The sequence below is a fragment of the Nonomuraea sp. NPDC050202 genome, from assembly GCF_040656115.1.
In the GTDB taxonomy this organism is placed as follows: Bacteria; Actinomycetota; Actinomycetes; order Streptosporangiales; family Streptosporangiaceae; genus Nonomuraea.
In genome coordinates this window covers 55933-169677 of record NZ_JBFALF010000024.1, presented here as the reverse complement: position 1 = coordinate 169677, position 113745 = coordinate 55933, and the positions used below count along the sequence as shown (strand labels likewise).

The following is a 113745-nucleotide window of genomic DNA, read 5'->3' as shown; positions in this document are numbered from 1 at the left end:
AGGCGTCTCAGCGAGCTCCGGGAGACCAGGTGGAGTGCGGCGTCCCAGGCGAAGGTGGCGACCTCGCCGGGGAGGCTGCCGGTCTCCTCGGTGACGGTGCGGCGTCGCGGGTCGTCCTGCCAGACGAGGCGGGCCGGCTTGCCGAGCAGGCGGGTGAACCATTCATGGGCGTCGGCGTGGGCGAGGACGGCTCGGCCGAAGTTGGAGAAACCCACGGGGATCGTGTCGCCGGTGGCCGGGGGGACCCTGAGCTCGCCCATGCCCCTCGCTGACAGGAGGAGGTCGCCTTCGGGGGTTTCGGCGGCCGAGACCGAGAGGAGCTGGGGGTGTTCGCCCACCCAGATCAGCTCTCCCAGCGGGTCCACCACGGCCCAGCGGCGGTCGCCTTCCAGACCCCAGGGGAGGATCCGGGCGGAGGAGCGGGAGATGCCTTTGACGGACTTGATGGGATAGGTGCGGATCTCCGCTAGTTCCATGGTGCAAGGATAGGAGAAAGCGCTCTCCTGGGGTATGGGAGCGCAGGTCGCAGCCTCGTTCACAGTGAGCTCCAAGTACCGCCGCCTACGCTCGCGCCCATGCGAAAGGTGAGCGTGGCGCTGACGTTGATGTTGACCTCGGCGGGGAACACACGCGACGGCGGGACGTACGGAAAGCCCGCCCCGGAGATCGCGCACGATCGGGTCAGCTCGGACGATCACACGGTGCTGAGAGCCGTCCTGACGTGCTGAGCGGCACCGGTCCGGGCCTCGCCCCACGGTGAGGCTGGTCGCAGGATCCCGGCATCAGCGCGCGAAGGCGAGGTCGGCGTCGGGGCGTATCTCGGGCAGGCGGGCGTTCGTCACGATCGCCAGCTCGGCCGGATGCCTCCCGCCCGGCCGCCACTGCCCGCCCACCAGGGGGATCAGGGCCACGTTGGGGGTCGGCCCGCTGGTCCAGTCCAAGGGGCCCGCGATGGTGTGCAGCCGGGTGCGGCTGATCGCCTCCGCGACCGAACGCCGGTCGGCGGGGTCGCCCGCGGTGGACAGGGCGTGGACGGCCACCTCCACCAGGGCGTAGGCCAGGCCCAGGGGTTGCAGCCATTGGTTGCCGGTGCGTTGCTCGTAGGTCTCGGCCAGCAGGGCGGGCGTGGTTCCGTCCAGGCTGGAGCGGTAGGGGTGGCGTGGTGACCAGTAGACGAGGGTGGCGATGCCCGCGTCGCTCAGGTCGCTCGCCGTGGAGGTGCACGGATAGGTCAGCCAGCGGGAGGAGGTGATGAGGCGGGGACGCAGCCCGTGCTCGGTGGCTTGACGGTGGAAGAGGGCCAGGTCGGTCTCGGTCGCGGCGGTGGTGATGATCTCGGTGCCCGCGTGCCGGAACCGGTCGATGGAGGAGGTGAAGGTGGTGGCGGGTTCCGGGTAGCCGCCGGGGTCCACCAGCGGGTGCCCGCTTTCGGCGGCTCGGGGCAGGAAGCCGTGGTGGGGGTGGCGCAGCAGGCGACCCGGCAGTTGGTCGTTCCACAGGCAGCCGACCGGGGCGGAGCGCGGCGCGCACAGTCGCCACATCTCGGTGAAGACGTCGGCGATGTCGTCCAGGCCCCAGGCGAAGTGGTAGGTCCAGGCGAAGGGGCGTGAAGGGTCCCTGTCGCGCCCGTACACGTAGGCTTGCCAGGGGAAAGTCGTGGACACACAGGGCACGCCGAGCTCTTCGCAGGTGTCGGCGACCGCGGGCAGTACCTGGGTGCCGCCCAGGGTGAGCACGATCTGCGCCCGCTCGTGCTCCACAAGCTCGTGCACCGCCCGGCGGGCCACGGCCGGGTCGGAGCGGCTGTCCCGGCCGGCCAGGCGGAGGTCGTGTCGCCGGCCGTCGTTGACGACGTGGGTCACGGCCGGTGCCAGGAGATCCAGGACGAAGGACAGGGGATCACCCAGCCGGGACAACCTGCCGGTGCGGGGGATGACAGCGCCGATGCACAGCTCTCCGATGCTCATCGCCGGGCTTCCTCGCTCGTCGTACCGTGATTGTCCTGTCACTCCAGGTAATCATCTGGTCGCTGTCGAGCGGATCCTGACGCGCCGTCGCCTCGTCCACTTGTCGCGGCCGCTGACACCTCTTCGCCCGGGCGACCTGGATCAATGACGCTCAGCTTCGCAGCCCTGGCGCGGTGAAGCGGCGGCCCGCCGAATCACATGCGGGCCTCAGGGGCCGCTGTCACTGGTGACCTTGACGTCGGCGCCGAGGCCGGGTGCCGCCGCCTCGGCCAGCTCGTGGGCGCGGGCCTGTTCGGCGTCCTTCGCGACCACGATGCTCGCACGATCGGGTGTCAGAAAGGCTCGGACGACGGTGTACCGGGCGGCCACCGCCTCGTATGCGGCGATCGCCTCGGTGGGGAGGGCGCCGTTGAAGTCGGTCTCGACGGCGACTCCGGGTCGTGCGTCGCGGCCCGCGCGGATCCTCAGGGACATCACGTCCGACAGGGGCCGGTGCTGCTCGCCGTCGGCGACCACGTCCTTGAACAGCGCCACCGCGTCGGCGGCCGCGGTGAGCTCGATCCGCCAGCGGGCGGCCTCCTTCGTGGACGCGTCGCTGATGTCGCCGGTCAGCATCCGGTCGTCAGCCGTGAGCGACCGCCAGAGTGCCAGGACCTCGTCGGCGCGTTCCTGGTCCGCGACGACGGTGAAGGTGACGGAGCCCGCCGTGATCCGGCCGGTGGTGGTGCGGTGCTCGGCGACGTACCGCCTGAGATCGTTCGCCAGCCCGGTGACGCGGTCGGCCGGCGTGCCGTCCTTGAGGACGAGAGTGCCGGTCGCCATGCCGGCGAAGGGAAGCGTGTTGTTCTCGGTCGTGTGGATCTTCGTCACGTCCGGCGTTCCGGCCCAGGCTTCGTTGAAGTCCGCGGCGAGGGCGGTGCCCTTGTCGATGGCGCAGCCGCACAACAGGAGCAGGCTCAGCACTGATGCGATGACCAGTTTCGGCCGCGGGAGTCTGTCTCGTCGCAGTATCTCTCCTCGGGAGGGGTGAGCCGGCCGGGCCGGACCCGTGGTGCCGGCGGCCGACCTTGCGGCGGTGCTCGCTGAGGAGCACCGTAGCAGGAGGCGTCGAGCCGCAGGCTCAAGGCCCGGTACGCCCTGCTGATCATGTCCGGTGCTGTTACGCTTCCGGCTTCTTCATCGACTCCACCAGAATCGAGAAGCTGTCCGCGGGGTGGCCGGCGTCCATGCCGCGCCGGAAGAGCTCGACGACCGCGGCCGGGAGCGTGGTGTCGACCCCCGCGTCGGCGTTGGTGTGCAGGACGTGCTCGACGCTGGCCATCCCCATGGCGAGGCGGTCCACGTCGCCGATGTGCCGCCCTGCGTCGATGCGCTCGGCGTAGAAGGAGAAGAATCCCGGCAGCGAGTTCGCGGTCTCCACGGCGTGCGGCAGGATGTCCGCCGCCGTCAGGCCGTTGGCGTCGGCGAGGGTGATGGCCTGCCAGTAGCTCAGCATGGACGTCCAGAACATGACCATGCCGATCTGGTACATGAGCGCGGCGAGCCCGGGGTCTTCTCCTCGGTGGTCGGTCCGCCCCGTGATGACTTCGAGCGCGGGCCGGTGCTGGTCGAAGACCTGACGCGGGCCGCTGTAGAAGGTGGACGATTCGGCCTGGCCGATCCCGGAGGGCGGCACGGTGACGCCGCCGGTCAGCTGGACGGCGCCCCGCTCGGCTACCCAGCGGGCCGCGGCCCGGGCCTTGTCGGGCGTGTCCGAACTGAGGTTCACCAGGATCCGGCCGGCCAGCGCGGCCGCGGCGGGTTCGAGCGTGGCGTACATGGCGTCGTAGTCGGTCAGGCTGAGGATCACCAGCTCATTGGCGGCAAGGGCCTCCTCCACGTTCGGTGCGAGCACCGCCCCGCGCGTGACCAGGGCGTCCGCGCGCGACGGGGTGCGGTTCCAGACGGTGACGTCGTAGCCGCGGTCGAGGAAGGCGCCGACCATGGCCTGTCCCATGGGGCCGAGGCCGATGACGGTGACCGACTGCTTGGTGCCGCTCATGATGTGATCTCCAACCCTCACTAAAACGAGCGCTCTATTTAGAGCGTGGTGAGAACGTACCACACCTCTAGAACGAACGCTCTACTCAATGGCTGGACGTGGTGGCCGCATGCAGAGCGGGGGATCTCAGGACGCCCGCGTGAGCGACTGTGCCGGCGTCAACGTGCGAACTTCTCGATGGCCGCCGGCGTGACGGGGGTGAAGAAGTTGACGAGGTTGCCGTCGGGGTCGCGGAACAGCAGCGACCGGTTGCCCCAGGGCATCGTGGTGGGCTCGTTGACGAAGTCGGTGACGAAGCCGGTCAGGTTCCGGTGAACGCGGTCCACGTCGTCGACGAGGAACTCGATGATCATGCTGTGGTTGTCCGCCGGGCGGACAGAGCCCGGGGCGAACAGCGGGACGGTGCGGGTGCCGGCGATCGCGAGGGTTGCGCCCGCGGTCCTGAGTTCGGCGAAGTCCTCGGTGGCCCACACCGCCCGCACCCCTGTGGCTCGCTCGTAGAACTCGACGAGGCGCGCTACGTCGCCGGCAATGATGCGGATCGAGACGAAGTCCATGGGATCTCCTTGGCTGTGCGGAAGGCGTGCATCTCGCAGGCTAGGAGAAATAGTGGACAGAATCGGTCCTGTATTCGCCTTAGGCTGTGGACATGTCTCGACCCACCGGCCGCGTGCTGACTCTCCTGGAGCTGCTGCAGTCGGGCGGCACCCGGACGGTGGCCGAACTCGCCGACCGGCTCGGCGTCGAGGGGCGCACCGTGCGGCGGTACGTGGACCAGCTGATCGACCTTGACGTGCCCGTGGAATCGGTGCGCGGCCGCTACGGCGGGTACCGGCTCGCCCCCGGGTACCGCCTGCCTCCGCTCATGCTCAGCGACGACGAGGCGCTGGCCGTGCTGCTCGGCCTGGTCGCCGGCCGCCGAGCAGGGTTGATGACGGCGGGTCATACGGCGAGCGAGACGGCATCGGCCAAGATCCGGCGGGTGCTGCCCAAGCACGCCGCCCGCCGGCTCGACACACTCCTGGAGTCTCTCGCCTTCACGGATCAGCCCGGCGAGTTCGACACCCCGGACGCCGGGGTCCTGCTCACCATCGCCGACGCGGTACGCCACCGCCGACCGGTCTCGATCAGGTACACCGACCGCGACGGCCGACGCAGCGAGCGCACGCTGCACGCGTACGGGATCGTCGCCCATTCGGGCCGGTGGTACGTCACGGGCACGGACCCTGGGATCGGCGAGGGCCGCACCTTCCGGCTCGATCGCATCGCAGACGCGAGGACCCTGCCCGGCTCGTTCGAGGCGCCCGTGGGGCCCGATCCGGCACAGCGCGTGTTGTCAGGGTTCGCCACGGCTGAGTACCGGCATGAGGTGACCTTGCGGATCTACGGGACCGTTGAGCAGATCCGCGCTCACCTTCCCGCCGGCGTCGCGAGCCTGGAGGAGCAGGCGCCCGCGGCAGACGAGGACCGGGCGGCCGAGCGCTGGCTGCGCGTCGAACTACGGGTGGAGCGGCTCGACTGGTTGCCTCCGGCGCTCGCCGCACTCGACCGGCCGTTCGTCATCGAGCGCCCCGATGAGCTGCGCGACCTCGTCGTCGCGCTCGCCGAACGCCTCGCGTCCCACGCCCGCCAAGCCTGACAGCGAGGAACCAACGTCATGAGATGGCACATCTAGGAGGCTTCGGCTGTGGCCTTGGCGGGCCGGTAGATGAGGTACAGCACGCCCGTCGAGAACGTCTCGGACTTGATCAGCTCCAGGGGGATGGTGGTGTCTCCCTCGTCGAACAGGCGCTCGCCCTTGCGCACGGCGATGGGGTGCACCAGCAGGTGCAGTTCGTCCAGCAGTCCGGCCTGCAGCAGTTGGCGGACGATCGAGACGGAGCCGCTGATGGCGATCCTGCCGCCTGGCTCGTTCTTCAGCGCGGTCACGGCCTCGACGAGGTCGTCCTGCAGCAGCTCGGAGTTGCGCCAGGTGAACTCCAGGGGTTGACGCGAGACGACGATCTTGCGCGCGTCGCCCAGGGTCTTGGCGTAGCCGGCGTCCTCGCCGCCTTCGGCCTCGATGGCGGGCCAGGCTCCGGCGAAGCTGTCGTAGGTCTTGCGGCCCAGGAGCAGGGTGTCGGCCATCTGGCTGCTCACGGCCGCGCCCATCTCGTCGTTGAAGTAGGGGAAGTGCCACTCCCCGGGCTCGTCGACGACGCCGTCGAGGGAGATGAACAGGCTTGCGGCGATGGTCCTCATGGTGGTGTTCCTTCTGGTTGGGGGCTGTCCGGCCCGGCGGTTCCTCGATGTGCTTGTAGCTTCGCGGAGCCGGCTTACCGAACTCTTAAGGTCTTCCTCCCGCCGCCCTGACGGGTGAAGTGAAGCAACAATGCCTGGGCCTCTGAGGACTTCTGTCTGACAGGCGAGACGGTGACCCCGTAGGGATGGGAGGCTTGAACGGTGCGTACCTGGTTCGAGCCCGAAGAGGCCGAGGAGTTCGAGGCCGCCAAGGACCTGCTGATCCGGCGGTGTGTCACCTGGGCGGAGGAGCACGGGCATCCGGTCGATGACCTGCTGCTCTCCGCCGCCGTCGATGCGCGGCACGAGAGCCGTGACGGCCGGCTGGCGTACTGGGACGAGGCGGGGATCAGGTTCTTCCTGCTGCGGTACGTGCCGTACAAGGTGACGGCCCCGCGCGAGGAGCTCGACCTCGCCCCTGAGGTGCTGCGCACGTACCTGCGTTATCTCGACGTCACGGGCCTCCGCGACCCGCGCGGCGCCACGCTCGCGGAGGCGGAGAAGATCATCGACGGGGCGCGGGCGGAGTACGCGGCCGCGCTCGACGATCCCACGCTGCGGGGGCTGGCGACGTTCTGGGCGCACACGGCTCTCGACCACGGCGTCGATCTCACCGTCCCGGGGGCGTTCGAGCGGTTCAAGCGCGATCTCGACGCCGGACGCGTTCCGTACGACGAGCAGGTGCTCGACAAGATCATGCAGAACCGCTTCGTGAACGGCGGCATCGACGAGGAACGCGCCTTCCCCCAGCCGCCTGTCTCCCTGCCTCCCGCGTCCGAGCTGACGGAGGCCGCCGCGCGCAGCCGGACCGTCCAGCGTCTGATCACCCTGGCCGATTGGGTGGGCAAGGATGGCCGCGCCCTCACCGACGCGGGCAACCTCCGCGTCGCCGACGCCCTGGAGGTGTCGGCCCTGCTGGGCACCGGCGAGGACCGGTTGCGCGTGCGCAGCGCCACCGAACTACCGCAGCTCAACCTGCTGCTCGCCTGGGCCAGGAAGCTGCGCCTGACCCGCACCAGCAAGGGCCGGCTCCTGCGGGTGGCCAAGGCCGCACCCCTGCTGCGCGACCCGGAGGCGTTGTGGCGGCGCGCGTTCGAGGTGCTGCCGGAGCTGGGCCGGGTGGTCATCGTGCCCGTCGTGACGTGGCGGCCCGAGCCCATCCTGGCCGAGGTCTTCGGCGAGATCCTGCCGGACGTGCTCAACTCCATGTACGGGCTGGACGAGATGCCGGTGGTCCGGCTCGAAGAGACGGTGTGGCTGGCCTGCCAGGAGTACTTCGTTCTCGACCATGAGGAAGAGCGCCTGCTCGATCTCTGGCGCCGCGAGGCCGCCCGGGACCTGGGGCGCATGTTCGAGGTCCTGTCCGACCTCGGGGCCGTGGAGCTCACCCGCGGCCCCGCCGACCCCCTCTACGCCAGCGACCTCGACCACGACGACCAGCCCTTGCCACCGGACGCGGTCGAACGCCTGCGCACCGCCCTGGCCGAGCCCGACCTCCCGCTGGTCCGCCTCACCCCGCTCGGCGTGCGCGGCGTCCGCGACCGCCTCCTCGCCGAGGGCCGCGACGCTCCGCTCGTCGGCGAGCTGGCCACCGCCCCGCCGGCCGAGCTGCTCGGGGTGCTCGCCCAGCACTATCCGCCGCAGGACGCCGCCTCGGAGCTCCAGGGGTGGCTGGCCCGGCCGGGGCAGGACGTCGAGATGTTGCTGCAGGCCGTGCGGGACTGCCCGTTCCGTACGCGGGTGGCGGCGATGCTGCGCGTTCTGGCCGACGCCCTTCCCGGAGGGCGGCTTCTGCATGACCTGCGTCACGACCCCGTCCTCGGGCCCGCCGTGTGGACGCAGCTCATCGATGCGGGGGAGATGGGGCCCGGGTCGTTGAGCGAGCGGGAGAACCTGCTGATGGGGGCGGAGAACTTCCTGTCGGTGCTGGAGCTCGCGGGGCCTGAGGGGCTTGTCGAGCAGCTCAGGGCGATGGGGGGCGGGGACGCGTACGAGTTCGTGGAGGCGATCCTGGCCTCGGGGCACCCCGATGTCGTGGGGTTGCGGGAGCTACGCGAGCTGGTGGCCGAGCCGCTCCGCAAGACCGCCCGCCATCCCCTCCGTCTTGTCCCCACCCGGCCGCCGGGAGCCCGAGGCCGCCGGAAGAAGCGCAAACGCTGATCCTGATCCTTGGCCCATGGGTACGGCCGGCCGGTCCGGGCCCACTCCGGGTTCGGATCGAACGTCACCCGCATGGCGCCCCTTCCCGGCAGGTCCGCCGACCGCCCGCACCGCCGCGGTGATCCGCGCCCGATCGTCGTCGCTCAGCGCCCGCGCGTTCTCGCCCAGGGCGGCCCGTCCGCTGCGGGTCAGGCGAACGAGCAGGCACCGCTGGTCGTGGACCGAACGTTCCCTGATGATCAGACATCGTTGACCCAATCAATAAATACGTTGACTCAGTCAAGTGATACCGGATGGCCCGGTGCCCGTCCAGACCCCTCGGCGGACCGGAGCTGCGCGGCCACCGAGCGCAGCTGCTCGATCATCGCGGTGGCCGCGGGCAGCCGAGGTGCTTGTGCCGGCGTGGCGGTCATCACGGTCCTGGTCAGCGACGGTTCGCTCAGCGGGCGTACGACGAGGTCAGGAGCGGTCGCGGGGAGGGTGAGGAAGGGGGCGAGCGCCACCCCCAGCCCCGCGGCGACCAGCCCTCTGACCGTCATCTGGTCGTCGGTCCTGAAGGCGATGACCGGCTCGAACCCCGCCTGCCGGCATGCCTGGGGCAGGACGTCGACGGTGGATCCCCGGTGCACCCCCTGGATCCACCGCTCGCCGGCCAGATCGGCGAGCCGGACGCGGGCGCGCCCGGCCAGGCGGTGGCCCGGCGGTAGCGCGATGTGCAGCGGGTCGACGAGCAGCGGGCGCACCTCGACGTTCGAAGGAAGCACCAGGGGCACGGCGGGGAACTCGTACACGAGCGCCAGATCCAGTTCGTGCGCGGCGACGGCGGCCACGGCCTCATCGCGGTCGGCCTCGATCAACTCCACCGAGACCCCGGGCCGCTCGCGCAGGAAGGCGCGTACGGCCATGGGCATGAGCGTGGCGTTGGCCGTCGTGAACGACCCGAACCGCAGCCTCCCGCCCTCCCCGGCACAGATCGCGGCCAGCGTGCTCTCGGCGGCACGCAGCTCCGTCATGATCCGCTCGGTGTGGTCCAGGAGCGCCCGGCCGGCCTCGGTCAGCCGCACGCCCCGGGCGTGCCGTTCGAGCAGCCGGGCCCCGGCCTCCCTTTCGAGCACGGAGATCTGCTGCGACAGCGCCGAGGTGGTGTACGACAGCGCGGCGGCGGCGCGGGTGAGCGACCCATGGCGGGCCACCTCCCGCAGGACGCGGAGCCTGGCCAGGTCGAGCATGCGGAAACGCTAAACCCTTCGTTAAGAAGCTGTCGATTGTGCTTAACGGACGAAGCCTCTCATTCTGGCGGCATGCGATTCGGAACCCCTTACGACGAGGTCTACGCCGAAAGCGCGTTCGTACCGGAGAAGGAGTCCAGGCTCAGCGTCCTGGCCAACGCGGTCTCGTACGGCACGGGCACCTTCGAAGGCATCAGGGCCTGCTGGAACCCGGACCACCAGGAGCTCTACCTGCTGGAGGCGCGGGCCCACTACGAGCGGATGGCGCGCTCGGCCCGCATACTCGGGCTGGAGCTGCCGTACGGTCCGGATCATCTGGCCCGCCTCACCGCCGAGCTGCTGCGCCGCAACGGCGTGCGCGCCGATGCCTACGTACGTCCCCTCCTGCTGCAGGCGGGCGAGCAGCTGGCCGTCCGGATGCACGACTGCGGCACGCGCCTGTACCTGGCCGCGACGCCCATGCCGGACGACTACATCGACCGGCGCGGCGTGCGCTGCATGGTGAGCGCCTGGCGCAGGACCGGCGACGCCGCGGTGCCCAACCGGGCCAAGGTGATCGGCAGTTACGTCGGGCCCGCGCTGGCCAAGACCGAGGCGGTACGCAACGGCTTCGACGAGGCGATCATGCTGACCGGCGACGGCTACGTGGCCGAGGCCACCACCTCGAACGTGCTGATCAGGACCGGCGAGCGCTGGGCCACCCCGGCCGCCACGGACGACATCCTCGCCGGCATCACGCGCGGGCAGGTCATGCGCCTCCTGCGCGAGCTGACCGGTGCCGTCGTCGAGGAACGGCGCGTGCACCGCTCGGAGCTCTACTCCTGTGACGAGGCCCTGCTGTGCGGGACGGCCGTGCTCGTAGCCCCGGTGATCGAGGTGGACGGCCGGCCCGCCGGCGACGGGCATCAGGGCGAGACGACGCTCGCCGTACAGCGCCTACTGCAAGCGATCAGCCGCCGTGAGAATGCCGGTCATCCCGAATGGACCACACCCGTGTACGGAGCCGTCTGATGCTGACCACCCTGAACGCCATCCCGCCCACCCTCGTCTGGAAGGACGTCCTGGCCCGCGTGGTCCACGGTGAGCAGCTCACCCTGGCCGTCGTCGAGCTGCCTCCGGGCGGCCTGGTCCCCGAACACCGCCACGTCAACGAGCAGATCGGCCTGTGCCTACAGGGCACGCTCACTTTCCGTGTGGGCGAGGAGACCCGCGACCTCGGGCCCGGCGGCTCCTGGCGCATCCTCGCGAACGTTCCCCATGAGGTCCAGGCAGGTCCGGAGGGGGCGGTCGTGGTGGAGGCGTTCGCCCCGGTACGGGATGACTGGGCCGGGCTCGAGCAGGCAGCCCCGGCCACGCCGCGCTGGCCCTCTCCGTCCTGAAGCCGGACAAGCTCACAAGCGCGGGAGCGCCCCTGGGCCTGGCCGGCCGGTGGAAAGCCACACGGTGGCCGTGCGGCTGCTTCAGGATCCACAGATCGGTGGGCTGGACGCCGACGTCCAGCCCACCGGATCGCGCATGTCAGCCGATGGCGTTGATCGTCCAGTTGATCCCGATCCGGGAGCGGGTGCCGAAGCGACCGTTGCCAGTGCCGGGATAGACCCACAGATTGCCACTGCCGTCGAGGGCGACCAGGTCGGTCTTGCCGTCACCGCTCAGATCCATGGCCGCGACCTTGTACGCGCTCCAGCCGGTGCCGGATGGGGTACGGCCGGCAAGAGTGACACCGTTCTGGCTCGTGTTGGCGTAGAACCAGAGCTCGCCCGAGGTGTCGATCGCCATGACATCGGCGCGGTTGTCGCCGCTGAAATCGGCGGGGAAGATGCGGAAGCCGGTCCAGCCGCTGTTGCCGATCGCCGTCTTGCCGCCCCCGTCGGGGTAGTAGTACAGCGCGCCGTTGCTGTTGCTGATGCCGAACAGATCGGCTCGCGGCGTGTCGTTGGCGTTGCCCGCGGCGTGGACGTAGTTGGCCCAGCCGGTGCCGATCTGCTTCCTGGCGCCGGAGACCAGTTGTCCGCTCCGGTTGGGATACATCCACAGAACGCCGTCAGAGCCCTTCATGACGACGTCGGCCAGGCCGTCGGCGTCCCAGTCGGTGACGATCCACTTCAGTGAGCCCCACCCGCTGCCGATCTTGACCCGGTTGGCGCCGTTGACGGTGGTCAGTCCAGAGCCGCCCTGGTTCGGATACATCCACAGGTCACCGGCTCCGTCGGTGATGACGACGTCGTTGCGGCCGTCCCCGTCGAAGTCGTGATTGTTCGGCGCGGGCGTGAGCGAGAGCCGGTTCCAGGTCTGGAGAGTGGACAGGACGCCCTTGAAGTGGCCGCCGAGGCTCGCGGCGCCGGTCTTGTGCGCGCCTGCGCGCAGCGCGCCGGCGGCTTTCCACTTCGCCGTGTGCCTGACGCTGGCGACGTTCCGTCCGTTGACCCAGAGGATCACGACGCCGGTGGCGGCCTTGTAGGTCACGGCGACCTGTGACCAGACACCTGTCGGAGCGCTGCCCGCGGGGGCGGTGGCGGTGTCCCAGACGGGGCTGGCCACGTCGGATCGGCTCATGGCGAAGCGCCAGGATCCGTTCTCGGCCCAGAGTTTGAAGCCGGCGGTGTTGACGCCGTCCTGGGACAGAACGGTGCCACCGGCGGAGGCGGGCCCATCCCAGGTGTCCAGGGTGGGTTTGGCCCAGGCGCTGAGGCTGAAGTCGGCGTCGGTGACGACGGCGGGGCCGCCGGCCGAAAGGGTCCCGGTGGTGCCGTCGAGTTCGACGGCCGGGCTGAAGGTGTCTCCGGTCTTCCAGGTCGCGCCGGTGGTGGCGGTCAGCGGGAGGCCGGTTCCGGTGAAGGCGCTGTCGGCGCCGGCGCTCACGGCGGTGCCCGGAGCGGCTGCGGGGGGCAGGTCGGCCAGGGACCAGGTGTGGTCGGCCGTGCTGGTGGTGATGGCGTTGACCCAGGTCGCGAGATCGTCAGCGCGGGCGGCGGTGAGGGCGCTGCCGTTCCCGGCGGTGTCGGGGCATCCGGCCTGGCCCGCCTGACTGAGCACGGCGGCGAGCTTGCCGCCGTTGAGCACGGGCGCCCCGGCCATCCCGCTGCACACGAGCGGGCCGGCCGCGGCGGTCAGCGTCGTGGGGGTGGCGGCGGTGAAGGTGATCTGCGCGCTCTGCTGCCGGTCGGTGGTCCAGTCGGCGGCCGTCATGGCGGCGCGGCTGTGGCCGACGGCGGACAGCTCGACACCGGTGGGAGCGGCGGCGGCCAGCGGGATCGGGGTGATCCCTTCGATCGGGGCGGCCAGCCGGGCGAGGACCACGTCGCGGCCCTGACGAGGGCTCAGCCAGTCGACCTTGGTGGCGGCCTTTCCGGGGAACGCGACATAGGTCGCGCCGGCCGGCGGGCCCTCGGCCAGCTGGGGCTGGTTCGGATCGGTGGCCAGGCAGCTCGCGGCGCCGAGCACCCAGCGGGGCGCGACCAGCGTCGCGGTGCACTCGCGGCCGGCGGTGGCGAGCTTGCCGACCGCCGCGTGCTCGCCGGTGCCCGGTGCGGGGCCGGTGCCGGCACGCAGTTGCAGCAGCATGGTCGGCGACGCCTCCGGGTCCGCGCCCAGGCCCACTTGAGTGCTGCCGTCCGGATCCACGTCGACGGTGAGCTGCTCGCCGTCGTCGCTGCGCAGCTGCGCGGTCACCTGGTGACCGGTGCCTTCCCGCTGGCCGTCGCCGCGGATCTCGAACACGCCCGGAACTTCGAGGTTCAGCACGCCGGAGGATGCGGTGACCTTGAAGCAGACCCGGCCGATCCCGTCAGAGCCGATGGCCTCGTCGGTGGTCCAGATCTTCAGCAGGCCGATGTCGCCCTGCGCCGGCGTGGCGCAGTCGGCCAGCAGGATGTGGCCGTCGCCCGAGATCAGCCTGACGTTCTGAGCCGCCAGGATCTCCGCCGCGCCGGGGTAGGGGTGGACGCCGTTGTCCACCAGCGACGGAGGCGAGATCGCGGATGCGCCGGCCGGCGCCGGCCCGACAGCTACGGATAAGGACGCTGCCATCGCTGCGACGACACCCAGCGTCGCCCAGCGTGGTGGAGAATTCATGATCACAAACCTCCGGTGACTCCCCCGACCCGGCCAATCCGCGGGTACGAAACGAGGCTAGAGACGCCCGGTATGTAGACGGTATATCCGCTCATCTCCGGGATTGCCGGGCCTTCGAGCGTCGTGTGACACTCCGCAGTGCTGAATGGACGGTGATCGGTTGCGCCTCTTCAGCGCTCCCATGTGTGCGAAGGCTCGAGCGGTGACGGAGGCTGAACGTGCGTGCGTGGATACCGGTCATGAAGGGACGAACGCGCCCTGGTGCGGTGCGCCGGCAGGCGACGATCGCGGTACTCGTGGTCCTGACCCTGCTGGCCAACCTGCTCCGGGTGACGCCGGCACATGCCGAGCAGCCGGTCGCCGTTGATCGCTCCCACGTGGTGGCGGCCTGGCAGGGGGGCGGCCCGCAGGTCCGATCAGCGGCTGAGACGGCGCTGCTGGGTACGGACGAGCAGGTCCGCGCGTTCCTGGCCGAAGGATGGCGCCAGGCCCAGCGTCTCGACGAGCGGGACAATCTCGTGAGCGTCATCAGCAACGGCGGTCCCGCGCTACGCGCGAAGGCTCAGGCCGCCCTGGACGCCGACGCGGCAGGTGATCAGAACGCGATCACCACGTTCCTGGAGAGCGGATGGCAGGGCCCGTCGGACATCGACGCGCGGGTGTCGGTGAACCAGCTGATGAGCGCCGGCGGCGAACAGGTCAAGCAGGCGGCGCAGGCCGTACTGGACTCCGGAGACACTCAGGCGCTGCGGAAGTTCCTGGAGTCCGGCTGGCAGACGCAGTGGAACACCGACCAGCGGCTGCGGACCAACCAGGCCATCGCCACCGGTGGCCCGAACGTCCGCGCCGCAGGCCAGAAGGCGCTGGACGCGGGTACGCCGGAAGCGCTGGAGGCGTTCCTCACCTATGGCTGGGCGGTGGCGTCGGCGCGGGACGACGAGACCGCGACGCTGGAGGATCTGCTCGGCCAGGCGGAGGCGGCCGGTGCGCTGGCGGCGCAGGAGACCGCCAACGCCACCGGCGAGGCTGACCGTGCCGAGGACGCCGCGGCCGCGGCGCGCCGGTCCGCGGCGGAGGCCGCCAAGGCGACCGAGGCCGCGCGCGACAACATGGCCGAAGCGAAGGCGCAGGCCCAGCGGGCGGCCAGGGCGGCGCAGAAGGCGGCCGAGGCGGCGCAGGTGGCCGTCGAGGCGGCAGCGGCGGCGAACCGGGCGGCGCGAGCCGCGGCCACCGCGGCGGCACGAGCGTCGCAGCTGGCGTCGAAGGCCAATCAGAAGGCAGCCGAGGCCTATCGGGCGGCAGCCGAGGCGTCCGTGGATGCCAACAGGGCGGATGTCGCACGACAGGCGGCGCAGGAAGCCAACGCGATCGCCCAGCAGACGCGGGAGTTCGCCACCCAGGCGGAAGCGGCGGGCAGGGCGCTGGCCAACGGCCAGAAGGCCATCGCATCGGCCACGTCCGCGGCCGAGCACGCTCTGGCGGCAGCGGCCGCCAACGACGCGGCGGTCCGGTACGCCAACGCGGCCGGCGCGCAGGCCCATGAAGCGGTCGCCGCGGCGGCGAGGGCGCGGGCCAACGCCGAGCGGGCCGTCCGGGCGGCACGGGCGGCCGAGGACTATCTTGAGGTAGCCATCGACGCCGCGGACAAGGCGGCAAAGGCCGCCAACCGGGCAGCAGCCAACGCCGAGGCCGCGGCAGTCGCAGCCCTTGACGCCGCGGAGCACGCCGGCGAGGCCGCAGAGGCGGCGGAACGGGCCACCGGCCATGCCAACGCCGCCGTCGCGGCCGCGGAGGAGGCACTGAACACCGCAACCCAGGCAGCCGCGGTGTACGAGGCGGCGCGCACCGCCGACGCCGAGCGCCTGGCGGTGGCCCGGGACGAGGGGCTGGAGATCGCCCGGGCCGCCAACGTCGAGTACGAGGCGCAGCAACGCGTCGCCGACTGGGACCTCGACCAAGCCGCCAAACGCGACGCGGAAACCAACAGGCTCATCGCCGTGGCGCTGGACCCGGCCACCGAGCGTGCCGCCGCGGTGACGGCGGCCCGCAAGGCCGCGCTCAACCTGGCCGACGGCCAGGGCGCCTGGACCAAACAGGCGGCGCTGGCCGCGCTGGGCGGCGCCGACGATCTCGTGCTGGAGTTCGTCCGCACCGGCATCCCCAGCGCCGTCGCACAGGACAACCGCCTCGCGGTGATGAACCTGGCGGTGACCGAGAACGCCGCCCTGGCCACAGCGGCCAAGAACGCGCTGGCCGGCAGTGACCAGACGGTCGCCACCTTCTTGCGTACTCAGAACTATTCCGGCCGTTACGCCGCAGACCGGCTGAAGGTCAACCAGATCCTGACCGCAGCCAAGGCGGCCGGCGACGTCGTGCTGGCGCAGCGGGCCCAGCAGGCCCTCGACACCGACACGCTGCAGGCGCTGCGGGACTTCCTGGACACCGGCCAGTACACCGCGGCGGTCATCGGCGAGCGGGTGCTGGTCAACCAGATCCTGGCCAGCCCGGACAGCGGGCCGGAGGTGAAGGCGGCCGCGCAGATCGCCTTGGACGGACCCGCTCCAGGACTGCGGCAGTTCCTCAGCACCGGCCGGTTCACCGCGGCCGAGCGGGATCACGAAAGCGCGATCCACCTCGCTACGGTCGCCGGTCTGCTCAAGAAGATCAGCCAGGCCGCCGAGACGGCCATGCAGAACGCGCTGGAAGCGCAGAGCGTGGCCGCCCGCGCCCGCGACAAGGCCGCGGAGGCCGCATCCTACGCCCAGCAGGCGATCGACTCGGCGAAGCGGGCCGCCGACCATGCCCAGCAGGCCAGCGCCTACGCCGAACAAGCCGCCGGATCGGTGAGCAAGGCCGCGGCCGCGGTCAAGACCGCCCGTGAGGCGGCCACCAAGGCCAACACCTCGGCTCGCAGCGCCATCCGGTCGGCGACCTGGGCGATCGCCTCCTACGAGATCGCCGTCGACGCCGCCAACAGGGCCACCGCAGCGGCCCGCAGCGCCTACAGGTCAGCCAATGAGGCCGGCGCCGACGCCGAGGCGGCTGTCGCAGCGGCCAATGAGGCCTACGAGGCTTACGAATCTGCCGTCGGCGCGGAAATCGCCAAATGCGGTCACGAGTACACCAGGGACGATTACGCCAAGCTGGAGGATCTGTACGGCTTAGAAGAGGGCGGGTTCTACAGAAACTGCATCGAGAACGTCATCGGAAACCCGGAGGACCTGGCCACACGGGCCTACACCAACTCCGCCTTCTGCAACATATATCCGCAAGACAGCCAGTCTTACCAGAACTGCGTCAACTCCGTCTTGGACCCCGCGTTCGAGGGAATGCAGCGATACGTTCTCACGTTCCAGGCGCTCAAGTACGGCTACACCATGTTCGCTACGGGGTGGGCTCCTGCCACTGTCGGCTGTAGTTTCACCCGGGTCTGCGGAGCGGTGCTCACCGTTGTCGAGGTCGGCCTTGAGTTCTACCGCCTCCTCAATGGTGACCAATCGCTCGGCAAGACGCTGCTCAACATTGGCACGATAGTTCTCGAAGAGCTGGTCGCCGCCGGGATCGGCAAGCTGGTCAGCGCCGGCTTCCGGGCTCTCAAGAACGCCTACACGGCTGCCAGAACGGGCTCGGAAGCTCTCTCCGAGATCCGGATAGGCCTGATCAGGAGCAAGGAACAACTGGTTCTCTCGCACGTCCGGGCGATGGAGGCCAGCCTGCATTGGGCCGACAACTACACCACCCCCAGCGGCACTGCCTTCTTCTGGTCCGGCCGCACCGAGACGAGAAAAGATGTATACGTGTACGCCGGACCTGACGAGGCCGCCAGAATCGCGAGGGAGAGGAACGGCACCACGCTCGAGATCCTCATGGACGGTCGCGGAATTCCCCAGGCGTCCTGGGGTAGCAAAGATATGGACTGGGACCCCGCGGAGGTGCCGTGGGACGCCATCAAGGACCAGGTGGACGCCGTGTGGAAGCGGGTGTCGCGCGCCTATGCCCGGAATTCCTCCGGCGAGGTCCGAGTGGTTCTCGGAGAAAGCGTGCTCCCGGGGAGCGTCTGGAAGACCGTGGAATGTTTCGAGCTGCTGCTCAACCCCAGAGTCACCAAGATCGTCGTCATCGACCCGGTCACCAAGAAGGACCAGCGGGTCATCTCGGACCGCTCCCAGTGCTAGCCGGAGGAGTGCCGTTCACGTGCCATCCGCCGAATACCGGCCGCGGGTCACCTCGGCTTGGATGCACGATCGGCGGGACGAGAACCTCGGTCGGGCCCCGCGATCATGTCGGCACACGGTAGAACAGCCTGCCGATCGGCACCGTGCTGTTGACGCCTCCCACGACAGCGCGCGGCCGGCGGCCGGCCGGCGGCAAGCCCGTCGAGGTGCCGGCCGACACGGCACTATGGGTGCGGCTCACATTGACCGGCGCCTCCGGATCGGGCGAACTTGGCTCATCTCAGCTTCGTGGGAGGTCTGATGGGACGACGTTCGTGGACACGAATGGCCGCCGCCCTCGCGTTGGCAGCCGGTGCGCTGCTCGCGACACCCGCGGCGGCGACCGCGACGGCGTCGGTGACGCTGGAGGCCGCCTACACCTCGGGCCTGGAGAACGGCTGGGCGCTCGTCGAGCGCTACAAGGACAACTCCACCGGGTTCCAGGCCGAGACCTACCCGCCCGACGGGCGGGGCGATCAGAAGGGACAGACCAGGCGCCTGTTCGGCGACGTCGCCCGCCCGCACTCCTCGCGGTTCCTGCTGTACCACGCGCCGGGCTGGCAGACGGGTGCCAAGGCCACCCCCGTGCTGCTGGTGCACGGCGCCAACCAGACCGCCGACCTGGCCTGGGCCAACCCCAACGCCGCCGGCTCGTACGGCTGCGGCCAGGCCAGTTGCCCCACCACCGGGCTCATGCAGCACCTCAGCGGCCAGGGCTACAAGGTCTTCGCGATCGGCTTCCCGCATGTCACAGGGGACGGCCACTACTGGGCCGAGCAGATCCACGACGCCGTCGCCAGGATCCGGGCGAAGACCGGCGCCGCGCAGGTGGACGTGATCGGCTGGTCGAAGGGCGCGTTCAACGCCCGCATGTACGTCTCGTCGCTGCGCAGGTCCTGGGGCACGGCCTACGCGGGCGACGTCAGGAAGCTGATCCTCGTCGGTGGGCCGAACAAGGGATTCGACTGGGGCTACCGGCACGGCTGGACCCACGATTTCGCGATATTTCCGGAATGCGGCGGCTCGTTGAACGCCCCCGCGCCCCACACCCAGATGGTCTGTTACGGACTGTGGCGCAACCACCCCGAGCTGAGCTACGAGGGCACCGCCTACCCGGGCTCCGACGACATGCTCTACCGCTGGGACGACGTCTACCCGCTGCCCGCCGCCGAGCAGGACTGGTACACCACCTATTACGGCGGCACCGGCTTCTACACCGCCGGCCGGGGGATCCAGTGGGCCATCGACAGAGGCTCGCTCGTGCAGTCCCTCATCAACGCGGGGACTCCTTCGAGCGTGCCGGTCTACCAGCTGTGCGGCAACATGCCGGACATGGCCCTGCTGCACAACGAGCACACAGGGCCGTCCGACGGCGCCGTCTTCGTGGCGAGTTGCACCGCGCCCGACGGCCTCGCGAACCGGGCCGCCACGGCGACGCTCCCGCTCAACCACCTCAAGCTCGGCTGGTCCGCGACCGCCATGTCCCAGATCACGGCCTGGCTCGGCTGAGCGTTCCGCACGTCCCCTTGCCGAGACCCCAGGCCGCGCTGTTCCTGTGCCGCACCCTGGGGTCTCGGCGAGTTCGGGTTCACGGGCCCGCTCCGGTGACTAGAACAGGTTGTGGGCGGGCCAGGTGGAGACGGACCGGTAGACGTCCCACACCATCGTGTCCAGGTCGACGTTGTTGCCGTTGGACGCGGCCGCCCAGCAGAACTCGTTCCCGGTGCGCACGAGGATGGCCTCGGTGCCCGGGATGTAGCGGCCGGTGTGCCACCAGTTGCCGAGGTTGTTGACGTTCCAGCCGAGCGCGTAATCCGGGCTGGCCGCCGACGGTGTGGTCATGGTGGTGATCGTGTCGCGGCGCAGCAGGTCCGGGACGGTGGGGAAGCCGTCGGCGCGCACCGCGAACCGTACGACGTCCACCGGCGAGCCCAGCCAGCCGCCGTGCGAGTCCGTGCGCCGCACCGGGATGGCGTAGGGGTTGCCGGAGCCGTAGTAGATGACCTCGTCGGGCCGGCGCGCGGCGAGCGTGTCGCCGGCGAGGTGCATGTTGCCGATCCCGCTGGGCACGAACACGTTCTGCCGGACGTGGTCGGCATAGGCCTGCCCGGTCACCTGCTCGATGATCCGTCCGAGCAGGCAGTAGGTGAAGTTGGAGTACATGTGCCTGGTGCCGGGCGCGAACTGCAGCGGCCGGTTGTCCAGCACCCACGTGATCAGTTGCGCGTGGTTCATGGTGGGGTTGGTGAACATCGGGTCGGTGGTGTCGTTGGGCCAGCCTCCGGCGGTGTGCTCCAGCAGGTGCCTGAGCGTGATCGACTGCAGCGCCGCGGTGTACGGCTTGGTGCCGTAACGCGTCCCCAGGAGGGCGCCGGCTCCGAAGACGCGCTGGCCGAGCGCCAGGCGGCCGGCCTCGACGAGACGCATGACCGCGACCGCCGTGATCGGCTTGGAGACGCTGGCCACCCGCATGATGTGCCGTTCGGTGAGCCGTTCGCCGGTGTCCCGCCTGGCCAGGCCGTACCCCTTGGCGAAGACCAGCGCGCCGCGGCGCGCGATCGCCAGCGAGATACCGGCGACACCCGCGGCGGCCAGGTGCCGGTTGACGGTGGCGTCGACGCGGGAGAAGTCGTTGGCGGTCTGGCTCACCCAGATCGCGGCGAAGCGCGGCAGGCCGTACCCGCTCACCTTGACCGGCCGGTAGCCGCGGCGCAGATGATCGTCGAAGGCGGCCTGGTAGGCGGCGGAGTCGAGGCCGTGCCTGGCCGACCAGACGGGACCGTCGCCGTGCGCGAAGATCGCCGCGAACAGCTCGGTGCCGCCCACCATGTAGCCGCTGACGTGGACCGGGCGGTAGCCCTGGTTCGTGAGGCTGGTGAACTCGGCCTGGTACTGGGCGGCGGTGAGGTTGTGGCGTCCCACCCAGGCGGGCCCCGCGGTCTGCTCCCAGATCGCGGCGAACCGCGCCTGCCCGCCGACCTGGTACCCGTCCACGAGCACGAGCCGGTAGCCGAGGCCGAGCAGGCGGTCGAACTCGGCCTGGTACTGGGCCGAGGTGAGATCGTGGCGGGCCACCCAGGGCGGGCCGCCGGTCTGCTCCCAGATGGCCGCGAAGTGCGCTTGCCCGCCGATCTCGTAGCCGCTCACCACGACCGGGCGATACCCCAGGCCGGTGACGCGGGTGAACTCCGCCTGGTACTGCGCCGAGGTGAGCCCGTGCTTGGCGATCAGCGGCGGGCCGGGCGCCTGCTCCCAGATCCCCGCGTAGCGGGCCTGGCCGCCGACGGTGTACCCGTCGACGTGCGTGGGGCGGTAGCCCAGCCCCGCCAGTCTGTCCCATTCCGCCTGGAACTGTTCGGCGGTCAGGTCGTGGCGCGCGACCCACGCGAACGGCCCCGCCATCGCGGTCCGCGCGTCGTGGCCCAGCCCCGCCGCCGTGGCCGGCCCGTTCTGGCCGAGCCCTGCCAGGTCGAGGCCGAGGAGCGCGCCGAGCCCGGCCGCCGCGTGCAGGACATCGCGCCGGCTGTAGGGCACGAACGGAGACGTCATGGTCAACCCCCCAAAGCTGTTGGACGATCCAACGATGAGGTCGGCGGCGGGGGAAGAGCATGAGTAGCCCCCTACTCAGCCGGACGGGTCGCCCCGCAGCCCCTGGAACACGGGGTGTCGCCCTCGCGACGACGTGTCGTCCGCATCCATGTCCGCTGGTTCCGGTCCGTTGCGGAACCGGTAACCGGTCGACCGGAGGTGCCGGAATTCGAATATGGCCAGCACCAGCGCCGTGGCGGCGCCGCAGAGGTTCAGCGTGAGCCACAGCCAGTCGGGTACGCCGTTGGTGTCGTGCGCGATGATCTCCTGGCCGCTGACCAGCAGCATGAGACCCGTTGTGCCGATCGGTGCGAGCAGCGGATGGACATCGGCCATCCAGAATCCGGTGCGCGCCGCCCAGTAGATCGTGCAGTACCACAAGCACAGGAACCAGGGAATGAGGGCGATCACCAGGGCCACCGCGGCGAGCAGCCAGAGTGCTTCTGCCCCCGAGGCGTTGATGTCGACGTCATGCTGAAACTGCGCCTCACCGTTGGCGAGGGAGTCGAAGCTGAGCTCGCCGGCCGCGGCGAAGATCAACACGATCGGCAGGTAGAAGAAGGCCAGGGCGAGGACCGCGCGTCCTACCAGAAGCAGCACACCGGGCAGGAGCTGCTTGCGGTGGCCGGAGCGGGTCACGAAGAAGATCACGAGGAGCGGTAGCGGCAGCAGGACCAGAGCGAGCCGCCCGGTTTCCATCGCCTTTCGGATGATGTTGGCCCAGACGTCCTGGTAGCGGGAGGTCGCTATCAGGATCACGCCGAGGCCTACCACCGATCGCCAGAACGCCAGCCGGTCCAGCGTCCGGTCCTTGGGCGATGGGCCGACCCGAGGTTTGAACAGGAACTTGGCGGTCATCCACGGAAAGAGCACGGTGGCGATGACACGCCTGGTCGCGTTGCCCTCATCGGGATTGAGCCCGCGGCCGTGGTTCGGTTGTACTGCGGACATCTGGCTCCTTTGCGATATCGACCCGGTACCGCGGACGCTCTGGTGGTTCTGGGCGGGGAAACCCGAGCTCGCAGGAGTTCGGAGCGCGGCCCGACCGGCGTCAGATGATGTCGAGAGTGATGAGCAGGCTGAGGGTCACGAAAAGAAGGCCGGCGCCCGTCAGGATCTGCCCCAAGGTGGAACCGCGCTGACCGCCGGTGTCGATGCGGGCATGTCGCAGCTTTTGAGGGTCGTAGAGGATGGTGACGCGGTCTCCTGGTCGAGGAGGGTCGGCCTCACCGAACTTCGAGGTGGCCTCGACCTCGTGGCCTTCGAGAGTCGTGAAACGGAAGATCGGCCTGGACGTGGAGCTGTCAGGGTCACGGCTCCGCACCAGACCGGTGATGACACCGGGTACCCGAACCCCGCGGGCTCGGAGCCGTCGTGTACTGATCAGCAGCCAGATACCCCACGCCAGGTAGGCCAATCCGAAGAAACAGAGCAGCTCGGGTGCGGATGTCGATTCCAATAAGGCTCCTACAGCGGCTTCTCGTGTTCAGATTTGGAATGACTCCTTTAGCGGATTGACTGAATAACCGGCGGGTTGGTTCATGGAGATGATCGGAGTGTGAGCGGGATCACAATGACATTTATCGGGTCGATCAATTCGGACAATATGGCATTGGCGATGGCAAACGATCAGTTCTGGGAGGCGCTGTCCGCGCCGCCGAGGTGGCCCGGCACGGCGAGGGCCGGCGGCCCGGCCGGGAGCGCTCACACGAAAGCCCAGGCCGGTCGGCCTGGGCTTTCGGTCGACGGTGTTGTTTACGGAATGGCGAGGGCGTACATCTTCACGCCGCCGACCTTGACCGTGGTGCAGTAGTACTCGGGGCCCCCGGTGTTGGCGGCGCTGTTGCATGCCTTCGCGCCGGCGGTGGTGTACGGGTACCACCTGAGGATCGTCTCCGCGGAGGCGGGCGCCGGCGCGAGGGTGACGGCGATGGCGGCGGCGGCGATGGCGGTCGACATTCCGAGAGAGAAACGCCTGACAGCGGTCTTCATACGCCAATCCTTTCCAGGTATGGAGTCTCGGCCGCAGGGAATGCCGCGTTCATTCGGGCTCTCCGTCTGCGGAATTACGGTCTGACCTTATGGATCCGGCGCCCGATTTCCGCCTGTTTTCCGCACTGTCCCCTGATCGGCGGTGATGGCCCGGGAACCGAGCCCTGATGATCGTCCGCCAGTACACTCGTCCGCAGTCAGAAGCGGAAGGGGTGGGGAACCGCTGATGGAGGGCGGCGACGGCACCGCGCCGGCGGTCTTGTTCCGCCTCCTCGGACCTGTCCAGCTGCAGGTGGGAGCCGAGCGGATCACCTTCTCGGGGAACCAGGGCGCCGTTCTCGCGGCGTTGCTTCTCCACGCCGATCGAGTGGTCTCGACTCAGCGGCTGGCGGAGGCGGTCTGGGATCGGCCATGGCACAGCCGCTCGGCCTCCAGGGTCAGAATGCTGATCTCCGAGGTACGCCGGGCCTGCGCCGCTCTGGACGCCGACGTCATCGACACTCAGCGGCCGGGCTACGTCCTGAAGCCGGCCGCCGCCAGGATCGACCTCTCCTGCTTCAACTCCCAGGTGGCGCTGGCCCGTGCGGCCATTACAGCGGGCCGGCACGAAGAGGCGCTGGGCCACTACGACGAGGCGCTGAGCTGGTGGCAGGGCGCCCCGCTCGCCGGGATCCGCAGCTCGTTCGCCCAGGCGCAGGCCGACTGGCTGGAAGGGCTGAGACTCGACGCGCTGGAGGAGCGGCTGTCCGTGCTGCTGGCGACGGGCAGGAACACCGACGTCGTCACGGAGGCGCGCGTCCTGGCCGGCGAGGCCCCGCTCAGGGAACGCCTTCACGGGCATCTCATGGAGGCGCTGCACGAGAGCGGCCGGCGCAGCGAGGCCCTGGAGGTGTACCGGCAGTTCAGGAACCGGATGGTCGAGGAGCTGGGGCTGGAGCCCACGAGCGAGATCCGGCAGGTGCAGCAGCGGATCCTCCGGTCCGACACGGCCCCGCGACAGCGGCGGGAGGCGCGCCGGGCGTCCCTGCCCGTGCCCGTTCAGCTTCCCGCCCCGCCCGCATCGTTCACGAGCAGGGAGCGCGAGCTGCGGGAGCTCGACCGGCGGATGGCCTCCGGGGCGGACAACGTCGGCGTCGCCGTGATCAGCGGGCCCGGCGGCATCGGCAAGACCTGGCTGGCGCTCCACTGGGCGCACCGGCACCGCGACCGCTACCCGGACGGGCAGCTGTACGCGAACCTCCGCGGTTTCGACGACGTCCAGGAGCCGGTGCCGCCGGGCACCGTACTGCGCCACTTCCTGGGAGCGCTGGGTGTGCCTCCCGAGGCCATCCCGGCGGACCAGGAGGCGCAGGCCGCGTTGTACCGGTCCGTCCTGGCGGAGCGCCGGCTGCTCATCGTCCTGGACAACGCCAGGGACAGCGCCCAGGTGACCCCGCTCATCCCCGGAAGGCCGGGCTGCGCCGTGCTGGTGACCAGCCGGAACCGGCTCGTGAGCCTGAACGCCACCCACTCCGCCGGATTGCTGGAGGTCGGCGCCTTCTCCGACGGGGAGGCCCGCCGGTTGCTCTCCCGCCACTTCGGCCCGCAGACCATGGCCGCGGACCCCGCCTCCGTCGCCGTGCTGCTGGAGCACAGCGGCGGCCTGCCTCTGGCCCTCGGGGTGCTGGCCGCGCGCGCCATCGCGCAGCCCGGCTTTCCGCTGGCCGTCCTCGCGCAAGAGCTGCTCGATCCCGCGACCAGGCTGGACGCCCTGCAGACCGGCGATCCGGGCGCCGGCCTGCGTGCCGTGTTCGCCTCCTCGTACGCGGCGTTGGATCCGCCGGCCGCCCGGCTCTTCCTCCTGCTGGGAATGGCTCCCGGCCCCGAGACCGGCCTGCCTGCCGCATCCGCCCTCGCGGGACTCCCGACCGCCGAGACCCGCACCCACATCTCCACGCTCGAGACCGCCAACCTCCTCCGGCAGCTCTCGCCCGGCCGCTACCGGATGCATGACCTCGTCCGGCTGTACGCCGTCGAACGGGCCGAGGCCGACCTGCCCGCGGACGTGCGGGAACAGGCCCTGGTACGTCTGGTCGAGGCGTACACGGCCATGGCCTTCGCCGCGGACCGGGTGCTCTTCCCGCACCGCCCGGCCATCACGCTCGCCCGCGGGGAGGGGGACCTGCCGGAACTCCCGGACGCGACCACCGCGATGGCCTGGTTCGAGACCGAACTGCCGTGCCTGCTGGCCGCGCAGCTCCTGGCCCCCGAGCTGGGCCTGGACGCGGAGGCCTGGCAGCTCTCGTGGGGCATGAACTCCTTCCTGCTACGCCGCTCCTACAACCGGGAGCGGCTCGACAGCTGGAAGATCGCGCTGGCAGCCGCGCAGCGGCTCGACGACCCGCACACGTCCGCCGTGGTCCTCTGGCACACGGGGTACGCCTACGCGGCCGCCGGCGACCGCGAGGTGGCGATCCACCACCTCGACCAGGCCTTAGCGCTGTTCGAGAAACTGCGGGACCGCTCCCGGCTGGCCCAGGTACACCACACGCTCGGGTGGGTGTGGAGCAGATACGGAGAGCTGCGGCGCGGGCTCGGCCACGCGCAGGCGGCGCTGCTGCTCCAGCGAGAGGCGGGCGACCCCATCTGGGAGGCCAACGCCCTCAGCGCCCTGGGCTGGATCCACCTGCAGCTCGGCGATCACGAGGCGGCGAGCTCCGCGTGCGAGCAGGCCCTCGCGCTCTTCCGCCGCCACCAGGACCGCGGCGGCGAGGCGGCGACGCTGGACAGCCTCGGCATGCTCGCCCTGCGTGAGGGCGAGCACGAGCGTGCGCTGGAGTACTACGGGCAGTCCGCTTGCCTTCGCAAGGGCACCGGCAACGCCTTCCAGGGCGCCGACACGCTGGTGGGGCTGGGGGACGCGTACCACGCCCTGGGGAACGACTCGGAGGCGAGAGCGGCCTGGCTGGAGGCACTGGATCTGTACGGTTCCCAGCATCGCCTGGGCGAGGTGGAGCGGGTGATGGAGAGGCTGAGCGGCATCTCATGGAGGTGACCCGGCCCTCCCTGGAGGGCGACGACAGGGAGCTCCGCTCCCGCCGGTGACGTGAGCGGTGGTGCCTGCAGTCCCATGTTCGGCGGAGCGCCTGGCGGTCACCTCCGCCGCATCGGATCACGACAGGCCTCGGGCGTCCCGGTCAGCCCCTGCGGCGGCTCGTCCGCCGATCGCACGGGCCCCTACCATGCGGTGGGGCCGATGGGTCATGGATCCTCGTGGAAGCGACGGTCTGCCCCTTGGGACGGCGTTCCGTATGCCTGGGGAAATTCCTGGAAGCCGAGCACTTGGAGCAGTTCCAGGCGCTAGCGGCCTTCGTGGTCGGCGGGGGTGAGCACCATCAGCCGCTGCTGGTGGTCGAGTCCGACGAGTGTCTCGCAGTTCAGGAGCAGGTGGCCCGCCCACGGGTGGATCACGGTCTCGCGGTCCGTTCGTTCGACGGCCACCTCGTGCTCGGCCCGCATGCGGCGGAAATCGCTGCTCTTCGCCTGCAGCCGCGCGACGAACGCGGCGACCGTGGGATCGCTGGCGTGCCGGCCCTCACCCGCGGTCGCCACGGCGCGCCCTGCTACGTCACCGACGGCACCCCCATGCCGATCCGCGACTTCTTCACTGCCCTGCCGGCAACCCCAGGATGCTGACGTCACCGCCGGCCGGAGCATCCCGCGAGCCGCCGCCGCGCCGATCGCAGCCCTGATGGACGGCAGCGCATGCCTGCTCCGCAGACGCACCCCGCCCCGGGTCACCAACTGGCTGGTCGCCGACATGGGCCGCGACCGCTCCTACGACATCAGCGCCGCCCGCACCGACCTCGGCTGCCGACCACGGATCAGCGTCGACGCCGGCCTGCGGGAGATGGCACCCCAGAAACCGGCGCCGCCAAAGCCCCAAGCTGTCCACGCTCATCTGAGCGAGGCCGGGCGCGCCGGTCGGCATCACGACTGCGCGTGCCCCCGGATGCGGCGCGACTTGGGCAGCGCGCGCGTCATCGCTTCCATTACCTCGGCCCTCGATCAAGGGGCGTTGTGGTGGTCCATGATCCGGTGTATCTGGCTGGGTGTGCGGATTTCGACAGCGTGAGGAGGGATCTTGATCTCCTTGAAGGTGGGCGCTGTCGAGGCCCAGTTGCGGTGACGGCCGCGGCGGTGCGTCTCGGCGCTGTTCATGTGCCACACGCTCGCTCGCAGGGAGAGCGAGTCCACCAGCCACAGTTGGTAGTCGTCACGGTGTTCGGCCAGGTGGGTGAGGTACCGGAGGAGTACGGTCCGGGCGACCGTCTCGGCCGTATCGGCCAGGGTGATGCCATCGGAGTGCTCGCTGGGAGCCGGGTGCCAGCCTTTGGTGTGCTGGTCGGTGTATTCGATGAGGTAGGCGTATTGCTCAGTGGTCTCATGCGCGTCCGATGCGCCGGGTTGTGCGGCTGCCTGCGCCGATAGCTGGGCCCAGTTGGCGATTCGGGTGTATAGCGCCACTTGCTGTTGGGCTCGCGGAGCGTCGTCGTCGTGGGCTGCGGTCTCGTCGAGGTGCGGCATGTTGAGCAGAGCCGCCACCTGATGAAGCCGCCCGGGAGGAATCAGGCGGTTCCTAACGTCGGTGAGATCGTCGATCACGGTGCTCAGTGTGGAGGGTCGCCAACGATCGGTCAGGAGAAGGCAAAAAGATCTTCCAAGTCCTGCGCGATGATCTCGGTGACGCGTCAGCGCCATCTGGATCGAGGGCGCGGACTTCGACGCGGCGGCACCCGTATTAGGAGAGATCGAGTCTCTTCGAGTCCAATATATCTACTTATGGGCGATATGTGGTTGCTGCTCACCGTGCATTGGTGCCTCGGCAAGGACCTCCCATCGTCCATCGCTTGACGGGTGTCTGGCCTGGTCAAAACGATACTAGCGGCCGGAGCCTTGCAAGACGTTCCCGCTCTACACGTGCGGGTGCTCTGCAGCGGACTGGCACCGCTGCAGCCGGCTCGACGGGCTGCAACTTCGGCGTAATGGAACGCCACGCCGGAGGTGGTAAGGGGGTTCGGGAGCAACGAGACGGACAGCCCCGGCCGAGTGCCGCAGCAGGCCGGTCAGCTCCGTAGTGCCCGCCTCCTGTGGATCACGGGCTGGGCTCGCCTCGTCCAGCACCCACGGCCACCCATCGGCAGGAAGCGCGGTGATCGCGATCCGGGCACGCTCATCGAGGCCGAAGCCGACCGAGTATGGAGCCTGGCGGCTGCGCGTGCTCAGCGCGGTAATGAAGGCCAGCAGCTCGATTGTGGCGCCTGCCCCGTCGCAGGTGATGACGATCCTTCTGCGGTGCTGAGGCGGGATCTGCGCGATCGCGGTGGCCAGCACCTCAAGGTGATCGGCCACGTTGTTGGCGCCCGCGTTGCCGGGCAGCTTGATAGCCAGGCGCTCGCCGGTGTCATCGCACCACGCGGTCAGCGGGAACAGCCCGTAGCTGCCTATGAACGTCCTGGCCCCGGCTTCCTTGCCGCTGTGACAGAGCTGGATCGTGGCATCCAGCCGATCAGGACCCCTTCGCCGAGGCGCCGTAGCAGGTCCGTGAGGCCGGTACGCCCCCGCGCGCGGCGATCAACTCCCACACCCGCCGGAGAGCCCTGGCCTGCGCGCGGCGGAGGCATTGTTCCGCTGCCGGCCGGTCGCCTCCGCCAACGCCCGCCACGCCGTCGATCGAGACTGGACGTGGCCTGCTGGTGTCCTGTCTGCGCGCCACCGGTCGCAAGGTGTATGCGATCAACCCGCTGGCTGTGGCCTGTGACCGGTGCGCCTGCGGCGGCCCGTATGGTCTCGTGGCATCCGTTGTGCCAGCCGGTCAAAGGATCGGACCTTTGCCCACTCGTTACCGTTCGATTGTATTCAATTACAATCAGTGACATGATGTGGCGTCGTGATCGGAAGGGAGAGGCGATGCCAGGCTCGATGCTGGTAGCAACGGGAATGCTGACTGCTTCGCTGATGGTAACTGGGCTCGTGTGGGCATCTGGACGGCCTTGGAACGATGGGTACGGCCGGCTCGGGGAGGTAGAGATCAGCGACGACCGTAAAGACATCGCACTGTGTGATCGCCTCGATGATAAGAACAAAGTGGCCGTGGAGTACCAGACGACGATCGGCCGAACCATTCTCCTGCAGGCAGGGCCGAAGCGCGGCTGTGTTCTGGATTCGGTGTTCTTCGGCTCCATCGAGCGGGCCAAATTCTGCTACGGCCCTGACGTCGATCCCGAGGGTGGCTCGTGGCGCTGGTGTAATCCGGCACGCAACTTCTAAGACCAAGGCTTCCTTTCGTGAAGGATTGGAGGAGCGGGTGTGCTGACTGGAGTCGCTTCACGTGGGCTGCCGCAGTGGTCCCGTCAACGCAGCCCGGGGCTTGCCGCGCTCGCCGTCCTGCTGGTGCTCGGTGGTGCCCTGGCCACGACGATGCTGGTGATGCGTGCCGACGAACGTACGTCCGTGATCCGTGTCACCGGGCGGGTCGGCGCCGGTCAGCCCTTCGGCGGCGGCGTACTGCAGGAGGCCCGCATCGCTGACGACGGGGCCTCGTACTGGCCCTGGTCCCAGCGTGATCAGGTGGCGGCGGCCGTGGCGACGGTCACGGTGCTGCCGGGGACGCTGCTCACCCGGCCGATGGTCACGGATGGCGCAGCGGTCGCGGGGAGGCCTGTCAGGCTGGGGCTGGCGCTCAAGCCAGGCCAGGTGCCCTATGACCTACAGCGAGGGGAGCGGGTTCAGCTCATCCACGTGCCCGGACGCAGGAACGGTTCCGAGGGGCCGGCGCTGGTCGTGGAGGAGGCGGTCGTGGACGCCGTGAGCTACACGTCCGGATCGGCCGGCCAGGCCACGGTCATTGTCGACAGCCTGGTAGCGCCGGTGGTCGCGGCCCACGCCGTCAGCGGTGAGATCGCCATCGCAGCCATACGCGCCCAACCCTGATACCGGAAAGACTGCACGGCGTCGTCGCGACGTCGGAACGCCAACGCCTACGCCGATCCTGATCGTCCACCCAGCCCGGCGGCATGGGACGCGGGGGATGCGGCCTACCGCGTGGGGCGGGGTGACGTACAACGGACCGGCTGCACAGACAGGCACGGCGCTTATCGCCTGAAAACCTTCGAACATGGCCACCCGCGAAGCCGCCTCTGACGCGCAACTGCATGCCGACGCCGACCCCGCCGTACTGACCGCATACGACGCGCCGTTCCTCAGAGAGCCCTACTCGTCGGCTGAGGGCGTGCCCGGGCCGCCCGCCGAGTTGTTGACTCTCGCGCCAAGACGGCCCAGCACGCGTCCTCCCGAAACATCACGGTGTAGTGGCCGCCCCTCATACCCATGCATCGGAAGGCACTGGCCGGGCCCCCTCCTTGAGTGCCTTCCGTGGAGTAGTCCGGTGGAGACCGTGACCGCTCCGGCGCACACCGAGGGTCCGGCAGGCGATCGTCATCGCCGTGACCCATCTCACACCTGCCCAGGGGGCCTGGCGGCGAGGCCATCCTCATGCTGACCGCGTATGGGGCGCTGCCCGCGGCCGACTTCGGCCGGGCTGTGGACCACACGGTCCCCGGCGAGCAAGTCAAACGCCAACCGGATCACCGGTGTCCTCGAGGTCGCGGCGGCCGGCGCACAGGCCGACATGTGGACGGCCCTGGCTCAGGCGCTGACGCTGTTGTTGTCCAGGCCTTGTTAAAAAGACTAGGTCAAGGCTCGGGCGCCCTGCTCAAGGTGGCCGTGCGGGCGGCGGTGCTCGCTGGGGGCGCGTGACGATCTAGCGGGGCCGGCGGAACTGGCGGCACGCAAGGGCGCGAGCCTGCTTATCCATGGGGCGCGACGTCTACCCGAGGCACTCTCCGCCTGAGGTATCACCTCGGACCCTTGCTCGTGATCCATCGGAAGAGGGCAAGACTTGTGGAGCGGGGGTGGACGCTGGGGCGTATGCACGAATTTGAACGCGATAGGTGGTCGCGCGTCGTCCACCCCAATCACCGCCGGCACCGGACGCAGCGGCGGGGCAGGCGCAGTAACGGCCGGATCGCGCTCTGCCACGACAGCCCAACTCCCAGCGCGGCCAGCAGCCGAGACGCCGCCCGCCCGGCCAGTTCCCGTACGACCACCCCCACCTGCGTGGTCAAGGCGATCGTGCGGCGCTGATACGGCTCGGCCAGCCCGGGCAACGGCTCTCGGAAGGTCTGCCGCTCACACTCCACCCTCGCGCACCGCAATCGCCTAAACCGTAACCCCACCAGCACCCGCTGTCCGCCCAACGACAGGTCCGCTAACTGCCGATCCACATAACCGTGCACCCGCCCGGCTGCTCCGCAGCCGGGACACGCCACCGACCTGTCCCGGGGACGCGACATGTACCACGATTGCTCCGGGCCCAGCCTGAACGCCGTTGATGACCAGATCGGCCAGATACGGGAGTACCAGCCTGCAAGATCACTTACGTCATACCGGCGTCACGCTGGCACGGCACGCCGAGATGGCGATGGACCGACACGAGCTATCACTTTCCGTAACCATCGAAAGTGGACCAGAGCCGAAAACTGGACACACTCGAAGCGGATGCAGTTGGTTGGAGAGCCTTACGGCGTGACCAAACAGGCGCCCAAGTTCGGGGCCGGACTCGGGCGCTGTACTGGCCGTCCCAGCCGCAACAGCAGCCGCCGAGCCGTTCCGGGATGAAGGCGGTTCTGCGGACGTCGCCCGGCGCGATGGCGATCCAATTCGGGGGGCCCGTGATTTTGTACACCTGGAGTCGGATGCGGTGTTCTTGCGGCTCGGATTCCCATGGTTGCCAGGATGAGCCGTTTCCGGGTTCCACGGTGTACGTTCCTGGCTCCAGCAGATGGGGGAGCCGGTCATGGTGGTACTTCTGGCCGGAGTGGTCGGGGAGTGCCACCCGCGCCACCTTCGCGGTCAGCACAGTGTCGCATGCTGCACAGGCGAAAACGACCAAGCAGCCTCCTTCGTCGGGTATCTGACGATCATGGTGACGCAAATCCCGCCTCGCGCGGAAGCGCGGGTTGTGCGCGGGCGGGCGCGGCGAGGGATGGGGAGACTGTGTGAGCTTTGGTGGCTGGGCAGTGTGCGTTCACCACCGCAAGGTGAAAAACCAGCGCCTGGCCGCCGCCGGCTACGTCTGGGCCTTCTCCTCCCTGCGAGCACCCGGCCCCCGAGCCCACTACGACCGGCGACGCGACGAAGGCGACCGCCACTCCAGTGCGCTCCGCAACACCTTCAACCGGATGCTCGGCTGCCTGCACCACTGCCTGCACAAGGGCCAGACCTACGACGAGCACGCGGCCTTCCCACCGCGATCGAGAGCAACGGCTTGACGGCTAAGGCAGATCGGATGTCTGCGGCACCCGCTTTAGGAGAGCTCGAGTCGAAAGGCGTCCGGTTTCTCTGCTGACGGGTCATATGTGATTGTTGCTCGGCCTGCCTCGGCTCCTCAGCAAGGACGTCCTCGTTGTCCATCGCTGGGCGGGTGTTTACGCTGGTGAAAGCGATACTCCCGGAGGGAGCCTTGCAAGGCGGTCCCGCTCTTCAGATGCGGGTGCTTGTTCATATCCGGGCGTGACCGAGGCTGGCATCACTGCAGCCGTTCAGCCGTGGTGATTCGGCAGGCGGATCCATATCGGGTGGGCCGGTGACGGCTGCTCATGGCCGGCCCCGACACTCTACCTTGGCGCCAGACATTACTGTCCGTGCTTGAAGAGGGTTCCTGTCGATCTGACAATAACTTATGGTGTGCTCATGCCCGACGACCCATGGCAGCCGCCGCGCATCCTGCTCGCGGTCGACCTGGTGATCCTGACCTTGCGTGACGCGCGCCTGCACGTCTTGCTTGTGGAACGTGGGATCGACCCGTTTCTTGGAGCCCTCGCCCTACCGGGTGGTTTCCTGCGCGACGAGCACGAGGATCTCGAGGCGGCGGCGCGGCGGGAACTACTGGAGGAGGCGGACCTGTCCGACGTGCACGTGGAACCCATGGCCGTGTACGGCGAGCCAGGCCGCGACCCGCGCGGCCGCGTCGTGTCCGTCGCCTACCTGGCCATCGCACCCCGGCTGCCGGAGCCGGTCGCCGGTACCGATGCCGCCGACGCCTCATGGACCCCGGTGGACGACGCCCTGGCTCCGGGCACGAAGCTGGCGTTCGACCATCGCCGTATCGTCATCGACGGAGTAGAGCGCGCGCGTGTCAAGCTGGAGCGCACCGCCCTGGCCACTGCTTTTTGCGCCGAGTCCTTCACCATCTCGGAGCTCCAGCAGGTGTACGAGGCGGTTTGGGGCGTCCGTCTCGATCCCCGCAATTTCTACCGCAAGGTACAAGGCACCCGCGGCTTCATCGTCGCCGACGGCCCTATGCGCAAGACCTCGAACGGGCGGCCCGCCCGGCTCTTCAGGGCGGGCCCGGTCCATGTCCTCAATCCCCCGATGACTCGGCCTTAGGAGGTCGATGGTCATGATCGTGATCCTCACCGCGCTGGATCTGGAGTATCAGGCCGTCCGCAGGCACCTGAGCGACCCGCGCGTACACCGTCACACCGCCGGTACTCGCTTTGAGGTCGGCCGCCTCGCAGGCGACGGGCGCCAGGTGGCTCTGGGCCTGGTCGGCAAAGGCAACCATCCGTCCGCGGTGATCACCGAACGCGCGATCGCCGAGTTCTCGCCGTCGGCGCTGCTGTTCGTGGGGGTCGCCGGGGCGCTGTGGCCCGGTGTCGGCCTAGGCGACGTGGTGGTGGCCACGCACGTCTACGCCTACCACGGCGGCACCAGCGAGGACGACGGCCTCAAAGCTCGTCCGCGGGTCTGGGAGATCGATCACGAGACCGACCAGATCGCCCGCCACCTCTACCGCACCGGGGCCTGGGCACGTCACCTGCCTGCGGGAGCGGCTGCCCCCGAAGTGCGTTTCGGCCCGATCGCGGCCGGCGAGGTGGTCCAGGACTCCACGATCTCCGCCCACGCTCAATGGGTGCGCCACACCTACAACGACGCGCTCGCGATCGAGATGGAGGCCGCCGGCGTAGCGCAGGCCGCCCACCACAACAGAGCACTGCCCATGGCCGTGGTGCGCGGTATCAGCGACCGCGCGGACGGCACCAAGATTGAGACCGACGGTCTGAACTGGCAGCCGAAGGCGGTGGCCAACGCCGCCGCCTTCGCCGTGGCCCTCGCCCAGGAACTGGCCGTGGAGCACGACAACCGTCCCTCGATCAAGGCGAAAGAGGCGAGCAACATGTCTGACAACGTGAAGAACGTCGCCCGCGACAACGCCCGAGTGGGCGTGCAGGCGGGTCGCATCCACGGCAACGTCACCGTCGGACACCCTCCTCAGAGCCAAGCGGCCGACCCGATCAGCCAGCTCGCCGAGCTGCGCGACCGGCTTGCCCGGGCGCGCAAGGCTCAGGAGGTGGACGAGGACACCTTCACCGCGGCGCAGGAGGAGATCGTTGTCGCCGCCGAGTCGCTGGCGGAGAGCACCGAGGCGGGCAGGAGCAAGGCGATGGTCGCGCTCAAGAGACTCCGCGGGCTCCTGGCGGACGTGGCGGAGCTGGCCGCGCACGTGTCGGCCGTGATCGCGGTCATTCGGAGCGTCCTGTGAACGATTCCTCCTCTGGCCCGACCAACGTCGCCCAAGACTCGGCGAACGTCGCCGTCCAGGCGGAGGCCATCCACGGGCCGGTCAATATCTATCAGGTCGCGGCTACCCGTTCGGTCGAGGAGATCTTCCAGGCGGGGCTGAACTGTCTTCGCGCGGGAATGGCTCCGGAGGCACGCGAGCACCTCCGCGAGGCGGTGGTCGTGCGCAACTTCGTCAACGGCCGCTCCTGCTTCTACCTGCTGCTGGCCCTGCTCAGCGGACGGACCTTGCAGCAGCTGTCGCCGAACGAGATCGACATGTTGCGTTGCGTACGCGGTGCCGTCAAGGACGACGACGCCTGGGCCGACGCGATCAAGCTGGTCGACCACCTCCTGACGTCCCGGCCGCAGGAGAGCCGGGCTGCCGGAGTGGAGCAGGAGTTCCAGAAGCTGACCGACGAGCAGCGTAATGACCTCCTCCAGCACATGGAGATGTTCCTGGACAGTTCTGCCGAGGACGCTCTCTGGGCGCGCGCTTTCGAGGCGGCCAAGGACGACCGTTACGCGCTGAACCGGCTGGGTCGGGCCTGGAAGTTCTTCCAACCGGAGCCCATCGGCGCACGGGTACGGCCGGCGGACCCCGTCCTCGTCGGGCCCGGCGCCTGGACCGCGGTCACGGCGACCACCGCGCTGGCCTTGGTGACCGTCGGCTTTGTCGGCGCCGCGGCCTGGCAGCACAACGAGACGGTGGCGCTGTCCGCCCTGCTGACTCTCGCGGCCGGCTGCTACGTGAGCGTGCGCAGCGGTGTGGAGTGGCGGTGGAAGAAGGGGCGACGCCAGGCGAAGGACCGCGAGTATCTGCACAGGCCGGCCATCACCACGCGCGGTGACGGCTTCGCGAGGAAGATCGACCGGCAGTTCAGCCACTATTTCGCGCTGTACACCCCGCCCGACGCGGACAGGACCGGCTGGCTCTCGGAGACGGCAGGTGTCCGCCGGGCCTTGCGTGACGAGGTCGTCACCCTCTACCGGGAGAGCACGGTCAACGCCAAGCGTGTCGCCTGGCTCACCCGATACCTGGTCGCCGACGTCGCGCGGCGCTGGCAAGCGGGCAAGCTGTGGGACTACCGCAAGGAGTTGCGCGTCCGCCTGCTCCTGAAAGCGATGTGCGTGCTCGCCGCGATGGCGGCGGCCGGGGCTGGCGCCTTCCTGATCTGGAGCGGCGCGCACGTCAGGCCGTTCGTCGTGTTGCCGACCGCGCTTGTCGCCGTGGCTTCGGTGTGGTTCGCGGCGCGTCTGTGGCTGGGCATCGCCGCGGAGTACAAGAGGCACTTCGCCGACAAGGCCGAGAGGAAGGGCATGCTGGCCGGCCGTCAGGCGGCTTTCGACCGGTGGAAGCGCAAACTCGCCGACAGACCGGACGATCTAGAGATGGCCCGCTGGCTGGAGTGTGACCGCAAGGCACTGATGGAGCAGGCGATGACTCTCTACAGGCTGAAGCGGGAGGATGTTCTCGCCCACGCCTTCATCGAGGCGCCCGCCACACCCTTCTACGACAGGGCGCGCGTCGAGAACGGGCCATGGCGCTATTCGAAGTACAAGATCCTGCTCTTCCTGCTCACCAAGGACGGTGTGCGGCAATTGACCATGCGCCTCGACTTCCAGAAGGCGACCTTCCCCATCCGGGCGCGCACCAACTACCGCTACGACGCGTTCACCTCTGTCCAGGTGGCCGAGACCGACACCGGGGAGAACGTCTTCGAGCTGACACTGACCAACGGCGACCCGATCAAAGTGAAGGTGACCGATCCGCCCACAGATGTCACCGAGACTGAGGACAAGGATCCGCAAGGCGCGTCACAGGTAACCCTCGGCACGGCGGGGATTTGGAATGCCCTGCACGTCCTGGAGGGGGTCGCCGCGGAGGGCAAGCAGTGGATCGCCTTCGAACGTCAACGTGAGAAAGTCCCTCTCGCGGAGGTGAGCAAGGCCGTGAACGCCATCTTCGCCTGACGAACATGACGATCGGGTGAACCACCGGCGGGCGGATCTGCTGCTGCCAATCCCTCCATGCTCTGGAAGGAATCTCTGCCGAGGGGAAGGGATGGGGCGAACAGCAAGATCCACGAACGAGGAATATCTCGGCCGCCTTGCACGATCCGAATGATTGAGTTGTCGCAGGGCGCCGAAGGTATTACGCCAGACGGTTCCAGTCGACGGTGCTCGGATCCTTACCCAGCTTCCAGTCCTGCAGGGCGGTCACGACAGATAGTTCTCCGCTCTCGGTGAATTCGGTGAGCGTAGAGAAGAATCGGTGCTTCGACCACTCCTTATAGTCTCCGATGACCACCAGTCGGCGCCGGGCACGAGTGACCGCGACATTGAGGAGATTCGGGGACTTGGCCGCCCAATCACGGGTGCCGCGCTGTGGTCCTCCAGCGCCCAGCACAAGGATGACGACGTCGGCTTCTTTACCCTGCGTGGTGTGTACGGTTCCCACTCGCTTCGACTCGGGTGGGAGCCGTACCCCGATGATGTCGTTCAGTCCACGCACCACGTCACGAAAGGGGCTCACTACGAAAACACGTTCGGCTACTCGCCGCTTGACCTCCGCGACCCAGTTTCTCTCGTTCTTGGCCCATGCGGGTGCCTCACGACTTTTTGTCACTTCCTCCTGCATCGCCTGGATAGTTCGCTCTCGTACGGTATTGATGGTGGCGAGGGCGTACTTGCCTTCGAGAGGATTCCATTTGGAGTCGCTCCCGGACGATCCGACATCGATCCATACGTGACGCTCGACAATGGCAAAGCTGGTCGTGCGGTCGACGCCGAAGACCATCATGTTGTCGTAGGCGATTCGGTTGCTGATCTCGAACATCAGCCGGTCGCAGCGGCGATGTACACGCAACGGTGACCCGACCCACGTCGGGCCTGATCCGTCTGCCGCGGGGAGCCAGGTGCCGAACCTGTTGAGGCGGTCGGCGACGGTCTGCACCGACGCCCCCGACGGTGCCCACCCGGAGTCGACACCGAAGTGACGACATAGCCGCTTTTGCGCAGTCCAGGGGAGTGTCACCACTGGTTCGAGTTGGAGAGGGTCGCCTACGACAATCGCGCGGCGGGCCCGCCACAATGCGCCAACCGCCTCCTGCGGGGAGGCTTGTCCCGCCTCGTCGATGAAGAGCCAGCCAAGAGACTCGTGTTCGATGCCTTTGAACATCCGCGCTATCGAGGCAAACGTCGTGGACACGACCGGGACGACGAAGAACAGCAGCCGCCAAGCCGCCAGTACGATCGGTGGATCAAGATCGGCCGGACAGGCCCCTCTCACCACGTCCATAACCGCGTCGAGGCTGCGCCTGACGAGCGCGGGCTCCGAAGCGAGCACGGCCCGGTGAAGATCGAGCGCCGCCAGGAAAAGCCGTGAGCGAGCTGCTGCGAGCTCAGGATCCATCCAGGGCGCGGACCTTTCGCGTGTCCGCATCGCCTCCCGGTCATCGGCCGACGCGGTCCATTCATCGCCGGGCACCGCGTTCTTCCATCGTTCGCGAGCCTCACGGAGCATGAGGTCCTCTTTGGCAAGTTCGGCTTGCCGCTGAGCCCGGTCCTTCTCGGTGGACGCGAGAGAGGCGGTGATCCTGTCGATCTTCTGGTGAATGCCGTCGGTGAGCAGCTGACGCGTTCGCAGCTCAGCGGCAATGGCCTGGAGCCGGCTCTGGGCCGTCCGCAATTCACCGGTCCTTGCCCAGTAGGCGGCATCGGCGGCCCGAGCCCGCGTGTCTGCGTCGGCGAGCGCCGCCATATAAGGGATACGCTCTCTCTCCCATGATTGAGTCGCCGTACGCGACATCATCCGGCGGAAGAACCCCGGGCGGTTGCGGTCATGCTGATGGAGGAACGACTCAGCGATACCCACTGCTCGATTCGCATGTTCGAGCTGGGCACCGGCCGAGTCGGCGGCGGCACGAGCCTCTTGAACGGCCTGCTCCTGCCGCCGGCACCCGTCGGCATGGCGTGCCAACTCGTGCCGCTGGTCGTAAAGTTCCGCCTCCAGCGTATGGAGCTGCTCCGCGGCATTTTGAGCCGTACGCTCGAGAGCTTGAAGATGCGCATCGGGACCGGCCGCCCGGCGGTGAATCGCGGCTACCGATTCACGCGCCGTGGTCAACCTCCGCACCTCCGACCGCGCCCGGTTGAAACGCGTGACGGCCTCCCGCCAGCTCATGTCGCCCAAGGGAGAAGGCTCCGGAGAGCCCTTCTCGTTCGGCAAGATGGTGTCCTGAGCGGTGAGTAGATCGCGGAGCCCCTTCACGTCACCACGCTGAGCCTCCTCCGTGGAGCCCTTCGCGGCCGGCCGTCCGCGTGATGAACCCCACCAGAATCGATCAACAAACTCCGATCGAAAGCTTCGACGTCCAAGCCTGGCCGCGATGGCACCCCAACAAGGATTCTCGGTGAGAAGCGTTGCCGGGCCCGCCAGATAGTTCGCGTTGGAGAATTCGTCTTGAGCGATAGCCTTGATGCCGGGTACTTCCAGGGTGATGTTCTCCACGGCGCCGTTGTTGGACGACGCGACGACGATCTCGAACCCTTCGAGAGAAGCAACCAGGGGCCGGAGCTCACGTCTGCGCTTGTTGCCGGACGCGTCCTCGGTCTGCCAGGTCTTCGAGGTCCTCATGAACGCGTCGCCGGGATTCTTAAGTTTGGCCAGTTCTTCAGCCCGTGCGACGACGATGGCCGCGATCAGGTCACGTAGCATCGTTGTCTTGCCCGTACCTGGAGGCCCGTTCACCGCATAGATACCCCGACCCTGCGGGTGGCCCAGTTCCTGCCAGATCTGGTTGATCGCGAACTGCTGGCTGAGAGCGAGCGGTTGCGCCGTCGGGCCGGGCCACCGGCCTGCCGGGGCTCTGAACGGAGAGATCGCGTTCAGCACCTCATGCGGCTCCCGGCGGAGGTCGATTCGCCGATCAGTGGCAATGGAACCGTCATCGCGAAGGTACTCGGCCAGCGGGATACTGATTCGTCCGGACTTGATCTCGGAACTGATCCGTTGCAGGTCATCGGCATAAAAGCTGTTGAGAAACTCGTCTCCTTGGGCGTCGTCGGCGCGCTTGAGGGATACCTGGTAGCTCTTGACGCGAATATTCACCGGCTCCAGCGCGTCGAGCAGTTGTAGCTCCTCCGCCAGCCAACGCGTCATCGCGACGAGATCGCTCAGCGTCAGCGGCCGAGCCCCGACTCCGGCCGGTAGGACGTTCGCGGAGGGCTCGCTTTCCGATGGGTCGCCGTCCGCACTGCCATCATCGCCCGCAAGACGACCGGCGATCGCGTTCACCGCTGCCGACGTGATGTGATCGCCGACCTTCTCGACCGCTGTGGAGGCGAGCGTTCCCGCGACTGGTCCGCCGCCTGCCTTGACCGCTGCCGATAGGCTCTGGACCGCCACCGACCCCACCGTGTCCAGCGCCAGGCGGACAGCCGTGCCGAAGACCCGGCGGAACGGGTCGTCGGCCGCTGGATTGTCGATCGGTTCGGTCTGAACGCGGTCGTCCCCGACTTCCAGCAAGACTCCAAGAATCTGCCGTTCAGCCTGATCGAAGCCCTCCAGCCAGTCGGCGGAATGCGGGCCGACGGTGAGTGTTCTGCTCACTGCCCATGCGCAGGACGACAGTGCCGGGCTCTCCTTGAGCAACTGGCCCGTCTCGTCCACCGTGAAGCTGACGATGGCGCTCTGCCCACCGATACGACCGTCGAAGTCCTGTTCGTCTTCAGGTGCACGAAACACGTTCTGCAGTAGGTCCCTGACCTTCGTCATCTCATAAACGCCGAGGTAGACGGTGTGCCGCCAGACGAAGTTCTGCCTCGGGGCCGGTAGAGCGCTCTTTGCCTCCCATGGCAGAGGGCGGTGCGGTCCTGCCGCGTAGACGTGTTTTCTAGAGTCGACCCGGTCCACCCGCGGCGGGCTGAAGTACTCGATGGTCCGCCAGAAGCGCAGGATCTCCGTCTGCCGCTGCTTCTCGGAGGCCCGGTGCATCTGCCGCTCCACCTCATTCTCGTGACGTAAGCATCAAACTGCAGGTGCGAGTGAGGAAGGGGCTCCGTGGTCCCTTGCCAAGGAGCAGTAACCTTAACTGATCTTTTGGTTCCGAGGAGGCGCTATGCGGTAGCAAGCTGGTCGAGCAGATTGGCGACCTCGTTCCACTTGGCTGCGGCCTCGTGCGGAGGACAGCCTCGCGGAGGTCGTCACGGACGTCATGCTTGACTAGGCGGGTGACTTCACACTGAGGAGGCAGTTAGCGGGCTGTGATGTCAGGACAATGCGCGAGACGATCCATAAATGATCAGTAAGCATTATCGACAGTGCCCTTCAGCCGGCCCCGATGCACCTCTTCAGGTATGGAGCCGGTGTCGGTCGATGAGGTCCTCGCGCTCCCGACCACCCGGCTCGTGTAGTGACGCCGAAGTCAACGGTCGTGAAGGCCTCAGCGCAGACCTCCGAAGGCCGCGATGTGGTCACTCCACGGTCTGACGTCTACGAGGACGGGTCCTGTACGGACGCTGGCGTGGCCGGGAAGCGCCACCCGCACCACCCTCGCGGTCGCCACGGCGCCGCACCCTGTACAAGTGAGGAGCATGCTCACGGTGTGACGAAGCTGGGCCCACTACCCTAGCCAGTCGATCAAGAACAGGGGCCGCGTTCGGTGCCATCATCCCCGATCGACGTGCTCTCCTGCCACTTGGAGCACGTCACCCTCACCGACCCCGCCTCCGACCTGCCCACCCTGGCCGAGGTGCTGGATGCCGTACCCGACCCACGCCACCGCCGAGGACGTTGGTACCGGCTCGGCCCGCTGCTCGCGTTATCCCTGCTCGCCGTCCTCGGCGGAGCGACATCCATGGCGAAGATCACCCGGTTCATCACCGGATACGACCCCGGCCTGCGCACCCAGCTCGGACTTCCGGCCACCACCCGGCTGGCCGCCGGCACCCTCGGGCGGCTGCTGGCCCGCCTGGACGGCGACGCCTTCGACGCTGCGACCTGCGCCTACCTCGCGCGATCACTACCGGCCACTCGCCGGAAACGCCCCCCAGACGATCACCGCGGCCAAATCACCCCTGCTCGGCCTGGCTGTGGACGGCAAGACTCTGCGTGGCAGCCGTACCGGCGACAGTGTCACTCACCTGCTGGCCGCCGGGCGTGCACGACACCCAGGCCGTGCACGCCCGGCAGATCGTCTCCGCCGGCGGCCACTACCTGTTCATCGTCAAGGCCAACCAGTCCACGCTCCACCGCAGGCTCAAGGCGCTGCCCTGGCGCGAAGCGATCCTCAACGACCGCACCGACGAGACCGCACGCGGCCGCCGCGAGATCCGCCGCATAAAGATCTGCACCACCCGCCTCCGCCTGCCCTTTCCCCGCGCCGCCCAGGCCATCCAGGTCAAACGCCACCGCACCGACCTCGAGACCGGCAAGACCACCATCGTCACGATCCACGCCGTCACCAGCCTGCCACCGGGCCGCATCACCCACGCCCGGCTCGCCACGCTGATCCGCGGGCACTGGAGCATCGAGGCCCTGCACCACATCCGCGACGTCACCTACCGCGAAGACGCCTGCAAGGTCCGCACCGGCGCTGCCCCGGATCCTGGCCGGCCTGCGCAACCTGGCCATCGGCCTGACCCGCCTCATCGGCTGGACCAACAGCACCGCCGCCACCGACCACTACCGCAGCCACCCTGCCGACAGCCTTCAGCTACTCGGTCTCACCACATGAGAACGCTTCGGCCCTGCTTCGGACCTGGCGACCAAACCCCGTGGTCAGCACGCAGAACACCGGGAAGCAGATGAAAAGTGGACACCGCAATGGACTGTCAGAGCCGCACCGAACATGCACATCATAGCCATGACGCAACCGGCGAAAGCCCCGAGAGAAGAGGCTATGAAATCATCGCTCCGCGGCACTTTGGCTGCAGCGACGGCTGCACTGGCCATCATGGTGACGACCGCAACCCCGGCATACGCCATTAACGGGGTGCCGTGTCCCCCCCTCGAAAGGTCCGAATTCCTCGAGATCCAAAACGACGGCCGACTTTGCTTCGCAAACGGCGGAATCGCGCAGGTGGCCATCTATGGCGTGAAATTCATATCGACCGGAAACAACAGAGTCCGCTTTTCGTTCCAGCGCCAGATCGGAGGCATCGTGGAATGGGGCCAGATCGACTACAAGTGGGTAGCTTACGTCTACAATCCGCCGCTCCATCAGATCACATCAATCCAAATCTATTAGTTGGTGAGCTTGTGTAGAGGCGGTGTGCTCGCCGCCGCCCGCGGCGGCGAGCACACGCCTTCTCCGACCAGGCGCGGCTCACCCCCACCGCCCCGCGAGCATCTGGCACACTCCGACCGCGCTGCGGCCACCGGCACCATCACCCTCAGGTAAGAGGGAGCCGGGTGGCGGCCGCCCCGCGCCTGTCGGTCAGCGGTAGCCGCCGTGGGCGTACCAGTTCAGACAGGCGACGCACAGCAACGTCGAACCCTGCTGCACCTCGACGGCGTGGTCGTCGTAGACCTTGCGCGCGTGCGTGAACGCCCCTGGGTCCCGGGGCGCGACCGGCATGCACCGGGGTGTCGATCGGGGATGATGGCACGCGAACGCGGCCCCTGTTCTTGATCGACTGGCTGGACACCGACGATCATGAGGGGTCGCGTTTGTCATCTCCGCACCTGGGCGCCCTACTTGCCCGCCGGGCGCAGGGGTGCAGCAGTCTCACCAATCGAGAACGCAACGGCCCTGACTCAACCCCAGTCCAGCCAGGCAGAGTCTGTGCTGCCGCCGGAGGCTTCGCAGGCGCTTGCGCCAGAGCCTTCGTCGCAACCAACGCCGGAACGTTCCACGGCGGGATACGGCGAGGGAATGTACAAGGTGGGAAGCGAAATCGAACCAGGTACGTATCGTACGGCTGGCGGTGGACGTTGCTGCTATTCTCGGCTCAGAGATGCGACTGGGGGAATCGGCAGCATTATCGCCAACGACAACCTGCGGGGACAGGGCTTTGTGACCCTCATGGAATCCGACGCCTACATCAATTTCAGTGGCACCTGTACGTGGGCGAAAGGCTGATCTGCTGGCCTTGTGACGGCATCGCTGCTGCCAGCACTCAGGGTCAAGCTCGTGGCCGATCGGGTGATGGACCGTTTTGGCCCACGGCATTCGGCCGGGGTCTGCTCAACGACGCCATACTCGACAACCCGGGCGCCGTTGCACCACGCTGTACCCGTATGCGACAGTTCGGGCGTGCCTCTACGTTGTGAGGAACACCTCGTTCAAATGCCATTCCAGGAAAGCTCGGCTGGGGCGGTTGGATACGTTGGAAGGCATGGTGACCATACTTCCTGCATGTCGGTAGAGATCGTCGCCGTCGCCGAACTCTTCGCGTAAGCGCGGGCTCACAAGTAGCCGGTAGTCCGTACCGATCGCGAGATATCCGTGATCGAACAGGATGTGCATGTCCGAACGCAGCAGGATGCCGTTGTCCAGTCGGTGTTCGCCTCCGCGTGTCACTGGTCGGATGTGGGCTGCTTGTAGTACTGGTCGGATGGTCGAGCCGGTGATGGCGCAGCGTCCCTCATAGGCGTTGAGGACCACAGCTTTGAAGGCTCGCTGGCCAAGACGGCGGGGGGTCAAGCGGGGGTCCCCAAAGACGGGGCCTTCGAGCCGCCATGGTTGTGACACGTCGGTGGTGTCGTTTCCGAGCAGGCGGGTCATGAGGTCGGTGAAGTAGTCGGTGTAAGGAGGGGTGGCCATGTCGTAGCCCTTGCCCTGAACGATGTTGGGGGCGAAGTCAGGGGGTGGGCCCGCTGGAAGCTCGAAGAATCGAGTGTCCCGGAGCAGGACGCAGCCGATGATTGGGTCCTCACCTGCTTCTATGGGACTTTGACGATACTTGCTGATCCTCTCCCTCATCTGCTCCTGATGGTCGGCGCCGTTGGCCTCGCCGAAGGTCTCCCATGCCTCGGACAGGGAAAATGGCTGGAAGGTTTCGAAGATGCCACCGCCGACTACCTGGTTGTACGGGAAGCCGTTGACCGGGTTCCTGCCCGGATGGTGGGTCTTGAAGAAGAACGGCTCGCCGGGATGCAGTGCGCGGAAGTTCGTGCTGCCCGAGGGACGCCAGAAGTTGGCCTCCGTCATGGTCGGGCGCGCCGACATGAATCGATACCAGTCGCCGTCGGTGACTCCGACATATGCCTTCACGTACGGAGTTTTGCAGCTCGAAGATCGTTGCTGCTAGTGGATATGCCTGAAGAAGGTTGGCCGGTCGTCTTATAGGTACTGATGTCCGGTTCTCTGGATGCATCGCCACCTGTCTTCCTGCTGCAGGCGATGGCCGATCGGGTGATCGCGGTGCTCCGTGATGAACCCATCGGCAAGCAGTGCCGGCCGTGCCCGCCGGTACTGGTGGTGATCGAAGAGGCGCGCACGTTCGTCTGCCGGGCCAGCGCGGGGCGAATGCGCGCTGCTGGACCAGTTGCAAGTCAGCAGTCGTTGTGGCCGCAAGCGCTAACAGGCCTGGCGTTCGTGTGGCAGCAGCCTGAGCATGGGCCGGAGAGTTGCCCGGGGGACGTGGAGTGACGCGGTGGGGGACGCGCTTCTTTGGTGCGATCGCCAGTGGCGTTCGTCTAATGTCCGGGTGGCCGTAGCGGGTGCCGGAGGCCGGGATGGCGGATAATCGGGGTCTGAGCTGCGGAAACGCTATCAAGATCATCCCGTGCATGTCCCCTGATCATGGTCTTACGGTTGCATGCGGGCACCGCCTGCTGCCTACCAAGGACACAAAACAAAAGACCTGCGGCTGTGAAACCGCAGGTCAGGGGCCTGAAATGCCGATCTAGGTGAGTGCCCCCGGCAGGATTCGAACCTGCGGCACCCGCTTTAGGAGAGCGCGGGTGGAGACACCAATCTATATGGAATGACCTGCTGAAACGCGGTGACGGACGTATATGAGCCGCTTGATCATCCCGCGCATGTCCCCGAACGGCGGACTACTACGGTCCGCCATCCTGCGCAGATCTACGTGAGCGAATGCAGAAGGCGCTCCAGTTCACCAGGCCGTCGCCTTCGACCGATGATGCGTAGCCCGCTCGCCACCTGGACTACGGCCGGCTGCACTGCGGCCAGAGATCTGTGATTTGGCCGTCACAAGTTTACCGTACGTGATCAAGCAGCAGAGTTATCGACTGTCTGGCGCGGGTCCTCTGTCGTCGGAAGTTCCGCTGTTGGATGAGGCGGTGGAGTACCTGGCGCCGTGATCCGTTCGCACGGAATCGTCAGCGGTGGCTGTCACGTCCTCATTTTCTATGAGGCCAAGTTCCCGTGCCCGTTGTTTGGCCGCGCTGTAGCCTTCGAACCTCCGGACCCGCTTGGGGTTTCGTTCGACATAGTCGACGATGTCCTCCCATTCGGCGTCGACGCCCGCTGGCTCTCCTGGCCCCAGCATCTGCGCGATCCACTGCTCGACGGTCGCCTTCAGGGTGCGTTTGATGCGCTTGCGTGTCCTTTTCCGCACGTGGCCGTATAGGTCGTACGTATCGATTAGCTGCTGCGCGTGGTGGGCGCCGTACCAGTGGGTGCTGCTGTCGTACAGCCAGTCATCGAGCTGCTTGCGGAGCTTGTCCACGGATGTGTGCACCTTGGGCACATCCATGTCCGCGTAGTGGAACATCAGCCCGATCGAGATGTAGTCGCAGAGCGATTCCACCGAGGAGAGTTCCCAGTCAGAGAGGTCGAGCAACCCGAGTCGTAGCACACGGTCGGCGACCGCGTTCGCCGCCTGCTCCAGTTCGTAGTAATGGGCCATCTGCAGCGCCTGAACGGCACGTATGACCAGTTCCTCCTCTTCGAGGAGATCGTCGAGGAGCCGGGAGAACGTGGTCGCGGGCCGCTCGAAGGTACGGATACAGGCTGCCGCGAGTTCCTCCACATGAGCGGTGAGAAAGTCAGGCCGGGGGGTGACGTACCGCGTGTCCTGGAGGTGATATATCGCCTGCACCTGTTCGAAGTGCCGGGCGCTCAGGAGGAGAGCGCGCACGATCCTGTAGTCCTCCTTGACGAAGGATCTCATGTAGTCCCGGATGGACGGGTTATGAAATTCGATGAGCGCCGAGTACGGAGTGTGCTCAGGCGGAACGGGCCTCACCATGGTGCCCTGGAGAACCTTGAGCGATTTCCTGAATGCCTGATAGTCCCAATGTTCTCCGAGAGCCTCCACGAACACCTGCACCGCGTTCTCGAGCTCTATCTGCACCACGGGCTGTTCCAGCACGAGCAGCACAGACAGGATGTGGGCGCAGGTCGGATCTACCTGGTTATGGATGATGTGTTCCCACAACGTCTCAGGGTGGCTCAGTGCTCTAATCATCCGGTGGGCCGCAACCGATCCGTCCTCGTCCTGTGACGCCGACACGGCCAGACTCTGCTGGACCATCCGCGGATTGAAGTTACGGTGCCCAACGATGCGGTGGTACGCCTTTCCTTGGCGGAATGCGTGCCGATCGCTCGCGGCGAGCCCCGAGAAGTACAGATGGTTGTGCAGGATGCTCTCCTGGACCTCAAGTGGATAGCTGTCCACAGACAGGACGCACTGCCATGGGCTGAAGTCCTCCTGATGCAGGCGCGCGTAGGTGAGCCGAGCCTGCTCCAGCAGATATTCCCGGGTTGTGAGCACGAACCGTTTATTCTCGGACCGGCGTACTCGGTGCAGCATCTTCAGCAGCCGGACGTCCTCGTTCTTGCTCAGAGGCTCACGCAACGTGGTCTGGCCGAGAAAGTCGTCATAGTAGAAAAGCTGGTGTTCGTCGTCATCCCAGACCGCGTCGATCTCGTCCACGTCACGGGATATCTCGAAGACGGAGAAACCGGCCTGCAGGTGAATCGTCACCAGCATGAGTGCGAGCGTTGTCTTGCCGATCCCTGGAATCCCTGAGATCAGACATACGTGGCGATCGTTCAGGATCGACAAGGCCCGAGTCAGGCTGTCGTTGATGGCGTAGGTTCTCGCCGACTCCACAGCGTCCTCGATCAGGCGCGAGGAGCGTTGCAGCGCGTCACGGTTGAGCAGGGACCGCAGGACGTTCGTGCCGCTGAGCCAGAGCCGGAAGTTCCTTTCCACGAGAGCAGGGTCGTTACGCAACTCGGCCACGATCTCGTCCAGCCCGTAAATGTCACCCGGGCCATGGGCGTAGGGATGGAGCAGGACGGCAAGTTTGTCCTTGGCCATCTTCGACAAGCGCACCGTGGTCGCGAGAATGTACCGCTTGGGTCTAAGGGCGCGAATCTTGACTAGCTCGGACTTCTCCATGTGTCTGATGAGGTCCGAGGAACTCGACGCCATGCGATGCTTGCACTGAATGACGATTTCCGCGCTACCTGGCGCGCTCTCGTAGCGCAGGTCGACGCCCGCGTCGGGTCCGGGACCAAACTTCTCCAGCCGAACTCCCAGCTTGGACCCGAACAGGTCCTGGCACAGGACCTCGAAATCGACGTCCGTGAGACGGGCGAGATCGAACGAGTCCACTTGTCTCCTAGACGAGATGCACGCGCACACGCGAAGTCCGCAGGGCCTCCGAGGGATGGAGCTTTCACCTACCGCTGTGTAATTTTACGCCAACTAATGGCGGAGTTTTCGCCTATGGTGTGATCCGCGGGTCGCGGCGTGGTCTGTTATCGCGTAGTGGCGATCGCGTGCTGGCCAGTAAAGCTCGGTCTGCCAGCCGAGCGGATACGGAGTGTCCTCGTCCGGATCAAGCCCAGCCACCGGTGGGTGGTGGAGCGCACCGTCTCCGGGCTAGCCGGCTGCCGCCGCTTACATCGTCGCTACGAACGCCGAGCTAACCACTTCGCGTCCTTCGTCGCAATTGCCGCAGCCCTCATTTGCTACCGCCGACTCACCAAATGAGACGTCGTCTTAGGAGAGCGTGAACTAAACTGCATGCTCACCCACTCTGACCTGCAGGGACGCCTCGTGCGGTCCTTACACGTTGCCTGATCATCCCGCGCATGTCCCGCACGAGCGCGTGGGCACCGTCCTCCGGCGGCAATGCCTACGAAGCAGCCCTCTGGCGCAGGACGTCCTCGAGGTTAGCTTGCGCAATGTCGCGGATGTGATTGTCCTCCATTGACTTGGAGAGGGCTATGGCTTGCTCGAATGCTGTGATCGCGTCGTCGAAGCGGCGCACCCCCAGAGGTGATCACCTCAGATGCGATTTCATGCAGAGGGCAATGTCGTCGAGGAAGGATGGGTCGTAGCGGTCGTCTACGTGGTTGCTGTTCCATAGTCCGGAACTGCGTACTTTGGGGTTGGCGGCGTGCAGGCCGAGCCAGACAGGGGAGGGTGGATCGACCGTTCCGGTGCGCTGAGATAGAAGTGCGATGGCGTTCGCTTCGATGGTGCTGCGTTGTTCTCGGTCCGGTACGTCGAGCCAGAGCAGCGGCATGGCGGCGATCTGGGCGGTGACGGCGAGCTCGAGGGGGCGTTCGGCTTGTCGTTGCTGGGAGGTCACGTGGTTCTTCGGCCAAGATTGCGCTATCTCGGAGGGCCAGTGGCCGGTGGCGAGGAGCGCGGTGCCGACATGGCGGCGGAATATCGAGCCGCGTTGGTTGCCGCCTCGTGGATTTGTTCCGTTGATGGGGCCACGGTGTTGAGCGAGTCTGGTCCACAGGCTGGTGCGTGAGGTTGCGGTCAGCGCGTGGGTGCCCACCCGCACGACGCGGGGCCGTTTTCCGTCGGTGCGGGTCTCGCCGTCTTCGAAGAAGAAATACACGCCGCACTGTGGCCAGCCGCTGGTCGCAGAACAGTTGAAGAGGCGGCGTGCCCCGCCGATCTGCTCAGCAAGCGCGTCGAGGAGGGAGTAGAACCGGTCGGTGTCTTGTTGGCGTTGGGCCGCGACGTGGTTCATGTCAGGTGCTCCACGGTGATGCTCGCTGGATAGTGCTGGGCGGGACTCCGCATCCAAAAGCAGGCGAATGCGTGGCCGAGCCGACGTGGCGTCTCTCGCATGGCGATCCCGCCTTGGGCCATGCCGGTGACGGTGACCAAGAGTCCGGTAAGGCCGGCGCGTTGCCAGTTCACGCGTCGTAGCAGCCGCGCATAGTCGGTGCTGGCCGCAGCAAAGGCCACGACGGTCGGCACGCCAGCGTGTCGGCACTCCGCGATCAAGAGGTCTTCCAGCAGGCCCCGCGGCCAATCCGCCAAATGCATGATCTTGTCGTACGTGCCGATCGGTTCGTCGGCGCGCAGCAGGCCATAACCGCCACTGAGGATGACAAGCGGCGCCTTCTCGGTTACGGCACTGGTGAGAGCATCCTGGGCGGCCGTGTAGAACTCCCCGGAGTAGCGGCGCCAGGCGGGGAGCACGTAGCGTTCCTCCACGCTGGCCGCCTCCCGATTGCGTTCACGGGCTGAAAGAAGTGCAGACGGCCACTGGGGCGCACGTCCGGTCCAAGCCTCGCCGCCATCACGCTTGCGTTTCGAACAGGGGATCACGAGTAACGCGTCACGGGGCATGATCTGTTGCAAAATCCGCATGCTGCGGGTGGGCGTGGGCGCGGTCGGCGTCGCTGAGTGTCGTGGCACCGTGAGGATGGACGGCCGGATCGGGCTGCTGCGGCAAAAGATGATCGCTCGTCCTGGCTCCACCCGTACGAGGGTGTAGCCGGCGGCACGCCAAGCACGGGTGTGGGAACGGTCCCCGTGCCACCACTGCGGATAGTGGCGGATCGCCGAGGCCGGAATCGTACCGACGATCCTGCCCAGCTCGCTCCAGGAGAGGGTCACCTCATCTTCGGATTGGGCGGACAGGAATGCGGTGAGCTTGGCCCAGTCGGCCCGCCCACCCTCAGTCGGCACGGCGGCCTGCTTGCCAGACGTGGTGGCATCCTTGGCAACGGTAGACGTCCCAGTCGACGTAGTGCCATGGTGCCGATGTGTCGTCAGCAGCGGCGTCGGGATCGTCGTAGGCCCAGCCCTGGTAGGTGCCGATTTCGACATCCGCAGATCCGCACCGTCTGCAGGGATTTCGGGGTGTCCGCGACCAGCGATGGTCACAGGTGGTGCACACCAGCCGGATGCGTCCATCAGGCAGTCGTCTACCTCGCACGTCCTCCTCGGATCCACACACCGGGCAGTCCAGGTCCGTGCGTGGCCCTGCCAATGGCGCCTCGCGAGGAATGAGTTGCGGCACACCGTCCTGGTCGATCTCGATATTGAAGGCGCGTCGTACGCCGGGTGCCACTGCCCAGAACACCGTGGCGCCAAGCCTCGACAGCGCGGCGATCTTCCGCTGTGTCGTGTTCGCCGGTGCCGCGACCTGGCGCGCCGTTGTGGCACGCATTTCGGCGAGCATGAGGTCCAGCGACGCGGTGTTGCGCTTGGCCTCGGCCACCACCACTGGCCGTCCACTGTCGTCAAGGGTTGCCAGATCCAGTGCGTCGTACTCGAATGCCACCTGCCGCGCTGGCCAGCGGTGCTCGATCACCAGCTCGGCGAACGCCGCGATCTGTACCAAGTATTCGCGATTGAGTAAGGGGGCCGGGCCTCGCGAGAACAGGTTGTAGGGCCCCTTGTTCCGCGCGGCGCCTGCGAGCCGGAATACTCCATCGGGCTGTATCTCCACCAGGCCAGCGCCACGAGCCAGGGCCAGCCCGTTGGCCTCGTCCACGAGCAGAGGCGGCCGGAGCCGCAGTGACTGGTCGGGCAGCCGCCGCTCACGGGCGAACGCAGACGCCCATGTGCTCAGCTGACTACTGCACGCCGCGAGGAGATCATCCATTTCTACTCCGATGTCCGCTCTGACCATAAACCGGTCCACTGACAAAAGCCCGCTGTACGTCCCTGCTAAGCGCTGTCGCTCAGGTTCAACGGAAGTGGGCGGACCTGCCCGCCGTACAGATCACAGGCGGCGGCTCGTGTTTGACCGGGAGGCTTCGCCATAACTCGACCTGCAGTTTCTTATCGTGCGCGGAAGCCGATGCGTTCGCATCGCAGCTCGGTCAACTTGCCGGCGCTGCGCGCACTTGTAGGGTAGAACTCGTCCTCAAGGGTGCGGCTAAGTCGGACAAGTCAGCGCACGAGTCCGGAGTCAGCACCGCTTCTTGCTGGTGGGCCACGTTCCGCCGTGGGTTCATCCACTCCGAGTGTTCACATACCGTGCGTTCGGCCTACGTACTTAGGAACACCTCATCGAGGTGCCACTCGAGAGCCTCGCGATTCGGCCGGTCCCGAGGTCGGTCCGGAACGTTGATTTCCTGTCCGGCCCGGCGGTAGAAATCCTCACCGTTCCCGAACTCCTCGCGCAGTCTCGGGCTGACCAGCAGTCGGTGCTTGGGATCGATCGCCAGGTAGCCGCGATCGAACAGCGTGTGCACGTCCGACCGGACGAGTAGTCCGTTGTCCAGGCGATGTTCGCCGCCCGCCGCGACCGGGCGGATGTGGGCTGCCTGCAGGACCGGCCGGATCCGGTCGCCAGTGATCGCGCATCGGCGTTCGTACGCATGCAGGACCACGGCCTGAAAGGCCTGCTGGCCGAGCCTGCGCGGGGCCAGCCGAGGATCGCCGTAGACGGGTCCGTCGCGATGCCACGGCTCGGACAAGTCGACGTCCCCACCGATTCCGATCCTGTGCAGCAGATCATGGAAGTAGGCGGCGGCCGGGTGGACGGCCAGATCGTAGCTCTTGCCCTGCACGATATTGGGCGCGAAGTCCGGCGGCGGCCCGGCGATGCGGTCCTCCTGGAAGAAGAAGACGTCGCGGATGATGACGCACCCGATGACCGGGTCCTCCCCGGGGGTCATTGGCCGGCTGCGGTACCGTCCGACCTGGTGGCGTAACTCGACCAGGCTCGCAGCGCCGTTGCCCTCCCCGAAGAACTCCCATGCCTCTGAGACACGAAGTGGCGCGAAGCCGCTGAAGAAGCCGCCACCGACCACGCGGTTGTGCGGGTGGTGGGTCTTGAAGAAGAACGGTTCGCCATGGTCGAGCGCACGGAATTCGCGACCGCTGGAGGGACGCCAGAAGTTGACCTCTGTGAGGGTCGGGCGCGCGAAGAGGAACCGGTACCAGCTTTCGTCAGTTATCCCGACGTACGCCTTCACGGAGGCAATTGTGCATTTTTTTGATCAACCTCGCCAGAGGGCCGATACTCGACCCTCGCAGGGGCCAGGAATACCTCACGGTCCGATCAAGGGTGAGATGCCTGCCGTGCCGGGCGGACGGAGGACAGGTAATCCCGGGATTACCGCAGCGGGTTCGCGGGCTATACCTTCGAGTTCATGCGTGAGCCGGGTCGCGTCCGATGTGCTGATCTCAAGCAGCGGGCGCCGGAGGCGGATGGACCAGGTGTTCTCGTCGGGTGTCAACGCGTCCAGCCGCGGAACGAGCGGAGCCAGGTCCACGCTTCGGCGCCAGCCGTACGAGCGCGGAAGCCCATCGGACCGCACCACATGGTGCCTAGAGAGGTAGCGGTGCCTATCCAGGGGAACCGACGACAGGCTGCGTCTCCCCGCGCTGCAGGGTTCGGCATCCGAGTGGCGATCGTGGTTGGCGGACAGCGAAAGCGCACTGAAGCGCTGGTAAGGAGGCTGATACCTGGAGTATGGTCTCTAGTATGGCGACTAAGAAGGTAACGGTTACGATCCCCGAGGAACTTCTCGACGAGATCCGCGCGGAGGCGGCAGAGCGGGGCCTGTCGGCGTACGTCGCCGAGGCGTTGCGCTTCAAGCGTGACCGGGACCGATTGCTGGAACTGGTGAACTGGCTGGAGGAAGAATACGGCCCGGTCACCGAAGACGAGCGCGTGGCAGCAACCGAGGAACTAGAAGAACTCGACGCCGAGCACGAGCGCCGCCGCGCCAGTGGAAAGCGCAACGCAGGAGAGGCTGCGTGAGCAAGCGAAGCGGTGAGGGCGGGCAGACCCCGCTGCGGATCTTCGTGCTCGACTGCGAGGCCTTGTCCCTCGCTGTGCGGGGCGACCGGAAGATGATCGCCTGGCTCGATCTCGCCGCCCGGGGTCAGGCGGAGGTGGTGACGTCTCCGATGACGGTGGTCGAGGCATACGACGGCAGGATCACCGAGCAACGCTGGGACTGGGTGCTCTCCCGGCTCAACGTTGCCGGCATCGGGAAGGACCAGGCCCGCGAGGCCCGCCGGCTCCTGGCCGACGCCAAGCTACACGGCCACAAGTACGCGATCGACGCCGTGCTCGCCGTCATCGCACGACAGCAGAAGGGTCAAGTCACCGTCTTCACCTCGGACGTAGACGACCTGGAGAAGCTCGTCCCCGACACGATCGTCGTCAAGAAGGTATGACCTTTCTGCGCTCGTCACCGGATGTGCGCTCATCTTTAGGAGAGTGGGGGCAACTTGGCCCGCCCGGGCGGGTTGAGCTGGGAAAATAGTCTATGCAGCGCCTTGGCTGCGCAAGATCATCCCGGGTATGTCCCCAACCCTGGTCCTGAGCGCAGGCACCTCATCCACTGGCAAGACCCAATCGACACAACCACCGGAGCGTAGCCCGTACGGATGCGGGCGGTCGATCGTTTCGCCGAAGGTGCCACGGGGACGCAGGTGTCGGCTGAGTTCCGCATCAGCCGGATATCGGCGCCCAGTCGGACCAGCCGCCCTGCAGTCGCTCCTGGGACGTTTCGTCGCCGCCTACAATTACCAGCGCCCGCACCACTCGTTACCGCTCAGGGCCACCCGCAGAGAAGGGGGTCGCTGTGGTCAGCAGTTGGCCGGGTGAGCGGGCGCGGAAGAGGGCCGTGGATCTGTCTGAGTTGGCCGCGCTCCAGGTGGCCGCGGTGTTGGCGATGAACGCCTTCTGGGCCGCCCAGACGCGTTTGACCGGGTTGTCGTGCGGGCTGTAGCACGCACCGTACAGCAGCTCCAGCTGGGGTGCTCGGCCAGGTAGGCGGTGACGGCCTTGGCGTGGTGGATGCTGTTATCGCAGATCACCACGATCGCTGGGGCGGCCGAGAAGGCGGCGGGCCTGGCCGATGGTCGCCGGGAAGGATGTGGATGTCCTGTCGCCGCCGAAGGTTCCGCTAGCGTGTCGCTTGTGACCGACGCTGCTTCCTATCTGCTGATTCTGAGTGACCGGCAGGCCATTGCCTGGGTTCTACGTGAACAGCGGATGGCATTTCCCGCCACCTCGCGAGCGGAAGTGGCGGCGTTGCGGGCCGGGGATGAGCTGCTGATCTACACGACTCGGGGCGCCTCCCGGAATCCTACGCGAGACCGGGGTCGGATCGTCGGACGGGCTGTGGTCACTACGACGCCGGGGCCGCTCAATGACCCGGTCACCTTCGCAGGACGGACCTTCGTGACGGGGTGCGAAATCAGGCTGGAGGTGCTCGCCGCGTGGGGGACCGGCGTGGAGCTTCACACACTGGTGGACGAGCTGTCAGTCTTTCCCAATCCCGCAGCGTGGAGCATCATGCTGCGACGGCCGCTCCTCCGGCTGCCGGAGGAGGATACCCTTCGCATCTGGGAGAAACTGGAGCCGCTCGCCGGGAACCCAACAGACAATTTGGTCGGCTACCTGGCGCATGACCGTCTCCCGGCCGTGCAGAGGCGACTACTGCGGTGAGTCTGTGCTCACCGGCCCGTCACCTGGGGCTGGCGGCGATCGCCCCGACCACGAGCGGTGTGCACTGAGAGCCTGCTGACGAAGGACTTTGGTGGCGAGGCTCGAGTCAGGAGAGTGTTGGGGTGCGGTCATCATTGGGCCGTTGACCGGTGAACGGGAGCGGGCTCCCGGTAGCTGAGGTGTTGTCTAAGCAGCTCAGCGGCCAGGAGCTTGTGGTTGTCTGTCTACACGCCAGCAGCCGCGAACGCCAGCGGTTGCGCCTCACCGGGATGCGCATGTCGCGACCGGATACCGGCATACCCGTCGGATCTCACCGACATCGAATGGCAGGTGCTGGAACCCGAGGCGCGAGGCATGATGGCCGAGCTGGTCACGGTGACAGGCCGGCCGATGGTGCATGACCTGCGCGCGACGCTGGACGCGATCAACTACGTGACCCGGTACGGGATCGAGTGGCGGGCCCTGCCGGTCGACTCCCGCCGCACGAGGCGATTCATGCGTTCTTCCTGCGCTGGTCCCGGCGTGGTCTGCCCGAACGGCTGGCCGGGCGGCTGCGTGGTCGTCTGCGCGTTCTGACCGGACGGAGTGAGCTGCCGACGGCCGGCTGCGTGGACTCCCAGACGGTCCAGGCGGCTGAGACTGTCGACACGACGACCTGCGGATACGACGCGGGCAAGAAACTGAAGGGGCAGAAACGGCACGTCGTGGTGGACCCTCTGGCTGCTGTATGCGTGATGGTCACCGCCGCGTGCGGCGCAGCGACGACCTGCGCGGCTTAGAGCTGCTAACGCAATGAGGTGAGGCGGCGCCAGCAGATGAGGGCGCAGGCCAGTTTGAGGAAGGCCTGGTGGATGTCTGCGCGGACCTCCCAGCGGATGCGCAGGCGGCGAAAGGCGTGCAGTAAGGCGAAGGTCTGCTCGACCACCCAGCGCTGTTTGCCCAGGCCGGAGCCGTGTTCAGTGCCGCGGCGGGCGATCAGCGGACGGATCTGCAGCGCGCGTACGAGGTCGCGGTACTTGTCGTGGTCGTAACCCCGGTCGGCGAGCACGACATCGGGGCGCTGACGGGGCCGGCCGCGCTTGCCGCGCACCTTCGGGATGGCGTCCAGCAGCGGCCGCAGCTGGGTCACATCGTTGCGATTGCCGCCGGTCAAGATGACGGCGAGCGGTATGCCGGTGGCATCAGTGATCAGGTGGTGCTTGCTGCCGGCCCGTCCCCGATCGACCGGCGACGGGCCCGTCTGCGGCCCCCTTTTAGGGCTCTGATGTGGGAAGAGTCCACCACAGCGCGGGAGAAGTCGAGGGCATCGGCGGCTCGTAGCCGATCCAGCAGCACCTCGTGCAGGCGCTGCCAGACGCCGGCGGCGTTCCACTCGGCCAGGCGTCGCCAGCAGGTCATGCCGGAGCCGTAGCCAAGCTCCTGCGGCAGGTGCTCCCACGCGATCCCGGTGTGCAGCACGAACAAGATGCCCTGCAACGCCAGCCGATCATCCAGCCGCTTGCGTCCCGGATGCCGGAATCGACGCTCACGTTGGGGCAGCAACGGTTCGATGACCTGCCATAACTCGTCACTGACCTCCCAGGGCTTCAGCCGCGCCATCCCGCTCCTCTCGCCACCACTACAGCGAGAGATCAAAGCACAACTGAGATCATTCTGTTAGCCGCTTTTAGTGGTTCTTCCGCACAGGTGGGTGGTGGAACGAACCTTCGCCTGGCTGGTTTGCTACCGCCGCCTGGTGCGGATCTATGAACGCAAGCCTGAGCATCACGAAGCCCTGATCTGGTGGGCCACGGTGCACCAGATGACCCGCTGCCTGACCCGCGAACTCGCCGGCCGTTCACCCGCGAGCCGCTGGCATGACCCACCACGGCTCCCGCACCTGTCCAGCCCCGCCCGGCGAGGCAAGGTCCTGCAACTCCTGGCCGCACAGCCCTGGCGGGCCTGGAGAAGCAGCGAACTGGCCGCCCTCCTCGGCATCGAGAACATCAACAGCTTCCGTGTCCAGCTGTCCCAATGGTCCCACCACGGCTACATCAACAAGATCGGACCGGCGCTCCAGGCGGTCCGCCACGGCCAGGGCCTCCGACGAATCACCGTTGTGGACGAACGCGAGACGCGGGAGGTGACCCCGTCGAGATCTCCTCCTGGATCAACAAGACCAAGAACGAGCGCGCTCGGCTGGAGGGGAGAGCTGAAGGCGGTCCCGGCTGCCGCGGCGCATCACCGTCGCCGAGATCAGGTCGATAATCGAGGAGGTTGGGGATCTGGTGCGGCTCATCGGAGAGGGCTGACCCGGATGACAAGGCCAAGCTCTACGCCCAGCTCGGTCTGCGGCTCACGTACTACCCAGAAAAGCAATATGTGGAGGCCCGGATCGGACCGGAGCCCCCACATGTGCGTGCGGGGTGTGTCCGAGGGGGAGCGCCACCGGCTGCACATGGCCCACCGCTATGGCCGGCTCCATACACCGGATTCGTGTCGCTTGACGCATTTTTCACCGCCGCCCCCGGCCAAGTGATTAGCCGGGCGCTGATTGGGGACGTCATGAAACCACGGGAGCTTATCCAAGCCGCTGTCTCCTGCAGCTCGGGAGCTGTCAAGGTTGTATTGCTGGGCAGAGAAACGCTTTTGTCTCCGAAGGGGATGGACGGTCAGGATATGGACTGCCAAATCTTAAACGCCCGCTCGACTTCAACCTTCAGTTGCTCCAGCTTGGGAAACTCGTCCTCAATCATGTCCCAGTCACAGATCAAGCAGCCATCGATGAGGGCTGTCCAGGCCATACCGAAGTGTTCCATGCAGTAACGAATATGTTCTGGGTATGCCAGGACGTGGCGACCCAGATGCTGGAGGCGTTCCCTCTCAATTTGGGCCTGCTTTTCGGGCATGCGTCGTACGAACGGCGACGGAATTGGCATAGGCCCGCGATCTGGGTTGAGAATTTCCGTTCCCCGATGGTGAAGCTCAACTGTCTCGCGGATGAGTTCCTCGAAGTCTTGTCGGTCTACCGTGGACACTTGGCGGAAGAAGGAGTCAATCACCCACTGCCATTCTGCTGCCTCATATGGGCCACGTCCATGCCATACGGTCAGTCTCGCGTGAAGTGAGCGGATGGCGTCCCCGATCTTTCTCAGACGTGTGACAAGGGCGTCATGTCGTGTAAGCATGTCATCCACGTGTTCCTGTCCGAGATCGGCCTCGTCCTCGGTTCCTAGCACATCGAGCCAAGGACCTGGGAAATTGCTATCCTCAAACTCATGGTCATTGCCCATGGTCACATCCTTTGCAAGGCAGTGCTTGAACTGAAGGGGTCATGCATCCAGTTCTTGATAGGTGGATAGGAAGGAAGCAAGGGACTTGTCCGTAATCGCTCAAAGGGCAGGTCGCCTGTGAAGTAAAGCAGTATCTGCCTTTTTATAGCTCGCTGCCGGCCTCGAGGTCGTCAAGGTCGGGTACGACAGCGGCGTCTTCGGGGTCGAACTGCTGCAGGCTCTCGGCTCCATCGCCTTCATCGAGGTCGTGCTGCACCGGCTTGCCAGTCGCATCCTCGATGAGAGCGATGAGCTCCTGCATGCGCTTATTGAAGAACGCATCGAAGTCGTCCGCCCGTAGCTGTGCAGCATCCACCAGGTGCGTGTCGATGAGTGCGTCGAGCTGAGCGGCACCGATCGCTGCCTTTTTCTCGATCTTGGGTAGGTACACGGATGGCGCCGCGCCTCCGATCGCGCGGTTGGTCTCGGCCGAAAGGGGGGTCTTGTTGACGATGCTCTCCCGCCGGCTCGGATCGATGCCGTGCTCGAGACACCACTTGGACGGAAAGATGTGATGGATGTCCACGGCCAGATCAACGTATTGAATCTTGTCGAATGCCTTGTGGTACATCCAATCCTTGGCGCCATGCGCCAAGACAAGTGCGTAGATCCCCTTGTAGGCGGCCGCGTTCCGGGTCCTCAATGAGAGAAGCCGGGAGGAAGCGAAGGTGCAGTCTGCGACAGTACGGGGTGCCGCCGCCGTGGTGCCGCGTGCCCAGCCAGGGACCTGCTCGACATCGCGGGCGAACCGGGTCTCACTGGCGGAGCCGTACAGCTCACCGATGATGCCGCACCAGAACCACTGAGCGAGCTTGGCACGCACGCCGTGCAAGTCCGCGTCATTGCCAAGGATGACCTTGATCGCGGCAAGCGGAACGAGCTGCTTCGGATAAGGGAGAAACTTCACGTCGAAGATGTGAAGATCGGCAAGGAACGTCGATGTCCATACGAAGGCGTCACGAACCGGCTGTACCCACTCCAGGTAGTCGTCAAGGGCGAGCTTGAGCAGGTCCTCTTTCCGCGCCGACACCGCCGGCGGTCGGCCGGATGTGTCCTTCCTGGCTCGGCTCAGCGTCGCCAGCAGACTGACTGTTTGAAGGAAGTCCGTGTTCTCGACTGCTGCCAGGACAGGATGTGCGGCAAAGCCCTTCTGAGTGGTGTGCCAGTCATCGTTGAGACGGAAGTCCGTGCCGTGGGCATCGAAGTACTTCTTGTCGCCAGCAAAGGTGGCGGTGAGGAGCTCGAAGACGTTCAGCGGCAGACCGCCGGTGTTGACCTTCTCGAAGACCGTGGCAACGGCCGCTTTGCTGGTCGTCTCGTCCAACTCGATGGCGGGGATGTTGTAGGTCGAGCAGGGCTGGATGACCTTCGCGTGGAATGCAGAAATTTGGCCCTTGTCCTCACAGGCGAGGATCCATGTGATGGTGTCCGCCTCCCCGAAGAGAAGACGGACGGGGAAATATCCGTGCGCACGCTCAAGCTCGGGAGAAGACAGATCAAGCTCGATATCTTTGCCGAAGTTGCTGCGCAGGACCCCATCTCCGGGCATGGATACAACGGCTTCGTCGATGCGCTCCTCGCCAAGCAGCGCAGTAGCCATGTGCACGTAGTAGCGGCGATCCATGAGCTTGCCTCGGCTGTCCTTGGTGTGGACGACGCCGTTGCCCGTAAGAGCCTGCGTGAGCGAGGTGAGCCGCTGCTGGCCGTCGAGGAGCAGCAACCCGGGCTCGGTATTTGGCGGGAGAGCGACCCCTTCGACCGCGCGGGGCTTGAACCGGATCTGATCGTTGCCCGTCTTCAGCATCATGACAACACCGAGCGGATGACCACGGAGGATCGTTACAAGGAGTTGGCGGATGCGCTCGTCCTCCCATTTATAGCTGCGTTGGAAGTCTGGGAGCTGGATGCGCCCGTTAGTGGTCCACTTCAGGTAGTCGGCCAGCTTGTATAGCGGGGTTTGGAAGCTCATGCTCACCCGTCCTCGTCGAGAGCAAAGGCTGGTGCCATGGTAATGGTAAGGTAACGGAGCGTCAGAAGCTTTGGTCCTCTCGATTGACTCCCAGTACCGTGTTGTGTTGGCGCCCGTGGAGCAGCGCGTCGTTCTAAAGCGCGTATCCAGAAGTTCTGCGCGTAGCAGGACGTGAGATCGTCAAGGCGGACAGGCGTTGACAGGGTTCTCGCCGGGGGTTGGATCGAGGTTGCTGAGACCGTCTTTCCCGCCCCGGCGAGGTCGTGGTCAGTATGCGCCCTCCTGTCGTGTTCGCCAATGCTCCGGCCGCGTCGATCGAGCAGCTACAGGCGGAGTTACGCGGCCGCTGGCGGCAGGCGACGCGGGCGGTGATGGTGCTGCTGTCGCTGCACGGGCTGCCGGCGGCGCAGATCGCTGACCTGCTCGGCTACGACCCGGGCACGGTGCGCCGTTGGATCGGGCGGTTCAACCGGCTGGGCGTGGCGGGCCTGGCCGACCGTCCCCGTCCCGGACGCCCGCGGCGCGGTGGCCGGCGGCTGGTGCAGCGCATCGCCGCACTGCTGGCCCGGCCGGGACCATGGACATCGCACAGTTGTGGCGGTACCTGAACCGGCCCGCGCTGAGCCGCCACACCCTGTATCGGCGGGTGCGGCTGGTGGCCATCTGGCGACGACCCAAGCTGATCGCCAAGGGCGACCCGGACCGGTGGCGGATCCTGCTCGACATCACCGCCCGGTTGCGCGCGCTGCCGCGCGACGCGATGGTGTGGGCCGCCGATGAGACCCACGTGCACTGGCTGCCGCACGTGCGGGCCAGTTGGACGCAGCGCACGCATCGCCCGGAGATTCTCACGCCCGGCAAGAACCGGCAGGTCACCGTGCTCGGCGCGCTGGAGTTGACGACCGGCCGGTGGGTGTATCGGCTGGGTCGCCGGCGCGCGGCCGACTTCCTGCTCCTGCTCGATCTGGTGCTCGCCGCGTTCCCGGCGGCCCCGGCAATCGTGGTGATCTGTGACAACGACAGCATCCACCACGCCAAGGTGGTTACCGCCTACCTGGCCGAGCACCCTCGCCTGGAGTTGCTGTACGGAGCGCGCTACAGCCCGCACGACAACCCGGTCGAACGTGTCTGGACGGCGTTGAAGGCGTTCATCGCCAACACCGCAGTCACCTGGCCCGGCCGCCTGAGACAGATCCATGCCTTCTTCCGCGCCCGCTCACCCGACCAGCTCCTGGCCGCCGCGATCCCCGAGGTCAGCCCCTGGCTCCCCGCCGGTTACAAGCGGAACTATTGGAATGCTGTTTAGCTATAACTAGCAGCGGGCGCAGCTGGGTGTCGTCGTTACGGTTCGCGTCGGTTAGGATGACCGCAAGCGGGGACGCCGGTAGCCTCCTTCCGTGCCCGGACCTATGGGAACCGGGAGGTGAGATTCCTCCCGGTCCACCAGTGATCACTGGATCCCTATGTCCTGGAGATGGAGACGATCTCCAAGCGAGCCCCCATTCCCTCGAGCACCGTCGCCGTGTGCAGCAGCGAGACCTTGGCGAAGGCGAACAGGGAATCCGAGGTCAGCGGGACGCCGCCCTTGAGCATGATGCCGAAGACGACGGTCGGGGAGCGGAAGGTCGTGTCCACCTGGTGACCCGGGGAGAGCTGATCGATCTTGGCGCGGAACTTCGCCTGGACTTCGCGGTCGTAACGCAGAGCCTCGACGGCGACCCGGCCCTGTGCGAACAGGTGGTTCAGCTCGGCGGTCTTGTCGGCCTTCTTGACGCAGATGAGCTGCCCTGCCGGGCCCAGCGCATCGCAGATCTCGAGGCCTCCGCCGCGCAAGCGGCTCGTATGTACGGTGTTCTTATCGAACAATACGTATCCGTCCTGCTTGGCGATTTCCTTGTTGTACCAATCTTCGTCGTGCTTCTTTCCCGGCGGCGCTACCGCCCAGGGGGGCAGCGTGACGCTCGCGGGGCGGGCGAGGAGTTCCTCGATCCGCTGCTCCATGACGGTGAGGTACTCCGCGCCGATCTCATACCACCGCCTCTGCCAATAGAAGTAGTGGGCGATCCCATCCGACACCTCGGCGGTGAGCCAATGATCGGCCGGGACCTTGCCACTGAGCTCGTCCGTACCGGCGGTGTCGGCGAACATCTGGATGCGACCCTGTCGCAGCGTCTCCAGGCGGCTTCCCGGTGCCAGATGCCGGACGGCCTTAACGAACAAGTCCGTGTCGAGTTCGTCGTGCTGCTGAGAGCGCCGAGCGAGCGTCACCGTGAAGGTTTCAGCCTGCTCGAACCGGTCTCGGCACACGGTGGGCACCGCCAACGCCATGCGGCGGGTATCGCCCTGGCCGAGCATGTCGTCGAGACGCGCGTCGAGGGCCTTGGTCGAGTCGAAGCTCGGGTTGAGCTGCCGAACCTGGGCGATGAACTCGAACTCAGGCAGCGGGTTGGGGCGAGCGCACACCTCCTCGATCGCGCGGAGATCCTCAAGCAGGGTCGCCGGGCTGTTGCCGAGGTGCAGCTTGACCGACCGGTCATTGCTGGTGATGTTCGCCGGCCGAGTGCGGTCCTTGGTGAAGGTGAGCGGGACGCCGGTGATCTGACCAGAAATCTGGTTGACGATCTCACCGAACTGTTCGATCCCAAAGCTGCGGATGTGCTCTCCACTGGTGGCGGAGTTCTCATCGCTACGCCCGCGAGCGTCCATGAGTTGGCGGCGCACCCTGGTGATGCGACTTTCATTGAGGCAGCGGATGGCGAACTCGATGCCGAACCCGGGATCGATCCGAGACTGGTTGATCAGCAGGTGACCCATGCCGTACGTGAGGGCGTACACGGCCTTATCCGTGCGGATCAGAAGGAGGCCGCAGGAGGTTCGGTTCTCCTCCTCGACGGTGTGGCCGCTCAGCGTGCTGAGAACATCACACCAGTCGGCCGGCCCGGGAGCGATCGTGCCGGAGACGAGCAGCCCGACGAGACCGCCCTGGTCGACCTTGCGAGCGCTGAAGCCCTCACGCTCCAGATAGCGCGGCTGTACGAATGCGCGGAGGTCTTCACAATCCTCCGTGTCAGAGCCGCGCAGCCTGTAGAGAGGGGTCTTACGGGTTTCCGGCGACTTCTTGGTTCTCCTGGCCGCTGCGCGGCCGTCAGACTTCTGATTGATCACGTAAATCCTCGCGGATGATCAGGGGCTGAATGCCCAGGTCTGGTGGGGAAGGTTGCGGACGGAGCGAGTCGTGGCTCCGGCGGGCGTGGGCGGCGGATGTGCACAGAGAGCGTCTTTCAGGGGGTTGCTTAGGAGGATGCGGCGGGGTCGCCACCTCCTCGCGCTGGAGCGATCGAGGAGCTTCCTTAGCTCCGGTAGATGTAGGCCATCTTGCTCATCCGACCCGCTGCTACTCCTGGCAGCGGTTGGCCTCGAAGTACTCGCCCTTCTTGAGGGCGACCCGGGTCTGGCCTTTGATGTTGTCGTTGGCGATGATCGAGCCGAGCTCGCCGGAGGCGTCCTGCAGGCGCGCCCAGTAGCAGGGATGGGATCCAGCAGAGCCGGCGGTCTTGTAGGTGCCAGGCTTAATGTCCTCGCCGACGAGATACTGGCCGTCACCTGGAATAGTGGTGGCGGGCCCGGTCTCCTCCTTCGGCTCGGATACTGGCTCCTCCGACTCGATGGCCTCCGCGGACTCCGACTCGACCTCCTCCGTCACGGGGACGATGGGTTGCGGCGGTGCCTACCCGTTCGGCTCGTCGCCGCTCGAGCCGATGCCGACACCGACCACGAGGGCGATGAAGGCGGTCAGGCCGTACGACAGCCAGTGTCTGCCTAGCCGCGGGGGCTGCGGCGGGATGGCCTGCGTGGGATGCCAGCCGCCGCCAGGGAACTGCTCGCCCGGCTGCGGCACGGAGTGGGGGTGGTAGTGGGCCATGGTTGAGTCCTCTCGCGGTACGGGCGTCACGGGGCCGTGCGGAAAGGACTGTGTCAGATCCGAAGCTATCGAGTTATCCAACTAGCTGATAACCCCGGTTATCAGGGCTATTTATATATTAGAGAACGCTGCGTCGTAAGGTAACGATTGCTTCGCCCCAAGAAGCCCTGAAGAAGGCGGTGACCATGGCTGAGCAGTTTCAGTGGCTGATCTCCTTCGCCGAGATCGCCGTCTTGGCACAGGTCAGGCGACCAGTCCCCAGCAACTGGGCGCGCCGGCACGACGACTTTCCCCAGCCGGTCTCCCGCGAAGGTGGGAGACCGCTCTTCGACGGCCGGGAAATCATCGACTGGCTGCTGGAGACGGGCCGCGGCAACGCCGACCAGCGGCGGCTCCGAGGCGAGCTCGCCTTGCATACCTTGACCTCCTGGCGAGGCCGTCTGCCGGGACGGCTCCTTGTAGATGCGCTTACCTCGCTCATCTGTCTGCGGAGCCAGCTTGACACTCCGCTGGCTCCCATCGACTGGAATCAGCTTCTTGTGCAAGCGTCCCGTGCCGACTTCGAAGACGCTTACCTGCTGGCCGAGTTACGGGCAATACCTGAGGTATTCGCCCCGAGACTTGCTGCGCTCGCCGATGAGCTGGTCGAGGCCGCCTATACGCCGGCCGAGGCTCTGGAGTGGGTGCTCGAAGCGCGTCCACGCCTGGGAGAGCCGATGACCGAGGTCCCCTCCCTCTTATTGACGGTCACGCTCGCCAAGCTGTCCGGCATCGGAGAGCTCGACGACGGCGGCATCGTCGCGACGCCGTACGCCCGCAGCGGTGAACTGCTGGTCGCGTTGCACGCCCAGGCCAAGGAAGAGACGGGGCACTCTTATCTGGCCGCCGACCCCGACCGGGCCTTCGTCCGGCTCGTGCGCCGCCGGATGCTCGCGCGCCAGGTCTACGACTTCCAACTCGGCGTGGCCGAGGGGCTGGAGCTGGACCTTGATGACTGGGGTGATCCGCATATCGTGCTCTGCGCTTTGCCGTATGAGCCGAGCGAGACGCGCGATGCGGTGGCGGTGCTGGAGCGGGTGCAGGCGCTCACCGACCTGCTCAGGCCGGATCGTACGGCGGTCGTGCTGGGGCCGGCCGATGTTCTGGTCGGTCCACTCGCTCCCCATAGTGACGCGGATCTGCTGCGCAGATCGTTCCTCACTGATGGACTGCTCAAGGTGGTGGCGTGCCTTCCCCGAGGGGTGTTCTCGTACTGGCCCCAATATCGGACGGCGGTATGGGTGCTCACTCGCAAGCAGACCGGTCTGGTGTTCCTCTCGGACCTGTCCGATCGCCCGCTCAGCGAGCGTGCGCTCGACACCCTTGTAGAGGACGTGCAGGTTTTCCGGGCGGCCGGGTGGCGGATCGATCGTCGGCATGCGATGCGCCATGGGGCAATTGTGCCGATCAAGGAGCTTGATGATCAGCCTGGCGCTGCTTTCACACCGCAGCAACGCCCGCCCGAGAGCCGTTACATCCGTCTGGTCGTGGAGCGTCCCGTACGCATCTCCGAGTTGGAGATCCGGCTTGAAGAGCTACTGGCCCAGCGAGATCTTTATGACGGGCCCGCCCTCCGTACGTACGCCGCCCTCCGTCCCGAAGGCCGTCCGGTGCAGCGGACGACGATTGGCCGGATGCTGAAAGAGCGCCGCTTGCGCTTGCTTCCGGGACATCGCATCGCCCCCGAGCACCTCATCTCCGGTGGCGATCATCCGGTGCTCACTCCCGCTGAGGTTACTGGCGACGCGCCGGTAGGTGGCCGGACCATCGACCGGCTCGTCTTCGCCTCCGCGTACGAGCACGCCAAGTTCACTCGCCCCGGAGACATCGTCGTCACACCGGACTTCGGCGTATACGTCGATGCAGAAGGACTATCAGTGGTCGCCCACCCCGCGCGTATTCTGCGTGTTCGTCCTGGAGCCGAGCGGCCGGTGCGCTCCCGCGTGCTGGCTGCGCTCCTTCGTGCCGCCGGAACGCTTTACGCCGCCCAGCGCCTGGAGGATTTATCTGTTCCAGATCTGGCCCCAGACGAGGCAGAAAGGTACGACACTCTTCTGACCGAGATCGAGCAGCGCGCGGCGCTCCTACGCAGGCAGACCGCGACACTGGACGAGCTCACCCGCCTCACCGCCGCCGGCCTGGTCGACGGCACCCTGACGATCCTGCCCTCGCCCGAGACCACCTGAAGGAGAAAGGTCACTCGATGCCCCCAGCCAAGAAGCAAGAGGAACTGTTCAGCGCCTCCTCGACCAAGGAGATCCGCGATATCCTTTGGAAGGCCGCCGACAAACTCCGCGGCTCCCTGGACGCCGCGCAGTACAAGGAGTTCGTGCTCGGCCTGATCTTCCTCAAGTACGTCTCCGATGCCTTCGAGGAGCGCCGCACCGCGCTGGCCAAGGAGTTGGCGGAGGAGGGCATCTCCGATGAGCGGCAGGCGCAGTTCCTGGAGGACAAGGACGAGTACACCGGGCACAACGTTTTCTGGGTGCCCGAGCAGGCGCGCTGGTCATCGATCGCGGCGAACGCCAAGAGCATGGGCGTCGGGCGACTGCTCGACGGGGCGATGGACGCGATCATGCGGGAGAACGCCGCGTTGAATGGTGTCCTTCCGAAGATCTTCAACCAGGATCGGGTAGATCAGAAGGTCCTCGGCGGGTTGGTGGACCTCATCAGCGACGCCCGCTTCTCCGGGCATGGAGATCAGCGGGCACAGGATGTGCTGGGTGAGGTGTACGAGTACTTCCTCGGGAACTTCGCTCGGGCCGAGGGCAAGAAGGGCGGTGAGTTCTACACGCCGAGCAGTGTGGTGCGGCTGCTGGTGGAGATCTTGGAACCGTACGAGGGCCGCGTCTATGACCCCTGCTGCGGTTCGGGCGGCATGTTCGTCCAGGCCGGCAAGTTCATCGAGGCGCACGCGGGCAATAAGAATGACATCTCGGTGTACGGCCAGGAGTTGAATGAGCGCACCTGGCGCCTCGCGAAGATGAACCTCGCCATCCACGGTATCGACGGCAACCTGGGTCCTCGTTGGGGCAACACCTTCGACGACGACAAGCACCCCGATCTCAAGGCAGACTTCATCCTGGCTAACCCTCCGTTCAACATCAAAGACTGGCCTCGCAACGAGTCCGATCCTCGCTGGAAGTACGGCGTCCCCCCAAAGAACAACGCCAACTACGCCTGGCTCCAGCACATGGTTAGCAAGCTCGGTGAACGGGGCACAGCTGGCATCGTCCTGGCCAACGGCTCCATAAGCTCCCAACAGAATGGCGAGGGCGAGATCCGCAAGGCCCTAGTCGAAGCCGACCTGGTTGCCTGCATGGTCGCCCTGCCACCCCAGCTCTTTCGCACCACCCAGATCTCGGCGTGTCTCTGGTTTCTCGCTAAGGACAAGACCCCGCAAGGTGGCAAGCGTCTCGCCGACCGCCGCAGCGAAATCCTCTTCATCGACGCCCGCAACATGGGTGAACTGATCGACAGAACCGAACGCATCTTGACTGAGGCCGACCTCGCGAAAATCGCTGGTGTCTACCACGCCTGGCGCGGAACTGCCTCTGCCCGTGAAGCCGGTCTCGTGTACGCCGACGAGCCAGGTTTCTGCTATTCGGCCGATCTAGAGAAGGTCCGATCTCATGGTTATGTCCTCACACCGGGACGCTATGTCGGTGCGGTGGAGACGGACGAGGAAGACGTCGAGGCGATCGCAGGGAAGATCGCAACGCTGACAAAAGAACTATTCAGCCTTTTCGACAGGTCGGATGAATTGGCCCATACTGTTCGCGAGCAGCTAGGGAGGATTGATGGCTGAGTGGCCCATCGCTAAACTGTACGAGCTAGCAGCACCAGGAAAGAACTCTATGGCAACTGGGCCGTTTGGCTCCTCCATCGGCTCTCGGTTCTTCCGGGAAGAAGGCGTCCCAGTAATTCGCGGAAGCAACCTGAGCCTCAGTGTGAGCGAACGCCTCATCGATAGCGGTATCGTTTTTGTAGACGAATCGAAGGCGAGTGAATTCCCGCGCAGTATCGCGCGAAAAGGGGATCTGGTTTTCACCTGCTGGGGCACCATTGGCCAAGTCGGGCTCATTGATGAGCGGGCCCGCTTTGATCGGTACATCGTCTCCAATAAGCAGATGAAACTAACCCCCGATCCTAGAGCTGCAGACCCACTATTCCTCTACTACGCGCTGTCGTCCCCTGAAGCGGTGGCCCAGGTGCAGGGGGCTTCCATAGGTAGTTCGGTACCAGGCTTCAACCTTACACAGCTCCGGCAGATCGAAATTCCATGCCCGCCCCTCCATGTGCAACGAGCCATCGCTGGACTACTAGGAGCGCTGGACGACAAGATCGCTGTCAATGAGCGCCTCGCGGACGTAGCAGATGCGCTTGCGCAATCCATTTTCCAGATTCGAGCAAAGAACAGTCGTTCCCTTTGCATGTCAGATGTTCTCACTCCAATTCTGGGTGGCACACCGGATCGTAAGATAGGCGCCTACTGGAAGGGGAGCGTTCCCTGGGCTTCCGCTAAAGATGTCACAGCGTCCCGCGCCGGCGTCGTGCTTGACACGGAAGAGAAGATCACTGAACTCGCTGCCGAGAAAACGCGAGCGAAAAAGCTCCCGGCAGGATCGGTGATCCTAACCGCTAGAGGTACAGTCGGTCTCGTCGCAAGAGTTGCTCAACCGACAGCAATCAACCAGTCCTGTTATGCATTCGTGCCCGGAAAAATTCCCGCTTCTATTCTCTTGCATATGGTGCGCGCAGCTTCGGAACATATGCTAGGTATTTCGCATGGAACGGTATTCTCCACCGTCAACATGAAAACTTTTGATCATGTTGAGGTCCCGGCGTTTTCTCTTCGCGAGTTGACGGAGTTGGATCAGGAGATTTCCCCCCTCCATCAGGTCGTCGAAGCGAACCTCCGTGAGTCTCGTAAGCTCGCTAGCCTCCGTGACTTGCTCCTCCCCGAACTTATGTCCGGCCGTTTCCGTGTCAAGACCGCCGAGAAAATCGTTGAGGATGTGACATGACTCCACCCTCCCCTCAATTCCGCCCCCTGGAGATCGACTGGGAGCTTCTCGCACTTGAGGAGTTTGGCGAGCTGGCCTGGGTCACGGCTGGCGGTAACGAGTTCGCTCCCGGTTCAGGACACCGTAAGTCCTGGGATGATCTAATTCTCTATACGGACCTGCAGGAGGCGGTCGAGCGGCTCAATCCCGCGCTGCCTCCGGAAGCTGCTCGCGACGCGGTCGATCATGCGACTCGGGCCACGTCAAGCGACGCGTACGAGGAAAACCGCACCGCTCATAGGTATCTCACGGAAGGCATCCGTTCGGTCACATACACGGACGAGTTCGGTGCCGAGCACAACCCCACCATTCGGCTTATCGACTTCGCTGATGCCGGGGCGAATACGTACAGGGCCTTGCGGCAGGTGACCGTCATCCAGGGGGAGAAGAACCGTCGATTCGACGTCGTTCTCTACGTCAACGGCCTGCCGATCGCCGTACTCGAGATCAAGCGTGGTGGCGACGAGCACGCTACGTTAGAGGACGCGCACGCCCAAATCGGCTGGTACGTCCACGACTTTCCGATGGCGTTCCGCTTTAACGCCATCGTCCTGCTTTCCGACGGCGTCACCGCCAAGTACGGCACGCCATTCACTCGCTTCGAACACTTCTCTCCGTGGAACGTGGACGAGGACGGCGAGAAGGTGGAGTCGCTAGACGGCATGGGGCTGTCGGAGTCGGCGCAGAATCTCGCGCTGCACGGCCTTTTCACCCAAGACCGCCTCCTTGAGTTGATCAGCTCGTACATCGATTTCGTGCCGTCGAAGCGGAGCAAGCGGATCGCGAAGCCGCACCAGTACTTCGCGGTCAAGCGGGCGGCGGACGCTGTACGCGAAGCAGCCGCCACCGACGGCCGGGCTGGCGTGGTCTGGCACACGCAGGGATCCGGCAAATCCGAAGAGATGAAGCTGGTCTCCAATCTGGTGATGCGCGACCCGGCGTTGCTCAACCCGACGATCATCCTCATCACCGACCGGAACGACCTGGACGATCAGCTCTACTCCACGTTCCTGGAGAGCGCGATCCTCCCGGAAAAGCCTAGGCAGATCATGACCCGGGTTGAGCTCCGTGCAGAGTTGGCCGCCAAGCGGACCGGCGGCATTCTTTTCACGACGCTGCAGAAGTTCGGCCGTACGAAGAGGGAGAAAGAGTCCGGGACCGACCACCCGCTCCTGTCCGACCGGCGCAACATCATTGTCATCGTCGACGAGGCGCACCGCAGCCACTATGACACCCTTGATGGCTATGCGCGGCATCTGCGCGACGCGCTCCCCCACGCTACCCTGCTGGCCTTCACCGGCACCCCGATCTCCGAGGCCGATCGGAACACCCGTGAGGTCTTCGGGGACTACATCGACATCTACGACCTGAAGCGCGCTGCCGATGATGGCGCGACGGTGAAGGTGTACCACGAGAGCCGCGTCGTCGAACTGGTCTTTGATGGAGAGGCTGACCCCGAGAAGATCGACGAAGAGGCCAGCAAAATCACTGATGGCCTGGACGACACTGAGCGCCGCCGCATCGAGCAGGCCGTCGCCACGATGAACGCCATGTACGGTGCGCCAGCCCGCATCCGTGACCTCACTGCCGACCTGGTCGCCCACTGGGAGGAGCGGCGCGAGCGGATGAAACCGTTCGTTGGCGTCTCCGAGGCAGGTGGTGCGCCTGGCAAGGCCATGATTGTCTGCGCCACTCGAGAGATCTGTGTCCGTGTGTACGAGGCCTTGCGCGCGCTTCGCCCGGAGTGGCATGACGACGACCCGGCCAAGGGTGTCATGAAGATCGTGTTCTCCTCGGACTCCCGGAAGGACCCTGAGCATCTGCGGGCCCACGCGCTCCGCGACTCACAGCGCAAGATGGTCATCAACCGGGCAAAGGACCCCGACGACGAGCTGGAACTGCTCATCGTCAACAACATGCTGCTCACCGGTTTCGACGCGCCGCCGATTCATACCATGTACCTGGACCGCCCGCTCAGAGGCGCCAATCTGATGCAGGCACTCGCCCGTGTCAACCGGCGTTTCCGCGGCAAGGAGGACGGTCTGCTCGTCGGTTACGCCCCGCTGACGGAGAAACTTCAGCAGGCCATCGCCGAATACTCGGCGGCTGACCAGAAGGACAAGACCCTCGGCCAGGACCTGGACCGCGCGCTGGATGAGCTGCGCAACGAGTACGACATTGTCGACGGCATTCTGCGTGGCATCGACTGGCGCGGCATGCTTGCGTCGCCGAGTCAGAAGGCCTTCATTGATGCCGCCTTCCGTACAGCGAACTACCTCCGCGACACCAGAACTCCGGGCAATAACCCGGAGAAGCTGGAGGATCCGAAGCAGAGCCTGGGGAATCGCTTCCGCGAGCACGCGCACCGCCTGGAGCGCTTCTATGCGCTGACCTCCACCTCAGCCAAAATCGGTGAGCGGTTCCCGGACATCCCCATGTGGCGGCGCCACATCCAGTTCTTCGTCGAAGTCCGGATCTACATGGCCAAGCTCGACGCGATGGATCGTGAAGCGCGCGGGTTGCCGGTAGGACGAGATGTCGCGCTCTACCTTGATCAGCTGACCTCCACTGTAGTGGAGACCAAGGGCGTGACGGACCTGTTCGCCGAGGCTGGCTTGGAGATGGCCGATCTGACCCACCTCAACGAGGCGATGATCGCCAAGCTGACCAACAGCGAAACCCCGCACCTCGCGGCTGAGGCGCTTCGCAGGTTGATCGAGCGGAAGATGCGTGAGGTCACCAAGAACAACATCGTCCGCCAGACGACGTTCTCCGAACGGCTCCAAGACCTGATGGTTAGGTACATGCGTGAGCAGCTCACCAGTGCTGAGATTATCGCCAGTCTGGTCGAGCTGGCAAAGGAAATCGTCAACGATCCAAAACGCGGTAAGCAGTTCAGCCCTGAACTGAACGACAAGGAACTCGCCTTTTACGACGCGGTGGCCGCACATGGCACCGCGCGTGAAGTGATGGGTGACGAGGTGCTCGCGGCCATCGCCCGGGACCTGGTCGTCAAGGTGAAGGCGAACCTCAAGAAGGACTGGATCGCGAGAGAGCCGGTACGTGCTCGCCTGCGAACGACGATCAAGCGTCTCCTCGCCCGCTACAACTATCCCCCCGACCAGGAAGTCAAGGCCATCGATCTGGTTCTGCAGCAGATGGAGCACTTCGCTGACATCTGGTCCCAGGACGGTACCGGCAACTGACGGAGCTTATTGCCCGGAGTCTCGTTGGCGCCTGTCGCATCGGCGACAGATGTGTCCAACGCCTACGGCATGCTAAGGTTCGACGCCACAGCCGACTGATGAGGTGTTCCGGCAGCTGGTGCTCGCCCGGGTGATTGAACCAGTCAGCAAGCAGGACAGCCTGCGGGTACCGGACGAACCGGGCATCAGCCCGTGTCGTACGCGACGGTGAAAAGCTGGCTGCCGCGCGGTGCCGAGGAGCAGTGGCGCACGTCCTTGGCGCAGACGTGCGTCCCGTTCGCACTCGGTGATATCCGGGCCGACTCCGGCCTGAAGGGCAAGCGGTTCGCCGTCATCGCCGACCCCGGGGTGAACTCGAAGAAGCAGTTCATAGAGTCGCAGGACTTCCAGTCCGCCGTCACCGAGGCCGTCGCCGACAACCAGACGGCGCACAACACCATGGCTGACTACTTCTTCTCTGACGGGCCTGCAATCAAGGGGGATCATCGTGGCGCTCGCCGACGCGTTCTACGAGCCCGCGATCGACAAGGGATAGGTCGGCCTTGGCTGCTCATGGGTGTCCGAACACTTCATTACGAGTCAAGCGGAGAGCCGAGGTCGCAGGCCGGCGCTGCTGGTCAACCATGCGACGCTGTACAGGACGATATCAGGCTGTGTAAGGCGGCGTTGCTGTACTTCCCTGCTGTACAGCAGACCACAGCAACCCGCGTGTCCGATGGCAAGCCGACCCGGAGCGCAGGGCCGCCAGGCCCGAGCACCGGAAGCGGCGCGGCAGCCTGACCTGTTACTTTTCGGACTTAGCGATCAGGCTGTTCCTGGCTGACAACCTCTCAGCGGATGGTCGCTCGCAGTGCCCTCTGTGCACTGGGCGCAGCCCTAAAAGAGGGCTCGCTGACGTCACATAAATGAGTATATTCAGTAGCCTTATAGCGTCGACTGGGGCCTATCTCTGCGTCCATTTCAATTCATCACGAGTGATAACTGGAGGCGCCGAGTGCTCCAGCGCCGGAATGATGACAAGGGCTAGCCAGGTACTGTACCTATCGCTATCTAGCTGGTCTAATATGTCGCCAAAGAAGGTTTCGACTGCGGCTAGGTGTGAGCTTAAAAGCCATATACCCCAAGTGATCGCGAATCTGCTGTGATACTGGTCGAAGTTGTGATTGCTTATAGTCATCTCATCGGATGAGCCCCATACCATTCGCAACATATGATGCAGACTTGAGTGTGCTGCTGCAGACGTTGCATGGTAGAAGAAGTTGTAAGTAGCGAGGGATCCTGTTGCTTCAGCCATCGCCTTAATGGTTGGCTGATCATTTCTTCCCCAACCAGACGACTCCCCTAGGGCTTTCAGTGCCTGCTGGGCTTCTCTTAATTTTTCCTCGAAAAATTCTATCCGTCGAGCATCCGTCGAACGTCCGGACCGATTGAATTGCTGTCTAGCCGAAGGGAAGAACCGCTCTTGAGCAATCAAACCGCGAGCCAGCTCAACTTCCGCCTTTTTCTGAATAAATAGGTCCGCGACTGGTGTATCTAGCGATTTGAGCCATTCGGCGAATATAAGGTCTTCGCACATGGGTCGAAGCAGAACTTGGGCTGAGTAGGGATGCCCTGCCTTAACGAGCGACAAGATGGATGTAAACGACTCTATCTGTCGTACCCCAACGCAGCGCAATATCAGCTCAAGGCCTATGGTAGGGGCAGCAACTGAGTCTCCTAAGCCCTTGAGTCCTGGGGCAATTAGCTCAAGGATCCGTTCGGCCGCCGTTAGTAGTATTCGGTCAGTGTCGCCAGCCTCCAGGAGAACACCCACCTCTTCGAGTGTTGCTCTTAAGTGATTGTCTTCGTTGTTGTGCGATTTATCAGATTGAAGCGTCATACCCCTGATCATGCTCGCCCGGCTCGTCCTTCGCAACGTTGGCAGAGCTGACACGTAGGGCCGATTGGGCGTCAGTCAGATTCTGCGCGTGGGCTGTGCTGGCCGCGACCGGCCGGAGAGCCGCAGCGCGGCCAGCGACCGCCCCACGCGCGGCAGGCCGCCGCAGGCGGGCTGCCCTTGATGGCGTACAGATAAGTTGCTTTCTGATCATGGTGCCTTGATCATGGTGCCTTGATGATCTTGATGCTGACTGCTCGACTCTGAGCGGAGAACCTTCAGCCACCTCGGCCGTTAAACCAGGCATGGGCAGACTCGTCCTGGTCGCATCGGTGCTCCTGCTTATGGGGACCGTCGGCGGGAGCGCCGATACAGCCGTCGCCACGTACCAACCCATCCGCATCACTCCCACATACTCGATCGAGAAGCTCACCGAGCGCCTGCGTGCTTACGAGTCGGGAGACAGGTCACGGCGTCATAGGGCTTACAGCATCTTCAGGCTGTGCACGGGCCTCCAGGGTTCGTCGGCCGAACCTCGGGGTTTGCCGGTCCATGCCGTTCGGCTCGCCACCGACCCGCCGCTGGACGTTCGTTTCATCCGGGCTCCTGACCCGGCAACCGCGCGTGATCTGAGCGATGCCGCCACGCAGGTCGCCCAAGGCTGCGCGGGCCCGCCGGCCGAAGAACTGGGCGCCGTCATACATGGGGAGGTGAGCGTTGCACCGTTCCGCCATGGCGGCTGGTCCGGAGTCCAGGTCGTGTCCAACGTACGTGCGAAGCGGCCGACCGCACTCCTGTACAAACCGATAACGACAGGGCGAGTCGCGGTGAGCCGTGGTGTCTGGGTCGTCGATCTCGCGTGGGAGGTGCGGGGGAGCTTCGGATTTGCTCCACGCGATTGGACGACCCGGGGGCTACGCGTTGCCGAATGGGCCTTGTCCCTCGCCGGTTGAGACGGCCGCTTCGCCCGGGTGGATAGTCATCGATCAGTTCTGTTGAGTGCACCGCTGAGCACTGGCCCATACATGCTCGAAGCTGGCCAGGTAGGTTGCTGCAGCTGCCTCCTGCTCGATGGCACGAAGATGGATGACGGGGGCCTCAGCAGCTGGCGTGCCGTAGGCGTGACTATTGACGAGTAGCTCGGTATCGGCGCGATAGATCGAGTTGTAGAGCACCGTTTGGTGGAGGCGGGTCTCTGCGTTCTCGATGCCGACAAGCGGCTGGTACAGAGCAAGCGCGTTTCGGACCCGGGCGGCCATGACATCAGCGCCGATGGCCTCGTCGACTCCGCGCGCGGCCACGGAAGGGGCGTCAGGATCGCCGAGCAGGACACGTACCCGTACGCCTGCTTCGGCCTTCTTCACCAGAAGCCGGATGAGGCCGGTGTCCTCGGCGAGGAAGAGACCGCTGTAGGCAAGGATGCCGATCTCGCTGGTGGCCGCTTGGAACAGCTGTCGCCATGTGGCTCGTGGGACGGCCCAGCGGTGTGGGTAGATGGCCTGGACTTCGTCGGTGAGAGCGCGTTGCTGCTGGGTGACCTCAGGCCAGAGCTCGGCTTCCTCGGTTTTGAGAAGGTCGGCGATGGCCCAGCGATGGCGAGGGTAGGGGATGCGGCCCCTGAGCCAGCGGTGCACAGTCTTGGGATCAACGCCGAGGTGGGCGGCGACGTCCGCGGGCTGGAGGCGGGCGTTAATGAGGGCGTGGCGAAGGGTCTCGTTCATGCGCACCTCTCGCGTGACCAGGCGTTCTGCCTGGACGTTAACACGAGACGTCCCTAGACGTCCCTGAGTTGCGGTGTAGAGGTTCCGCTACGCGAGCGAATCTCGACCTACACACTCCGTGACAGCGAAGGGATGGCTCGGTCATGGCGAGCACGAACGAACGACAGTACGCCTACGCGCAGCGAGCGCTCACCGCGCTGGGGGATGAGCTTACGAAGCGGGACGTCCCTGCAGTGCTCGTCGTGGCCGAGGACGGTCGGCCCGGCCTGGATGTAACCGACAGTCGGCTTCGGGTTCGTCGGGTCTTCGTCCACGCTGGCTTCTGCTGGTTCTACTGGGGCGACCTGAGCGACGAGCGGGTCACTTGCCTGCGCCTAGGCGCGGCCGTCGAGCGGATCGCGCAGGCGGCACGGGACGGTTGGCGCGAAGGTGAACAAGGCGAGCTCCGCATCAACCTGCACCGGATCGCCGACGCCTACCGGGTCTGAAGCACTCCGACGGTGAACAGATGGCTGACCGGTTGGCGGATCTTTACCCAGATCGAGGACCGGCTTCGAGAACGGATCAAGATGAGCATGTACCCGGCGGGTTCGATGCTGCCGTCTGAGGCGGCGCTGTGCGCGGAATTCGGAGTCGCGCGCAACACGGTGCGGCGAGCGCTGGCCGTGCTGGAGAACGAGGGACTGATCCTGACCATCCCCGCGAAGGGCCGGCTGGTCCTCGGTGGCGACGAACCGAAGGACGAGCCATACCTGTACCAGGCCATCGCCCGCGAGCTGCGAGGCGAGATCGAGCGCGGCGAACTGCAGCCTGGGACCACGCTGCCCAGTGAGGCGCAGTTGCGGCGACAGCATGGCGTCTCGCGGAGCACTGTCCGGCAGGCGCTTGCGGTGCTGGAGCAGGAAGGGCTGATCGTGTCGGAGCACGGGCGGGGACGGTTCGTGCGGCGGTGAGACGTCCTGGGACGTCCCGGCGGATGCTCTGGATCGAATCCGGCATCATGTGCCTATCGTGGGCATGTGGGACAAGCTGAATGGGCTCATGACCTCGCCAAAGGCCTGCTGGAGACGACGTTGCCGCGGCGCTGGGCGCACACCCAGGGGGTAGCCGCTCGCGCCGTGTCGCTGGCGCCCATCCTTGGCGACGAGGCCGACACCCTGACCGCCGCCGCCTACCTGCATGACATCGGATACGCCCCCGATCTGGTGTCGACCGGCTTCCATCCCCTCGACGGTGCCCGCTACCTCCGTGATGTCCACCAGGCCGACGACACGCTGTGCCGCCTGGTCGCACATCACTCCTGCGCGGTGAACGAGGCTCTTGAACGGTCCTTGTTCATAGAGCTGACGCGGGAGTTCGACGAGGAGCGGCCGGAGCTGGTCCAGGCGCTCACCTACTGCGATATGACCACCGGCCCGGACGGACGGCATCTCGACGTCACCGAACGCCTAGCTGAGATCCATTCCCGCTACGGCGCGGATCACCTGGTCAGCCGATCCATCACCGCTTCGACGCCGTGCATCCTGTCTGCTGTACGGGCGGTGGAGGCGGCGCTAGCCGATGTACGGCAGGGCGGTGCCGGCTAGGTAGTGCTCGATGCGCATTCGCATTGAGCGGTCCATCTCCAGCTCGGTGACCTGCTCGCGGGGCATCCAGCGGACCTCGCGGGACTCGTCGCTCGGCGTCGGCTCCCCGCTGATTGCCCGGGCGGTCAGGACGATTGAGAACTCCTGGCGGGCCTCGCCGTTGGAGGTGTAGAGGATGACGTGCCGGGGGTCGCTGTAGGTGCCGACCAAGCCGGTGATCTCGCAGACGATGCCGCTCTCTTCGTGCGTTTCCCTGATGGCGGCCTGTGGGATGGATTCGCCGAGGTCGATCGCCCCGCCGGGTACGGCCCAGTTGCCGTTGTCGCTGCGGCGGATCATCAGGATCTCGTCTGCGGCGTTGGTGACGATGACGTTCACGGACGGGACCAGGCTGTTGGGCGCCGGGGCGTCGGGGTCGTCGTAGTAGTCGATCCGCTTGGCCATGGCTCAGGACCCTATCTGTCGTGCGCCGTCCCAGACGCGCTCGAAGCTCTCGGCGTAGGTGGCGACCATGTCGCCGCCTAGGACTTTGCGTAGGTGCAGGACTGGAGCGTTCCCGGCCGGGACGCCGTAGACGTGGGTGTTGATGAGGAACTGATCGTCGGCGCGATAGATCGAGTTGTACAGGACCGTGGCGTGTAGCCGGAACTCGATGTTCTCGTGTCCCTGCAGGGGCCGGTACAGGACGAGGACGTTGCGGATCTTGGCGGCCATGCCGTCGTCGATACCCTCGTCCTTGCCCCGCTGTGCCACCTCGGCGCAGTCCGGATCGCCGAGCAGGATGCGCACCCGTACCCCGGCGTCGGCCTTCTCGCCGAACATGCGCACCAGACCTGTGTCATCAGCGAGGAACAACCCGCTGTAGACGAGCACGCCGATCTCCTCGGACGCGCTCGCGAACAGACGTCCCCACACGTCCCGGGGAACGGCCCAGCGGTGCGGGTAGACGGTGACGATTTCCGACTCTGAGGCTGAGGCCACTTGTTCGCGGGTCAGGGCCTCCGGCCAGAGGTAGGTCTCCTCGGTATCGAGGTAGGAAGCCACCGCAAATCGGTGCTTCCGGTAGGGGGCGCGGCCCTTGGTGATCCATCGTTCGACCGTTTTGGGGTCAACTTGGATCGCGTTGGCCAGGTCGGTGATGCTCACGCCCTTCTGTAGGAGGGCGGCACGTAGCCGTTCGTTCGCCATCTCACCTGCTCCGGGGACGTCCGGGGACCTGGACATCGTAGGCCGGACGTCTTGAACATGTCCCGTCGTGTAGTGATCTCGTCCTAACTCTCCGTCGCATTCTCGGTGTCACACAGCAACACCGGAGCAACCGAAAGGAGAGGTGATCACTATGAATCACAACATCTACCCCGAGCCCGCCTGCGCGTGTGGAGCACTCCTCGACCAAGGACGAGAGCTCTGCCGCAAGTGCCGGGCCCGGGACCGCTGGCTCAAAAAGCAGACGGCCAAGCGTAAGAGCGGCAAGCGGCGCGGCGAGACCCGCCGTCCCCCGCGGGCTCCGCGCGGCCTGGCCGCGGCGGGGGTGATCTGGTCATGACCACGATCCCGCTGATCGTCGCCGGAGTCCTCGGCGTCACGCTGCTGGTGGGTTACACCATGGTCCTGATCGGCATCCGCCGGGAGGACAAGGCTCTGAGTCTGCGTCAGCGCCCGAACGGGGCGTCGGCGTCGTTGGCGCGGAAGGTTACCGGCTGCTACGTCCGGAAGGGCGTGTCGTGGACGTAGACAACTGCTCCTCGACACGCGCCAGGCGTTGGGACAGGTCGCGAACGGCGGAGCGCAGCTCGGTGACTTCGCTCGCGAGGTCGCCGGCGGGTGCGGCGTCGGTGTCTCGAACGAACACTCCCTTGCCCTGCTGGCCGATCACCAGGCCCTCGTTGCGCAGGATGCCGACGGCCATCTTCACCACCGACAGCGAAGCGTCGTACTGCTCAGCAAGTTGGGCGGTGGACGGCAGGGGAGTGCCGGGCGCGAGAGAGCCGCCGCGGATCTGCGCTCGGAGATCGTCGGCGATCTGGAGGTAGCCGGGCCGCCCGGTTTTCTCGACCATCGCAGTCCATCACACCACGAAACAACAACCAAGCCAACCGAGAGGACGTTGACAACTGGGCCAACTAGGTTAACTATGTTGGCTAGGACGAATAAGGAGGTCACTGCCCATGCGTTCCGTTCCGATCCCTGTGGATGTCAGCAAGCTCGCCATCACCTGCGTCAAAGCCCCGCGTCCGCGGGTGCTCAACCGCGACACCGGCGAGATCAAGACCGATAAGAACGGCAACACCGTCTTCGAGGTCACCGTCTCTGTAGAGGACGAGTTCGGCCGGATCGAGCTCGTCAAGATCGCCACCACCGGAGAGCCGCCCATCGGCGTCGGCGATCAGGTCAACCCGGTCGGCCTGCTCGGCTACGTCTGGGAGATCGCCGGCCGGTGGGGCATCAGCTACCGCGCCTCTGCCCTCCTGCCCGTGCGGGAGACCGCCGATGCGTGACGCGCTCGCCCTGCTCGCAGTCCTGGCCGCTGTCGCGGCCGGGCTGTGGGCCTGGCGTCGCTGGCACTACCCATCGTTCTGGCTGGTGATCGGATTCCCGATCATCGCTCTGTCCGTACGCGCGTCCTGGAGGCGGGTCGCCCTCGGCTGCGGCCTGACCAAGAAGCGGCAACGCTTCTGGTTCACCACCGTGCCGGGCCTGGTCGCCTCCACAGGCGTCGTGAAGGTCAAGCGCCGCTTCCAGCGCATCGCCGTGGACACCAAACCGTTCATGTGGCTGCCGCTGCCCACCCGGCACGGCTGGCGCATCACCCTGCACACCCTGGAAGGCCAGACACCCGGCGACTACGCCGACGCCGCCGAACAGCTGGCCCACTCCTGGGGCGTGCACGCCATCCGCGTCTCCTCGCCCAGGCCCGGGCGGGTGGTGCTGATGGCGACCATGCGCGACCCGCTGGTCAAGGTCGAGCACCTGCCCGCCTCGACGGAACTGCTCAAGGTCACCGTGGGACGGCTGGAGAACGGCAAGCCCTGGCTCATCGACTTCCGGACCGTGCCGCATTGGTTGAACGCGGGCGCAACGCAGTCCGGGAAGTCGAACCTCGCCAACGCATTGATCGTCGGGCTGGCTCCGCAACCCGTGGCCCTGGTCGGCTTTGACCTCAAAGGCGGAGTCGAGTTCACGCCCTACAGCCCGCGCCTGTCCGCGCTAGCCACCTCGCGCGCCGAGTCGGTCGCGCTGCTCGAGGACCTCGTCGCCCTGATGGTCGATCGGATGGGGGTATGCCGTCAGGCCGGTGCCCGCAACATCTGGCAACTCCCGCCCGGCATCCGTCCGGTCCCGATCGTGGTCCTGGTCGACGAGCTGGCCGAGCTGTACCTGATGGCCGACAAGAGCGAGAAGGACGAGATCGCCAAGACCTCGACCGCGCTGCTGCGGGTGGCGCAGCTCGGGCGGGCGTTCGGCATCTACCTGTTCTGCTGCGGCCAACGGATCGGCTCCGACCTCGGCCCCGGCGTCACCGCGCTCCGGGCGCAATGCTCCGGCCGGATCTGCCACCGGGTCAACGACCCGGAGACCGCCACCATGACCCTCGGCGACCTCGACCCGGCCGCCCTGGTCTCCGCCCGCGCCATTCCCGCAGAGACACCTGGCGTCGCCATCGTCGCCGGCCAGGACGGCCAGTGGTACCGCGCCCGCTCCTTCTACGTCACCGAGCAGGCCGCCGAACACGCCGCCCGTACCTACGCCGACCTCGCCCCGTCCTGGGACGAGATCACCAGCCACCTACCCGAAGCCGTTAACGCCTGAAGTCCGAAGGGAGGGGACGATGCGACGCTTGGCCTGCTGGCTGCTCGACACCGGCCCGGTTCTCGTCCTGGCCATCATCGCGGGCGCCGGATCGTTCACCCACATCCGCGACACCGCCGCCGAGCACGGCCAGACCGGCTGGATGTCCTGGGCCATCGCCGTCTGCATCGACCTGACCTGCGTCATGGCCGCCCGCGAACGCCAACGCGACAAGAAGACCGGCCGAGCACCACGCGGCCCGGTCTCCTGGCCCGTCCTGGTCCTGGTCGGAGGCATCGTCCTGTCCCTGGCCGCCAACCTCGCCCAAGCAGCCCCGACCGTCTGGGGCTGGATCAGCGCCGCCACCCCGGCGGGCGCCTTCCTGCTCGCCATCTCGATGCTCGAACGCCGCGCCGCTCACGCCCGTCCGCAACCAAGCGAGGTCCTGGAAGTCTCGTCCTCACCCGTCCTGGCACCGTCCGCCGTCCCGGAACTCGTCCCCACCGACGAGCAGGACGAGGACGACCGCCAGGGCGAGCAGGAGGACGGTCCCGCACCGGCACTCCTCGACTACGCCCGCCGTGTCGCCGACGAACACCAGGCCAAGCACGGCAAGCCCATCACCCGCGACGCCCTGCGCGCCCGCCTGGGCGTGTCCAACCAACTCGCCTCGGACCTGCTCCGCACCCTACGCACCGCCTGACCCAGAAAGGAGATCACCCGATGACCCACGACCGCCGCACTGACCTCATCAACGGCCTGCTCGACCTGGCCGCCTTCCTGGAGGCCCACCCCGAGGTGCCCGCATCCTCCCACGTCGTCGTCCACCACTTCCCGGAACACGACAACGACGCCGACATGTGCGCGGAGATCGATGAGATCGCGGCCCACGTCGGCTCCGGCATCGAGTTCGAGGACTCTTCGTACGGCCACTACACCACCTCGGTCTACTTCGGGCCGGTGGAGTACCGGGCCGTGGCCGTCCTGGCCGCCGCGCGGGCGCTCCACGCCGCCGAAAGAAGCTACTCCGGCTGCATCCAGCCCGACCCGCCACACGCCACCTGACCAGCAGGAGAAGCGACCATGCGCATTCGCCTCGACGGCACCCGCGCCGAAGTCATCGACGCGCTGTTCCGCCTACGCCTGAACTTCACCGTCACCGGTGTCTCACGGCTCTATCCGGACCGCGCCAAGCCCTCCCACTGGCGCATCTACCTGACCACGACACCGCGCCAAAGGAGGTGAACAGCCCTTGATCGACGTCATCCACTACCGTTGCTGCACCTGCAGCGGAACCGGCCTCGACAATGACCGCAACCGCTGCCGCGACTGCGAGGGCACCGGCATCGACAACCACGGCGCCTAGCGCGCAGCGCCCCCGGCCTGGCCGCACATCCGCCAAGACACACGCCAGGTCGGGGGCCATCCCCTCACCCGAACGAGTGAAAGGAGGCTTCCATCTTGCCTGCATGCACCACCAACCCGCACGTTCTCGCGGGTGTCATCGCCCGACTCAACGCACCGGACTACGACCGGTGGGCCGCTCAAATCCGGGCCACCGGCGGCTGTCGCCAGCCCATCCACCTGCGCGGCAAGGTCGAATACCACGACCGCGCCACGGGCCGGCTCCTGCACCGCTACACCACCCGCCACGAACCCGATGGGATCCTCCGCCTGCCCTGCAAGACCCGCCGCGCCTCCCGCTGCCCGGCCTGCGCGGAGATCTACCGCGCAGACACCTACCACCTCATCCGCGCGGGCCTCATCGGCGGCAAAGGCGTGCCCGAGACCGTCACCAGCCATCCCACGCTGTTCGTCACCCTCACGGCGCCCAGTTTTGGAACGGTCCACTCTCGCTGCGAGAAGAACGGCAAGGTCCTGCCCTGCCACGCCCGCCGCGACGCCGAAACCTGCCCACACGGGCGTGTCATGTCCTGCACGGCCAAGCATCGCCCCGATGATCCCCACCTGGGCGAACCGCTGTGCCCCGAGTGCTATGACTACACCGGCTCAGTCCTGTTCAACGCACTGGCCCCGCTGCTGTGGAAGCGCTTCGCCGACTCCCTACGCCGCCGCCTGGCCAAGCTCGGCGGCCTGACCCTCACGAACCTCCGCAAACACCTCACGGTCTCCTTCGCCAAGGTCGCCGAATACCAACGCCGCGGCGTCGTCCACTTCCACGCCGTCATCCGCCTCGACGGCCCCGGCGGTCCCACCGCGCCGCCACCGCCCTGGGCGACCACCGATGCCCTGACGCAAGTCGTCCGGTACGCGGCCAAGGCCGTCAGCGCCACCGTCCCTGCCTACGACGATCAGCCGGAACGCATCCTGCGCTGGGGCGACCAGCTCGACACCCGGCCCATCACCCTCGACGGCGATCTGACCGACCAGGCCGTTGCCGGCTACATCGCCAAGTATGCGACCAAAGCCGCCGAGTGTGTCGGCACCCTCGACCGCCGCATCAACCCCCTCGACAACCTCGACGCATTCAACCTCCGTGAACACCCAAAGCGCCTGATCGCCGAATGCCTCCGCCTCGGCGCCATCGGCGACCTGGCGGAGCTCCGCCTCGCCAACTGGGCACACATGCTCGGCTTCCGCGGCCACTTCTCCACCCGATCCCGCCGCTACTCCACCACCCTTGGCGAACTCCGCGCCGCCCGCGAGCAGCACGCTCGCGACGACGAGATCACCACAGGCCGCCTGCCCCTCTTCGACGAGGACACGATCCTCGTGATCAGCGAATGGACCTACGCAGGCAAGGGCTACAGCCTCGGAGACCAGATCATCGCCGCCGCGATCACGGGATCTCGCGTCCCGGACCTGGCGGGTGATGCCAAATGAGCCGCCGTGACGAGCTGCTGACCGTCCCGGAAGTTTGCGCCGAGCTGGGCGGGGTCTCCCGCCGTACCTTCTACCGCTGGCGCGAGCTCGGCCGTGCGCCGGTCTGCGTCCAACTGCCCAACCTCGAACTCCGGGTCTGGCGGAGCGACCTCATGGCCTGGCTCGACTCACGGCGGGAGGGGAAGTGAAGACCACCTACGACGTGAAGCTCGGCCAGATCCAGCAGCGCACCAATCGCGGCACACCCGCCTACATCGCGCGTTGGCGGGTCGCCGGCAAGCAAAAGTCGAAGAGCTTCCGGACCAAGGGGCTAGCCAACGCGTTCGTGTCCGACCTGCGGCAGGCGGCCAAAGCGGGGGAGGAGTTCGACGTCGCCAGCGGCCTGCCAGTGTCGATGCTCGCGCCTGCGACTTCCGGGCCGTCCTTCCTGGAGTTCGCCCAGGCGTACGTGCTTCGGCGCTGGAACACCTCGGCAGCCCGGACCCGCGAGACGGACGCGTATGCGTTTCTGACGCTGATCCCTGCCTTGGTGGCCGATACGCCGCGCCGGCCCGCCGCAGAGGAACTGCGCGAGGTCCTCAGGACTCACGTGCTCCTTCCAGAGAGCAGGCGCGCCGACCTCACTGCGGCACAGGCCGCGGCGTTGAGCTGGCTGGAGAGGGCATCCCTTCCGCTGTCGGCGCTGGGAGAGGCGCACGTCCTTCGGGCCGCGCTGGACGCCATTTCGGTCACCTTCGCCGGTGTTTCGGCGGGGGCGAACACGGTACGGCGCAAGCGCGCCATTCTGCATCACCTCCTGGAGCACGCGGTCGAGCACAAGGTGTTCAGCAGCAACCCGCTGGATGAGATCAAATGGTCGGCGCCCAAGGCCGTGACGGTCATCGATCCCCGCACGGTGGTCAACCCGGCCCAGGCACGCCGCCTGCTCGACGCCGTCCCCAAGGTGGGGCGCAAGCGTGGCGCGCGGCTCCAAGCGCTGTTCGCCTCCATCTATTACGCCGCCCTCCGGCCGGAGGAGGCAGCCGACCTGCGGCTGGGAAACTGCACGCTGCCAGAGACTGGCTGGGGCCTCATCGTCCTGGAGAAGGCCCGCCCCCAGGGGACGAAGCGCTGGACCAACTCTGGTGAAACCCATGAGTCGCGCAGCCTGAAGCACCGCGCGGACAAGGAGACGCGAGAGATTCCGATTCCGCCCGTCCTGGTCGGCATGCTCCGCGAGCACATCGCCACGTACGGCACCGCCAAGGACGGCAGGATCTTCGCCACGAGCACCGGCGGCTCCTACTCCAGTTCGGCGCACTCCTACGTCTGGCAGGAGGCCCGCAAGCTCGCGCTCACCCCCGAACAAATCGCCTCGTCGCTGGCCGCTCGTCCGTACGACCTGCGCCACGCTGCGGTCTCGCTCTGGTTGAACGCAGGTGTCCCAGCCCCAGAGGTCGCCAAACGCGCCGGTCACAGCGTCGACGTGCTCCTGCGGGTCTACGCCAAATGCATCGACGGTCAGCAAGAACAGATTAATAGCAAGATCAACAATGTCCTGGACGCATAGTCCGCGCTTATCCGCCTTCGGTCTCGGGTCCACCGGGGCCGATTCTCTTCCCGCGGCTCGCCATGCCGCGTCGTTCCTGCTAAACGCTGACCCGCTACGCCACGCTGACATGCACGCGCAGCGAGAGAGGAGGGCCATGCACGAAGACCATGACCACGCCGCTCCGTCGTCCAGAGAGCCCCGCCCGCTGCGGCGGCCACCGTATGGAATGCCGCTTCGGCCTCGGCTTCACACCGAGGCCGACTCCCTCTCTTGGCGAAAGTACTCAACCCCAGCCCCGCCAAACAGATCGATCACGCGAAACCGAGATCGCCTGACCCGGTCAGCGCTCATCGCGGGCTTCCTGGCCTGCGTAGGCTTCGGCATCTGGTCGAGTACGTGGGGCACCGACAGCGCCCTTCCTCGAATGAACCCCGCCACGATGCCGACGCCGCGGCTAAGCGGTGCTGAGCGGCCGACCGTGCTCGCCTCGCCCTTGCCGTCCACACTGGTGCCTCGCACGCCGCCACCCTCGGCGACGCCGAACTCAGGTACCAAGGCATCCAAGGGACACGCGATATCGTCCCGACGCCCTCATCGATCGGCGACCTCCGCTGCGCCGCGTAAGCGTCCCGAGAACGTCCCCGTTGCCCCGCGCAGGAAGACGCCGACTCGTGTTGATCGTGAGGAAGAACCCAGGCGTATCGATCGGGAAGACAGCAGCAAGAAGCAGTGGGCGCCGCTGATCGCCGCGAAGTGTGACGAACTGTTCCCACCGTCCCGTCCTGAGTTCCGCGTCCGTAACCGCGCATGCCACCTGCTTTACGGATAGCGCATCAACGGCAGGCCACGGAGAGGATCGGGAGACGACGAGCTGAGCTCCGGGCCACAGAGCAGGGGTTTCGCCGATTTTGCACCTAGACGGATCGCGATGCCGATTTTCGACCCTCCCCTACCAAGTGAGTGTAATTCCGGTTGCTTATAGAGGCGCATGGGGCATTTACCGGGATTGGCCAGTGTGCTTAACTCCTGCCTTGTAACCACACCCTCTGGGAGGGTTCATGGGGGAGTTCGTCGGGATCGACCCCAGCGGGGCAGAGCGGTTGATGCACCAGTTGACCACCGGCAAGAACGTGCTGGCCCAGACACGACCGGGACTCGAAGCGGCTATCGCAGAGGCAGGCGCATCGTGGACTGGTCAGCAAGGAGCGGCCGCCATGCATCGGTCCTGGGCGTTCTTCGATGACACGCAGCGCGATCTCAAATGGCGGATTGACACGCTCAAGCAGATGGTCCCGAGCTCGGGAAACGGTCTGTTGAGCGGAGTCTTGACGTTCAACAACGAAGCGGAAGCCGCCCGGCAAGGGAAGGCTGACGCCGCGCCTATTGCCGCGGCCCTCAAGAAGCATGACGTCGAGAACTCGGTGAAGAGTTGGCGTGAAGTGATGGCAGCCGTGGCGGTGACGAAGGGGAAGCTGAACGATCCCGCCTACGCAGCGTCCTTGCTGGCAGCCCTCGGGCCGGACAGATTCCGTGCGCTATTCATGCACTGGATGAAGGACAAGGGAACCGCGGCCATGAACAACGGACTCCCGCCTTCTGTCCTTCAGCAGGGGCGTGAGAGTCTGGGCCCGCTGGCCGAGGCCTACGCGAACGCCGAGCGTGCCGGACGGCTGGGCCAGGAGTGGAACAAGTTCATAGAGACGACCGATACTGGGATGCTGACAACGCTTGTCGCGATGTCCAAACCTTCGAGAAGGCTTCTCAACCAGGTCGCGCTTCGCGAACTACGCCGTCCGCTGTCCACAGATGGCCCGAACTGGAACCTCAATGTGCTGATGGAAGCCTATGAAGCGGACCCGGAGGCGCTGCAAACACTGCTGGCTGAGAACAAGGACGCTGCGGCTGGGCTGCTGCACCCCGGACGGTTCGGACGAACTGGCCTTCCCGACTTCGAGAAGCGGTTGGCCGGCGTGCTGGACAAGGCAATGAGACCAGACGCGGGTGATGATCGCGTACGTGAGCGAGCCTGGGTCAACATTATTAGTGGCGTAGGTGCCGATGGCACTCCCTGGCTTGGCGGCCAATGGGTCCACACCGCATTGGCTCCTCCCAACTATAAGGGCTCACCGATCAGCCAGGTGCTGGCTAAGAACGTGGTGCCCTACCTCGACAAGCTCGCGCGGGTAGACGCAAAGGAGTCTTCATCCAAACTTAAATCGCTGTATCCGCCGCCGCCGTGGGACAAGCTCGATGCTGCCACCGCATCGCGGTTCTTTGGTGCTGTGATGCAAGATAAGACGGCAGCAGACACCCTGTTTAAGGGCTGGCATGAATACACAATGAGGATGGACATCGGCCGATTCCATCCGTTCGACAGTGATGAAAAGATGCGCGCCGGATTCGTATATCGCAGCGCTCTGTCGGGTGGAGCGGCGAATCTGCTTTTGTGGGGTTCGACTCATGCGGAGTGGAGCGACGATGAGTATGCCGACTGGATCGCTGGTGTCATGCTAATGCACGTTGATTGGCTCTCCAACCGATACTCGGACATCGCCAACCCCTCAGCCGCGACCGGTCGAGATCGACTACAGGATGAGCTCAAAGACGGCCTGAAAGAGCAGATCACAGGCTACTTCGACGGAAAGACAACCGATACTGCAGAGAAGGTCACCAAAGATATCGTAGATAGCCAGGTGCGCTGGGTGACCGAATCGTTGGCGCGGTACAGGCAAAAACCGTTGACGGAGACGGACCTAGAGATGATCGACAAAGCGTTTCATGGAAGGCTATCCAAGGCGCTGACCGAGGCGCTGAAGCAGCGGGGAGGCTGAGCATGTCCTTCCCCGACTCGACCCAACTGCTCAGGCAGGCCATGGACAAGGAGACGCTCGCCACCACCCTTACGCGGTATGCCAAGAATCTGGAGGACGTCTTCGTCGGCACTCTGGCGAACCCTCAGACCGTTGATGCGTTCTGGAAAGGGCCCGCCGCAGGTCGGTTCAACACCCAGGCCGCACAGTTGCGGCGCGAGATCGAACTACTCCGAGAGAGTTGTACTTCTACTGCGGACCGCCTCCGAAAACAGGCCGATCTTCTTCGCAAGGAGGCGGCTCAGCTACCCTGACGGAACGTGGTGGGTCAGCGGTTGCGAGCGTAGCAACTGGTCTTGCCGACGATCATGATATTGGGCTTCTGGCCGTTGCGGACGGTCAAAGTAAAGGTCAGTCCCGTCTTGGGGTTGTGTACGACGGACACGCCCAGGTTCGCATCCCGAAGATCCCGGTCGTTCACGACCGAGTCGTAGCCCATGAACTCCAGCGCGCTCTCCATCAAGCCGGCGGAGTTGAACGGCATGTGCACGTCAGGCGGACCGGAGAGATCTCCCTGAGCCCGGAAGAATCGCTGCACGTGGCCAGCCACGCAGCCCGATTCCGTATCCTTGTCTGCTCGTTCCGTCACTGCCACTTTTCCGGAAGCGGCTACTTCGCGAGATGCCAGCAGTTTGTCGCCGTCCGCGATGAGCTGTTTCGTGGCCTCCTCCAAGGTCGGCTTGTCGGAGTCCCCCGTGCAACCCGTCACAACCGTGACAGAGACGAGCACCGCGGCGGCAGACAGTCGGCGAATATCTGGGCGCACGCCCCGGACATTACCTAACCCCTCCTCTCACGTACACCTCGTATGCCTGCTGGCACTGGATATGTTCATGCTGTCGTGAAGCTGAAGCATGCGGGTCGCTTTCATTAGTTGCCCGGCGGCCGATGCACTGCCTTGGTCTTCCTCGCTGTCATCCGGGCAGCCCTCAAGCCCGAACCCGCCCACCAGCACTGACCAACTCATCACGATCTCCGTGAACGAGATCCGCCGTCTCTTCGCCCAACTGACCCGGCCAGTCATCGACGAAGACCCACATCCTGCACTGGTCACACTGACGACGCCATCAAACCCGTGCCCGACAAAGCCGCTACCAGCGACGACAACTCGAAGATCGATAAGTGCGGCTGGAGTACCTGGCTACACCTAGACCACGGTGAGGAAGCCGTCTCACCCCGCTTTTCACGCGCGCATCCTGGCGAAGGGTCACGACAATCCCGGGACGACGTATTGGGGCGTTGGCAACAGTGCGAACGGATGGGACGCTGGCGTTTAGAGTTCACTGGAACACTGGTCGCCCGGGCAGGTCTCCATGAAGTACCGAGCGCTCAAGGAACCACAGCGGTTCGAAAATGCTCTCGGTGCCGACGCGGCGCAGGTTCTTGACGGATGGGTGAGCCCGCGGACAGCCAAGCTGGACAAAGAATTGGCGGCGGGGCTGAGCGGCGCCCGGCTGGCATCCGTCAACATGTACGGCCTGCCCGGCGAGCCGGGGTTGGAAAGGCTCATCGTCAAGTACTCCCCGCCCGGGGGCGAGGAGGAGGAGCCAGGCGACGCCGAGGATGTGTGGACGAACTCCCCAGAGAGCTTTCGAGTACACCTGATCCGCCAATCGGTCACCATTCCCATGCCCGGATTCGGCAAGCTGCTGATCCAACGCGTGGCCGGTGATGATCTGGACTCCTGGGTGCCCATGTCGGACTCTGAGTTGAGCTCCGCCTCGGCTCGGCTCAAGTTCAAGGCGGTCGTCAGGTCGGTGCTCAAGGATTGGAATCCGGATTTTCGGACGTCCAAGACGGAGGATGGCCTCACTGTACGCGACTTCCTGCGCATGAATCTCGGCGCCCGGGTGGAACCGGACGGCAAGGTACACAGATTCGCCACACGCTGGAACCTTCATCAGCGGAGATTCACCATGCTGAGGATGCAGGAGGAGCCGCGTGATCTGCCTAACCCGTTCACCTTGGTGTACACCGATCACGAGGTCTCCTCGACCCCGATCGAGCATGTGTTCTTCGGCCGCGCTCACGGCGACCTGCACCCGGGCAACGTGCTCATGCCGGACGACGAGTCCGATGACTTCGCGCTGATCGACCTCGATCGCTACTCAGAGAGCGCCCCACTGTCGCGGGACGTCACCCAGCTCTTTCTCACCCTGGTGGCGCCACATCTGTCAGAGCTCACCAAGGCCCAGAAGGACCTCCTGATCGATCTGATCGCCGACGGGCCGCGAAACGGCGGGCAACTGCCAGGTGAGCTCGTCGAACTGGTCGAAGCGTTCGACGAGGCAGCCATGGAATGGCTGACAGGCAAGGGCGCGAATCCAGATTGGAAGCGGCAGCTGCGATTATCGCTCATCGCCTGCTCCCTGATGTTCACGGGACGGGGAAACGAATGGGATGAGAAAAGGTGGTGGTTCCTCCGGCTGGCTTCGCGAATCTTGAGCACCCTGCCATTCGCTATGCCGGACGGGGACATTCAGGGCTTCGGGCCGTCCGGAATCGTGGGCGGTGGAGCCGCAGCGGAGCCACGACTGAAACCAGCGGCAAAATCGGAACCTGGGCGCGCTCCGTCGGTCGATTCGACCTGGGACGATTTGCGGAAAGAACTGGAGCGGACCAACTTCGCCAAGACAGGTTGGTTGGCGTTCAAGAGAAGCGCTGCCTCGCTCATCCGCTGCCTTGATAGCACGAGACCTCCGCCGCATGACTATCCGCGCCGCGTGCCGTCCCAGGTCGCGAAGTTGAGGAGACTGATCATGGAGACGGGGCAGGCGCGCACGCCGCTGGAGGAGTTCGAGAAAGGCCACCGGGAAGCCGAGAAGCTGCGGTGCCTCCTTATCCGCCTGCTCACAAAGTGAACCGGTACACCCGATGGCCGAGCCGCCCCCGGACCCCATCAGCTACGACGACGCCTTGGCCTATGCGCGAGACCGGTGCGAGAACATTGTAGGCCTGATTGCGAGTCCGGTAGAGCTCCTCGACCACCGTGAGCAGATCGAGGCGGAGGTCGATTGGCTCTTCATGGCGCTCGATACGGTCCAGCCGCAACAGATGGGCGCTGATTTCGACAACATCGAGGCCGCACGGAGGGCAATGATCAAGCAGCACAGTAAACTCGTCATGCTCGGCCGTGTTTCCCCCGAGAAGCCGGACATTATGGATGCGTGGCTGGACTTCTGGGAGACGTTCCAGGAGGCAATAGAGGGGTTGAAAGACGTCGTGGACAGTCTCCCTCCCAAGAAGGTCGTGCGCCCGGCGCTCTCTCCGGGAAGGCTCTACGTCCGGGGAACTGTAAGGCTTGATGGCGGAGAGCGTGCGGGCTGAGGCTCAACCGCGGTTGAGCAGCCGCCCGACTCCCGCGATCACTGCCGTCGCCAGCAGCCAGCCCGAGAGGATCAACGCCACGGCAACTCCCTTGTCGATACCTACCGGGTCCCAGGCGGTGCGCTGGCCCAGGTTCGCGATGGGCACGATGAGGTCAAGGGTGTAGAGGACTGGATCATAGGTGGGGCTGTCCTTCCTGACGGCGCGTGGTGGCCGCGCTGCGAACCACAGGCTCCCGGCCGTCACCAAGACGAGCAACCAGGCCAACGCGCGCCCCGGAGCGTAGCCGTACCCGAAGAGGACGTCCTGTAGCGCGCCCCATACCTTGGCCGGCGGCTTGTCGCCCCGCCGCATGCGGCGCTGCCTGGCCTGACGCACCAGGCGGGCGGAGCGCTCATCCCCGATGCGCGTGTAGTACTGTGCCAGCTGCTCAAATGCGCTTGGCCCGCTGTGGCTGTCCAGGCTCAGCCAGCGCAGGCGCTCCCGGTAGTCCATGCCGGGGCTCTCGGCGAGTCGCCGGTACGAAAAACCCTCCAAGTCTAGGTTGCCGGGCTCCGGCCAGCGCTCGGGGGAGTCCACGAATGAGTCGACCTGTGCGTCGCGCAGCACGACGCGCCCCTTGGGCGGTTCGCGGAAGTCCAGACGCAGTCTTGGCGTGTGCAGCCGGGCGAGGTTGAGGCTGCTGGTCACGGCGTCGTGAAAGGTCACCAGGATACCGACTTGGGCGCTGCGTAGCCGTACCTGCCCGGTGGAGACGAAGCCCCAGTCGGCGTAAAGCCCACGACCGATATCCGCCACGCTGGCCTCGAGACCGGCAATCTCCGCGCCGTTCAGGTAGAACGCGCCACCCACTCTCGCGCTGCGCACATAGAGCGCGCCGGCCGCGATCAGGTTCGTCCCCGTGATCGAGCCGCCCACCTGTAATTGGTCGGCGAACAGCGACCATTGCCCGGACGAGGCCAGCGTCGTCTCGCTGAGCACTAGGTCGCCGTCGATGCGCGCGTCGCTGAGCTGCAGCACGGCCGATGGTGCCGCATCGTGTCGCGGTACCCGGTACGGCGCGACCACGGCGTCTCCGACGCTTCGCGTCCGGTGGTCGGTCAGCGGATTGGGGACACCGGCCGAGCCGATCTGCGCCCGCCGCAGCGAGAAGTCGGAGCTCAGCCTGAGCCGGAGTCCCTGAACGGCACCCATCCGGCTGCCCGACACGTTGATCGAGTGACCGGTGAGGCCGTCCAGGATCAGGTTGCCGTGGACGAGGCAGCCGAGGAGTTCGAGATCGAAGTCGAGCACCTGCCCGGTCAGATCGAGGTCGCCCGTGATGGTCGCGCCTTCGAGGCGGAGCGGCCCACCACTGTGTCTGCGGAGCAGTCGGACGAAGGCGGACGGTGTCATATGCGGGTGTTTGCGCGCCATACCAGGATGATTTCCCTGCGGCGCGTCGAAGGGATCAATCCATGACGACGATCTGGAGGAGGACCTTACCGCCCCGCAGGGCCTCCACCGAGTCGTTCAGGTCCGCCAGGAGATGCGAGTCCTGACAGTCGACTGCAGGTCCAGCTTGCCGGCCTTGTGGAGCTTGGCGAAGTAGGGAAGGCATGCCGCACGTCCCACCTCCCTCCCTGTACGGGCTGGTCTACCTCGAGCGCGTCCGCCCTCAAGCACGATGACGTCGCCGTCCAGGGCGCTCTGGCCATGGCCGACTGCTGACCACCTCGGAGCCGTAGTCGAAGTCCGCGCCGCCGGTGAGCTCGTGAATGGCCCCAGGACCTGCTTCGGGTGATGGTGTGCGGCGCGTTGACCTTCGTGGCCAGCTCGTGCTTGGACTCCTGCGGGGCGACCGCGAGGATCGCCCCGGCGCCGGAGGCGCGGGTGCCCTGGATGACCGACAGGCCGACGCGCCGATCATCGCGACCACTGCCCAGTCATAGGCGCGTGTGCCTTTCGCCGCCTGCCCGCACGAGCGTCGCTCCCGCACCCGCGCGTCCGCCTAATGAGCCCGAGCGGGAGGAGTTGATCGCCGACAGGCGGGATGCTCGGCACGAGCCTGACGCACATCGAGAGCGCCGTCGTCCGCATGAGTCACGGACATGCTCCGTGTTCGAGCTGACCATGGAGCGGGCCATCGCCACCTCGGCCAGGTTCGTGGGTCGGTTGGAAATGTCCCGCGCCATGGTGGTCTCCCTGGCTGGACGTCCCGCCCGCCCCAGTCCGGGGTTGAAAGTGGTCGGGCCAGATTGCATCGGCTGACATGGCCGCCAAATCATCGCATGCCCACCCGCGGCTGACGCCATCGCGGTCTGCGCAGGGGGTCGAAGCGAGGTCGATAGCACGTGCCCGCAGAGGGCAAATCTCGCATATAGCCATAAACATGACTCACGTGAGGGACTTCCTCGTGGGTCCCTACGTTGCGAGGAACACCTCACTTAGGTGCCATCCCAGGAATGCCTGACTGGGTCGGTCGGCTGCATTATCAGGCGTGGCGACTCTACTCCCCGCATGCCGGTAGAGCTCCTCGCCGTCACCGAACTCTTGGCGTAAGCGCGGGCTGACCAGCAGCCGATGGTTCGGATCGATGGCGAGATACCCCTGATCGAATAAGGTGTGCACGTCCGAGCGCAGCAGGATGCCGTTGTCCAAGCGATGCTCGCCCCCGCGTGATACCGGGCGAATATGGGCCGCTTCCAGCACCGGGCGGATCGTGGAGCCGGTGATGGCGCAGCGCCGCCCGTAGGCGTTGAGGACCACAGCCTTGAACGCACGTTGGCCAAGACGCTGCGGGACCAGACGAGCGTCACCGAAGACCGGGCCCTCGCGCCGCCACGGCAATGACGCGTCGACAGTGTCGTCTCCGACCAGGCGGGCTACGAGGTCGTTGAAGTAGTCGGCGTATGAGTCGGTGGACATGTCGTAACCCTTGCCCTGAACGATGTTGGGAGCGAAGTCAGGGGGTGGGTCCGCGGGAGCGTTGAAAAACCGAGTGTCGCGAAGCAGGATGCAGCCGATGACCGGGTCCTCACCTGCGGCGATGGGGCGTCGACGATACTTGCTGATCCGCTCCCGCATCTGCTCCCAACTGTCGGCGCCGTTGGCCTCGCCAAAGATCTTCCATGCCTCCGAAAGAGGTAGTGGTTCGAAGGCCTCGAAAAAGCCGCCGCCGACCACTCGGTTGTATGGGAAGCCACTGACCGCGTGCCTGCTCGAATGGTGGGTCTTGAAGAAGAACGGCTCGCCGGGACGCAGCGCGCGGAAGCTTGTGCTACCTGAGGGGCGCCAGAAGTTTGCCTCCGTCAAGGTCGGGCGCGCCGCCAGGAAGCGATACCAGTCGCCGTCGGTGACTCCGACATATGTCTCCACACATGGAATTGTCGGGGTTAGTGATCATTTCTGCTAGCGGATTTGGCCGACTCGGAGAGTACAGGCCGATCATCTTGCCGTATCGCTGGTCTGCCAGATCCCGATGACCTATGCGGCGAGGGCGTCAGACGTGCGCGGTCCGTTCAGGGATGGGAGCGGCTACGGAGCAGCGCCACGGCTGAAGCCATGACCGTCATGGGCTAGTGGCCCCTGAATCGGGTCCTGAACAGGGGAAACGTAGTCAAGATCATCCCCCATATGTCCCCTGATCACGGTCTTACGGCTGCATATGGGCGCCGTCGGCTGCCTATCAAGGCCCAACATGCAAAAGACCTGCGGCCGAGAAACCGCAGGTCAGATAGCAAAGCGCCTGGTCAGAAGAGTGCCCCCGGCAGGATTCGAACCTGCGGCACCCGCTTTAGGAGAGCGGTGCTCTATCCCCTGAGCTACGGAGGCGGACTCCCGTAAGCCTAGCGAAAGTTTGGCACTGTGTGCGACGTGGCCCCGCCGTCAGTTTCCCGGGGTTGGTTATGGCTGCTCTGAGCTGCGGTAAAGGCATGACAAGTGATCAGATTCTTGCTCATCGTGCCCGGATACCGTCTGGGGCTGTGACCAGGAGGCGATGCGCGCAGGCCCGTCGGCGGCCCGTTGTGCTGTTGGGGGCGTTGCTGGCGCCGGCGATTCTTGCGGGAGGGTTGCTGGCGGGGGAGATGCGCGGGCTTGAGGAGGGTGTCGCGAGCGCCGGTACCGGTAGTGGTCCCAGCACTGGTAACGGTGGGGATGGGGCGGTGGGGTTGGCGTTCGAGCCGGTGTTGGTGCCGGCGCCTGCTCGGCCTGAGCGGCGGTATGCGGCTGCGATGCCTTCGCCTGTGCGTGAGGTGCCTGAGCGGGTGCCGAGGGTGGGGGTTGAGGAGAGGGTTCCGGAGGTTGTCGAGGAGGAGCCTGTTACGCCGGCGCCGGTGCGGACGCAGGGTGGGTGTCCGGGGGAGTGGGTCGATACCTGGCTGTGGGAGTTGTGCCGGGATCGGGAGCAGGAGGCGGCTGTTGACAGCTGGTTGCCTGGGATTTGAACCGGTGGTGAGTGGTGGGGCGTACTGACCTGTGTGGGTTGTTTGTGTGGGTGCGCTGCCGGTCGTGTGGATGGTGGTCGGTGCGGGGTCAGGGGCTTGCGCTGTGCTGCCGCTCTGGAGGGTGAGCTCGGCGGGGGTGCTGGGTGAGGGCGTTTTGGTGTGTACGGGGCGTGGCGCGCTGCGCAAAGTGGGTTATTTGTCTCATAACAGCTCTTCGGAGTTCGGTCCGGGCACTCGGGGGGCTGTAGTAACGTGCGTGCCTGACCAGGGTAACGAGATTGCAAACGGAGGAGTCGAACGTGCCAGCCCCTCGATCAGCGGGTCTGATCGCGGTCGTCATGGCGGTGGCTTCTCTGCTCGTGCCCTTGGAAGGCGTGCCGGCGCAGGCTCAGGTACGGGTTCAGCAGGCCCAGCAGGGAGCCGTGCAGCGGGATCCGTCCAATCTGACTGAGCTGCGCAAAGAGGCCGAGCGGTCGGCCAAGGAGCTCGAGGACGCGACCAAGGCGCTGGAGAAGCGGCGGGCCGAGATCGCGGCGTCCGAGAAGGAGCTCAAGAGCAAGCTCACCTCCCTGCAGGAGCTCGAACGGCGGCTGGCCGTGATGCGGCAGCCTGTCTCCCAGATGGCCGAGCTGCTGTATCAACAGCCGTTCATGGCCGGGGGCATCCTGCCGTATCTGTCCGGGAGCGCGGATGAGAAGACGCTGCGCGCGCTGATGGATGCGAACCAGATCGTGGCCGTGCGGCAGCAGGCTGTCGAGCAGACGAGCGCCTTGTACAAGGAGACCGAGCGGCTGGCCGGTGAGGCGCAGGAACTGCGGGCCGGGAACTTGCTGGCCGAGGCGCAGCTGGCCGTCGAGGTCGAGACCCTGCGGCAGCGGTCGGACAAGATCGTTAAGTCGCTGACTGCGGCGCTGGTGAAGCTGGGGATCAAGATTGACAAGGTGGGGCGGGCGGCACTCGGGTGCAATCCGCTTCGGGCGGCTACGGCCGATCAGTATCCCAACGGGCTGATTCCCAAGGGCATGCTCTGTCCGTTGCAGCAGAAGGGTTTCAGTCTCAGGGCCGATGCCACGATCGCCTTCGTCAGCCTCAACGAGGCTTATCGGCAGCGGTTCGGGAAGCCCATGTGCGTGACCGACGCGTACCGGAGCCTGGCCGAGCAGCAGTCGATCTACTATCGCCGGCCGGGGTTCGCGGCGGTGCCGGGGCGGAGCAACCACGGGCTCGGGCTGGCTGTGGACCTGTGTGGTGGAGTGGAGAGGGCCGGGTCCGCGGAGTTCGTGTGGATGGAGAAGAACTCCAAGAGGTACGGGTGGTTCCACCCCTCCTGGGCCTACAGCAGCCCGTTCGAGCCGTGGCACTGGGAGTACGACCCTAAGATCGACAAGCTTCTCTGAGGCATTCCCCTTCAGATCAGCGGCTCCACGTCCGCGCTGCAGAAGGCGCAGCGGGAGGCGGGCTTGGGGATCTCCGACAGGCATTCGGGGCAGTCGCGGGTCTTCGCCTCGATCTTGGCGGCGGTGCGCTCCTGGTAGTGCGTGTACGGCTTCACCACCAGGAAATAGATCACCGCGGCGACCATCAGGAACGAGACGATCGCGTTGATGAGGTTGCCGTACATGAAGTTGGACTGCCCGATCGTCACCTTGAGTGAGGAGAAGTCGGGCAGGCCGCCGAACGCGGAGATCAGCGGAGTGAGCAGGTCGGCCACGAACGACTGCACGATCGCGTTGAAGGCCGCCCCGATGACCACTGCCACGGCCAGGTCGATGACGTTCCCCTGCATGAGGAACTTCTTGAATCCACTCATGAAAGGAATCGTAGCCGAATGATTACTGTAAGTTAGTTCTGATGGTGAGCGAGAGGCGGGCGTGGGCTTGGGCGGTGGCCAGGTCTGCTGCTTGCGTGGGGGTCGTGGCCAGGACGATCAAGGTGCCGTCGTCTGTGTCGTGGGTCGTCTGTGATGGTGGTTTCGGGATCGACAGGACCGTGGTGTCCTGGGCGAGCTGGCGGGCCGGGGCGCCCTGGTCGTAGGCGGCCAGGAGGGTGATCGTGGAGCCGGGGGAGATCAGGGCCGCCGCGGCGGCGTCGGCGATGCGCACGGGGGTGGCGACCAGGCCGGGTGGGAGGCGGTAGGAAGCGAGGAGGCGGACGTCGGTGAGGGGCTCGCCCCTGCGCATGGGGGTGGCCAGGGTCTGGCCTGCCGGGATCGTGCGTACTGCTCCCGCGGGTGGAGGGGTGAGGGCCGCCGGGTGGAAGTCGGCTGGGTTGAGCGGGCCGGGGGACAGGTCACGGGAGGCCACCAGAACCGTGGGGGCGGAGCCGGCGGGGCGGGTGGCGATGAAGGCCGCGATGACGGAGACGGCGGCGAGCGCCGCCGCTAGGAGGCGGCGGCGACGGCCGTGGCGTGAGAGCCAGGTCTGGATCATGGCAACTCGAAGGGGAGCTTGATGCCGTCCAGGGCCGAGCCGCAGGGGCAGGTGCGATCTTCCGGGAGGGACTGGACGGCCTCCGACACCAGGGTGCGCATGCGGGTGACGTTCTGGGCGAAGAACTCCAGCACCTCGTCGTGGGTCACGCCCTGGCCGGCTTCCACGCCGGCGTCATGGTCGGTCACGAGGGAGACGGACGTGTAGCAGAGCGCCAGCTCGCGGGCCAGGAGCGCCTCGGGGAAGCCGGTCATGCCCACGATGGACCAGCCGTTGCCCGCGAACCACTGCGATTCCGCCCGTGTCGAGAAGCGCGGGCCCTCGATGACCACCAAGGTGCCGCCGTCCACCGTTTCCCAGCCGCCGGCGCGGGCTGTCGACACGGCCGTGGAGCGGCCCGTCGGGCAGTACGGGTCGGCGAAGGAGACATGGACCGCGCCGTCGATGTCGTAGTAAGTCTGGGCGCGTCCGGAGGTGCGGTCCACGAGTTGGTCGGGGATGACGATGGCACCGGGGCCGTACTCGGCTCTCAGCGAACCTACGGCGCTGGGTGCGAGCACCTGGCGCACGCCGAGCGAACGCAGGGCCCAAAGGTTGGCACGATAGGGGATGCGGTGCGGCGGGAAGCGGTGATCTCGCCCGTGTCTGGGGATGAACGCCACGGAACGCGAGCCGATGCGTCCGACCGTGACGACATCGCTCGGGGGGCCGTAGGGAGTGGCGAGCTCGATCTCCTCTGCGTCGTCGAGCAGGGAGTAAAAGCCTGAACCGCCGATGACGCCGATATCTGCGCGAGTGACCATGGCGCAGAGAGTAGCCGGAGCGGTGGTGGGTGAGGCGGACGCGAACGGCGTTCTGTGGATAACCCGGCCGGGCGATGGCGGGCTGTGGACAACCTGATTGCATAGGGTAGGCACACCAGTACGAAGAGTAGGATCGCCGCATGCGGCAACAGGGCCTCGGGCTCATCATCCTCGCGCTCATGCTCGGCATGCTGCTGGCGGCGCTCGATCAGACGATCGTGTCCACGGCCCTGCCGACGATCGTGAGCGACCTCGGCGGGCTGGAGCGCCTGTCGTGGGTCGTGACGGGTTACCTGCTGGCCTCGACCGTCTCCACGCCGCTCTGGGGCAAGCTCGGCGATCAGTACGGGCGCAAGAGGCTGTTCATCGGGGCCATCTGCATCTTCCTGGCGGGGTCGGCGCTTTGCGGGCTGAGTCGGAACATGGGGGAGCTCATCGCCTTCCGCGCCGTTCAGGGGCTTGGCGGGGGCGGGCTGATGGTGCTGGCCCAGGCGATCGTGGGGGATGTCGTCTCCGCGCGGGAGAGGGGGAGGTACCAAGGCTTCTTCGGGGCGGTCTTCGCCGTCTCCAGCATCGTGGGGCCGCTGCTCGGCGGGGTGTTCGTCGACCATTTGTCGTGGCACTGGGTGTTCTACGTCAACCTGCCGCTGGGGGCGGTGGCGTTGTGCGTGATCGTCGCGGTGCTGCCGGGTGACGACACGCGTACCAAGCACACGATCGACTACGCGGGTGTGGTGCTGCTCGGCGCGGCGACCTCGTGCCTGGTGCTGATGACGACCTGGGGCGGCACGACGTACGCGTGGAGCGATCCGCTCATCCTGGGGCTGGCGGGGGCGGCGGTGGCCCTGCTGGCCGGATGGGTGCTCGTCGAACGTCGGGTGGCCGAGCCGGTGCTGCCGCTCGGGTTGTTCCGGGTGAGGGCGTTCGCGATGTCGTCGGTGGTCGGGTTCGTGGTGGGTTTCGGGATGTTCGGGGCGCTCACGTACCTGCCTCTGTTCCTGCAGGTGGTGCATGGGGTCAGCCCGACCTTGTCGGGGGTGTACCTGCTGCCGATGATGGCCGGCATGCTCACCATGTCGATCGTGAGCGGGCAGATCATCTCGAAGACCGGGAAATATCGCTTCCTGCCCATCACGGGGACGGCTGTGGCGACCGTGGGGATGTTCCTGCTCGCGACGCTGACGGAGGGGAGCAGCCTGCTCGCGATGGGGGTCTATCTGCTGGTCCTCGGGGTGGGGCTGGGGATGACCATGCAGGTGCTGGTGATCGTGGTGCAGAACGCGGTCGACTTCAAGGATCTCGGCGTGGCCACGTCCGGGGCCACGTTCTTCCGGTCGATCGGAGGGTCGTTCGGGGTGGCGACCTTGGGGTCGGTGTTCTCGGCCACCTTGAACGACGACCTGCGGGAGGTGCTGCGTGGCGTGCGGCTGCCGCCTGGGTTCGATCCCGGGAGGATCCAGGAGGATCCGACCGTCATTCAGCGGCTGCCGCGGGGGCTGGCGCAGGGATTTCTGCATGTGTACGCGGATGCGATCGCGGCGGTCTTCCGGGTGGCGGCACCCGTGATGTGCGGGGCGTTCCTGCTCAGCTGGTTCATACCGCAGGCGCGGCTCAGGGAGACGACGAAGGCGGCGGACCTGGGTGAGGGGCTGGGGGCCACGTCCGCGGAGCGGTCGTCGCTGGCCGAGGTCGAGCGAGGGCTGGTACGGCTGGCCGATGCGGATCTGCGGCGCGGCTATTACGACCGGCTCGGGGCGTCGGCCGGGTTGCACGGGATCTCGCCGCAGGGGGTGTGGGTGCTCGCCAGGCTGGGCGGCGAGGGGTGGGTGAGGGCTGACGAACTGGCCGAGCGGGCCCGAGTGAGCAGGGAGTACGGGCGGCCGTACGTTGATCAGCTCGTGGTGGTGGGGCTGGTACGGCGGTCGGACGATGGGGACGCGTTGCGGCTTACGGAGGAGGGGGAGGAGGCTGCTGTACGGCTCCTGCGGTGTGCATGCGAGGGGCTCAGGCGGCTGGTGGCCGATTGGGGGCCGGATCCGCAGCTCGAACGGCTCGTCGACCGGATCGCGCCGGAGTTGCTCGGTGCGCCGGCCGATCGGCCTCCCTAGGGGGTGCAGGTCCGCTGATGGGGATGAGCAGGGGCTCGCAGGTGCCGTGAGGTGCGGGCCTGGAGAGGCGCGTGGTCGGGTGGTGTTGGACCGCGCGAGCGCCTCAGGTGGGTGCGCGCCATCGCATGTCGCGGTGTGGCGTCGTAGGTGGTGTGGGGTGCGTGCGCTTGTGTTGCCGGGCCGGCGGCGGTGTGGGTGTGTGTGCTTGTACGGCGGTGGTGTGGGGTGCGTGTGCTTGTGTTGCCGGGCCGGCGGTGGTGTGGGCTGAGCACTGTGTGCTGCGACCTGCTTCCGCCGGGGGGCCGGGACGTTCCTGGGCGGGCGCCGCGAACGACAGCACGCCCACGTGCTGCTCGGGCGTCGAAACCCGAGCACACATCACCGCACGTTCTTGTGGGTGAGCAGCGTGAACCACAGCACGCCGCATGTGCTGGATGGGTGCCGCACACCAGGGGGCAGCGGCACGCCGTACGTGCTGGATGGGTGCCGCATGCCAGAAGGGCAGCGGCACGCCGTATGAGGCACGGCTCCGCGTCTCGCGGGAGCCGTGCGCTTCAGCTCGACGCGGCGGCCGGAGCGGGCGTCGTGGTCGAGCTGGACGACGAGCTCGAGTCCGACGACTTGCTCTCCCCCGACTTCGACGAAGACGAAGACGAAGAAGCGGTCGAGGACGACGAGGTCGAGGACGACGAACGGTTGTCGGTCTTGTAGAAGCCAGAGCCCTTGAACACGATGCCGACCGCGGAGAACACCTTCCGCAGGTTGCCCTGGCAGTTCGGGCAGACCGTCAACGCATCGTCGGTGAACTTCTGGACGACTTCGAGCTGGTCACCGCAGTCGTTGCAGGCGTACTGATACGTCGGCACGCGCTCCTCCTTAAACAAGCTCTAGCACTCGAGCGATGCGACTGCTAATGGTAACCGATAGGGTCAAACACCTATTCCAACCCCCGCTCTCCGTACCATCCGGCCAGCTTCCCGCTGCGGCTGACCGCGCGCAGGCGGCGTTCGACCTGCTCACGGCAGGAAGCGGTGGTGACCACGAGAAGCTGGTCGTCCGCCCGGATGCGGGTGGTGGAGCCGGGCACGAAGGATTTGCCGTCGCGTACGACGAGGGTGACCTGGGCGCCGGCGGGCAGGCGGAGCTCGAAGATCTCCACGCCGTGCAGCAGGGAGCCCTGTGGCACCTTGACCTGCAGCAGATCGGCCTTGAGCTCCTCCAGCGGAGCCGATTCGACGGAGAGGTCGTGGGCCTCGCCGGGCGCGGACACCCCGAGCACGCGCGCCACGAACGGCAGCGTCGGCCCCTGGAGCAGGGTGAACACGATGACGATCACGAAGACCTGGTTGAAGAGGTGTTTGGAGCCCTCGACGCCGGCCGCCCAGGGGATGGTCGCGAGCACGATCGGGATCGCGCCGCGCAGCCCCGCCCACGACAGGAACGCCTGGTCGCGCCAGTTCACCCAGCCCAGACGCAGGGCCCAGGCCAGTGCCGAGCTGACCACGACCGAGAGCGGGCGGGCGAGGAGGACCAGGATCGTGCCGGTGATCAGACCCGGGATGATGGCCGACGGCATCTCGTCCACGTCGGCCAGCATGCCGAGCATGACGAACAGGCCGATTTGCGCCAGCCACGCGGCGCCCTCCGCGAAACCCCTGGTCGCGGCCCTGTGGGGGAGGCGGGAGTTGCCCAGGACGAGCGCCGTCAGGTAGACGGCCAGGAAGCCGGAGCCGTGCAGCAGCACCGCGCCGCCGTACGAGACGAAGGTGAGCGCCAGCACGGCGATCGGGTACAGGCCGGAGGCGGGCAGGGCGACGCGGCGCAGGGCGTACGCACCCGTGGGGCCGATGGCGAGCCCGACGGCCGCGCCGATGATCAGCTCGACGGACGTCTCCAGGAGGAACGTTCCCAGCGTCGCCTGGGAGTGGGACGCGCCGCTGAGCAGCACCACGGCGATGACCGTCGGGGCGTCGTTGAAGCCGGACTCCGCTTCCAGCACCCCCGCCAGGCGCGGCGGCAGCGGCAGCCTGCGCAGCACGGAGAAGACTGCCGCGGCGTCGGTGGAGGCCAGCACCGCGCCGAAGATCAGCGCGGTGGTGCCGTCGATGCCGAGGATTCCCTGGACGAGCAGCGCCACCACGACGGTGCTGACCGTCACGCCGACGGTCGCCATCACCAGGGCCAAGGGGACGGAACGCCGCACATGGGACCAGTTCGTGGTCAGACCGCCCTCGGCGAGGATCACCGCGAGCGCCGACAGGCCGATCTGCTGGGCGAGCTGCGGGCTCTCGAACGGGATCCCGAACCCCGAAGGCCCCAGCGCCAGCCCGAAGCCGAGAAAGATCAGCAGGCTGGGCAGGCCGGTGCGATGCGCGAGCCGTACGGACGCGATGGCCGCGATGACGATCGCGGCACCGACGAGGAGCCAGAGATCAAGCGTCATCTGGCTCCCCTCTCGTACCTGCGTTCACATAAGCCTAGTGAGTCCGGCAGGCGTCATGGCATAGCGGACCGCGCGGTCATGGGGTTCCGACGGGACATCGTCGATCAGTTCGCCGTCGTGCAGCAACGCCACGGTGGGGACGTTCGGGCCGACGCGGGCAAGGGCGCGGTCGTAGGAGCCGCCGCCGCGCCCCAGGCGGATCCCCGTCCGCCGGTCCACCGCCAGGGCGGGCACGATCACGAGCGCGGCCGTGCGCACGGCGTCCACGCCGCGGCGCGTGTCCACCGGTTCCATGATCCCGAAACGGCCGGGGGCGAGCGTGTCCGGGCCGTCGTACACCGCCCAATCCAGGTCATTGTCGTCACGCAGGACCGGGAGGATAACGGTGGCTCCATGTTTCCAGAGAGCGAACACGAGCCCGTGCGTCTCCGGCTCCGACCCCGTTGACCAGTAGCAGGCCACCAGCCCGGCCATTTGGACCCAGGGCTGTTCGAGCAGGGTTTCGCGGACCTTGATGGCGTTTGCACGCAGTTGCTCGGGGGAGAGGGAGGTACGCGCCGCGCTCAGCTCGCGGCGCAGGTTCAGCTTGTCCACAGGTCCCTCCACTAGGGTCTACTCATGGCTGACTTCGACCCTGTGACGAAAGCCGTCGTGCCCGCCGCGGGTCTGGGCACCCGGTTCCTCCCGGCGACCAAGGCGACACCCAAGGAGATGTTGCCCATCGTCGACAAGCCCGCGATCCAGTATGTCGTCGAGGAGGCCGCCTCCGCTGGGCTCCTCGACGTCCTCATGGTCACCGGCAAGAACAAACGCTCGATCGAGGATCATTTCGACCGGGCGTTCGAGCTGGAAGAGGCCCTTGAGGCCAAGGGCGACGAGCACCGGCTGTCCCAGGTTCGCGAGCCCGCCTCGCTGGCGACCCTGCATTACGTACGGCAGGGCGAGCCGAAGGGGCTCGGCCACGCGGTGCTCTGCGCCAAGCATCACGTCGGCGATCACCCGTTCGCCTGCCTGCTCGGTGACGACCTGATCGACCACCGCGACCACCTGCTGCGGCGCATGATCGAGGTGCGTGACACGTTCGGGGGGAGCGTGATCGCGCTGATGGAGGTGCCCAAGGAGCAGGTCTCGCTGTACGGCGTGGCGACCATCGAGGCGACCTCCGAGGAGGACGTCGTCCGCGTGACGGACCTCGTGGAGAAGCCGCCGGCCGACGAGGCGCCGTCCAACTGGGCGATCATCGGGCGTTACGTGATCGATCCGGCGGTCTTCGAGGTGCTGGAGAAGACCCCGCCGGGGCGTGGCGGGGAGATCCAGCTCACCGACGCGCTGCGGACGCTCGCCTCGCGCGGCTCCGAGGAGGGCGGGCCGGTGCACGGTGTGCTGTTCAGGGGACGGCGCTACGACACGGGCGACAAGCTGGACTATTTGCGGACCGTGGTGAAGTTCGCGGCGGATCGCCAGGATCTGGCGCCGGAGTTCGTGCCGTGGCTGCGGGAGTTCCTTGATGAAATCAGTTGACGCGCATCTGGCCGAGATCCTGGCCACTGTACGTCCGCTGGCCCCCCTTGAGCTGGAGCTGGAGCAGACTCTGGGGACGACGCTGGCCGAGGACGTGTCCTCACCGGTGCCGTTGCCGCCGTTCGACAACTCGGCCATGGACGGGTACGCGGTCCGGGTCGAGGACTTGTCGGAGATCCCGGCCACCTTGCCGGTGATCGACGACGTGGCGGCAGGGTCGCTGGAGCTGCGGGCCGTGGGGCCGGGGCATGCCGTACGCATCATGACCGGCGCTCCCCTGCCCGCCGGGGCCGATGCCGTGGTGCCGGTCGAGTGGACCGACGGCGGCACCGTCTCCGTACGCATCGATCGCCGCGCCGAGGCCGGCCACGCGATCAGGCGGGCCGGGGAGGACGTGCAGACCGGCGAGGTCGTGCTGAAGGCGGGCACCGTGATCGGGCCCGCGCAGCTCGGGATCATCGCCGGGGTGGGGCGGCGGCGCGTCTGGGCGCGGCCGCGGCCCAGGGTCGTCGTGATCTCGACCGGAGCCGAGCTGGTCGAGCCGGGCGGCACCCTCCAGCCCGGCCAGATCTGGGACTCCAACAGCTACACCCTGACGGCGGCCGTGCGGGAGGTGGGAGCCGAGGGCTTCCGCGCCGGGTCCGTCGGGGACGATCCGGGCATGCTGCTCGATCGGCTGGACACGCACCTGGTGCGCGCCGACGCGATCATCACCAGCGGCGGGGTGTCGATGGGCGCGTACGAGCCGGTCAAGGAGGCGCTGTCGCCGCTGGGCACGGTCCGGTTCGAGAAGGTGGCGATGCAGCCGGGGATGCCGCAGGGGTTCGGCGTCCTGGGGGACGACCAGGTGCCGATCTTCGCGCTTCCTGGCAATCCGGTGTCGTCCTTCGTCTCGTTCATGCTGTTCGTCCGGCCTGCGCTCGCCAAGATGCGCGGGCTGCCCGGCGGGATGCCCGAGACGGTCACCGCGCGGACCACCGGGCCGTTGCGGTCGCCGTTCGGGCGGCGGTCGTACCTGCGCGGGGTGCTGGCGGCCGACGGCACGGTGTCGCCGGCGCACGGTCAGGGATCACACCAGCTCGCCGCGCTGGCCTCGGCGAACGCGCTCATCGTGGTGCCGGAGGATGTGACCGAGGTGGAGGCGGGGGCTTCTGTGAAGGTGGTCCGGCTTTGAGCGAGCTGACGCACATCGACGAGACCGGAGCGGCGCGCATGGTCGACGTGTCGGCCAAGGACGTCTCGGCCCGCAGCGCCACGGCCACCGGGCGGGTGCTGCTGTCGGCCGAGACCGTGGCGTTGCTGCGGTCGGGCGAGGTACCCAAGGGTGATGCGCTGGGGGTGGCGCGGATCGCGGGGATCATGGGGGCGAAACGCACGCCCGATCTGATCCCGCTCTGCCATCCCATCGCGTTGCACGGGGTGAAGGTGACCCTCGACGTCGAGGACTGGGGTGTGGGGATCAGCTGCCGGGTCAAGACGGCCGACCGTACCGGGGTGGAGATGGAGGCGCTGACCGCGGTGTCGGTGGCAGCGCTGGCCCTGATCGACATGGTCAAGGCGGTGGATCCGGGTGCGGTGATCACTGAGGTGCGGGTCGAGGAGAAGTTGGGTGGGAAGACCGGCCGGTGGACGCGCGATCGGGCCTGAGAGGTTGATGGCGGGCAAGGGCTCACGGCGGGCGGGAGCCGGGGCGTGGTGCGGTGGTGCGCTGATGGCCTGGAAGGGCGTGACCTGTCCTTGTGACGGGCTTGATAGGCGCGACCGACCACGGCTAGGGCCGCTGACGGCTGGAGTGCCGCTGCCGGCGCCTGTACGGGCGCCGGCGGGCAGTCGGGCATGATGGGGCGGAGATCGAGCCGGCGGGCGGAGGTCAGGGCCTGACCGGGGCGGTTGGAGCGGCAGACGGGAGCCGGGCGTGATGCGGGCGTTGGTGATTACGGTGTCCAACCGGGCATCGGCGGGGATTTATGAGGATAAATCCGGGCCGTTGCTCGCCGATCTGCTGCGGCGGGAGGCCGGGTGCGAGGTCGTCGACGGCCCCGTGGTGGTGGCCGACGGAGAGCCGGTCGAGGGCGCGCTCCGTGACGGGGTGGCGGAGGGTTACGACGTCATCGTCACCACCGGCGGGACGGGGCTGACGCCGATGGATTTGACACCGGAGGTGACGTCCCGGGTAATTTCTCGGGAAATTCCCGGCATTGCGGAGGCCATCCGGTTGGCAAATCGCGAAAAAGTGCCGACCTCCGTGCTGTCTCGCGGGCTGGCTGGACAGGCGGGCAAAACCTTGATCGTTAATTTGCCCGGTTCGTCCGGAGGTGTGCGTGATGGCGTGGCCGTGCTGGCTCCGATTCTGCGGCACGCTGTTGATCAAATGCGGGGAGGCGATCACCCGCGTTGACGGCGAATCCGATCGCCCTCCTTGAGCCGTGGCGACATCATGCCCGATCGGGGGATGATAAGAGGTGTGGATCGACTTCGTGGCTGGCCGGTGATCTTGAACGAAGGTCAGGTAGGCCTCCGGCCGCTGCGGCTGAGCGACGTACGCGTGTGGCGCGAGACCCGGCTGCGCAACGCCGACTGGCTACGTCCGTGGGAGCCGAGCAATCCTGAGACACCGCTGTTCAGGACCGGGCTGGGGCCGTACGTCTCGATGGTCGGCACGCTGCGCCGCGAGGCACGGCAGGGGCTGGCGCTGCCGTGGGTGGTGACGTACGACGGCCGGTTCGCGGGGCAGCTGACCGTGGGCGCCATCGTGTGGGGCTCTGCCCGTTCTGCCCAGGTCGGCTACTGGGTCGACGGGGCGCTGGCCGGCAAGGGGATCATCCCCACCGCGCTCGCCATGGCCGTCGACCACTGCTTTTTCACCACCGGTTTGCATCGGCTGGAAGCGAACATCCGCCCCGAGAACCAAGCCAGCCGTAGAGTGGTTGAGAAGCTGGGATTCAGGGAAGAAGGCATTCGGCGTCGCCAACTTCACATCGACGGAGCCTGGCGCGACCACATTTGCTACGCGCTGACCGTTGAGGATGTTCCCGGCGGGCTGCTCGTGCAGTGGCGTCGCGCGCGTGAGTCAGCCGCTCACGGTGGGTCTCCCGTCGAAGAGGTTTGACGATCTCGCGACACACCGCACCGAATGCTCGTCAATCAGTGACACGCGGTCTTACGGTGCGTGACGTGAGCATATTGAAGGCGCGACGAACACATCCGCGTCTTCGTGCTGCCTGGAGGTGGTCGTGAGCAGCGTCCTCCTCTATCTGGCCATCGTCGTGATGTGGCTATGCGTCCTCATCCCGATGTGGCTGCGCAAGGACAAGGCGAACCTCGCCGAGCTGGCCGAGCTCGAAGAGTATTACACCGGCGAGCACCAGCTCCCCGACCTCGACAACCTGGCCCCGCCCGATTCCGACGAGGACGATGAGACGCCGCCGGTGGAGGCCGAGAAGGTCGACGTCCGCCAGTTCCGCTTCCGGCGCCGCGCCATCATCGTGGCCCGCCGCCGGCGCCTGCTCTTCTTCACCGCCCTGCTGGTGCTGGCCTCCGTCGTGACCGCCGCCGTGAAGGTGATCCCGTGGTGGGGCGTGGCGCCGTCCGTCGTCATCATGCTGGCGTACATGGCGTTCCTGCGCATCGCCGTACAGGTGGACAGGGAGCGCCGCGATCGCGCCCTTCTGGCGCGTGCTGAGCGGCTCCGGCGGCTGCGTGAGCAGCGGCGGGCCGCCGCGGAGGCGGAGGCGGAGATCATCGATCTCACGACGATGCAGTCGGACGTTCTGTTCGACCAGTACGCCGAACCGCCCAAGCGAGCGGTGGGGGACTGAACGGGTGGCGCGAGGACTCTCGGAAGTTTGCTAATCTAGTCGAGTCCTAGGGGATGTAGCGCAGTCCGGTAGCGCACTTCGTTCGCATCGAAGGGGTCAGGGGTTCGAATCCCCTCATCTCCACCCAGGGCCGTTCTTGAGACGGCTGGACTGAGTTGACGGGATCCCGTCTGATCGTCGTGATCGGGCGGGATCTTGTCGTTTCAGGCGTTTCCGAATTGGGTTCGTCCCGGTTTGGGGACCGCAGCGCGGGTGTCCGGGAAGTCCAGGGTGGTGTCAGGCCGCTGGTGGAGGACAGAGATCCGGCCGTTGGGCATGGCGAAGCCGACGGTGGGCTGGGTGCTGCGGCCAGGTGGCGGTTTTGCGGCTTATGGGGTGGGTGGTGGCCTGCTCTGGCCTGCGAGTGGTGCGCCGTCGAAGGTCGCGACTGGTGTCTGCGGAGTGCCGGCGAGGGTGACGGGCTCGTCTTGGGGCTCGTGGGTGTGGCGCCACTGATCGAGAAAGTGGTCGTTGGCGACCGCGATGAGCAGCGCGGCCAGGATGGTCTGGGCGACGCGTCCGTGGGCGAGCCGGTTCTTGGGGTCGCCGAGGTCGAGGTCGTGGCCCTTGAGGCGGCCGTTGATGCCTTCGGTGTTGGCGCGGACAGGCTTGTAGGTCCCGATCCAGGCGGGACTCAGGTAGGCCAGGTCCTGGCGGAACTTGTCGAGGTGGCCGAGATCGTCCTTGCGGACGGTGATGGTGTGCTGGCGGCAGATCTTCGGCAGTTGGTCGGTCTTCAGGTCAGGCTGCGGTGGCAGGACGCGGGGTTTGGCCGCAGGGTGGGCGGCCCGCTGCCGGGCGTCGGTCAGGTCGACCGGGGCGGGCCGGCTGGGGCCGCGCTGGTGGAGGCGGTCGAAGCGGGGGCAGGTGACCGACGGGGAGGTGCCCGCTGCCGGGCACTGGAAGCGGACGGTGCCGTCTGCGTTGGGGCTCTGTTTGAGGCGCAGCAAGTACGGCTCTCGCGCGGCGATCAACGCGGTGAGTTCTTGCGATGGTGTGCGGATAGCGGCGTCGTCCAGGCCGCTGCTGGCCTGGGCGAGCCTGTCGGGCATCAGCGGACAGGCCGGGGAACCGTCGATGAGCAGGGCGCCGTGGACGCTGCCCTGCACTCCCCGCTGGTCCACTTTGTAATCGAGGGCGAGCCGGTAGCCGAGTTCGCGTGCGGGCCGGGCGAAGTGATCGGCGGCCTGGTCGGTGTAGGCGCGGTCGACGGCGGCGAAGGCTGCGGGCAAGCCGAGGGTGGCCAGGGGTTTGAGGGTGGTGATGGCGTTGGCGCCGATGCGTTTGTGCGGAGTGTCGAGGACCAGGGCGAGCGCCAGTTGCGGGAAGGAGCCGAGTGCCGGGTGGGTGCGGGCGGCGACGGTGAGGGTGGCGCTGCAGTCGTACTCGGGTGGGCCGTTGCCGGCCAAGTGATGCAAGCCCGCGGTGATCTCGGTGGAGGCGATCAGTTCGCCGGTGGAGCGGCGGGTGCGGGGTGGGCGGGCGAAGACCGGGGCGGCGGTGGTGTCGATGCCGACATCGCCGCGGAAGTGACGGAGGTAGCCCCGGCCTTTGGCCCAGCGCACCGGGGTGAGCACCAGCGCGGTGGCAATGTCCTGCAGCAGTTCCCGCTTGCGCGCGTGTGCTGGGTCGTCATCCTCCCAGGCGGTGGCCAGCGTGTCGGCCTGGTGCTGGGGCAGGCGGGCGCGCCGATCGTGGCGGGCTGGATCGAGCACGGTGGTCAGCCGGTCGAAGGCCCGGTAGAAGCGGCGGGAGGAGGCGAGCACCTGGTGGACATCTGCGGGGTCGACTTAGGTGCGGGGCGGCCAGGCGCGTGGCTTCGCCGTGCTCACAGGGTGCGGCCGCGTAGCAGCGCGACCGCGGTGTGCTCGTCCAGGGCGGGGACGAAATGGCTGTAGCGGGCCAGTGCGGAGGTGCTCATCCCGGCCGCGGCGGCCACCACGCCCAGGTCGATGCGGGCGCTCAGCAGTTCGACGATCCAGGAGGCGCGCAGCCGGCGCACCGACAGGGCGGGCAGGCCGCCGGTCGGGGTGTGGCGGGCTGTCCAGGAGCTGAACAGGTTCTTGGCGTGCCGGGCGGCGCGCCTGGGCCGGAAGATGAAGGCGTCGCCAGGCTGGTGTGCGGCGTGGGCCAGGATGTTCTCCCAGGCGGCGCGGCAGACGATCAACCGGTCTGCGCCGGGGACGCAGGCCACGATCGCGCCGGAGTCCAGGCGGCGAAGGTGCCCGGTCCGGACGGCGGTCACCTCCTCGGCGGTCAGGCCGCAGCCGGAGGCGAGCGCCGTCAGCGCCAGCGCGTCGGTGCGGGCCTGGCCGGGCAGGCGTTCGGCCCAGCCGCGAAGGCGGCCGAGCTGGGCTGGCGAGTAGGGCGGGCTGACCGTCTTGGGGGGCTGTCATCGGCGGCGGCGCTTGTTCGCCGCGTTCCAGCCAGGCCAGCGCGGCGCGCATGTGCCGCAGCCAGGACCGGTAGGTCTGCGCCGAGCTCGGGGCCAGGTCGGTGCAGCCGGTCAGGACGAACGCGTCGATCGTCTCGTGCCGCAGCCACACTTCCGGGTCATCGGGCAGGCCGGAGCGGTGACACCACACGGCCAGGCGTGCGGTCGCGGTGAGCAGCCGCTCGATGCGGTAGGGGGAGCGGTCGGCGCTGGCGGCGACCAGCATCCGCACGTGCCCGGCGATGTGGTCCCATTCCGGCGGGGCCTGCTGCGGCCGGTAGCCGGTGATCGTGGCCGAGGTTTCCGCGTCGAGGGTCACACCCCATCCAAAGCGGCAGGACAACCTGCCGTTACGCAGGGCGACGACATCCACCGAAAGGAGTGATTTGTCATGGTCGGAGGACGCGCGCGCTCGGCCGCCCCCCGGGACCTGGCGAGAACCCGCAGGCCTGGCCCCACGCGGACCTGGCCCGCCACCCGCCGCCGCCGTCGTCCAGCAGATCGCCGCCACCCTGGCCGGCATCCTGGCCGAACGCCGCCTGAGCCTGCGCGGCCTGGCCGCCGCCTCCGGCGTCAACCGGCAATCCATCGCCGACCTGCTGGCCGGAAGGTCCTGGCCGGACGTGGCCACCATCGCCCTGCTGGAGACCACGCTCACAGTCCGGCTGTGGCCGCAGGGAACCCCGGCGCCCCGATGACGACGCCGAACCCCGCGCCGAACGCCATGATGACCTCGACGGCATGATCGAGCCTTCTCTCCGCCGCCCCGGAAACCCGGACATCCGGGCAGAAGCAGCCGTCATTTGGCTCGACAGCCTCCAAGCGATCACATATCGCGTTACGCTCAGAAGGCGC

98 protein-coding genes, 2 tRNA genes and 11 pseudogenes (1 of these 111 only partly in view) are annotated in these 113745 nt (G+C 66.5%); 60 read left to right on the top strand and 51 right to left on the bottom strand.

The features are described from left to right. Nucleotides 1-476: the 5' portion of an MOSC domain-containing protein gene (locus AB0I79_RS43310; protein ID WP_357886182.1), read on the bottom strand. The gene continues 454 nt to the left of window position 1, outside the view; 476 of the gene's 930 nt are visible here — the first part of the coding sequence; the start codon lies at nucleotides 474-476; the stop codon falls past the left edge of the window. A gap of 99 nt (nucleotides 477-575) precedes the next feature. Here AB0I79_RS43310 and AB0I79_RS43305 point away from each other — a divergent pair, with 99 nt between their 5' ends. Beyond that, a complete protein-coding gene (locus tag AB0I79_RS43305; protein ID WP_357886180.1) occupies nucleotides 576-728 on the top strand; it encodes a hypothetical protein in 153 nt (50 codons plus the stop codon). Between the two features lie 54 nt (nucleotides 729-782). On the opposite strand, the gene AB0I79_RS43300 is transcribed toward AB0I79_RS43305, so the two are convergent. From AB0I79_RS43300 to AB0I79_RS43285, 4 genes are all read right to left on the bottom strand, one after another. After that, nucleotides 783-1967 carry an ABC transporter substrate-binding protein gene (locus AB0I79_RS43300; protein ID WP_357886178.1) on the bottom strand — a complete coding sequence of 395 codons (1185 nt, stop codon included), beginning with the start codon at nucleotides 1965-1967 and terminating at the stop codon, nucleotides 783-785. 207 nt (nucleotides 1968-2174) lie between these two features. Beyond that, nucleotides 2175-2930, bottom strand: coding sequence for a hypothetical protein (locus AB0I79_RS43295; protein ID WP_357886176.1), 756 nt, complete (start codon nucleotides 2928-2930; stop codon nucleotides 2175-2177). Between the two features lie 196 nt (nucleotides 2931-3126). Then, complete coding sequence (locus AB0I79_RS43290) at nucleotides 3127-4008, bottom strand: NAD(P)-binding domain-containing protein (protein ID WP_357886174.1); 882 nt, start codon at nucleotides 4006-4008, stop codon at nucleotides 3127-3129. Nucleotides 4009-4166: 158 nt separating this feature from the next. Next, complete coding sequence (locus AB0I79_RS43285; protein WP_357886172.1) at nucleotides 4167-4565, bottom strand: VOC family protein; 399 nt, start codon at nucleotides 4563-4565, stop codon at nucleotides 4167-4169. Between the two features lie 92 nt (nucleotides 4566-4657). Here AB0I79_RS43285 and AB0I79_RS43280 point away from each other — a divergent pair, with 92 nt between their 5' ends. Beyond that, entirely contained in the window at nucleotides 4658-5647 is a 990-nt protein-coding gene (locus AB0I79_RS43280; protein ID WP_357886170.1) for a YafY family protein, read from the top strand. A gap of 32 nt (nucleotides 5648-5679) precedes the next feature. Here the strand turns inward: AB0I79_RS43280 and AB0I79_RS43275 are convergent, their stop codons facing one another. After that, the gene (locus AB0I79_RS43275; RefSeq protein ID WP_357886168.1) at nucleotides 5680-6249 is read right to left on the bottom strand and encodes a dihydrofolate reductase family protein; all 570 of its coding nucleotides are present in this window, start codon (nucleotides 6247-6249) and stop codon (nucleotides 5680-5682) included. A 201-nt stretch (nucleotides 6250-6450) separates the two neighbouring features. Between AB0I79_RS43275 and AB0I79_RS43270 the strand changes: the two genes are divergently transcribed. After that, nucleotides 6451-8448, top strand: a complete 1998-nt coding sequence (locus AB0I79_RS43270; protein WP_357886166.1) for a hypothetical protein — start codon at nucleotides 6451-6453, stop codon at nucleotides 8446-8448. Between the two features lie 275 nt (nucleotides 8449-8723). Here the strand turns inward: AB0I79_RS43270 and AB0I79_RS43265 are convergent, their stop codons facing one another. Then, entirely contained in the window at nucleotides 8724-9677 is a 954-nt protein-coding gene (locus tag AB0I79_RS43265) for a LysR family transcriptional regulator (protein WP_357886164.1), read from the bottom strand. A 72-nt stretch (nucleotides 9678-9749) separates the two neighbouring features. Here AB0I79_RS43265 and AB0I79_RS43260 point away from each other — a divergent pair, with 72 nt between their 5' ends. Continuing rightward, nucleotides 9750-10688 carry an aminotransferase class IV gene (locus AB0I79_RS43260; protein WP_357886162.1) on the top strand — a complete coding sequence of 313 codons (939 nt, stop codon included), beginning with the start codon at nucleotides 9750-9752 and terminating at the stop codon, nucleotides 10686-10688. Then, nucleotides 10688-11056 carry a cupin domain-containing protein gene (locus AB0I79_RS43255; RefSeq protein ID WP_357886161.1) on the top strand — a complete coding sequence of 123 codons (369 nt, stop codon included), beginning with the start codon at nucleotides 10688-10690 and terminating at the stop codon, nucleotides 11054-11056. Before AB0I79_RS43260 ends, AB0I79_RS43255 begins: the two co-directional genes overlap by 1 nt. A 139-nt stretch (nucleotides 11057-11195) precedes the next feature. Here AB0I79_RS43255 and AB0I79_RS43250 read toward each other — a convergent pair whose 3' ends face one another. Continuing rightward, the gene (locus AB0I79_RS43250; protein WP_357886159.1) at nucleotides 11196-13706 is read right to left on the bottom strand and encodes an FG-GAP-like repeat-containing protein; all 2511 of its coding nucleotides are present in this window, start codon (nucleotides 13704-13706) and stop codon (nucleotides 11196-11198) included. A gap of 284 nt (nucleotides 13707-13990) precedes the next feature. On the opposite strand from AB0I79_RS43250, the gene AB0I79_RS43245 reads away from it, so the two are divergent. Together AB0I79_RS43245 and AB0I79_RS43240 are read left to right on the top strand one after the other, a co-directional pair. After that, entirely contained in the window at nucleotides 13991-17926 is a 3936-nt protein-coding gene (locus AB0I79_RS43245; protein ID WP_357886158.1) for a hypothetical protein, read from the top strand. Nucleotides 17927-18226: 300 nt separating this feature from the next. Then, the gene (locus AB0I79_RS43240; RefSeq protein ID WP_357886156.1) at nucleotides 18227-19474 is read left to right on the top strand and encodes a hypothetical protein; all 1248 of its coding nucleotides are present in this window, start codon (nucleotides 18227-18229) and stop codon (nucleotides 19472-19474) included. Nucleotides 19475-19573: 99 nt separating this feature from the next. On the opposite strand, the gene AB0I79_RS43235 is transcribed toward AB0I79_RS43240, so the two are convergent. From AB0I79_RS43235 to AB0I79_RS43220, 4 genes are all read right to left on the bottom strand, one after another. Further along, a complete protein-coding gene (locus AB0I79_RS43235; protein WP_357886154.1) occupies nucleotides 19574-21514 on the bottom strand; it encodes a serine hydrolase in 1941 nt (646 codons plus the stop codon). 75 nt (nucleotides 21515-21589) lie between these two features. Then, a complete protein-coding gene (locus tag AB0I79_RS43230; RefSeq protein WP_357886152.1) occupies nucleotides 21590-22504 on the bottom strand; it encodes a hypothetical protein in 915 nt (304 codons plus the stop codon). A gap of 100 nt (nucleotides 22505-22604) precedes the next feature. Beyond that, nucleotides 22605-23012 (bottom strand): DUF3592 domain-containing protein, encoded by a 408-nt coding sequence (locus tag AB0I79_RS43225; RefSeq protein ID WP_357886150.1) that lies wholly within the window; start codon nucleotides 23010-23012, stop codon nucleotides 22605-22607. 296 nt (nucleotides 23013-23308) lie between these two features. Beyond that, nucleotides 23309-23512, bottom strand: coding sequence for a hypothetical protein (locus AB0I79_RS43220; RefSeq protein ID WP_357886148.1), 204 nt, complete (start codon nucleotides 23510-23512; stop codon nucleotides 23309-23311). Nucleotides 23513-23771: 259 nt separating this feature from the next. Here AB0I79_RS43220 and AB0I79_RS43215 point away from each other — a divergent pair, with 259 nt between their 5' ends. After that, nucleotides 23772-26579 (top strand): BTAD domain-containing putative transcriptional regulator, encoded by a 2808-nt coding sequence (locus AB0I79_RS43215; RefSeq protein WP_357886146.1) that lies wholly within the window; start codon nucleotides 23772-23774, stop codon nucleotides 26577-26579. 305 nt (nucleotides 26580-26884) lie between these two features. On the opposite strand, the gene AB0I79_RS43210 is transcribed toward AB0I79_RS43215, so the two are convergent. The 3 genes from AB0I79_RS43210 to AB0I79_RS43200 form a co-directional block, all read right to left on the bottom strand. Beyond that, a complete protein-coding gene (locus AB0I79_RS43210) occupies nucleotides 26885-27136 on the bottom strand; it encodes a hypothetical protein (RefSeq protein WP_357886144.1) in 252 nt (83 codons plus the stop codon). A 456-nt stretch (nucleotides 27137-27592) separates the two neighbouring features. Further along, the gene (locus AB0I79_RS43205) at nucleotides 27593-28189 is read right to left on the bottom strand and encodes a hypothetical protein (protein WP_357886142.1); all 597 of its coding nucleotides are present in this window, start codon (nucleotides 28187-28189) and stop codon (nucleotides 27593-27595) included. A gap of 309 nt (nucleotides 28190-28498) precedes the next feature. Beyond that, a complete protein-coding gene (locus AB0I79_RS43200; protein WP_357886140.1) occupies nucleotides 28499-28936 on the bottom strand; it encodes a hypothetical protein in 438 nt (145 codons plus the stop codon). Between the two features lie 525 nt (nucleotides 28937-29461). Between AB0I79_RS43200 and AB0I79_RS43195 the strand changes: the two genes are divergently transcribed. Next, a complete protein-coding gene (locus AB0I79_RS43195; protein ID WP_357886138.1) occupies nucleotides 29462-29854 on the top strand; it encodes a hypothetical protein in 393 nt (130 codons plus the stop codon). Between the two features lie 39 nt (nucleotides 29855-29893). Next, entirely contained in the window at nucleotides 29894-30517 is a 624-nt protein-coding gene (locus AB0I79_RS43190) for a hypothetical protein (protein ID WP_357886136.1), read from the top strand. A 1029-nt stretch (nucleotides 30518-31546) separates the two neighbouring features. On the opposite strand, the pseudogene AB0I79_RS43185 reads toward AB0I79_RS43190, so the two are convergent. Then, nucleotides 31547-31908 (bottom strand): annotated as a pseudogene (locus AB0I79_RS43185) (transposase family protein); the annotation flags it as partial. A 777-nt stretch (nucleotides 31909-32685) separates the two neighbouring features. On the opposite strand from AB0I79_RS43185, the gene AB0I79_RS43180 reads away from it, so the two are divergent. From AB0I79_RS43180 to AB0I79_RS43165, 4 genes are all read left to right on the top strand, one after another. Beyond that, on the top strand, nucleotides 32686-32916 hold the full coding sequence (locus AB0I79_RS43180) for a hypothetical protein (RefSeq protein ID WP_357886134.1): 231 nt from the start codon (nucleotides 32686-32688) through the stop codon (nucleotides 32914-32916). 421 nt (nucleotides 32917-33337) lie between these two features. Then, on the top strand, nucleotides 33338-34033 hold the full coding sequence (locus AB0I79_RS43175) for an NUDIX hydrolase (RefSeq protein ID WP_357886132.1): 696 nt from the start codon (nucleotides 33338-33340) through the stop codon (nucleotides 34031-34033). A 7-nt stretch (nucleotides 34034-34040) separates the two neighbouring features. Beyond that, nucleotides 34041-35189: a 5'-methylthioadenosine/S-adenosylhomocysteine nucleosidase gene (locus tag AB0I79_RS43170; protein ID WP_357886130.1), complete on the top strand. Its 1149-nt coding sequence runs from the start codon at nucleotides 34041-34043 to the stop codon at nucleotides 35187-35189. Continuing rightward, nucleotides 35186-37180, top strand: coding sequence for a hypothetical protein (locus AB0I79_RS43165; protein ID WP_357886128.1), 1995 nt, complete (start codon nucleotides 35186-35188; stop codon nucleotides 37178-37180). Before AB0I79_RS43170 ends, AB0I79_RS43165 begins: the two co-directional genes overlap by 4 nt. A gap of 181 nt (nucleotides 37181-37361) precedes the next feature. Here the strand turns inward: AB0I79_RS43165 and AB0I79_RS43160 are convergent, their stop codons facing one another. After that, nucleotides 37362-41216 (bottom strand): AAA domain-containing protein, encoded by a 3855-nt coding sequence (locus tag AB0I79_RS43160; RefSeq protein ID WP_357886126.1) that lies wholly within the window; start codon nucleotides 41214-41216, stop codon nucleotides 37362-37364. 655 nt (nucleotides 41217-41871) lie between these two features. Between AB0I79_RS43160 and AB0I79_RS43155 the strand changes: the two are divergent. From AB0I79_RS43155 to AB0I79_RS43145, 3 genes and pseudogenes are all read left to right on the top strand, one after another. Beyond that, nucleotides 41872-42204 (top strand): annotated as a pseudogene (locus AB0I79_RS43155) (transposase family protein); the annotation flags it as partial. Nucleotides 42205-42386: 182 nt separating this feature from the next. Continuing rightward, nucleotides 42387-43019 carry an ISAs1 family transposase gene (locus AB0I79_RS43150; protein WP_357886216.1) on the top strand — a complete coding sequence of 211 codons (633 nt, stop codon included), beginning with the start codon at nucleotides 42387-42389 and terminating at the stop codon, nucleotides 43017-43019. Nucleotides 43020-43110: 91 nt separating this feature from the next. Beyond that, the gene (locus AB0I79_RS43145) at nucleotides 43111-43458 is read left to right on the top strand and encodes a beta/gamma crystallin domain-containing protein (RefSeq protein ID WP_357886124.1); all 348 of its coding nucleotides are present in this window, start codon (nucleotides 43111-43113) and stop codon (nucleotides 43456-43458) included. A 189-nt stretch (nucleotides 43459-43647) separates the two neighbouring features. On the opposite strand, the gene AB0I79_RS43140 is transcribed toward AB0I79_RS43145, so the two are convergent. Together AB0I79_RS43140 and AB0I79_RS43135 are read right to left on the bottom strand one after the other, a co-directional pair. Further along, on the bottom strand, nucleotides 43648-43788 hold the full coding sequence (locus AB0I79_RS43140; RefSeq protein ID WP_357886122.1) for a hypothetical protein: 141 nt from the start codon (nucleotides 43786-43788) through the stop codon (nucleotides 43648-43650). 684 nt (nucleotides 43789-44472) lie between these two features. After that, entirely contained in the window at nucleotides 44473-45426 is a 954-nt protein-coding gene (locus AB0I79_RS43135) for an HNH endonuclease (protein WP_357886120.1), read from the bottom strand. Between the two features lie 81 nt (nucleotides 45427-45507). Here AB0I79_RS43135 and AB0I79_RS43130 point away from each other — a divergent pair, with 81 nt between their 5' ends. Beyond that, nucleotides 45508-45804: a hypothetical protein gene (locus AB0I79_RS43130; protein WP_357886118.1), complete on the top strand. Its 297-nt coding sequence runs from the start codon at nucleotides 45508-45510 to the stop codon at nucleotides 45802-45804. A gap of 598 nt (nucleotides 45805-46402) precedes the next feature. Here the strand turns inward: AB0I79_RS43130 and AB0I79_RS43125 are convergent. Further along, nucleotides 46403-48745, bottom strand: coding sequence for a restriction endonuclease (locus AB0I79_RS43125; RefSeq protein WP_357886116.1), 2343 nt, complete (start codon nucleotides 48743-48745; stop codon nucleotides 46403-46405). Nucleotides 48746-48982: 237 nt separating this feature from the next. Between AB0I79_RS43125 and AB0I79_RS43120 the strand changes: the two are divergent. Then, nucleotides 48983-49126, top strand: a pseudogene (locus AB0I79_RS43120) (IS5/IS1182 family transposase); the annotation flags it as partial. Nucleotides 49127-49418: 292 nt separating this feature from the next. Here AB0I79_RS43120 and AB0I79_RS43115 read toward each other — a convergent pair. The 4 genes from AB0I79_RS43115 to AB0I79_RS43100 all read right to left on the bottom strand — a co-directional run bounded on the left by AB0I79_RS43115 (nucleotide 49419) and on the right by AB0I79_RS43100 (nucleotide 53319). Then, complete coding sequence (locus AB0I79_RS43115; protein WP_357886114.1) at nucleotides 49419-50126, bottom strand: hypothetical protein; 708 nt, start codon at nucleotides 50124-50126, stop codon at nucleotides 49419-49421. Continuing rightward, the gene (locus tag AB0I79_RS43110) at nucleotides 50123-51076 is read right to left on the bottom strand and encodes a hypothetical protein (RefSeq protein WP_357886112.1); all 954 of its coding nucleotides are present in this window, start codon (nucleotides 51074-51076) and stop codon (nucleotides 50123-50125) included. Before AB0I79_RS43110 ends, AB0I79_RS43115 begins: the two co-directional genes overlap by 4 nt. Next, a complete protein-coding gene (locus AB0I79_RS43105) occupies nucleotides 51066-51998 on the bottom strand; it encodes a hypothetical protein (protein ID WP_357886110.1) in 933 nt (310 codons plus the stop codon). The genes AB0I79_RS43110 and AB0I79_RS43105 overlap by 11 nt, the downstream gene beginning before the upstream one ends. Nucleotides 51999-52386: 388 nt before the next feature. After that, on the bottom strand, nucleotides 52387-53319 hold the full coding sequence (locus AB0I79_RS43100) for an HNH endonuclease (protein ID WP_357886108.1): 933 nt from the start codon (nucleotides 53317-53319) through the stop codon (nucleotides 52387-52389). A gap of 512 nt (nucleotides 53320-53831) precedes the next feature. On the opposite strand from AB0I79_RS43100, the gene AB0I79_RS43095 reads away from it, so the two are divergent. Then, a complete protein-coding gene (locus AB0I79_RS43095) occupies nucleotides 53832-54110 on the top strand; it encodes a CopG family transcriptional regulator (RefSeq protein WP_357886107.1) in 279 nt (92 codons plus the stop codon). Beyond that, nucleotides 54107-54532 carry a hypothetical protein gene (locus tag AB0I79_RS43090; RefSeq protein WP_357886105.1) on the top strand — a complete coding sequence of 142 codons (426 nt, stop codon included), beginning with the start codon at nucleotides 54107-54109 and terminating at the stop codon, nucleotides 54530-54532. Before AB0I79_RS43095 ends, AB0I79_RS43090 begins: the two co-directional genes overlap by 4 nt. Nucleotides 54533-54905: 373 nt before the next feature. On the opposite strand, the pseudogene AB0I79_RS43085 reads toward AB0I79_RS43090, so the two are convergent. Continuing rightward, a pseudogene (locus AB0I79_RS43085) lies at nucleotides 54906-55207 on the bottom strand (IS630 family transposase); the annotation flags it as partial. A 73-nt stretch (nucleotides 55208-55280) separates the two neighbouring features. Between AB0I79_RS43085 and AB0I79_RS43080 the strand changes: the two are divergent. From AB0I79_RS43080 to AB0I79_RS43070, 3 genes are all read left to right on the top strand, one after another. After that, a complete protein-coding gene (locus AB0I79_RS43080; RefSeq protein WP_357886103.1) occupies nucleotides 55281-55811 on the top strand; it encodes a hypothetical protein in 531 nt (176 codons plus the stop codon). Nucleotides 55812-56021: 210 nt separating this feature from the next. Next, nucleotides 56022-56387 carry a transposase gene (locus AB0I79_RS43075; RefSeq protein ID WP_357886101.1) on the top strand — a complete coding sequence of 122 codons (366 nt, stop codon included), beginning with the start codon at nucleotides 56022-56024 and terminating at the stop codon, nucleotides 56385-56387. Next, nucleotides 56303-56590, top strand: coding sequence for a transposase (locus AB0I79_RS43070; RefSeq protein WP_357886214.1), 288 nt, complete (start codon nucleotides 56303-56305; stop codon nucleotides 56588-56590). Before AB0I79_RS43075 ends, AB0I79_RS43070 begins: the two co-directional genes overlap by 85 nt. A gap of 5 nt (nucleotides 56591-56595) precedes the next feature. On the opposite strand, the pseudogene AB0I79_RS43065 reads toward AB0I79_RS43070, so the two are convergent. The 3 pseudogenes from AB0I79_RS43065 to AB0I79_RS43055 all read right to left on the bottom strand — a co-directional run. Then, nucleotides 56596-57018, bottom strand: a pseudogene (locus AB0I79_RS43065) (IS5 family transposase); the annotation flags it as partial. 46 nt (nucleotides 57019-57064) lie between these two features. Then, nucleotides 57065-57142: pseudogene (locus AB0I79_RS43060) on the bottom strand (hypothetical protein); the annotation flags it as partial. 67 nt (nucleotides 57143-57209) lie between these two features. Beyond that, nucleotides 57210-57410: pseudogene (locus AB0I79_RS43055) on the bottom strand (transposase); the annotation flags it as partial. 73 nt (nucleotides 57411-57483) lie between these two features. On the opposite strand from AB0I79_RS43055, the pseudogene AB0I79_RS43050 reads away from it, so the two are divergent. Continuing rightward, a pseudogene (locus AB0I79_RS43050) lies at nucleotides 57484-57591 on the top strand (transposase); the annotation flags it as partial. Nucleotides 57592-58462: 871 nt separating this feature from the next. Here AB0I79_RS43050 and AB0I79_RS43045 read toward each other — a convergent pair. Both AB0I79_RS43045 and AB0I79_RS43040 read right to left on the bottom strand, forming a co-directional pair. Next, entirely contained in the window at nucleotides 58463-59083 is a 621-nt protein-coding gene (locus AB0I79_RS43045) for a hypothetical protein (RefSeq protein ID WP_357886099.1), read from the bottom strand. 142 nt (nucleotides 59084-59225) lie between these two features. After that, nucleotides 59226-61091 carry a DUF262 domain-containing protein gene (locus AB0I79_RS43040; RefSeq protein ID WP_357886097.1) on the bottom strand — a complete coding sequence of 622 codons (1866 nt, stop codon included), beginning with the start codon at nucleotides 61089-61091 and terminating at the stop codon, nucleotides 59226-59228. Nucleotides 61092-61363: 272 nt separating this feature from the next. Here AB0I79_RS43040 and AB0I79_RS43035 point away from each other — a divergent pair. Continuing rightward, nucleotides 61364-62397: pseudogene (locus AB0I79_RS43035) on the top strand (IS630 family transposase). Between the two features lie 155 nt (nucleotides 62398-62552). On the opposite strand, the gene AB0I79_RS43030 reads toward AB0I79_RS43035, so the two are convergent. The 3 genes from AB0I79_RS43030 to AB0I79_RS43020 all read right to left on the bottom strand — a co-directional run bounded on the left by AB0I79_RS43030 (nucleotide 62553) and on the right by AB0I79_RS43020 (nucleotide 65013). Further along, nucleotides 62553-64256 (bottom strand): DUF6119 family protein, encoded by a 1704-nt coding sequence (locus tag AB0I79_RS43030; RefSeq protein ID WP_357886095.1) that lies wholly within the window; start codon nucleotides 64254-64256, stop codon nucleotides 62553-62555. Nucleotides 64257-64485: 229 nt separating this feature from the next. Then, nucleotides 64486-64794, bottom strand: a complete 309-nt coding sequence (locus AB0I79_RS43025) for a hypothetical protein (RefSeq protein ID WP_357886093.1) — start codon at nucleotides 64792-64794, stop codon at nucleotides 64486-64488. A 24-nt stretch (nucleotides 64795-64818) separates the two neighbouring features. Further along, entirely contained in the window at nucleotides 64819-65013 is a 195-nt protein-coding gene (locus AB0I79_RS43020; RefSeq protein WP_357886091.1) for a hypothetical protein, read from the bottom strand. A gap of 185 nt (nucleotides 65014-65198) precedes the next feature. Here AB0I79_RS43020 and AB0I79_RS43015 point away from each other — a divergent pair, with 185 nt between their 5' ends. The 5 genes from AB0I79_RS43015 (at nucleotide 65199) to AB0I79_RS42995 (ending at nucleotide 74104) form a co-directional block, all read left to right on the top strand. Then, nucleotides 65199-67238, top strand: coding sequence for a hypothetical protein (locus tag AB0I79_RS43015; RefSeq protein ID WP_357886089.1), 2040 nt, complete (start codon nucleotides 65199-65201; stop codon nucleotides 67236-67238). A gap of 17 nt (nucleotides 67239-67255) precedes the next feature. Continuing rightward, nucleotides 67256-68860, top strand: coding sequence for a class I SAM-dependent DNA methyltransferase (locus AB0I79_RS43010; RefSeq protein ID WP_357886087.1), 1605 nt, complete (start codon nucleotides 67256-67258; stop codon nucleotides 68858-68860). Further along, a complete protein-coding gene (locus AB0I79_RS43005) occupies nucleotides 68853-70079 on the top strand; it encodes a restriction endonuclease subunit S (protein WP_357886085.1) in 1227 nt (408 codons plus the stop codon). The genes AB0I79_RS43010 and AB0I79_RS43005 overlap by 8 nt, the downstream gene beginning before the upstream one ends. After that, nucleotides 70076-73324 (top strand): type I restriction endonuclease subunit R, encoded by a 3249-nt coding sequence (locus AB0I79_RS43000; RefSeq protein WP_357886083.1) that lies wholly within the window; start codon nucleotides 70076-70078, stop codon nucleotides 73322-73324. The genes AB0I79_RS43005 and AB0I79_RS43000 overlap by 4 nt, the downstream gene beginning before the upstream one ends. A 192-nt stretch (nucleotides 73325-73516) precedes the next feature. Further along, nucleotides 73517-74104: a hypothetical protein gene (locus AB0I79_RS42995; RefSeq protein ID WP_357886081.1), complete on the top strand. Its 588-nt coding sequence runs from the start codon at nucleotides 73517-73519 to the stop codon at nucleotides 74102-74104. A 163-nt stretch (nucleotides 74105-74267) separates the two neighbouring features. Here AB0I79_RS42995 and AB0I79_RS42990 read toward each other — a convergent pair whose 3' ends face one another. After that, entirely contained in the window at nucleotides 74268-75203 is a 936-nt protein-coding gene (locus AB0I79_RS42990; protein WP_357886079.1) for a DUF5677 domain-containing protein, read from the bottom strand. 983 nt (nucleotides 75204-76186) lie between these two features. Beyond that, nucleotides 76187-76921, bottom strand: coding sequence for a helix-turn-helix transcriptional regulator (locus AB0I79_RS42985; RefSeq protein ID WP_357886077.1), 735 nt, complete (start codon nucleotides 76919-76921; stop codon nucleotides 76187-76189). A 143-nt stretch (nucleotides 76922-77064) separates the two neighbouring features. Between AB0I79_RS42985 and AB0I79_RS42980 the strand changes: the two genes are divergently transcribed. The 3 genes from AB0I79_RS42980 (at nucleotide 77065) to AB0I79_RS42970 (ending at nucleotide 78507) form a co-directional block, all read left to right on the top strand. Further along, entirely contained in the window at nucleotides 77065-77409 is a 345-nt protein-coding gene (locus AB0I79_RS42980; protein WP_357886075.1) for a hypothetical protein, read from the top strand. 12 nt (nucleotides 77410-77421) lie between these two features. Further along, nucleotides 77422-77874, top strand: coding sequence for a GntR family transcriptional regulator (locus AB0I79_RS42975; protein WP_357886073.1), 453 nt, complete (start codon nucleotides 77422-77424; stop codon nucleotides 77872-77874). 66 nt (nucleotides 77875-77940) lie between these two features. After that, nucleotides 77941-78507, top strand: a complete 567-nt coding sequence (locus AB0I79_RS42970) for an HD domain-containing protein (RefSeq protein ID WP_357886071.1) — start codon at nucleotides 77941-77943, stop codon at nucleotides 78505-78507. Here the strand turns inward: AB0I79_RS42970 and AB0I79_RS42965 are convergent. After that, a complete protein-coding gene (locus tag AB0I79_RS42965) occupies nucleotides 78475-78951 on the bottom strand; it encodes an NUDIX domain-containing protein (protein WP_357886069.1) in 477 nt (158 codons plus the stop codon). The genes AB0I79_RS42970 and AB0I79_RS42965 overlap by 33 nt on opposite strands. Nucleotides 78952-78954: 3 nt before the next feature. Next, nucleotides 78955-79695, bottom strand: coding sequence for an XRE family transcriptional regulator (locus AB0I79_RS42960; RefSeq protein ID WP_357886067.1), 741 nt, complete (start codon nucleotides 79693-79695; stop codon nucleotides 78955-78957). 151 nt (nucleotides 79696-79846) lie between these two features. On the opposite strand from AB0I79_RS42960, the gene AB0I79_RS42955 reads away from it, so the two are divergent. Both AB0I79_RS42955 and AB0I79_RS42950 read left to right on the top strand, forming a co-directional pair. Further along, nucleotides 79847-80053 carry a hypothetical protein gene (locus AB0I79_RS42955; RefSeq protein WP_357886065.1) on the top strand — a complete coding sequence of 69 codons (207 nt, stop codon included), beginning with the start codon at nucleotides 79847-79849 and terminating at the stop codon, nucleotides 80051-80053. After that, nucleotides 80050-80241 (top strand): hypothetical protein, encoded by a 192-nt coding sequence (locus AB0I79_RS42950; RefSeq protein ID WP_357886063.1) that lies wholly within the window; start codon nucleotides 80050-80052, stop codon nucleotides 80239-80241. Before AB0I79_RS42955 ends, AB0I79_RS42950 begins: the two co-directional genes overlap by 4 nt. On the opposite strand, the gene AB0I79_RS42945 is transcribed toward AB0I79_RS42950, so the two are convergent. Next, nucleotides 80201-80566 carry a winged helix-turn-helix domain-containing protein gene (locus AB0I79_RS42945; protein WP_357886061.1) on the bottom strand — a complete coding sequence of 122 codons (366 nt, stop codon included), beginning with the start codon at nucleotides 80564-80566 and terminating at the stop codon, nucleotides 80201-80203. The genes AB0I79_RS42950 and AB0I79_RS42945 overlap by 41 nt on opposite strands. 109 nt (nucleotides 80567-80675) lie before the next feature. Here AB0I79_RS42945 and AB0I79_RS42940 point away from each other — a divergent pair, with 109 nt between their 5' ends. The 8 genes from AB0I79_RS42940 to AB0I79_RS42905 all read left to right on the top strand — a co-directional run bounded on the left by AB0I79_RS42940 (nucleotide 80676) and on the right by AB0I79_RS42905 (nucleotide 86689). Then, a complete protein-coding gene (locus tag AB0I79_RS42940; RefSeq protein ID WP_357886059.1) occupies nucleotides 80676-81005 on the top strand; it encodes a hypothetical protein in 330 nt (109 codons plus the stop codon). After that, nucleotides 80998-82317: an FtsK/SpoIIIE domain-containing protein gene (locus AB0I79_RS42935; RefSeq protein WP_357886057.1), complete on the top strand. Its 1320-nt coding sequence runs from the start codon at nucleotides 80998-81000 to the stop codon at nucleotides 82315-82317. The genes AB0I79_RS42940 and AB0I79_RS42935 overlap by 8 nt, the downstream gene beginning before the upstream one ends. Nucleotides 82318-82336: 19 nt before the next feature. Then, entirely contained in the window at nucleotides 82337-82999 is a 663-nt protein-coding gene (locus AB0I79_RS42930; protein ID WP_357886055.1) for a DUF2637 domain-containing protein, read from the top strand. Between the two features lie 20 nt (nucleotides 83000-83019). Then, nucleotides 83020-83361 (top strand): hypothetical protein, encoded by a 342-nt coding sequence (locus AB0I79_RS42925; RefSeq protein ID WP_357886053.1) that lies wholly within the window; start codon nucleotides 83020-83022, stop codon nucleotides 83359-83361. Nucleotides 83362-83379: 18 nt separating this feature from the next. Then, nucleotides 83380-83541 carry a hypothetical protein gene (locus tag AB0I79_RS42920; RefSeq protein WP_357886051.1) on the top strand — a complete coding sequence of 54 codons (162 nt, stop codon included), beginning with the start codon at nucleotides 83380-83382 and terminating at the stop codon, nucleotides 83539-83541. A 216-nt stretch (nucleotides 83542-83757) separates the two neighbouring features. Further along, on the top strand, nucleotides 83758-85140 hold the full coding sequence (locus AB0I79_RS42915; protein WP_357886049.1) for a replication initiator: 1383 nt from the start codon (nucleotides 83758-83760) through the stop codon (nucleotides 85138-85140). Beyond that, nucleotides 85137-85328: a helix-turn-helix domain-containing protein gene (locus AB0I79_RS42910; protein WP_357886047.1), complete on the top strand. Its 192-nt coding sequence runs from the start codon at nucleotides 85137-85139 to the stop codon at nucleotides 85326-85328. Before AB0I79_RS42915 ends, AB0I79_RS42910 begins: the two co-directional genes overlap by 4 nt. After that, nucleotides 85325-86689, top strand: a complete 1365-nt coding sequence (locus AB0I79_RS42905; protein ID WP_357886046.1) for a tyrosine-type recombinase/integrase — start codon at nucleotides 85325-85327, stop codon at nucleotides 86687-86689. Before AB0I79_RS42910 ends, AB0I79_RS42905 begins: the two co-directional genes overlap by 4 nt. Before the next feature lie 228 nt (nucleotides 86690-86917). On the opposite strand, the gene AB0I79_RS42900 is transcribed toward AB0I79_RS42905, so the two are convergent. Next, complete coding sequence (locus tag AB0I79_RS42900; RefSeq protein ID WP_357886044.1) at nucleotides 86918-87235, bottom strand: hypothetical protein; 318 nt, start codon at nucleotides 87233-87235, stop codon at nucleotides 86918-86920. 494 nt (nucleotides 87236-87729) lie between these two features. On the opposite strand from AB0I79_RS42900, the gene AB0I79_RS42895 reads away from it, so the two are divergent. Beyond that, the gene (locus AB0I79_RS42895) at nucleotides 87730-89502 is read left to right on the top strand and encodes a hypothetical protein (protein ID WP_357886043.1); all 1773 of its coding nucleotides are present in this window, start codon (nucleotides 87730-87732) and stop codon (nucleotides 89500-89502) included. A 2-nt stretch (nucleotides 89503-89504) separates the two neighbouring features. Further along, the gene (locus AB0I79_RS42890) at nucleotides 89505-89795 is read left to right on the top strand and encodes a hypothetical protein (protein WP_357886041.1); all 291 of its coding nucleotides are present in this window, start codon (nucleotides 89505-89507) and stop codon (nucleotides 89793-89795) included. A gap of 14 nt (nucleotides 89796-89809) precedes the next feature. Here AB0I79_RS42890 and AB0I79_RS42885 read toward each other — a convergent pair whose 3' ends face one another. After that, nucleotides 89810-90307, bottom strand: coding sequence for a hypothetical protein (locus AB0I79_RS42885; RefSeq protein ID WP_357886039.1), 498 nt, complete (start codon nucleotides 90305-90307; stop codon nucleotides 89810-89812). A gap of 547 nt (nucleotides 90308-90854) precedes the next feature. Between AB0I79_RS42885 and AB0I79_RS42880 the strand changes: the two genes are divergently transcribed. Both AB0I79_RS42880 and AB0I79_RS42875 read left to right on the top strand, forming a co-directional pair. Then, a complete protein-coding gene (locus AB0I79_RS42880) occupies nucleotides 90855-92402 on the top strand; it encodes a hypothetical protein (protein ID WP_357886037.1) in 1548 nt (515 codons plus the stop codon). A gap of 13 nt (nucleotides 92403-92415) precedes the next feature. After that, nucleotides 92416-92868 (top strand): hypothetical protein, encoded by a 453-nt coding sequence (locus AB0I79_RS42875; protein WP_357886035.1) that lies wholly within the window; start codon nucleotides 92416-92418, stop codon nucleotides 92866-92868. A gap of 3 nt (nucleotides 92869-92871) precedes the next feature. Here the strand turns inward: AB0I79_RS42875 and AB0I79_RS42870 are convergent, their stop codons facing one another. After that, nucleotides 92872-94284, bottom strand: a complete 1413-nt coding sequence (locus AB0I79_RS42870) for a hypothetical protein (protein ID WP_357886033.1) — start codon at nucleotides 94282-94284, stop codon at nucleotides 92872-92874. Between the two features lie 690 nt (nucleotides 94285-94974). On the opposite strand from AB0I79_RS42870, the pseudogene AB0I79_RS42865 reads away from it, so the two are divergent. Beyond that, nucleotides 94975-95118 (top strand): annotated as a pseudogene (locus AB0I79_RS42865) (restriction endonuclease); the annotation flags it as partial. A 153-nt stretch (nucleotides 95119-95271) separates the two neighbouring features. On the opposite strand, the gene AB0I79_RS42860 reads toward AB0I79_RS42865, so the two are convergent. Then, entirely contained in the window at nucleotides 95272-96225 is a 954-nt protein-coding gene (locus AB0I79_RS42860) for an HNH endonuclease (RefSeq protein WP_357886031.1), read from the bottom strand. Nucleotides 96226-96608: 383 nt separating this feature from the next. Then, a tRNA-Arg gene (locus AB0I79_RS42855) sits at nucleotides 96609-96681 on the bottom strand. A 913-nt stretch (nucleotides 96682-97594) separates the two neighbouring features. Here AB0I79_RS42855 and AB0I79_RS42850 point away from each other — a divergent pair. After that, complete coding sequence (locus tag AB0I79_RS42850) at nucleotides 97595-98692, top strand: D-alanyl-D-alanine carboxypeptidase family protein (protein WP_357886030.1); 1098 nt, start codon at nucleotides 97595-97597, stop codon at nucleotides 98690-98692. An 11-nt stretch (nucleotides 98693-98703) separates the two neighbouring features. Here the strand turns inward: AB0I79_RS42850 and mscL are convergent, their stop codons facing one another. Genes mscL through AB0I79_RS42835 form a run of 3 tightly spaced genes read right to left on the bottom strand, consistent with a single transcriptional unit; the run spans nucleotide 98704 to nucleotide 100527 of the window. Further along, nucleotides 98704-99105 (bottom strand): large conductance mechanosensitive channel protein MscL, encoded by a 402-nt coding sequence (gene mscL / locus AB0I79_RS42845; protein ID WP_357886028.1) that lies wholly within the window; start codon nucleotides 99103-99105, stop codon nucleotides 98704-98706. A 22-nt stretch (nucleotides 99106-99127) separates the two neighbouring features. Then, entirely contained in the window at nucleotides 99128-99724 is a 597-nt protein-coding gene (locus tag AB0I79_RS42840) for an RcpC/CpaB family pilus assembly protein (RefSeq protein ID WP_357886025.1), read from the bottom strand. Beyond that, nucleotides 99721-100527: an S-methyl-5'-thioadenosine phosphorylase gene (locus AB0I79_RS42835; RefSeq protein WP_357886023.1), complete on the bottom strand. Its 807-nt coding sequence runs from the start codon at nucleotides 100525-100527 to the stop codon at nucleotides 99721-99723. Before AB0I79_RS42835 ends, AB0I79_RS42840 begins: the two co-directional genes overlap by 4 nt. A 140-nt stretch (nucleotides 100528-100667) precedes the next feature. On the opposite strand from AB0I79_RS42835, the gene AB0I79_RS42830 reads away from it, so the two are divergent. Then, complete coding sequence (locus AB0I79_RS42830) at nucleotides 100668-102635, top strand: MFS transporter (protein WP_357886021.1); 1968 nt, start codon at nucleotides 100668-100670, stop codon at nucleotides 102633-102635. Nucleotides 102636-103220: 585 nt separating this feature from the next. Next, nucleotides 103221-103346 carry a hypothetical protein gene (locus AB0I79_RS42825; protein WP_357886218.1) on the top strand — a complete coding sequence of 42 codons (126 nt, stop codon included), beginning with the start codon at nucleotides 103221-103223 and terminating at the stop codon, nucleotides 103344-103346. Between the two features lie 62 nt (nucleotides 103347-103408). On the opposite strand, the pseudogene AB0I79_RS42820 reads toward AB0I79_RS42825, so the two are convergent. From AB0I79_RS42820 to AB0I79_RS42810, 3 genes and pseudogenes are all read right to left on the bottom strand, one after another. Continuing rightward, nucleotides 103409-103501: pseudogene (locus AB0I79_RS42820) on the bottom strand (zinc ribbon domain-containing protein); the annotation flags it as partial. Between the two features lie 71 nt (nucleotides 103502-103572). Continuing rightward, nucleotides 103573-105078: a potassium/proton antiporter gene (locus AB0I79_RS42815; protein ID WP_357886019.1), complete on the bottom strand. Its 1506-nt coding sequence runs from the start codon at nucleotides 105076-105078 to the stop codon at nucleotides 103573-103575. 24 nt (nucleotides 105079-105102) lie between these two features. Next, nucleotides 105103-105672, bottom strand: coding sequence for a 5-formyltetrahydrofolate cyclo-ligase (locus tag AB0I79_RS42810; protein WP_357886017.1), 570 nt, complete (start codon nucleotides 105670-105672; stop codon nucleotides 105103-105105). 24 nt (nucleotides 105673-105696) lie between these two features. On the opposite strand from AB0I79_RS42810, the gene galU reads away from it, so the two are divergent. The 7 genes from galU (at nucleotide 105697) to AB0I79_RS42775 (ending at nucleotide 110540) form a co-directional block, all read left to right on the top strand. Then, nucleotides 105697-106599, top strand: a complete 903-nt coding sequence (gene galU / locus AB0I79_RS42805; RefSeq protein WP_357886015.1) for a UTP--glucose-1-phosphate uridylyltransferase GalU — start codon at nucleotides 105697-105699, stop codon at nucleotides 106597-106599. Further along, nucleotides 106586-107773 (top strand): gephyrin-like molybdotransferase Glp, encoded by a 1188-nt coding sequence (gene glp / locus AB0I79_RS42800; protein ID WP_357886013.1) that lies wholly within the window; start codon nucleotides 106586-106588, stop codon nucleotides 107771-107773. Before galU ends, glp begins: the two co-directional genes overlap by 14 nt. Beyond that, entirely contained in the window at nucleotides 107770-108246 is a 477-nt protein-coding gene (gene moaC / locus AB0I79_RS42795) for a cyclic pyranopterin monophosphate synthase MoaC (RefSeq protein WP_357886011.1), read from the top strand. Before glp ends, moaC begins: the two co-directional genes overlap by 4 nt. A 271-nt stretch (nucleotides 108247-108517) precedes the next feature. Continuing rightward, nucleotides 108518-108997 (top strand): MogA/MoaB family molybdenum cofactor biosynthesis protein, encoded by a 480-nt coding sequence (locus AB0I79_RS42790; protein WP_357886212.1) that lies wholly within the window; start codon nucleotides 108518-108520, stop codon nucleotides 108995-108997. A 54-nt stretch (nucleotides 108998-109051) separates the two neighbouring features. Further along, on the top strand, nucleotides 109052-109708 hold the full coding sequence (locus AB0I79_RS42785; RefSeq protein ID WP_357886210.1) for a GNAT family protein: 657 nt from the start codon (nucleotides 109052-109054) through the stop codon (nucleotides 109706-109708). 124 nt (nucleotides 109709-109832) lie between these two features. Continuing rightward, entirely contained in the window at nucleotides 109833-110417 is a 585-nt protein-coding gene (locus tag AB0I79_RS42780; RefSeq protein WP_357886009.1) for a hypothetical protein, read from the top strand. A gap of 49 nt (nucleotides 110418-110466) precedes the next feature. After that, nucleotides 110467-110540: transfer RNA gene (locus tag AB0I79_RS42775), tRNA-Ala, on the top strand. Nucleotides 110541-110785: 245 nt separating this feature from the next. Here the strand turns inward: AB0I79_RS42775 and AB0I79_RS42770 are convergent. Together AB0I79_RS42770 and AB0I79_RS42765 are read right to left on the bottom strand one after the other, a co-directional pair. Beyond that, nucleotides 110786-112222, bottom strand: coding sequence for a hypothetical protein (locus tag AB0I79_RS42770; RefSeq protein ID WP_357886007.1), 1437 nt, complete (start codon nucleotides 112220-112222; stop codon nucleotides 110786-110788). A 62-nt stretch (nucleotides 112223-112284) separates the two neighbouring features. Next, nucleotides 112285-112701, bottom strand: coding sequence for a hypothetical protein (locus AB0I79_RS42765; RefSeq protein ID WP_357886005.1), 417 nt, complete (start codon nucleotides 112699-112701; stop codon nucleotides 112285-112287). A 575-nt stretch (nucleotides 112702-113276) separates the two neighbouring features. Between AB0I79_RS42765 and AB0I79_RS42760 the strand changes: the two genes are divergently transcribed. Then, the gene (locus tag AB0I79_RS42760; protein ID WP_357886003.1) at nucleotides 113277-113588 is read left to right on the top strand and encodes a helix-turn-helix transcriptional regulator; all 312 of its coding nucleotides are present in this window, start codon (nucleotides 113277-113279) and stop codon (nucleotides 113586-113588) included. Nucleotides 113589-113745: the final 157 nt, after the last annotated feature.

Coding starts and splice junctions, on each gene's coding strand:
- AB0I79_RS43040 (WP_357886097.1), bottom strand. CDS start 61,091: ATGAGCTTCCAAACCCCGCTATACAAGCTGGCCGACTACCTGAAGTGG.
- AB0I79_RS43255 (WP_357886161.1), top strand. CDS start 10,688: ATGCTGACCACCCTGAACGCCATCCCGCCCACCCTCGTCTGGAAGGAC.
- AB0I79_RS43020 (WP_357886091.1), bottom strand. CDS start 65,013: ATGGCCCACTACCACCCCCACTCCGTGCCGCAGCCGGGCGAGCAGTTC.
- AB0I79_RS43265 (WP_357886164.1), bottom strand. CDS start 9,677: ATGCTCGACCTGGCCAGGCTCCGCGTCCTGCGGGAGGTGGCCCGCCAT.
- AB0I79_RS43130 (WP_357886118.1), top strand. CDS start 45,508: ATGTCCGGTTCTCTGGATGCATCGCCACCTGTCTTCCTGCTGCAGGCG.
- AB0I79_RS43280 (WP_357886170.1), top strand. CDS start 4,658: ATGTCTCGACCCACCGGCCGCGTGCTGACTCTCCTGGAGCTGCTGCAG.
- AB0I79_RS42815 (WP_357886019.1), bottom strand. CDS start 105,078: ATGACGCTTGATCTCTGGCTCCTCGTCGGTGCCGCGATCGTCATCGCG.
- AB0I79_RS43220 (WP_357886148.1), bottom strand. CDS start 23,512: ATGTCGACCGCCATCGCCGCCGCCGCCATCGCCGTCACCCTCGCGCCG.
- AB0I79_RS42935 (WP_357886057.1), top strand. CDS start 80,998: ATGCGTGACGCGCTCGCCCTGCTCGCAGTCCTGGCCGCTGTCGCGGCC.
- AB0I79_RS42785 (WP_357886210.1), top strand. CDS start 109,052: ATGATAAGAGGTGTGGATCGACTTCGTGGCTGGCCGGTGATCTTGAAC.
- AB0I79_RS43235 (WP_357886154.1), bottom strand. CDS start 21,514: ATGACGTCTCCGTTCGTGCCCTACAGCCGGCGCGATGTCCTGCACGCG.
- AB0I79_RS43240 (WP_357886156.1), top strand. CDS start 18,227: ATGGGACGACGTTCGTGGACACGAATGGCCGCCGCCCTCGCGTTGGCA.
- AB0I79_RS43215 (WP_357886146.1), top strand. CDS start 23,772: ATGGAGGGCGGCGACGGCACCGCGCCGGCGGTCTTGTTCCGCCTCCTC.
- AB0I79_RS43170 (WP_357886130.1), top strand. CDS start 34,041: ATGGTCATGATCGTGATCCTCACCGCGCTGGATCTGGAGTATCAGGCC.
- AB0I79_RS42840 (WP_357886025.1), bottom strand. CDS start 99,724: ATGATCCAGACCTGGCTCTCACGCCACGGCCGTCGCCGCCGCCTCCTA.
- AB0I79_RS43250 (WP_357886159.1), bottom strand. CDS start 13,706: ATGGCAGCGTCCTTATCCGTAGCTGTCGGGCCGGCGCCGGCCGGCGCA.
- AB0I79_RS43010 (WP_357886087.1), top strand. CDS start 67,256: ATGCCCCCAGCCAAGAAGCAAGAGGAACTGTTCAGCGCCTCCTCGACC.
- AB0I79_RS43245 (WP_357886158.1), top strand. CDS start 13,991: ATGAAGGGACGAACGCGCCCTGGTGCGGTGCGCCGGCAGGCGACGATC.
- AB0I79_RS43105 (WP_357886110.1), bottom strand. CDS start 51,998: ATGGATGATCTCCTCGCGGCGTGCAGTAGTCAGCTGAGCACATGGGCG.
- AB0I79_RS43000 (WP_357886083.1), top strand. CDS start 70,076: ATGACTCCACCCTCCCCTCAATTCCGCCCCCTGGAGATCGACTGGGAG.
- galU (WP_357886015.1), top strand. CDS start 105,697: ATGGCTGACTTCGACCCTGTGACGAAAGCCGTCGTGCCCGCCGCGGGT.
- AB0I79_RS43285 (WP_357886172.1), bottom strand. CDS start 4,565: ATGGACTTCGTCTCGATCCGCATCATTGCCGGCGACGTAGCGCGCCTC.
- AB0I79_RS43140 (WP_357886122.1), bottom strand. CDS start 43,788: ATGCCGGTCGCGCCCCGGGACCCAGGGGCGTTCACGCACGCGCGCAAG.
- AB0I79_RS42830 (WP_357886021.1), top strand. CDS start 100,668: ATGCGGCAACAGGGCCTCGGGCTCATCATCCTCGCGCTCATGCTCGGC.
- AB0I79_RS43290 (WP_357886174.1), bottom strand. CDS start 4,008: ATGAGCGGCACCAAGCAGTCGGTCACCGTCATCGGCCTCGGCCCCATG.
- AB0I79_RS42875 (WP_357886035.1), top strand. CDS start 92,416: ATGGCCGAGCCGCCCCCGGACCCCATCAGCTACGACGACGCCTTGGCC.
- AB0I79_RS43045 (WP_357886099.1), bottom strand. CDS start 59,083: ATGGGCAATGACCATGAGTTTGAGGATAGCAATTTCCCAGGTCCTTGG.
- AB0I79_RS42790 (WP_357886212.1), top strand. CDS start 108,518: ATGCGGGCGTTGGTGATTACGGTGTCCAACCGGGCATCGGCGGGGATT.
- AB0I79_RS43195 (WP_357886138.1), top strand. CDS start 29,462: ATGATGTGGCGTCGTGATCGGAAGGGAGAGGCGATGCCAGGCTCGATG.
- AB0I79_RS43145 (WP_357886124.1), top strand. CDS start 43,111: ATGAAATCATCGCTCCGCGGCACTTTGGCTGCAGCGACGGCTGCACTG.
- AB0I79_RS42985 (WP_357886077.1), bottom strand. CDS start 76,921: ATGAACGAGACCCTTCGCCACGCCCTCATTAACGCCCGCCTCCAGCCC.
- AB0I79_RS42950 (WP_357886063.1), top strand. CDS start 80,050: ATGACCACGATCCCGCTGATCGTCGCCGGAGTCCTCGGCGTCACGCTG.
- AB0I79_RS42835 (WP_357886023.1), bottom strand. CDS start 100,527: ATGGTCACTCGCGCAGATATCGGCGTCATCGGCGGTTCAGGCTTTTAC.
- AB0I79_RS43015 (WP_357886089.1), top strand. CDS start 65,199: ATGGCTGAGCAGTTTCAGTGGCTGATCTCCTTCGCCGAGATCGCCGTC.
- AB0I79_RS42880 (WP_357886037.1), top strand. CDS start 90,855: ATGAAGTACCGAGCGCTCAAGGAACCACAGCGGTTCGAAAATGCTCTC.
- AB0I79_RS42955 (WP_357886065.1), top strand. CDS start 79,847: ATGAATCACAACATCTACCCCGAGCCCGCCTGCGCGTGTGGAGCACTC.
- AB0I79_RS42960 (WP_357886067.1), bottom strand. CDS start 79,695: ATGGCGAACGAACGGCTACGTGCCGCCCTCCTACAGAAGGGCGTGAGC.
- AB0I79_RS43305 (WP_357886180.1), top strand. CDS start 576: ATGCGAAAGGTGAGCGTGGCGCTGACGTTGATGTTGACCTCGGCGGGG.
- AB0I79_RS43300 (WP_357886178.1), bottom strand. CDS start 1,967: ATGAGCATCGGAGAGCTGTGCATCGGCGCTGTCATCCCCCGCACCGGC.
- glp (WP_357886013.1), top strand. CDS start 106,586: ATGAAATCAGTTGACGCGCATCTGGCCGAGATCCTGGCCACTGTACGT.
- AB0I79_RS42895 (WP_357886043.1), top strand. CDS start 87,730: ATGGGGGAGTTCGTCGGGATCGACCCCAGCGGGGCAGAGCGGTTGATG.
- AB0I79_RS42930 (WP_357886055.1), top strand. CDS start 82,337: ATGCGACGCTTGGCCTGCTGGCTGCTCGACACCGGCCCGGTTCTCGTC.
- AB0I79_RS43260 (WP_357886162.1), top strand. CDS start 9,750: ATGCGATTCGGAACCCCTTACGACGAGGTCTACGCCGAAAGCGCGTTC.
- AB0I79_RS42890 (WP_357886041.1), top strand. CDS start 89,505: ATGTCCTTCCCCGACTCGACCCAACTGCTCAGGCAGGCCATGGACAAG.
- AB0I79_RS42980 (WP_357886075.1), top strand. CDS start 77,065: ATGGCGAGCACGAACGAACGACAGTACGCCTACGCGCAGCGAGCGCTC.
- AB0I79_RS43115 (WP_357886114.1), bottom strand. CDS start 50,126: ATGAACCACGTCGCGGCCCAACGCCAACAAGACACCGACCGGTTCTAC.
- AB0I79_RS42920 (WP_357886051.1), top strand. CDS start 83,380: ATGCGCATTCGCCTCGACGGCACCCGCGCCGAAGTCATCGACGCGCTG.
- AB0I79_RS42940 (WP_357886059.1), top strand. CDS start 80,676: ATGCGTTCCGTTCCGATCCCTGTGGATGTCAGCAAGCTCGCCATCACC.
- AB0I79_RS42925 (WP_357886053.1), top strand. CDS start 83,020: ATGACCCACGACCGCCGCACTGACCTCATCAACGGCCTGCTCGACCTG.
- AB0I79_RS43175 (WP_357886132.1), top strand. CDS start 33,338: ATGCCCGACGACCCATGGCAGCCGCCGCGCATCCTGCTCGCGGTCGAC.
- AB0I79_RS43095 (WP_357886107.1), top strand. CDS start 53,832: ATGGCGACTAAGAAGGTAACGGTTACGATCCCCGAGGAACTTCTCGAC.
- AB0I79_RS42990 (WP_357886079.1), bottom strand. CDS start 75,203: ATGACGCTTCAATCTGATAAATCGCACAACAACGAAGACAATCACTTA.
- AB0I79_RS43275 (WP_357886168.1), bottom strand. CDS start 6,249: ATGAGGACCATCGCCGCAAGCCTGTTCATCTCCCTCGACGGCGTCGTC.
- AB0I79_RS43005 (WP_357886085.1), top strand. CDS start 68,853: ATGGCTGAGTGGCCCATCGCTAAACTGTACGAGCTAGCAGCACCAGGA.
- AB0I79_RS42870 (WP_357886033.1), bottom strand. CDS start 94,284: ATGGCGCGCAAACACCCGCATATGACACCGTCCGCCTTCGTCCGACTG.
- AB0I79_RS42910 (WP_357886047.1), top strand. CDS start 85,137: ATGAGCCGCCGTGACGAGCTGCTGACCGTCCCGGAAGTTTGCGCCGAG.
- AB0I79_RS42965 (WP_357886069.1), bottom strand. CDS start 78,951: ATGGCCAAGCGGATCGACTACTACGACGACCCCGACGCCCCGGCGCCC.
- AB0I79_RS43230 (WP_357886152.1), bottom strand. CDS start 22,504: ATGTCCGCAGTACAACCGAACCACGGCCGCGGGCTCAATCCCGATGAG.
- AB0I79_RS42945 (WP_357886061.1), bottom strand. CDS start 80,566: ATGGTCGAGAAAACCGGGCGGCCCGGCTACCTCCAGATCGCCGACGAT.
- mscL (WP_357886028.1), bottom strand. CDS start 99,105: ATGAGTGGATTCAAGAAGTTCCTCATGCAGGGGAACGTCATCGACCTG.